Genomic DNA, 115,343 nt, shown 5'->3' with positions numbered 1-115,343 from the left:
TAAAGGTGGACATGTCCGTGCGAACTGGAAAGACGTGGCGCAACTTATTTCAGCTCAATTGATTTATACAATCAAAAAAGATGGGCCTGACAGAATCGCAGGATTTACGCCAATTCCAGCGATGTCTATGATTAGTTACGCGGCAGGTGCACGTTTTATTTCGTTATTAGGTGGAGAAATGTTAAGTTTCTATGACTGGTATGCGGATTTACCTCCAGCATCACCGCAAATTTGGGGTGAACAGACAGATGTACCAGAGTCGAGCGACTGGTACAACGCGAGCTATATTATGATGTGGGGTTCAAACGTGCCACTCACTCGGACACCAGATGCACACTTTATGACTGAAGTTCGATATAAAGGGGCTAAAGTAGTTTCTGTTGCGCCTGACTATGCTGAAAATGTAAAGTTTGCTGATAACTGGCTGGCTCCTAATCCGGGGACAGATGCAGCGCTAGCACAAGCAATGACGCATGTTATTTTACAAACTTACTATGAAGATGAACCTTCAGAAATGTTTATCAACTACGCCAAACAATATACAGATATGCCGTTTATGATTCGATTAGATCAAGATGATAAAGGTTACAAAGCGGGACGTTTCCTCCGTTCAAGTGACTTTGGCAGTCAGTCTGAGAATAGTGAATGGAAACCGGTTGTTTTAGATTGTTTGACAGACACGATTCAAGTTCCAAATGGGACTATGGGCCAACGTTGGGAAGATGGCAAACAATGGAACTTAAAATTAGAAAATGAAGCGGGCGCTAAAATTGATCCTGCAATGACAGTTGCAACGGGTGATTTTGAGCATGTCACAATTCAATTCCCATATTTTGATAACGCAGGCAATGGCGTATTTGAGCGTGTGATTCCAGTGCGCAAAGTGACGTTAGCGAACGGTGAAGAAACATACATTGCAACAGTTTATGATTTAATGGCAAGTCAATACGGTGTGAAACGTTTTAATCATGAACTAGAATCAAAAGGTTTTGATGATGCGGCTTCTTTCTATACACCTGCTTGGCAAGAGAAGATTACAGGTGTCAAAGCGAATGTTGTGACACAAGTGGCAAAGGAATTTGCACAAAATGCCATCGATACTGGTGGACGTTCTATGATTATTATGGGCGCAGGGATTAACCATTGGTTTAATTCAGACACCATTTATCGTTCTGTGTTAAACTTAGTCGTTTTATGTGGCTGTCAAGGTGTGAATGGCGGCGGATGGGCCCATTATGTTGGACAAGAAAAGTGTCGTCCGATTGAAGGTTGGAATACGATTGCTTTCGCTAAAGACTGGCAAGGGCCACCACGTTTACAAAATGGAACAAGTTGGTTTTACTTTGCGACAGACCAATGGAAATATGAAGAGTCAGGTGTTGATCGCTTAGCTTCACCACTTGCAGAGAATATCAAATTACAACATCCTGCTGATTATAATGTTTTAGCTGCACGTAATGGCTGGTTGCCTTCTTATCCACAATTTGACCGCAATAGTCTTTTATGGGGAGAAGAAGCACGCGATGCTGGTGAATTTAATAATGAAGCGATTTTAAAACGTGCCATTGAAGATGTGAAATCACGTAAAACAAAATTTGCAGTTGAAAATCCAGATTTACGTAAAAATCATCCGAAGACTTTATTTGTTTGGCGCTCGAATTTGATTTCAAGTTCTGCTAAAGGTCAAGAATACTTTATGAAACATTTACTAGGTGCAAAATCAGCACTAATGGCTGAGCCAAATGAAACGGATCGACCTGAAGAGATTGAGTGGGGAGAAGATACAGTAGGTAAACTTGATCTCCTTGTTTCTTTAGACTTCCGTATGACAGCAACACCTTTATATTCTGACATCGTTTTACCAGCGGCCACTTGGTATGAAAAACATGATATCTCTTCAACAGATATGCATCCTTTCATTCACCCATTCAATCCGGCAATCGATCCATTATGGGAATCACGTTCAGACTGGGATATTTTCAAAACGATTAGCCGAACATTTTCTGAAATGGCTCGCGTTCACCTCACTGGTACTTATAAAGATGTTGTAACATCACCGCTTGCACACGATTCTAAGCAAGAAATCTCACTGGCATACGGTAAAGTGCACGACTGGACAAAAGGTGAAATCGAACCAGTTCCGGGTCAAACGATGCCTGGCTTTGCAGTGGTTGATCGTACTTATACTGACGTTTATGACAAATTTATTTCTGTGGGACCTTTACTAGAAAACGGTAAAGTTGGTGCCCATGGTGTGAGCTTTTCGGTCAAAGAACAATACGATGAACTTCGAAGCATGGTAGGGACATGGGAAGATGATTCGATTAAAAATAATAAACCGCGGATTGATACAGCGCGTAAAGTAGCTGATGTGATTTTAAATGTTTCATCTGCTTCAAATGGCCAAGTTTCACAGAAATCATACGAAGACTTAGAACGACAAACGGGTATGCCATTAAAAGATATCTCAGCAGAACGCGCATCTGAGAAAATTTCATTCTTAAATATTACATCACAACCACGTGAAGTGATTCCAACAGCGGTCTTTCCGGGTTCGAACAAACAAGGTAGACGTTATTCTCCATTTACAACAAATATTGAGCGACTAGTGCCATTTAGAACGTTAACAGGACGCCAAAGCTTTTATATTGATCATGAAGTTTTCCAACAATTTGGAGAAGCGTTACCTGTTTATAAACCAACATTACCACCAATGGTATTTGGAACGAAAGATAAGCCTGTCAAAGGTGGCGTCGATACACTCGTACTTCGATATTTAACACCACATGGTAAATGGAATATCCATTCAACATACCAAGATAACCAACATATGTTGACGTTGTTCCGTGGGGGGCCAACGGTATGGATTTCAAATGAAGACGCAGCACAACATGACATTAATGATAATGATTGGTTAGAAGTGTATAACCGTAATGGTGTAGTCACAGCGCGTGCAGTCGTGTCACATCGGATGCCTCGAGGCACAATGTATATGTATCATGCACAGGATAAACATATTGAAACACCGGGGTCTGAAATTTCGGGAACACGTGGTGGATCGCATAATGCACCAACGCGTATTCACTTAAAACCGACACAATTAATGGGGGGCTATGCCCAAATCAGTTATTCATTCAATTATTATGGTCCAATTGGGAACCAACGGGATGTATACGTGGCAGTGAGAAAGATGAAAGAGGTGGATTGGCTTGAAGATTAAGGCGCAAGTAGCAATGGTTCTGAACTTAGACAAATGTATCGGATGTCATACATGTAGTGTGACATGTAAAAGTACTTGGACAAATCGACCTGGTGCAGAATATATGTGGTTTAACAATGTAGAAACAAAACCGGGTATCGGCTATCCAAAACGATGGGAAGATCAAGAGCATTACAAAGGGGGATGGACATTAAACAAAAAAGGTAAGCTGGAGTTAAAATCAGGAACACGCTTGAACAAAATAGCACTTGGTAAAATTTTCTATAACCCAGATATGCCAGTGATTAAAGATTACTATGAACCTTGGACATATAACTATGAGCACTTAACAACAGCTAAACCTGCCCAACATTCTCCTGTCGCAAAAGCCCATTCATTAATGACAGGACAGCGTATGGACTTAGACTGGGGTCCTAACTGGGAAGACGACTTAGCAGGCGGACATATTACGGGCCCTCAAGATCCTAACATTCAAAAGATTGAAGAAGAAATTAAATTTAACTTTGATCAAACGTTTATGATGTATTTGCCTCGACTTTGTGAACATTGCTTAAACCCAAGCTGTGTCGCATCTTGTCCATCAGGGGCGATGTATAAACGTGATGAAGATGGTATCGTGTTAGTCGATCAAGAAGCGTGTCGTGGATGGCGTTACTGTATGACAGGTTGTCCTTATAAAAAAGTATACTTCAACTGGAAAACAAACAAAGCAGAAAAATGTACATTTTGTTTCCCTCGTGTAGAAGCAGGGATTCCGACAGTTTGTTCTGAAACATGTACAGGCCGTATGCGTTATTTAGGCGTACTATTATATGATGCGGATCGCGTTCAAGAAGCGGCGTCTGCTGAAAACGAGCAAGACTTATATGAAAAACAGTTGGACTTATTTTTGAATCCTTATGACGAGGCAGTTATTGAACAAGCAGAGAAAGATGGTATTTCTCAAGAATGGATTGAAGCAGCTCAAAATTCACCGATTTATAAATTGGCAATTGAATACAAGTTAGCGTTTCCACTTCATCCAGAATATCGTACAATGCCGATGGTTTGGTACTGTCCACCTTTAAGTCCAATAATGAATTATTTTGAAGGACAAAATGCCGGAAACAATCCTGATGCTATCTTTCCAGCAATTGAAGAAATGCGTTTACCTGTACAATATTTGGCAGAGCTTTTCACAGCTGGGGATACAAAAGCTGTGAAAGGGTCACTTCAACGAATGGCTATGATGAGAAGTTATATGCGTGCACAAAATACAGGCCGTGAGTTTGACATGTCACGCTTAGATCGTGTGGGTCTCACAGAAAGACAAGCAAAAGACATGTACCGTTTGTTGGCGATTGCGAAACATGAAGATCGTTTTGTGATTCCAACGTCACATAAAGAGCAATACATGGACACTTATGCAGCGCAAGGAAGTCAAGGCTATGGTGGTGAACATTTCGGCGCGAACTGTGATGGTTGTGGTGTGCCTGTAGGTGCAGGTGGTAAAACAGGCCGTGAAATTTATAACGACAATTTCTATGGAGGGATTTTCCGTGATTAATCTTGATCGGTTGAACAGCTATAAAGAGACGCTCGGTTACATGAGCCAACAGTTAATTTTTCCAGAGAAGTTAACCTTCCACCCTAAAGTCTTTGAAGAAATTTTTCATGAAGCGCACCCCGCATATCCATATGTCAAACAATATCGTAAAGAAATGTATGAAAAGAGTTTATCTGAAATTCAAATGCTTTACACTGATACGTTTGATTTTAATAAAAAAGCGACACTCTACATGACATTTAATCAGTTTGATACCCAAAAAGAACGCGGGCAAATGTTAGCAAAATTAAAAGTGCTTTATGAAATGTTTGGCCTAGAGATGCCTTCATCTGAGCTTTCAGATTATTTACCATTGATGTTGGAGTTCTTATACGCTGCTCAATTTGACGGGGATGAAAGGGCACAAGAAAACACGCAATTATTAGTGATGATCATTGAAGATGGAACGTATCCGATGATGAAATATCTTGAAGAAAAAGGCAATCCTTATCGTCACTTAATTAAAGGTCTTAGAGAAACGTTAAAGCAATGCATTGTACAAGTCGAAGAGGTGAGACATCATGTTTAATCAATTTTTATGGGTGATTTTCCCGTACCTCTGTCTTGCAATCTTTGTGATTGGTCATATCGTTCGCTACCAATATGACCAGTTTTCATGGACTGCAAAATCGAGTGAATTTATTGAAAAGAAGCAACTTAAGTGGGGGAGTCTCATGTTTCATTTAGGGATTATTCCCGTGTTTTTCGGTCATGTCGTTGGATTATTGATTCCGGCACATTGGTTAACGGCAATCGGTGTGAACGATCATATCTACCATATCGGAGCGGTGTATATCGGAAGTATTTTTGGTATAATAACGTTAATCGGTATGTTGTTGTTAACTGCTAGACGCGTGACTAAACAAAATGTGCGCCGTTTAAGCTCTGCATCAGATATTTTTGTCAATTTCTTATTGTTATTAATTGTTTTTATTGGATGTTATGCTACATTAGTGACAAATGCAACGACGCCTGACTTTGATTATCGACAAACGATTTCAATATGGTTTAGAGGTTTATTTACGTTGCGCCCTGATGCAAGTCTCATGGTGAGTGTTCCATTAACATTTAAATTGCATATTTTACTGGGTTTTACGATTATGGCATGTTGGCCTTTCACACGTCTTGTGCATGTGTGGAGTGTCCCTTTATCTTACGCGAGTCGCAGTTATATTATTTATCGTAAACACAAAATTTAAATTGGAGTGATGACCGTGAACCAGATTGATTTTTCTCAACATGATTATCAAGATGAAATAGATAGAATACGTCATGAATATGAGTTTGACTTTGCCGGTATCGCATTACCCTCAGAAGATCATGTTGGTACAAAGATCAAATGGCGTTACGTGTCAGGCAACTTAAATGAGCGTTATCAACGTATCGTCTTACGTCATGGTCATGGTGTGGCGGGTAATGTGATGAAGACAGGGAAGCCTATGGTGATTCCGGATACGACACATCATGAAATTCAAAGTTCACTTTTTAACTTTCCAATCTTAATGAGTGAACAGATTACCGCATTAATCGCTATACCTCTATGGCATAATCATCGTGTGAAAGGTGTGCTCTTATTAGGCCAACGTAATCAAAAACCGTTACCTCAGATTGCGAGTGATTTGTCGTTAATTAAAGGTATTAGTGGCTTAACGAGTGAAGATAAGGTGATGTTATGATGACAGAAAAGACACATGATTTATTGTCGTTTTTATTGTCGTATTACCATAAGACGTCAGAAATGATTATCTTTATTGACCGCAATGGTAAAGTGATTTATATGAATGAGGCAGCGAAACGTATCATCTCGCCAGATAATGATATGAGTGGTATTTCTAATACAATTTGTGGACGTTGTGAAGGATATACCAATGAACATGATTTGCGTACATGTCAAAACTGTTTTTTACATTCAGAAACGTTAGGTAATACGACTTTTCAAGTTTTTATGAAGACGACTGACAATAAAATTGAGCCTTTTACAGCCACATACCAAACGATTGATGAAGCCCAACAGATTAAGGCGTTTACTTTACAAAATGTCACAGCACAACTACAAAGACAAGAAGAACTTTATCAACGTAATATGATTCAAAAGACGATTGCAGCACAAGAAAATGAGCGGAAACGTATCTCTAGAGAACTACATGATGGTGTAGTTCAAGAGTTGATTAATGTGAATGTTGAAATGCGCTTGCTCAAATATCAGCAAGATATGGATTCTTTATTAGCAAACTCTAGAAATATTGAGGGCTTGATGACAAAATTAATTGATGACATTCGAAATTTATCATCAGAGTTGCGTCCTTCCTCCTTAGATGATTTAGGGTTAGATGCCGCTTTTAAGTCTTATTTTAAGCAACTTGAAAATAATTATGGATTAGTTGTGAATTATCACTTTGATATTGAACCAGAACGTTTTGATACTGAAATCGAAACCGTTGTCTATCGCATCGTTCAAGAAGCAGTTTTCAATGCGATGAAATATGCAGATGTTGATGATGTCGATGTCATCTTACGAAAAGACCAAAATTATCTCTATGCTGAGGTTTCAGATCAAGGTTTAGGTTTTGAACCGAGCGATTCGCCTAAAGGGTCTGGATTAGGCTTATATGGGATGTATGAACGTGCTGAGTTGGTCAACGGGCATTTGAATATTGAAACGCAGAAAGGTAAAGGCACCATCGTATCGCTCGAAGTACCAATTAGTCAAAAGTGAGGGGAATAAAGCATGAGAATCGTAATTGCTGATGACCACGCCGTCGTACGTACAGGCTTTTCTATGATACTTAACTTTCAAGAGGATATGGAAGTCGTAGGGACGGCTGCCGATGGCGTTGAGGCGTATCAAAAAGTGATGAAATATGAGCCGGACGTACTCATTATGGATCTCAGTATGCCACCGGGTGAATCAGGATTAATTGCGACGAGTAAAATCTTAGACAGTTTTCCGAATACTAAAATTCTGATATTAACGATGTACGATGATGAAGAATATTTATTCCACGTCTTGCGAAGCGGGGCAAGTGGCTATATTTTAAAGAATGCGCCAGATGAACAATTATTGTTAGCGATTCGCACAGTCTATCAAGGGCAAACTTATATTGATCCTAAAATGACTACGTCTTTAGTTAAAGAATTTGTTCAATCTTCACAGGATGAATCGTACTCAAATGACCCATTCAAGATTTTATCGAAACGTGAACTTGAAATTTTACCGTTAATTGCCAAAGGATATGGGAATAAAGATATTGCTGAAAAACTATTTGTCTCTGTTAAAACAGTAGAAGCACATAAAACACGTATTATGGATAAACTTAACTTAAAATCAAAACCAGAGCTCGTGGAGTATGCATTAAAGAAAAAGCTATTAGATTTCTAGTCGACGAAAATGAAGTGTTTTTTGAAGCACAAACAATTCCAATATACGGAGCGGTTTTGAATAATCAAAAGGTGTGTGTAAAAAAGTTCGGCACATCAATTACAAAATAAATAGCGCTAAGATGATTTTTAATAGAAAATTGTCTTAGCGCTTTTTATATGATGAAACTTCGTATTATATGACTTCGCTTTCCGAGGGGACAGCCTCAGCCTGTAGTCTTCGGCTCGTCGTAAATACTTCGTTTCTGCAAGTTACCATTCACTATTATAATTTTAAAAAATAAGTCACTTTCGTATCATTTAATTAATAAGAACAAAAAATCCACGATATTTATCCATATCATAAACGTTTAGAATTTAAAAGATATACATATCAAAATAAACGATATTTAATTGATAATACATTTACTTTGATACATCCCTCTAATTTTTACAGTTTTGACTTTCTAAAAAACTTTCATTGTCTCCTAAATTTGTCCTCTATACCTTCATGATTAAGTAATGATTGCCACAATGAACGAGACGCTTGAGGGAAGAGCTAAAGTCGAAAATCCAATTTGGCTTCATCAATTTTCAGCTTCAATTAAGCCAAATTTAGTTGAGACTTCAGCCCCTAAGCAAGCGAGTTCATGTAGGCAAGGTTATCAAAAATTTGAAATGTCAGCTCTTTTGTTATTTAAATGTGTCAGGTTTAAAGCCAAATTTTATTCGGTTGAAAGGCCAAACTCTTACGGTTACTTTACCTACAATCTGTTGTTCTGAAATCAGACCCACTTCAGGACGTCGACTATCAATACTATTTTGGCGATTATCCCCTAATACTAAGTAGCGATGTGCAGGGATTTTAGCCTCACCTTGCGCATTTTTTAAATCCTCCACATTAAAATCTTCGGTCAAAAAGTCCCCAATTTTGTACTTTTTATTAGAATCCAAATAGGGTTCTTTTATTTTTTTACCGTTAACGTAAAGTTGATCGTCTTTATATACCACAGTGTCTCCTGGACGACCAATCAATCGCTTAATAAAGTCTTTATGTTGATTCTCATGAAAGACAATGACATCACCTCGATTGAGATGGTTCAATGACTTTGAAATCTTGCTGACAATGACACGATCTTTATCGTGAAAAGTGGGAAACATAGATTGCCCTTTAACGGTATAGGGTGTTCCAATAAAAGTTCTAATCAATAACACAATCGCAATGGCACTGACAATTGCAATGAGCCACTCAACTGTTTTTTTCAATCAATGCACCTTCTTTTTAAAATATAATTGCATGTTGATTATTGAAGTCATTCTCTATTACAAATGAGTATAACATACTCCTACACACGTCCCTATTTGATATCCTTTATTTTATAAATTTTTTGTCTTTGCGAATTGATTTAGCTAGGTAAAAAAGCTATTTATGAGATGCCTGATTGTTAAACGTAAAGTGATGTCAATCTCGTCTTAATCCTGATTTTGTCTAATTTTCAACAATGCTTATACATCAATTTCAGGTTAGGGGATACCCCACACTGCGTATAGGGGAAGTCCTTATGTTATAAATTTCACAATAAAGTTAAACTATATTTGAGTTGGAAATGTTTAAATTATCATTTTATCAACGCGTAGAGAAAATTTAGTGAATTTGATTCGAAATGGAGTCAAACGAGAAAGGTGAATGATCAATGAATAAGTCAAAAGCGGGTTTACAATTAGGGCTTCAAACATTGAGTTTAGTGGCAGGGTTTATGGCATGGAGTATTATCGCACCATTGATTCCTTTTATTTCGCAGGATGTTCAAATCTCGAGTGGTCAACTTTCAATTATTTTAGCCATTCCAGTTATATTAGGCTCCGTCTTGCGTGTACCGTTTGGTTATTTAACGAATATCGTCGGTGCCAAATGGGTATTCTTTACAAGCTTTTTAGTATTACTCGTGCCTATATTCTTATTAAGCCAAGCGACATCTCCAGGGGCACTCATGTTTGCAGGCTTTTTCCTTGGTGTTGGTGGGGCAATCTTCTCAGTAGGGGTAACCTCATTACCTAAATATTTTTCCAAAGATAAAGTGGGGCTTGCGAATGGCATATATGGTATGGGTAACCTCGGTACTGCAGTATCTTCATTTTTAGCACCTCCTATTGCAGGTTTGATTGGTTGGCAAAATACAGTGCGTAGCTATTTAATTATTATGGCTGTATTTGCAGTCATCATGTTTTTCTTAGGTGATGGCAATGAACCAAAAGTCAAAGTGCCTTTAGTCGAACAATCAAGAAAGTTAATGCGTAATTACAAACTTTATTATTTAAGTTTTTGGTATTTTATTACATTTGGTGCATTCGTGGCTTTCGGTCTTTTCTTACCGAACTTCCTTGTTCAAAACTTTGGTATTGATAAAGTAGATGCAGGGATTCGTACCGGAGTTTTCATTGCATTAGCAACATGTTTACGACCACTTGGTGGTATTTTAGGTGATAAGTTTAACGCTGTCTCTATGCTGAAAGTATTCTTTTCAATTATGATTGTAGGTGCACTCATTTTAGGTATTTCCAGTCAAATTTTATTATTTACAATTGGATGCTTAACAGTGAGTATCTGTGTCGGTATCGGTAATGGTTTAGTGTTTAAGCTCGTTCCACTATATTTCACAACAGAAGCTGGCGTTGCGAATGGTATTGTCTCAATGATGGGCGGTCTTGGAGGCTTCTTCCCACCATTAGTGATTACAGCGGTAACGTCGCTCACAGGTTCAAGTCATCTCGCCTTTATATTCTTAAGTATTTTTGGGGTTGTGGCATTATTAACAATGTTTAATTTATCTAAACGCGAACAAGCAGTGTCAACAGTTGAATAATCTAACTTTTTAAATGATAATCGAATGATTTAAAACGTCTTTGAAATGGGTGACAGCTCGTCTTTAAAGACGTTTTTATATGTGAAGCATAGTGAAGCTTAAGTTTTATTTTATGATGGCTCATGGTGAAATCCCAATTTGGATGCCGATTGTATTATGACTTTTATGTGACGACAAATACTGAAAGTAATGTAAGAAAAAGATTTGTGATAAGATGTATAATAAGATTGTAATAAGGTGGAGGCACATGAAATGGCAAAGAAAATTTTAAAACTCGTTTTGGCTTTAGTGTTGTTATTTGTAATTGTCGCAGCTGGCTTTTTTGCATATAAGGGTTATCAAAAAAGTCAAAACTTAAAGCTAATCGATCAGTATTTAACTGAACATCATTTGAGCGATAAAGTTATTAAAGAGAAGTCTGAGTATGATCCAAGAAAAGGTGTGTTTTATAAAGAATTAACCTTAAAAGGTGACGAAAAAAATACATATATTGCGCAGCCTATTCATCTCAAGCGTGGCTTTTTCTTACAAGGCTTCGATTCAAAAACGAAAAAGCATGATAAAAAAGCGAAATACAATTATTTCAATGAAAATTATAAAATGAAATAATGGCAATTCAAGGTCGTTGATCAAGCAAAGCACTGAAATCAGTTCTGGATTTCAGTGCTTTTTAATGAAGACGTGAGTTAGAGCGGATATTTTAAATCTACTTTGCATGTAATTTGTACTTTAAGTGACAAAATGGTGCAGTTGAATCAATATTTTTAAAAAGAAAAGGCAGTTGATGACGTTATGCACGTAACCTTTAACAAAAGTTTAGCATCGTGTGTCATCTCTGCCTAAATAAATGAATTTCAAAGGTCAATCAGTGCTGTCTGAAAAGATTGCGAGACTTAATCTGTGACAGACGCAATTGTTGATTGAATATATTGAACAGCATGATCAAGTGCTTGTTTTTCTTCAACGTCTAGTGCGATTGGGAAGACGGTTTGATGACCCTCTTTATTAACAAGTGTCGGAAGGCTAAATGCGACATTTTGGTAATCATAAACGTGCTGATGCACTGTCGAAATAGGTAAAATACGATTTTCATCATAAAGAATGGCTTCTACAAGATCGATTGTTGCGCGAGATATGGCAGAATTCGTCCAACCTTTATTGCGCATCACGTCAAATGACACTTTGTCAATTTCATCGCGAATCTTTTGTTTCGAGATGGCTTGCGCATGGCTCAGTTGTTCATATTCATCAAGGGGCATCCCTGCAATACGGACACGGCTCCATACCGGCACGGTTGTTTTACCGTGTTCTCCAATAACGAAAGCTTCTACACTTTTCGGATCAACGTCGTAGTGGTCTGCAATCAATGTACGGAAACGAGACGATTCTAATAATGTGCCTGTTCCCATAATTTTTTCATGTGGATAATCATGTTGTATTTCTGCTAAATAAGTCATCGTATCTACAGGATTTGAAATCATAATAATATGTGGTGAGGTTGTTACCGCAGTAATGTCTGACATAATCTCTTGAATGATTGCTGCATTGCCGGATGTTAACTTTGTGCGATCCGCCATATCTGCTGTAGAAGGGACGCTCGCAGAGATGATGATCATATCAACATCATCTAAATCTGTGTAATTCCCTGCTTTTATTTTCGTATGATGTGTCCCACTGTAAGATTGGAAATGGCGATGATCCATTGCCTCTCCTTCCGCACGATTCAGATTGGTATCAATTAAGATGATTTCTTGAAATAGGCCTGTATATTGAATGTCCGTTAATACTTGGCTCCCTACACGACCAAGTCCAATTAAAGCGACTTTATGTGTCATGATTTGACCTCCTTATCGATGTATCATATTGATGATGCGCATGACGCATATGAAAGCGAAGATGTCATGAATAAGCAAAATTTTTAGTGTGTACCGTTTAAAATTTGACATCGTGTATATGCGATTGCACGCATGCTAAAAGCTAGTTAGACATGCCACTTATTGTTGAAAAAACGTTGGATTTCCATTGATGATTCTTTAATTGAAAATAATGATGATATCAACTGAATCCGATTCGCAAAAGGCATGTCAACAATTTGTCTTTTATTTCAGAAATTTCTAGATACCTCTAGTATATACTTTCAAAATTCTTCTATGCAATGAAAAACAAAAGTTGCGCAATGCTTAAATCATACTTTTGTCAGAAAAGTTTGTTAAAATTAAATAGAATTTAATCTGAAAGGGGTTTAATATAGATGAAAAATACAAAAGACTTATTAAAAAAATTAACAGATCTTAATGGAATCGCTGGACATGAACATCAGGTTAAAAAAGCGATGATTGAATTATTAGAACCCAATAGTGATGAAATGATCTATGATAATCTCGGTGGTGTCTTTGGTAAGAAAAAGAGCCAGTCTGGTCAACGTACAATTATGATAGCAGGACATCTTGATGAAATTGGTTTTATGGTGACTAAAATTGAAGCGCAGGGCTTTATTCGATTTACACCAATAGGAGGATGGTGGAACCAAGTGATGTTATCCCAAAAAGTGACAATCACAACGGATGAAGGACGCGAAATACGCGGCATCATAGGTTCTAAACCGCCACACGTTTTAGGTGCAGAAGAACGTAATAAACCTGTCGACATGAAGCATATGTTCATCGATGTCGGCGCAAAAGATAAAGCAGAAGTTGAAGCAGCAGGTATTGAGGTGGGTAACATGATTACACCTTATTCAGAATTTGAAACGCTCTTAAATGAAGATTATGTAACTGCAAAAGCATTTGATAATCGCTTTGGATGTGCTCTGGCAGTCGATATATTAGACGAATTGAAAAATGAAGCACTCGATATTAACTTAGTTGCTGGTGCTAATGTCCAAGAAGAAGTGGGACTGCGCGGTGCTAAAGTAGCCGCGCATAAAGTGAAACCTGATTTAGCCATTGCGGTTGATGTCGGTGTCGCATATGATACGCCAGGGCTTGAAAGTGATGGCGATGTGAAAATAGGTCAAGGTCCAATTGTCTTAACATTAGATGCGACAAATATTGGTCATGTGGGGCTTATTCGCCATGTTAAAAAGGTCGCAAAAGCACACAGTATTGAATTACAATGGGATTCAATGCCGGGTGGCGGAACAGATGCTGGGAATATGCATACCGCATTAGACGGTATTCCTTCTATTGCACTATCAATTCCGTTACGTTATATGCACTCAAATGTATCTGTAATTGACCAAAAAGATTATCAAAAAGCGGTTCAATTAGTGACAGAAATCATTCGTGCACTCAATGATGATGTTGTTGATGAACTCATTTGGTAATTAAATATAGATATTAAAGTAAAAAGCAATGAAGGAAATGGCTGAGAACATTTTCTTCATTGCTTATTATTGATGCGAAAAATATTAAATTAATGGTGATGCATATCCATGTTATGCATATCATGAATTTTCATCATTAAGCCATGTGGAACATCATCATGTGATACGATTTGTTTTTTAACGAAATGATCAGGATCATCTTTTTTAGCTATTAATTTAACAAAGTCACCTTTTTTAGGTTGGAAATTATTATCCGTAGGGATTTTAACATTTTCTTTAACCGTCTTGTCAGATTCACTGATTACTTTTTCAGCTGTTGTGCTGTCTTTCATATAACCGTAATATATTTCTTTTTGACCGGAAAGCATCATCGCAACAACGACACCTAACGTCACAATTAGCATCGCAATAATGATGATAATACCAAGAGATTGTTTTTGCTTCATTATTTCTCGCTCCTTTATATAAAATGTATAGTCTAAATGTTGTATGAGGTGACTCGAAATTATCATTGTCAAATCTTTGTCACACTCTTATATTCCATTGTAGCGAATTCGTTTTAAGACAGAAAGTAAAAGTTAGAGTGAAATATGTCATTTTTGTGTCTTGCATTTATTTTGAAAAATTATATAATTAGGCTGTAAAAGATATATATTTGATTATACGTTCTAAAAGCGTACTATTCATTTTAACCTCAAAAAAGTAGAGGTGTTGTTATGAGTTTTTATGATTTTATGTTAGATTTTTTAGGCGATGATACACCTCTTGGGACGTTGGCTGCACATCTTGAAGAAGATCCCTCTTACCCTAGAGAGCTAATTCAGCCAGAAGATATTTTAGTTTACTTTAATCAACTTCATACTGTAGATAATGAATTGATTGAAACAGTGAAACGTGCAATTCAATTATATGGGGCAAAATAACTTTATATATGATTTAATAATGAAAGCATGTCAAAGCTGTGTCTACAGTCGAATATGACACGGAAAAGCCTGTTTAGGTTTTATCCGTGTTTTGTTTTACAATTAAAAGGCAGTCTTAATTTGAAGATGACATTGCATTTCATGTAAGGAGGAATAATATGTCAGAAAAACTACTGAATCATAAAATTCAAAATCAATGGCTACGTGTTATCGGCATCGTGTTGATTGCCTCAACGCTACGTGCGCCGCTCACGTCTGTTGGACCCGTCATTGACCTAATAAAGCAAGATTTACATATTAATAACGGTATAGCAGGACTGATAACGACCATCCCGCTTATCATCTTCGGTATTGTGTCACCATTTGTGGCACGTATTCTTTCCCGTATTTCAATGTCAAGGCTCCTATTACTGACACTAATTTTGACAGTCATCTCATTAGTTGTGAGAGTTTCTGGTGGCGTGAACGCTTTTTTCATTGGGACGCTCTTTTTAGGAATTGCTATTGCTTTAGCGAATGTGACTTTACCCGCATACGCAAAAGCATCTTTTCCATTACAAATCGGCCTCATTACGGGAATTTATAGTGCAACAATGAATTTTACCGCTGGATTGGGAGGCGGGCTGAGTTTTCCACTTGCTTCTCTTTCGCCCTTGTCTTATCGCCTCTCACTCTCTTTTTGGATTATTTTTGCAATACTGGCAGTCATCGTTTGGCTTCCGCAACTCAAACGAAATCCGCATGTCTCTACGCAAACAAGTCATGGATTAAAAAAGCCAATTTATCGATCCAAAATGGCTTGGGCAGTCGCTTTGACGATGGCGTTTCAATCGATGATGTTTTACAGTATTGTCGCATGGTATCCTTCTATTTTAGTGAGTAAAGGGATTGCACCGGAGACGGCAGGCTACTTTCTGATGTTGAATCAATTTGCACAACTACCGATGACCTTTGTGTTTCCAATTATCGCTGCTAAAATGTCGACACAGAGAAGTCTCGTTATCATTATTACATGCCTGATGGGATTAGGATTTAGTTTATTATTGAGTCAGCAAGTGGTGGTATTGCTCATTGCGATGATATTGACAGGGATGGGCATTGGCGCATGTTTTAGTTTATGTATGACACTCTTTTCAATTCGTTCGCGCACAATAGCTGGAAGTACGATGTTGTCAGGATTTGGGCAATCTATAGGCTATTGGGTCGCAGCTTTAGGCCCTTTTATTTTAGGCGTAGCGCATGATCACTTTCACGGTTGGACCATCGCGATTATATTATTTTTTGTGATGGTCGTCGGTGTCTTCGCTGCCGGGATGTATGCCACACAAAATGCATATATTGAAGATCTATGAAGAAAAAAGGAACGCCACTAAGAAATCTATCCATTGAAAGAAGATTTTATGTGCACGTTCCTTTTTATATACGATGAGAATTTCACAACATATCTGACTGGCGTGTTGCTTTATTTTTAATAATTTTAATGAGTTTCATGACCCCATGTGGTAATGTCGTTTGGTATGACGTATGTTCAAAGTGATGTAATTGAATATGAAATAAAAGATGATTCGTCATATGAATAGAAGAGACAAAATGTCTTGGGACGTAATAATCTTGCGTTTGCACATGCATGATGTGGTCTAAGTTGCTATAAGTGGGGTGGTAAGTATATTCAACCACAAAATGACGATGCAATTGGTTTGTACCATATAAAACAAAAGAAACATTTTTGAGCGCTTGATCTGCATGAAATAACAAAATTTCATATGCATACGCTGTTTCATGGACGAGATAGGTAGATGTTCGAACACTAAACGTATGGCTAAAAGGTTGCAATAAATTAAAAACATGTTGAATGGCATTACGATGACCGAAACGATTATAAAAGCCATTATTTAGGCTGTCATTGGAAATCAGTGGTAAGCATAACGCATCTACATTCAGCCAAAGTTTAAGAAGTTGCTCTTCACGTGGCATCGCATGTTGTTTCGCTGTGAAGAGTTGTGGAACTGATTTGATGATCATTGGTGTCTGCGCAAGTTGATATTCTTGTCGCAATGTTTGTATCACTTGTGCAAATTTTGACTCGAATTGCGTATGTAAATCAAGGTGATACATATAAGTTTGGTTGAGTTGTATAGCATCCAACATATAATAATCAAAAACGATACGTTGTTGAAGTAATAACTTTAATTGCGCTTTCTTACTTGGTGTTAAAGATAGCGCAATATCAAGTGTGAACTGACTATCAGGATGTAAAGCTTTCACTTTTTCAATGATAGTTTGAATTTCATGAACAGATAGAGATTCATGGTCCAATATGATATTGAGCTTGAATTTGTACTGATTAAAATCATTAGGTTGCTGTTCTATGATACGTGTTAACGGATAATAGAATTGATTTTTAAATATTTCATAGGCTTGTAGCGAATGGATTCGATATGCTATTTTATAACCGTATTCACATAGCAATTGGCTGAGTAATTCAATATGATGTGTATGTTCAAAATGAAATGTTTCAAGATCTGATGGATTAAAGGACAGTTGAATGGCATGTGCATGATGATGAGCCTCTAATTGATTTTGACTACCAAATATTTGACTGATGTCGTCTAAGTTGACGATTTCAAGTAATACTTCTTTCTTTTCAATCCATTGAGGTGGTGTGAGTTGATCTAAAAATATGTCCACCTTGTGTGGTGAGGGAATCGTGCTGGATTTTCTCAAATGTGTATCAAAATATTGTATATCGAAAGGGACAACCGTAACTTGATAACTTCTTTTTTGACTTTGTTTTCGAAATTCTATCGGACTGATACCTACAAAACGCTTAAACTGTTTAGAATAATGGTTGTAGTTTGTAAAACTGTATTGTGTTGCAATTTGATTAATCGAATCATGCGATGTGGCTAAGTTGTACATAGACAGTGCGATTTTCATTGAAGCATAGTATTTTTTAAAATTATAATCTAAGTATTTGCAAAAAAGTATAGACACATAGGATTGAGAAACAAAGAAATGTTCACTTAACTCTTGTAACGATAGACGATATTTGGCGTGTTGATGAACATAATCAATCATATTATTAAATAAAATACTATTCACGTGTATATGCGGGATATAAATTCGACCCAATTCAATGAATGTTTCATTGTAGAGTAACTTAATTAAAGTATGAATATTTTCATAGTACATATCACTGTTTTCTTCAACGATGAGATGCTTTATGATTTCTTTAATTTTATTATGAGAAGAGAGTTTATTAAGATTAAAATAACCTAGGAAATAATCAGCATTAAATTCAGAAAAATATTGTAGAGGCACTGTCAATTTGACGATGAAAGTGAGTCACTTTACCGTTGAGCTCGAGTGTCAGAACGCCTTCAAACGAAACAAATAATTCTACATGATTAAAAACACGATAAGCAGAAGACGTATATTGTTTCATTAGTTCAATATTAATGCCTTGCATAGTTGACCTCTTTCAAGTTTCTCAAGTTCTGAGAAACTAGTTGATAAATATACATCATTATAAAAATATCGATTCCTTTTCTACAATAATATTGTGCACATTGTATAAGGAATGACGCATATTAGAAAATAACGGCATAATCAATGTGTCATAAGTGTTAAAGAAATGGAATAAAGTTAAATTAAATGCTTAAGTAAGTTAAAAATTTTGCATATATTTGCAGAAAGTCATGTAAGTAGTGGTATATGAATCTTAAACAAGGTGTGGTAAAAAAGTCTTACTTTGTTTATATGGGGCTAAAAAATTAGTTGAAGTATGATGGTGCAGAGAAAAATGAGTTAAAGAATAAAGTGATAATCAAAGATGGGCTTGAGAAGATGTAGCAAAAGCATTTTCTCAAGCCCATCTTTGATACAGAGGATAGGTAAGTCCTATAAGGATAAATGGTTATGGACTTATGTCAGAGCTTGTCGTTGCGCCATAAAAATGTAAACATGACTACGACGAGAATAATTGAAATCACAATAATAATAATCCATGAAAGTGCACTTTCGGTATTAATAGGTAAAGGTACATTCATACCGAAAAAACTAAATACTAGCGTAGGTAAAGTGAGCAAAACGGTAAAAATAGTCAATGTTTTCATAGTAGTATTTAGTTGGTTTGACAACAAGGACGCATATGAATTAGACATACTTTCAACAATACGTAAATATAATTCAGTCGTTTCAACCGCTTGTTGGTGCTCATTTTGTAAGTCTTCTAACAATTCTTCATCATCGTCAAAGCGTTTAATGGCAGGTAAACGAAATAGAGTTCGAATCGTAGAAGAATTGGTTTTAAGTGATCCTAAAAAGTAAACTAAACTTTTTTCAATGTCACTTAATAAATAAAGACGCTGATTTGTTACCCGTTGTTGCAAGTTATATTCAACTTGGCGGAGCTCTTTATTTAATAAGCGCAAGCCTCTATTGTATTGCGCAGTCATATCGTACATTAATTTTAAAGCAAATTGGCTTTTGTATTTTAAGTTAATAGGTTTTTTGACGATGTGGTCAAAATAATGAAAAGGTTTCGCACAAACCGTAACAATAATGTTTTTACCGATGATAATCCCTAACGGTAATGTCATGAAACTTTTTAATTTATGCTTTCCAGTTTCAGTAATAGGTAAGTCGCTGATTATTAAAGAGTAGCCACTATCATCATCATATTCAATACGTGAACTTTCTTCACTATCTAATGCATCTTCCAAAAAATCTTGTGGAAAACCATATGTTTTAATGAGTTGTTGTAATTCATCTTGTGTCGGTTTGACAACATTTAGCCATTGCGCTTGTTGCCATTCTTCTGTTTCTAGGACATGCAAATTTGCATCATTGTAGTACGCTTTAATCATAGCGAATCACCTTCTTCGTTCTCTTATTTCAAATGCTGTATATCTTTGTAGCCTTGTCTATAAGACGCAAAACCTTCCATAATCGCATACCAATCATCACCTTGCTCGGCTTTGATTCGATTAAATAGGTCATTTTGTGCTTGGTTGAGTTCTTCTATGAGCGCTTTCCCTTCTTCAGTTGGAAACAAACATTTTAAACGGCGATCAGTCAAATCAGGGCGCTCAAAGATGAGACCCTTTTCTTTCAATAATTTTAAAGTGGCATGTGAGCCTTGTTTAGAAATTTCAAGATTTTCTAATAATTTTTTCGTTGTAATACCTGGAAGTTTATTAATAAAAAATAGAAATCGATGATGCTGTCGGCTCATACCATATTCAGCAATGATATCATCAGCCGTTTTTGTAAATGTTTGATAAGCATAATAAAACAGAAGTAAAGCGTAATCATTATTTTGTGTCATTTTCGGACTTCCTTTTCTAAAAACTCTTCTATATTATAGTAAAGATTTCGCCATCTGTCATGGTCATAGCGAATGAGTTAGGAGATAATTTTTAAATAATAAAATGATTGGCTTAACTATAAATTTTGAAGGGAAATGAATGAGATGAAAAAACTGTAATAGTCGTATTCATGTTCGGATTGAAATTTCATAAAGGATATAGTAAGATTTGAGGACTGTTGTTTGCGTGCGGAGGTGGAAAGCAACGATAGAGAGACAACTAAAATAGTAAAGAATATGTAGTCAATGTTAAGAAGATAATGTAACATAAATAAAGAAAAAAGTGGGTTATGTCTTGAAAAAAGGCGCAGAAATAGAAATGTTAAGGCAGAATTAATAAAATCTTAACATTAAATTTACAATTATAAGAGATAATCAAGATGAATCATACGACAATGATGTGTATATGAACAGAAATTTAATACTGAGGTGAAAGAATGGAAATGTCGGTAACTGAAGTCATCTTTTCTTTTTTAGGTGGCCTAGGTATTTTCCTTTATGGTTTAAAAGTAATGGGGGACGGTTTACAAGCAGCAGCAGGAGATCGATTGCGAAATATATTAAATAAATTTACCGCCAATCCAGTACTGGGTGTATTAGCCGGTATGATTGTTACGATCTTAATACAAAGTAGTTCTGGGACAACTGTCATAACAATAGGGCTTGTGACTGCGGGGTTCATGACTTTAAAACAAGCGATTGGTGTCATTATGGGCGCCAATATTGGAACCACTGTGACTGCTTTTATTATTGGGATTGATTTAGGAGAATATGCAATGCCAATCTTGGCGTTGGGGGCATTTCTTATTTTCTTCTTTAAGCGTTCCAATATTAATAATGTTGGACGAATATTATTTGGATTTGGCTCACTCTTTTTTGGCTTAGAGTTCATGGGAGATGCGGTTAAGCCACTTGCCCAATTAGAAGGGTTTAGACAAATCATTTTAGATATGTCATCGCATCCGGTGTACGGTATTTTAGCCGGCGTAGGTTTAACTGCGTTAGTCCAAAGTTCGAGTGCAACAATTGGGATACTGCAAGAATTTTACAGTCAAGGTTTAGTTGACTTGAAAGGTGCAATTCCAGTTTTACTAGGAGACAATATTGGAACAACGATTACTGCAGTGTTAGCAAGTTTAGCGGGTTCATTAGCAGCTAAGCGGGCGGCATTTGTGCATGTTATTTTTAATGTCATTGGTGTGATTATCTTCGCGCTATTTTTACCGGTTGTAACGCATTTGATAGGGATGTTACAAGAAGCATGGCACCTTAAACCAGCAATGGCCATTGCGTTTGCACACGGTGCATTTAATGTAACGAATACACTTATTCAACTTCCATTTGTGGGTGCGCTCGCTTGGCTTGTGACTAAGATTGTACCAGGTAAAGACATTACAGAAGATTATAAACCTCAACATCTTAATAAAGATTTAGTTTACCATGCGCCTGGTGTCGCGTTACAAGAGACTCAAAAAGAACTACAAAACATTGGGCATATTGTTCAATCTATGTTAGACGATGTTCGTCATCCTGCGACGATGGATAAGAAAATGATTAAAACAGTACAACAGAAACATCAAGCAGTGATTACCATTAGCGACAGTATTCGAAATTACTTGGTGCGCATTTCTACAAAAAATATTAATAAAAGTGATGTTGAACGTCTTGCAGTGATGTTTGATGTCAATCGCTCGATTGTGAAAGTTTCTGAACTGACAGAATCATACATTGCGCAAATCGAAAGACAAAAAAGTAAAAATATTATTTTAACTGAAGATGCTGAACGAGGGATTGAAAAATTATTTAATTTTGTTGATGAGTCCTTCCACAAAGCAATTGATACTTTAAACGTCTATGATACGACTAAAAAAGATGAAGTGGTCGAGCGTAGTAGAGAAGCGTTTAACATTGAACATAAATTAAGAAAAGGTCATATTAAAAGATTGAACAGAGGTGAATGTTCAACTGATGGTGGCTTGCTATATGTTGATATTATTGCGATTCTTGAACGAATTGGCTATAACTCTAGAAATATCACTGAAGCGATGGTGGGCTTGAACAATGATGTACCGACCGAAGAAGAAATCGCGACAGTTTAAGTCAATCATCTCACACTGAATAGATTGATTATAAAAGTCGGAAAGGAACGATGTTATCTCGTTGCTTTTCGGCTTTTTACATTTCTAGTGGATTGATTAAATATAAATTGCATTAAAACGATTATCAAATACAGATGACGTCATTATTTTGACAAATCAGTGACAAAAATACGGTTCAAGTCTAAATACATTGTATTCATATATAAGTTTGATAAAATCTTATAGGATGAGCTATGGAGGCAAGAAAGTATTGGGTATTGGCTAAAAGTTGTCGTCATCCAAGCGATACAACTTGTTAATGCACTTCACAAATGAGGGAAGTGATGTGAAACCATGTCTTAAATTCTACATTTTATAATCACTTGAGGGGGTGTTAAATTGCGTACGTTTAATAAATTATGGGCAGCCACACTCATTGCTTTTATCATGATGATTTGTGTGAGTATACCATTCAATCAAGTCTCTGCACATGCGACTTTAGAAAAACAACAACCCGTAGAGAATGAAGTCGTACAATCGAAACCAGAAGCGATTCAACTTGAGTTCAACGAGCCTGTTCATACGCAATATACTAAAGTCAAAATTTATAATGACAAGGGCAAAGAAGTAGGTGTATTGAAACCTAAAGAGCAAGAGGATTCAAAAAAAGTGACTTTTGATACGTCAAAAGTTGAACATGGCACATATGCCGTTCACTGGGAGACAGTCTCATTAGATGGTCATGAGATAAGAGGACAGTATAATTTTTCTGTCGGGAAAAAAACAGCTAATACTATAGAAACAGCGAAACCTTTTTACACGGATGCTTTTTTCTGGTTAGGCTTAGTGCGATTTGTTTTACAAGCTGTGTTACTTATTTTTACGGGCTTATATATGATTAATGTTCTCATGAAACGTCAAGATGTACCTACGTATGATATTATTCCACGTCATCGCAGTGCGATTTTATTATTGATTATGGTTGCTTTTACAACGGGTATCGTTTATTTAATGACTTTACCGAAAGATGCCATTCATTCTATATTGACGCTTGATTTCCGCGTTTGGATGCAATTTCCATTTGTTTTATCAATGGTCAGTTTAATTATCGTGTTAATCCTATTTTCATTACGGCGAATGGAGTCTATATGGTATAAAGTTATGCCGCTCTTTTTGATGTTAAGTCTTGCAATTTCAGGTCATGCATGGGCGCAAGCGGTGCCATTTTATTCTATCATTTTACGGACGTTACACTTAATGGGAATTGCCATCTGGCTAGGCAGTTTTGCATATTTAATCGCCTACACGTCGGCTAAACACAAGCATTCTTACATTTTAATAATAAAAGATGTGTTGTTAAAAGCAAATGTGACTGCAGTGATTATCGTTATACTGACAGGCATTTTAATGTCTATTGATGCCACATCATTAAAAGCGATTGTAACCCAACCTACGTTATATAGTAGTTTATGGTTTATGAAAGTGGTATTCACCATCATTATGATGATTTTAGGTGGTTTACAAACATATAAAGCGATGCAAAAGCGACGTCGTGTGAATCGATCACTGTTATATCTTGAATTCGCCTTAGGTATTTGTTTGATTTTAGCGGGCGTCATCATGAGTCAAATCGAAATTCCATTATAATTGAAAGGATCAATATATATGAAAATTACAAAGTTTTTATTGAGTGCTGTATCATTTCTTGTGTTATTAAGTATGACATCTGTAGCAGATGCTCACGTAACGCTTAATCCAAAAGTGAGTGAACCCGGTTCATACGAAGAATATCAAGTCAGAGTTCCAGTTGAACGTGATAAAAATACAGTAAAACTTGAAATAGAAGTTCCTGAAGGTGTAACTTTATCTACAGTAGAGCCTGTCCCTGGATTTAAACATGAATTTAAAGAAGACAAGTTTGGAAAAATTACTAAAATCACATGGAAAGCAACAGATAAAGGAATTGGCAAACACGAACATATGGACTTTCCAATTGTAGTCGCTAATCCAGAAAAAGAAGGTCAATTCAAATGGAAAGCCATTCAAACATATAAAGATGGTAAAACAGTGAAATGGACAAGTGATGATGAAAAAAGTGAAACGCCTGCACCTACAACAGAAGTGAAAAAAAGTGAACCTGTTAAAGCTGATCACCATGATGACACGAAATCATCACATACATCACCATTTGTATGGATTATTTCTATCTTAGCACTCATTATTTCAATTGTAGCGCTCTTTAAACGCAAAAACTTTACGAAATCTGACAACGAATAAGTATTGACATCGTCTTTCGAGGTTACGATAATCGAAAGTGTGAAGCTGAGTGAAGTGCGGTTGGTTATGGCCCTCATATGAAAATTTGAATAAGCTAGAAATGAAAAATTCAGCCGTGTTTAATGGCGTTACGGTGTGAAATAAGATGGAGTGTGAAAAGGATGAAACGTATATTATACGCATTTATGACCTATACAATGTTAGGATTGTTCAGTGGTTTTACATATAGAGAACTCACTGTGCATTATGAATTCACAGGTTCAACACAAATGAGTGTCATGCATACGCATTTGTTAACGTTAGGGATGTTTATGTTTTTAATGTTGATACCTATTGAAAAGCTTTTTAAACTTAGCAGCTATTATTTATTTAATTGGTATTTCATTATTTATAATATCGGCGTCATTGTGACAGTAACAATGCAATTTTTAAAAGGTTTTAAACAAATTGCACGCCAACCGATACCTGATTCGTTTGCTGGTTTTGCAGGTATTGGTCACGTGACGATTACAGTCGGCTTCATTTTGCTATTCTTTTTATTGAGACAGGCCATTATTACAGAGCCTAGAGAGGGAGAACCGTTAACCCGAAAACATCGAAAACGCGCAAATCAAGAGCAAAATGAGAAATAAGTCATCAAATGAGGATGAACGAGTGCGAGGTCATGAGTTAGCGCGAATTTTATAGCGCTACAATTTAATTCAAGTTTTCTTATATTCAAGTATCGTGATAGAGCGGTGGCGACATCTTTCATTAGATGTAGTGCCACCGCTTTTTTGATAGGGTGTCCTGTTTTATGATGTAATGGGAAAGTGTAAAAACATACCGCCAGAATGAGGTTCGGTTGATTTGAATCCAAACTGTTTGTAAAGTTCATCAGCCGGATAATCAGCGATAAGACTGACATAAGTCCCAGGTAAACGAACGGAATCAATATAATTCATAATATGTGTCATGACAGTTTTACCATATCCTTGTCCCTGATAGTCTGGATGGACAGCAATATCAATAATTTGGAAAGTTGTGCCACCATCACCGATAACACGACCTAAACCGATAAGTCGGTCAGCATCATAAAGCGTTACGGTAAAACAAGCCCCTTTTAAGCCACGTTGTGCGGCACTTCTAGACTTTTCACTTAAACCGCAAACTTTTCTCAAATTACAATAATTATCCACTTTAGGAATTGTAAATTGAACATCAATTGTCATAATGCCCCTCCTTTCGTGCACATTAAAATACATATATTTCTAATCATACAGCACATTCCCTTTTTGTAACAAAAGGGAGCAGGACAGAAATCTATTTGATTTCGTTGTCCTGCCCCGGCAAAGATGAGTAGGGCTATTCGAGCTAGAAAAGCGAAGAAGAGACCAGTCATCGAATGTTGTGATTTTTCTAATGAACAAATAGGGAATCTACACTGTCTCTTTATCCATTATTTTTTTACATCCGCAACAGTTGCGTTTGTACGTTGACGTAAATCTGCCTCTATTTGTTCTAAGCTACGTCCGCGTGTTTCTGGTAAAAATTTAACAACAAAGAAGAGTGCAACCACACCGATAACCGCAAAAATTAAAAATACTTCTTGAATTTCAAGTACTTCCGTTAGAAGTGGGAATAGCTGTGCTACGAGTAAGCTACCAATTGAAAGAACAAGCGCCGCAATACCTGTTGCTGCACCACGTGCACGCATTGGGAATAATTCCGGAAGCATAACCCATAAAATAGGTCCCCAAGAAATACCGAAGAAAATAATGAATGTAGTCAAACAAATCATCATAATCCATGCTGCACTGTTCACACCCATAATCCAAATAAGGATACTCATAATTAATAATGAAGCCACCATACCAATGTTACCGATAACGAGCAGTTTTTTACGATCGACTTTATCAATAATGAATATCGCAACAATCGTAACTAATACGTTGACAACACCAATACCAACTGTACTTAAAATTGCGGTAGAGTCTCCTAATCCTGCTTTCGCAAAAATTTTAGGTGCGTAGTAAATAATCGCATTAATACCAATCAATTGTTGTAACAATGCAAAGACACTACCAATAATAATAGTAGATAACAGCCATGGAGATTTTAAAACAGTCCATGTACTGTCTGAGATAGCATTGATTTTTTTCATGTTTTCAATTTCACCGTCAATTTCAGAAGCGGGATATGTTAATTTCATTACATCTCTTGCTGCTTTTTCGCCACGTTTTTCTAATAACCAACGCGGACTTTCTGGCATGAAGATGACACCAATCATTAATATTAATGAAGGAACGACAGCAAGACCAAGCATCCAACGCCAACCTTCAATAGGTGCAAAAGCATAATTGACAAGATAAGAAGATAAAATACCAATAGTAATCATAAGTTGGTTTAAAGAACTTAAAGAACCCCGAGCTTCTGTTGGCGCGAGTTCAGAAAGATAAACAGGCACAATCGCTGTAGAACCCCCAACGGCAAATCCAATTACTAAACGTCCAATTACGAGCACTTCCATCGATGGTGCTGAAGCTAGGATGAGTGCACCAATAATAAAGACGATAGAAATAATAAAAACTAGACGACGACGTCCAAGCTTTTCTGAGAGTGGGCCACTAAAACCCGAACCAAATATTGCGCCAACAAGCATAGATGAAACTACTAATCCTTCAGTGAAAGGATTTAAATGAATATCATTCTTTAAATAAAGGAGCGCTCCAGAAATAACACCCATATCATAACCATATAAGAGTCCACCGAGTGCGCCGATGAAGAAAATAAGCTTTTTATTAATTTTCATTTTGTAACCTCCCGTACTATTATGCAATACAAGTATACGCTTTCATAAGATATTAGTAAATTGTAAATATTGAATTTATGAGAATAAAATAATTTATATTAATTATCAACAATTGAAAATTTAGGAGAAGGCAACAAAAATTTTTATGGGTCATTTTAAGTAGGGAATGATGATAAAAAGGGAAGTTTTGAGTTCGTTGGTGTATGGATTAAAGCATTAATGGGTTGGAACAGAAATCAAATCGATTTCTTGGCTCCAACCCATTAATGTAGCATCAAGCAATTGCTGATGTAGTTTGCTTTTTATTTTCATTACAACATTTTAGTTGTTTGCATCAGGACGTAGATCTACAACAATGCGCCCGATAAAATCATGATTTTGTACACAATCTAAACCGTCTTGGAGTTGTTCAAAAGGAATCACATTTTTTACATCATGCAAATAACGTGGTTTTAAATCTTTTGATAGACGACGCCATAAGTGTTGTCTACGTTTCATAGGGAATGAAACAGAATCAACACCGATGAGACGGATACCACGTAAAATAAATGGAAATACAGTACTTGAGAAAGTATTACCGCTAACGTTTCCGCTTAAAGCAACAGCACCATGTGGATGGATACGTTTTAAAACTTCAGATACAGTTTCGCCACCTACAGGGTCAATCGCTGCTTGCCATTGCGTGTGTGTCAGTGCTTTTTCAGTCACGTCTTCCACTCTAGAAATAACTTCTCTCGCACCTAATTCTAAAAGTTTTTCGTGGTAATCTTTGTGGCCAGAACTTGCAACGACCTTGTAACCAATTTCGTTCAACATCATTACAGCCATTGAGCCTACACCACCAGTTGCACCACGAACAAGTACTGGACCGTTAGTTGAAGTGATTTTGTTATCTTCTAACAACTGTATTGACAGTGCAGCTGTAAAACCGGCAGTCCCGATAATCATCGCTTCTTCAAGCTTTAAATCATCAGGGAGATGAACAAGCCAATCGCCACTCACACGTGCAACTTCACTAAATCCACCGTAATGAGAAACACCTAAGTCATAGCCAGTTGCAATAACTTTATCTCCTTCTTTAAATGATGGGTGTTCAGATTCCATCACTACACCAGCTAAATCAATACCCGGTATCATTGGGTATTTTCGTATGATTTTGTTGTGAGCACGTGTGGCTAACATATCTTTAAAATTGATACTTGAATAATGCACACGAATTGTCACATCACCGTCAGGTAAATGGTCTAGTGTTATTTCTTTAAAATCTCCTACGAATTGATCCTCGTGTTGATCAACAAGAAATGCTCTGAAAGCTTGAGCCATGGTTCTAATCCTCCTCAGTTTTTATCCGTACACACTTTACCAAAAAGTCAATCAAATAACAATAAAGTTGCTCTTTTTAAAATAATGATAACTTTATTATGTTTTATTAAAAATACGAACAAAAAATAAAGGAATATTCAGTACTATAAAAATAGATATCAAGAAACAATTGTAGAAATAATTTAGAAAAAATTTAACAAAAAAAGTGTTTGTCGTTTAAAATAATAGTGTATAAAAAAGTGATAGACGATTTTATACTATAGAATAGAATTTGGAGGGAAACATCATGAAAAAGGTACTTGCTAGTTTGTTTGCATTATCAATTGTTTTAGCCGCATGTTCAAATGATGAGGATAAAGAACAGAAGAAAGATGACCATGCTAAGCAAGAGCAGTCTACTAAACAGGACAAAAATGATCACAAAGAACAAGCATCATCCAAATCAAAAGATGAATCCACTTCGTCTGATCAAGCTAAAACGTCAAAATCAGATGCCAATAATCAAAATAATGATCAGCAATCAGAAATGAACAACCAAAACACAGAAGGCAAGCAGCAACAAGGACAGCAAAATGATCAAAGCTCAGGTACACAAGCCAATGGACAAGCTTCAAATCAACAACAAGATAACAGCCAAAATGAACAAGCATCTCAAACAAAATCGCAATATGTAGCTCCTTACCAAGGTGAAAATGTTGTACCAGTCGCTCAAAATATTGCGAGAGAAAAAGTCAATCGTCAACAAGCACTTCAAAACTTACCGAACTTCCAAGTCGCATTAGATTCAGCACGTCAAGAAGTCAGTCAATTGAATGGTCAACAGAATCCATATAATGACTATGCATTACAAGGTGCTGCTGGCCAATACAGTTACTTATTTAGTTTTATTAACCAAACACAGCCTGGCACATATGTCATTGTAACAGTGGATCATACAGGTGCTGCAAAAATTATTGACCCAGCATACCGTCAATAATAGGGCTATTTTGCAAACAATGTGATACTATTATTTAAAAGTTTAATAGCAAATTTAATGAAATCCTTACATTTAGCGATTATACCTCTTGGTGCATCGCATAAAAATTAAATGTAAGGATTTTTTGTCGATTGGAAAATACAGTTCGAATTTATAAGTTAATCGTGCGATTTAAACTCGTTCACGATGTCAAATACACTTGGAGTGCAAAGCTGGTATCGAAAATATACCATTGCAATTGTATAACACAACTTATATAATCTTAAATAAATCGTCATTTATATTACAAATTTCATTTTAAATTTTTAGCATGCAGTTCAAAACATCTGTTTTTGATTTTTAAGAATTTTCATATACATATTGAATTGCGGCCTTTAGAATGTTATATTTTATGTGAAAACAATCACATGTTTTGGCATGACGATTGCATATAAAAATAAATATTGAAGGTAGATGAAAAGAGATGTTAGTAGAGAGTTATGATCCATTTCACAATCTTGCAATTTCTGCATTAATTGCAAGTATCCCGATCATTTTATTCCTGTTATGTTTAACAGTCTTTAAAATGAAAGGAATCTACGCAGCTGTGACAACACTTGTTGTGACACTTGTGATCGCATTATTCATATTCAAATTGCCAGTGGGTGTTGCTTCTGGTGGTATCGTAGAAGGTTTTTACCAAGGTATCTTACCGATTGGCTTCATTGTTATTATGGCAGTTTGGCTTTATAAAGTTATTGTTGAAAGTGGACAATTTTCAGTTGTTCAAGACAGTATTACTACGGTTTCTGAAGACCAACGTATCCAATTATTACTCATCGGTTTTGCATTTAACGCATTTTTAGAAGGTGTTGCAGGATTCGGTGTACCTATCGCTATCTGTGCGGTATTGTTAATTCAATTAGGATTTAAGCCATTACAAGCGGCGATGCTTTGTTTAGTTGCAAACGGTGCAGCTGGTGCTTATGGTGCCATCGGTTTACCGGTTTCTGTTATTGATACACTAGCATTACATGGTCACATTTCTGCTTTACAAGTATCACAAGCATTAAATCTAAGCTTACCTATTTTAAGTATCATTGTTCCTTTTATGTTGATCTTTATTTTAGATGGTATGAAAGGTATCAAAGAAACATCACCAGCGATTATTGTTACTGTTGTTCCGTTCGTTGTGTTACAAATCATATTTAACCAATTTTTTGGACCAGAGTTAGTGGATATTATTCCACCACTTGCATCAATGGCAGCTTTAGCTTTATTTTCTAAGAAATTCCAACCGAAAAATATTTTCCGTTTGAATAAAGATGAACAAAAATTAGAAGTGCCACATCACTCAGCAAAAGAAATCATTTTTGCTTGGAGTCCATTTATTATCTTAACAGCATTAGTACTTGTTTGGAGTTCTAAATCATTCAAAGGTTTATTTGCTGAAGGTGGCGCATTGTCATTCTTCAACTTACAATTTGGCATTCCAGGTACTAACAATGACGTTTCAGGTCATCCAATAATGTTGACTTTCAACATTATCAACCAAACTGGAACAGCATTATTGTTAGCGGGTATCATTACAATCTTGCTTTCGAAAAAAGTCAATTTCAAACGTGCAGGTGCATTACTTGGCGAAGCGTTTAAAGAATTATGGTTACCTATTTTAACGATTTGTTTCATTCTTGCCATTGCTAAAATTACAACATACGGTGGTTTAACAAATGCAATGGGTGAAGGTATTTCAAAAACAGGTAAAGTCTTCCCATTCTTGTCACCAATTTTAGGTTGGATTGGCGTATTTATGACAGGATCAGTAACAAACAACAACGCATTGTTTGCACCTATCCAAGCTTCTGTAGCACCACAAGTTGGCACAAGCGGGGCATTACTCGTTGGTGCGAATACGGCAGGGGGTGCGATTGGTAAATTGATTTCACCACAATCAATCGCCATTGCAACAGCAGCAGTTAAACAAGTAGGTAAAGAATCTGAACTATTAAAAATGACTTTAAAATATAGTGTAGGATTATTAATATTCTGGTGTATCTGGACATTTATCCTATCTCTTTTATTAAGTTAAGTTTTAATCAATTCAGCGCTGAGATGAAAATCTCAGCGTTTTTTTTATACTTAGAAAAGGGGAGAATGAAAAGTTAAAATGTAAATGAATAATGTGAGCCATGCCTACAAGTCGTTATTATTAGACCTAATATACAAATATTGATTACTTGGGTGGGTTTATTAAAAAATTTTTAAACAAATATTAATGGAGATAATAGGGCTTTTTATGCACATGCACATATCGGTGTGGCAATGGAAAACGTTAATTTACTATAACAAAATATTAATTTAACAATAGTATTTAGATATAGGTAAAAAATAGATAATTAAAATTAAAGAGTAAGCATCTCAGGAAGTGATGAAGATCACAAAATGGGGTGCTTTTAATTTCGATATCCAAAGGCTCAAAATAAAAGTATATAGCAGAAAACAAGAATACATTCTATTTGATTATACATTTAAAAAAAATTTAGAAATTTTGACGTGATTAATATAAATATTACATATGAATATTTAGAACATGTAAAAAGTTATTGTATGCCATTAGAGACTATAAAAGTATAAATTTTTATATATTTAAGTTGTCAATAAAAATGTATATGTAGTAGTATTATCATTCATTTTTTAATAGGTTGCTCAATTCATAATTACTATAGTAACTTTGTTGTAGAAATTACAGACTTTTTTAATTCTTTATTTTAAAAGGATTTCAGGTCTGTAAGTAAGAAAATATATCTTTTAGGAGGTTTTATCTAAATGAAAAAATCGAAAAGACTTGATTTTTTACCCAACAAGTTAAACAAGTATTCTATTAGAAAGTTTACTATAGGTACCGCGTCAATTTTAGTAGGCGCGACTTTATTGTTTGGATTATCTGATGACGTAAAAGCAGATGAAATTTCTGATAGTACATCTCAACAAGGAATTAATAAAAATGGAAATGAAAGCAGCGAAGAAAATAAGAGCAACTCAGAAATAACACCTAAAGAAAATAGTGAATTAAGTAATGCTGAGTCGCAATCGACACCAGTTAATGCAAATGAAGTAATTAAGAATTCAAATGGTGAAAATTTACAAGAAAAACCTAATGTAGAAGTAGAAAACAATTTACCATCAGCACGTAATAATGAAGATGAATTTACTTCTTCTAATAAATCTACTGATTCAACACCCCCAGATTCTGAGAATTCCCAAAAAGTAGAAGAAAATAATCAAAACACCACAACTGAGAAATCAAATAATTCAACTAACTTAAAAGATGTTAGTTCTGTAGAAAATACAAATCTAGTCTCTAATAACCAGAATGCAGTTACTACAGAAAGCCAGCAAAGTATTGAAAAATCAAAAGAGAAGGATAACGCTAATAATAGCAAAGAATCAGTTACTCGAAATAAAGAGAGCAACGAAGCAGATTCAAATGTTAATCAAAAAGAACCTAAAGTTAGTGCAGTCTCATTCAGAGCAGCAAATGAAAATGTAGACACAAATACGACTTCTGGGGAGTTAGTAAATAACAAAGTTAATATTGAAAGCTTTAGATTTAATAATCAAACCATTAATCCAAATAAAAGTGGATATACAGGGTTTGAAGCTTTATTTAAAATTGAAGGTAATATTAGAGAAGGCGACTACTTTAACTTTATCTTACCGCATAACTTAACTGCTGATGGTGATATTGATTATAGTAACTTAAACAATACTATGAGACTTCCAGATTTGAAAAACTACAATGGTCAAGTTGTAGCGACAGGAAGTTATAATACAGTCAATAAAGTCGGAACTTACACTTTCACAGATTTTGTGAATGATAAAACAAACATTTCAGGGCAGTTTAATTTACCAATCTTTACAGATAGAAAGAACACACCTAATAGTGGTAATTATCCGCTAACTTTTACTATTGCAGACAAAAAATATAATTCAAATATTAATATTGATTATGGTAGCCCAGTTCAAGGTCGACCAGAAAGATTCGGAGCAAACGTAACTTCTTTTATTACTGAGATAGATAAATATTCAGGCAAAAATGAATATAAGCAAACAATTTACGTAAATCCTAAAGGTAATCAAATTTATAATTCACTTGTGACATTACAGGGGTATCATACTGATCCTTCAAATAGTAGTACTATTTTAAATTCAAAAGATACTAATATAAGAGTTTATGAAGTAGTTGATAACAGAGATTTATCAGAAAGCTATTATGTTGATCCAAATGACAACAATTTAATAGACGTGACTAATGATGTAGCTCCTTACATCAAAGATAATGGCGATAATACAATCAGTATTAATTTTGGCAACATTAATAAAACATATGTTGTTTTAGTAGATGGTCACTATGATGAAAGTGGTAAAAATGTAAAAACTAGAGTTATAGAAGAAAATACAGATCAGTTCGGTGGAGTAAGAAGTTCATTTTACTGGGACAATGAAAATATTTTAAAGCAGGGCTCAGGATTAGCAGATGGTGAAGAAGGTGATGCGGATGCTGACGCTGATGCGGATGCTGATGCAGATGCGGACGCTGATGCCGATGCGGATGCTGATGCGGATGCTGATGCGGATGCTGATGCGGATGCGGATGCTGACGCCGATGCGGACGCTGATGCCGACGCTGATGCCGATGCAGACGCAGATGCCGATGCTGACGCTGACGCAGATGCCGACGCTGATGCCGATGCTGATTCTGATGCAGATGCCGACGCCGATGCGGACGCTGATTCTGATGCCGACGCGGATGCCGATGCCGACGCCGATGCGGACGCTGACGCCGATGCAGATGCCGACGCGGACTCAGACGCCGATGCCGACGCGGATGCCGATGCGGACGCAGACTCAGACGCGGATGCGGACGCCGATGCAGATGCCGACGCCGATGCTGATGCGGATGCCGACGCTGACGCCGATGCAGATGCAGACGCCGATGCCGACGCCGATGCTGATGCGGATGCAGATGCCGATGCTGATGCCGATGCCGATGCCGACGCCGATGCTGATGCGGATGCAGATGCCGATGCTGATGTGGATGCAGATGCCGACGCCGATGCAGATGCGGATGCAGATGCCGATGCTGATGCCGATGCCGATGCCGACGCCGATGCCGATGCGGACGCAGACTCAGACGCTGATGCCGATGCAGATGCCGACGCTGATGCGGATGCAGACGCCGATGCAGACGCCGATGCAGATGCAGACGCGGATGCAGATGCAGACGCCGATGCAGATGCGGACGCTGATGCGGACGCCGATGCAGATGCAGACGCCGATTCTGATAAAGAAAAATTACCAGATACTGGTGAAAATAATCAGAACACTACATTATATGGAACTTTACTTGCAGGATTAGGATCTTTAGCGCTATTGGGTCGTAAAAAACGCCGTAAAGATCAGCAATAGAATAATAAGACAATAGCAATCGAGGGGACTTTAAGTTCCCTCGATATATTTCTGAAATATTCTATTTTATGGAGGTATAAGTATTGAAAGAAGTAGTTGAAAGGTTAGTAAATAAAATAAATAGTGATTTTAATAACTTTGAAGAAGTGTTTATTAGTATTGGACACCCTAATATAAAGGCATATGTAAAATACATTAAAAATACAGAAGAAATAACTAAGCAGTTATTAAAGCAAATTAAGCAATATCAAAAAAAGACTTCTGCCATTCCTAAATGGATAAAAATTGATGTGGTTACTAACAAAAAAGTAATTACTTTCAATGATTTAGAGAAAAAGTTGATTGATACAAGAAGAAATTATGTAGATTTTGGTTTTTCTTTGGATGATCAATGGGAGTTATCGTTTTTACCAGATGAAATAAACGCAAATGCTTTTGTAAGACCATCTAAGCAAGATAAAAATATATTGGAAATTGCTGAAAATAATGTGACGCATTACTTGAAAAAATTCAAAAAGTTAAATAAGAAATTTAAAGTTGCTAACTATAAAAATAAAAATGTAATTGTTTTTCGAACTAAAGGCTATTTTATTGAAGAGGGACAGTTCATAGAATTGAATGAAAATAAAGAGATGCAAGGTATTAGAAAAGTCGATAACTTAAATATTGAAATAGATAAATTAATAAAGACAAGCTCTCAATATTTACAAAATGAAATATTACCTAATGGAAAGTATAGATATGGTCGTTTTCCACATTTTGATAGAGAGATAAACTATTATAATGTTTTAAGACATTCATCTTCTACCTACTCATTAATAGAAAGCCTAGTTTATTTAAATAAGGATATAGCTATTGCGACTAAACCTTTAAATTATATTATTGACCACTGTTATTATGAAAAAAATAATGAAGGTTATATTTTTGATGACACAAATTCCATTAACGAAATTAAATTAGGTCAAAATGCCGCTTTTGTTTTTGCTATATGTGAATATTTAAAAACAAATCCAAATGATGATAAATATTTAGAGTACGCACAAAAAGTAGCTCAAGGAATTTTAGCGATGATTAATAAAAATAATATGGAAACAATTCATGTACTGAATTATCCTGATTTATCTATAAAAGAGCATTATAGAGTGGTTTACTATGATGGAGAAGCTGCACTTGCTTTATTGAGGTTATATCAGATAGATAATAATCCGCAGTGGTTAGAAACAGTTGAAATCTTATTTGAAAAGTTTATTAATGAGAAGTATTGGAAATATCATGATCACTGGCTAGGTTACTGTACAAATGAACTTGTAAAGATTATTCCTAAAGAGAAATATTTCAAGTTTGGATTAGAGAATATAGCGCATTATTTAGATTATATTTATCACAGGGAAACTGCATTTCCTACTTTTTTAGAGTTGCTTATGGCGACTTATCATTTAGTTGAAAAAGCTAAGAAAAATGGCTGTGAGTCTTTAGTAAATGATATTTTAGACGAGGAAAAATTTATGAATACTATTCACAAGAGGGCTGATTATCAAAGGACTGGCTATTTTTACCCTGAAATTGCAATGTACTTCAAAAATCCAAAATCAGTGCTAGGCAGTTTCTTCATTAAACATCATGGCTATCGAGTTAGAATTGACGATATAGAACACTATCTATCTGGATATATACAGTATCAAAAAGTTTTTAAGTAGGGCACAAATAAGGTATTGCATATAGAATTATAGGAACAATCTTACCAAGCCAATAATCGCCATGAGTAAAACAACACCTAAATAGAAAGCCCTAGCCTTACTCGTCTTCGAAGTTTTCAAATTGTTATCATCAGTATTAGTTTGACTATATTCAAGTAATTCGGCTTCAATTTGCTTGTTAATTTCATCTAATTCTTTGTTATTCATAATTTCACTCCTTATTAAAATAAATTATAAACTATTATTTTATACAATACAAATATGTAATACAAAGAGGTAGGGCACTATGTATACCATAAAAGACATTAATAAAATTATAAATGGGAAAATTTTCGATTTAAAAGAAAATAAAAAAATAACTGATTTTGAATACCAAATGAACTATGTTAGACAATCAAACACTGCATTCTTTAGTATAAGTAAAGAAACATGGAAAAAATGGTTAGGGAAAGAACCTCAGATTTCATCAGGATATGAACAAATCAAACAAATTACACACTTTCCGGAAGTAATCATTACAGAAACTTATTATCATGATTTGAATCAAGTAATTCCGCAAATAGTTGTTCAAGATACAATTCAAGCAATGCAATTACTAGGTAAATACTTTAGGGAACATTTTAGTAACCCTATCATCGCAATAACCGGATCAATGGGGAAAAGTTCTACAAGGTTAATGATTGGAGAGGCATTAAACAACCATACTATATTACAAAATAGAGGTAATGCTAATACAAGAATACCTACATTACTTAATCTATGCAAATTAGCAAGTAATCCAGATTTTGCTGTTTTTGAAATGTCATTAAACGCACTAAACAATAAAGGGAATTTATCATTATTAGTAAAACCTGATATTTCAATTGTTACAGGAATTGGTGAGGCACATTTAGCTACAATTAAAAATACTGAAGAGATTGCACGCTTTAAGGCGAGAATATTTGCAGGACAAAATGAAGGAGGCAAGGCAATTATAAATGCGGATACGCAACATGCCAATTTATTGGAAAGGTTAGCCAGTTATCATGTTGGTCATGTTATAACATATAGTGTTAATAAAGAAGAGGATATAGTTATTGAAGAAAATAAGGGCTTTACAAATTTTAATTTTAAACATGGTCAAGAGGCAATAAGTTTTAAAATTAATACGATAAGCCGAGGTATGATATCAAATGTTTTAGCGACTTTAAATTTGTTGAAGTTATTAGATGTTAATATAAAACAAAGTGTAAGTAGACTTTCTAGGTTTCAACCGTTTAAAAAGGTATTAGAAATCAAGGATATAAACACTCCACATCTTAATACAACATTGTTGGATGATACGCACAATGCATCCTTGCCAGCAATGATTAATGCAATAGAAGCATTTAATCATCAATGTCGCTTTTATACAGGAAATAAGATAATAGTGTTAGGAAAGATTAGTGATTTAGGAATAGAATCTGAGAACATCCATTTGCTGCTTGTAGATATTCTCCAGAATTCTCAAGCAGATTATATCTTATGTATCGATAATGAAATGAGAAAAGTAGTTAATCATGTAAAAGGTAAAAAAATTACATGGTATAATGATCCGGAGCAATTACTTTATGACTTACAATATATGATAAATGAAGATGGATTGACTCTTTTAAAGTCATCAGTTACAGGTACTGAATTACCGAGAATAGCAACACGATTATTTTATAAATTACAGAATAATCGACATGACCTAAGGGGGGGGCCAGTTTTATAATCATATTCCTTTTTCTAAATCTTTCTTTTATCTGAATGAAAATAATAGAAATATAGTTGTTAATTCTACGTCAATTTCGATTGAAGGGCTTACTCCCTTAATCTATTATATCTATAGTCAAAAGAGGGAAATTAAAAAAGATAATGTAGTATTAAATAGGTGGCCAACAAATGATGCAACTTATTTTGAAGGAAAGAAAATATCGTATCCAGCTTTAATCGAATCAATGTTAAATAAACCACACCCAAGTTTAGTTTATCAATTGGCAAAGGAATTATTTAATAATGAAAAAGAACGTCGAGAATATATCATTGAATTTATTAAAAGTCATCGTTTGTCATATTCATCATCAGTCAATGTGACTGGTAGATATAGAGAGAAAGAAAGGCAATCATTTTCAATTCAAGATTTAGAAAAATTATACAAAGCATATGATAAGCTTCTATTTAAAAACACCAATCATGTAATTTTTGGTGATAAATATTTACATGGTATTATTAAAACAAAACAAGGTGTACTTCTATTTTCTATGTTTAGTTCATTAGAATCCTTAATATCTGAAATGTTATAAGCATAAAATCTTTTGTATAAAACAAAGCCATTCAAAGATTAAACAAATATCTTTGAATGGCTTTTATTATGAGTTTATATTGTGCGACTGAACGACGGTATCTATAGTATCTATAAATTGTTGATATATGGCTTCTGGTTGGTAGTTGTCTACAGTTTTATAACCATTTTGTATAATCGGTTTAAGGTATTTAGAGCTATCATATTCCATGATTTCTAATATTTGCATTGCCAATTGTGAAGGTTGGTGGTGTGGAACCAAAAACCCATTTTGACCGTGATTTATGATTGATTCGGGTCCGGTGTTGCCATCAAAACTAATCACGATACTCCCCTGATTCATCGCTTCCAAAATGGTCATGCCAAACCCTTCGTTGCGTGATGGTATGCAAGTGATCTTACTTTCAGCAATATAGGTACTTAAGTGTTGCGTTGTTGGACGTAAAAAGATTAAATCTTGTATACGTAAAAAATTGATTTGTTGTTGTAAGGCTTCTTTTTCACTACCATCACCAAAAATTGAAACAGTGTAACCAAAGTCTCTTAAGTCATCTTGAATTTCAAAAATGGCTTGTATTAATAGATCGAATCCTTTTTCATATTCAAATCGACCTGCGGCAATAATTTGTCGCTTTTTCATAATATGATGGCGCTTTTCATCAATCATATTAGTAACGACAAAAATTGGAATATCCAAGTATTCAGCATAGCGTTTTTTATCTTGAACCGTTAAAGTTGTCACTGCGCTGAGTTGTGGATAATAGGTCAGAATTTCATCTTTAAATTCAGGAGAATGGGCATCTAAGTTCATATGTTCCATTCCTATTGTTACTTGGTGAGGATTACCAAATCGAGCAATTAATATGTTATGGCTTGCACGCGTGCCGACAAAAATATCTGAATGATCATTTTGAATGGCATGGATGATTTTTTTCTCAATATAACTTGAATATTGACGATAACCGGGCTCGTATTTGGATAAATATTTTGGTTTTAATAACGGTGTAAATTTACGAATTCGGTTGGCAGCGAGTGGCATCAAGTGACGTATTCTGAGTTGATAATGGATGAGAGGCTTGACGATGACACGTGAGTCAAGATCGAAATAGGGTTTATCTTTAGATTTGAAAATAGAAATAATTGTCACTTGGTGTCCTTGACGAACGAGTTGATTCGCGAGGTTTGTAATTGTTTTTACTGTACCGCCAACTGCATAAATGTTATGCATTAAAAAAGTGATAGACTTCATGTCGCATCCCTCAATTGCTAGCTTTTTATATATTATATCATTCTTAAAATCATTAGTGTTAGAGAAGTGATAATTTTATTCGGAATATTTGAAAATTTATACATACATAAAAATGTTAATTTGTTTGAAACTAAAAATAGTAGTATTAAAAATTCACAATTTTAATCGCTAACGCTTTTTTCTTCTATGATTAAGGTATATAATTGAAGTAATAATCATCATGATGGGTGTACTTTTAGGCACATTTATCAAACAATTTTGAAAGATTGATGATGATTCATTTGAGTCAATGTGAGTTTGAGGATGACGCTGTCACCAAGTTACATCAATTTTTACATATTTCGCGGTGAGATGTCGCAATCCATTTGATTACGCACTCACGCTTAACAAAGGGCAAAGCTGGGAATATGAACAATCGCACACTTAAGTGTGGTCGTTAGTTGATACGTAGTCAGTGACGCACTTCAATTGCTGCTTAAACTAAAGCAGTTAGAAGTTGAGCGCACCTCACGGGATAGGATGTGGCAATGGAGCCTGGGTTAAAATTGTCTATCCCACATGCAAACAAATGATTTAAAACGAAAAGGGGGACTGGATTGTTATGAACAATTTACATAACAAGACAGATGTCGTACTTATCGGCGGCGGAATTATGAGTGCAACTTTAGGCACATTACTAAAAGAGTTAGAACCAGATTGGGATATTAATGTTTTTGAACGCTTAGATGAATGTGCGCAAGAAAGTTCAAATGTATGGAATAATGCGGGGACAGGTCATTCTGCATTATGCGAATTAAACTATACAAGCGAAAAAGAAGACGGCACGATGGATATTTCTAAAGCGATTAAAATTAACGAGCAATTTCAAGTGTCTAAACAGTTTTGGTCATATCTCGTAAAAAAAGGGCAATTACAAAATCCTGAAGCATTTATTCGTACAGTACCTCATATGAGTTTTGTAACTGGGGAAGAAAATGTAAGATTTTTAGAAGCGCGTGTAAAAGCGCTCCGTGAAAATGTACTGTTCCAAGGCATGTCTCTAGCAGACGATTTTGAAACGTTAAAAGAATGGGTGCCTTTAATGATGGAAGGCCGTGAAGATAAAACGATACCGATTGCGGCAACGCGAGATGAATCGGGTACAGATGTCAATTTTGGGGCATTAACACGTAAGTTATTGTCACAAATTAAAGCCAAAGGGGGCGCACTGTATTACGAACATGAGGTGTTAGACTTAAAGCAACATAAAGATGGGACTTGGACTGTGAAGATTAAAGATTTAAAAGAAAATCGTGTTTTTACAGTGTCATCTAAATTTGTTTTCATTGGTGCAGGGGGCGCAAGTTTACCGTTATTACAAAAAACTGGTATCCCTGAATCCAAACATATCGGGGGCTTCCCGGTAAGTGGGCTGTTTTTAGTATGCAAAAATCCAGAAGTTGTGCAAAAACATAAAGCCAAAGTTTACGGTAAGGCTGAAGTAGGTGCACCGCCTATGTCAGTTCCACACTTGGATACACGTTTTATTGATGGTGAACGCGCATTATTATTTGGTCCTTTTGCAGGTTTTTCACCTAAATTTTTGAAAACAGGCTCATATTTTGATCTCATTAAATCAGTGAAGCCTAATAATGTCACAACCATGTTAGCAGCGGGTGCGAAAGAAATGGGATTAACGAAGTATCTGATCCAACAGCTGTTACTTTCAAATGATCAAAGAATGGCGGATTTAAAAGCCTTTGTACCAACCGCACAAAATGAAGACTGGGAAGTAGTTGTAGCTGGTCAACGTGTTCAAGTGATTAAGGATACTAAAGAAAAAGGTAAAGGTACGCTTCAATTTGGTACGGAAGTGATCACTTCTAAAGATGGTACACTTGCTGCACTTTTAGGCGCATCACCTGGTGCTTCTACAGCAGTTGCTGTTATGCTCGACATTTTACAACGTGCATTTCCAAGTCAATTCAAAGAATGGGATCCACGTGTAAAAGAAATGGTACCTTCATTCGGTAAGCGTCTTACAGATGAAATCGAACTTTTCAAATCTTTGAATCATGAAATTTCAAAACAATTAAAATTAGATGAGTCTGGTACATTATTAAGTTGACAGTGACTTATCTTTAAATATAGAAGTTATAAAGGCGTAACCAAAGCCTAATAAATGGGACAAAACTTTTGATTTTCAAGTTTTGTCCCATTTTTTAAAGACATAATGAAGTTGAACCTCATTTGTAAAATAACAGGCTAGGGAAACACAGGGTAGCTGAGGTGATTACTTTCTTATAGAAATGAAAGTCTTTTCTAAATTCAGATTGTTACACCCTTTTTGCGTTCTGCAAAAGGCTTTAGAAACTTTTTAAGAATGGCGTGGCAATATGATTGTGAATGTCGTGCCGTTACCTAGTTGACTGTTAACGTTAATTTCTCCATGATGGCGTTCTATAATAGTTTTTGTAATTGCTAGGCCTAATCCATTGCTATCAGCATATGATGATTTTTTATAAAAACGCTCAAAGATGTGATTTTGGACTGTTTCAGACATACCAGAGCCATCGTCTGTGACCATAAAGTAAATATTATTATCATTTGCTGTGAGTTGGATTTCGATTGTTCCATAAGTATCTGTATATTTAATCGCATTACGTATGATATTTTCAAATGCCTGGGTCAGCAAACGTTGGTTCCCTTTAATTGTAACTTCCGTTAAATCATATATTAAGACTTGATTCTTTTGATCAATCGCATAGTTTTCGTTTTTTAAGATAGCCAATACACATTGATGTACGCTGATGTCATCATCAAATTGAAGATGTACATCATTGTCCAGTTCAGATAACAATAGAAGCTGACGGGTCAATTGACTTAAGCGATGGGTTTCATCATAAATTTTAGCGATATAGTCCGATTGTTTAGGCGTTGTTTTTTCTTGTTGTAATTGTGTTAATAAATGATGAATATGTGTTAAAGGCGTTTTAATCTCATGGGAAACGTTTTGTACGAAGTGTTGGCGCATATCATCGAGTTGTTTTAATTCAAGGCGCATCGTATCAAAATGTTGTTGTAATGTCCCTAATTCATCACGACGTGTAATCGCAATTGGTGTTGTAAAATCACCAGACATCATACGTTCTGTTGCGTTTCTAAGTTGCTTGACAGGCTTCACTAAAGCATAAGTGGACCAAATAACAAGTAAAATAGATATGACAACGAGTAATACGAGTAAAACGAGCAGAAAAATTCTAAATTCTGCAAAGGTATGACCGATATCAGGCCGGATAAATACGGCATAACGACCGTGATCAGTTTTAAATTGAGTGCCGACTGTATTACGTGTTTCATTATCAAAAAAACCTGTAATAAAGGGGTGAAAAGGTCTTTGTGCGATACCGTGATAGTCATGACCGGATAAGACACGTGAAATCGTTGCGCGATTCAAATTATCTTTCCTAAAGGGTTCTCCGAAAGATCGAACTTCACCCTGCGCATTGTATGCAACCACTTGATAATTAAGATCTCCTAATAATGTTAAATAGCGTTTTAAATCTTGTTCTTGCTGCGCTTCTTTATATGCGTCTGCACGTTTTAAAGTAGCCATTATTTTCGCATCGTTTTTGTCTTTTAGTTCAAAATGATAATAAATATTAGAAATTTCAAAACTTAAAAGGGCGCTAATAATCATAACAGTCAGGGTATAAATAGCAAAGCGAGAATAAAGTGATTTAAGCATTTTCCATCACCTTATAGCCGATACCACGAACGGTTTCGATATGGATATTTGCTCCGAGCTTGGCCAATCGCGTGCGCAAGCGTTTAATGTGGACATCCACAGTTCTTTCATCCCCTTCATAATCCAAGCCCCATATTTTTTCAATAAGTGATTCACGTTCAAAAACTTGTCTAGGGTAAGCGACTAATAAACTAAGTAAGGCAAACTCTTTATTAGGTAATATCATGCCTTTAGACCCCACTTTTACTTCTAATTGACTTTGATCTATCGTTAAATTTCCCAATGTCAGTTGTGTGGCTGTTTCGACTTGATATCGTCTTAATACAGCTTTAATTCTAAAAACAAGTTCAGCTACTTCGAACGGTTTTGTGACATAATCATCTGTCCCAGCTAAAAAGGCACGTTCCTTATCGTTTAGGGCATCTCGGGCTGTTAACATAATAACGGGATATTCATAGTCATATTTTAAAGTTTGGCATAGCTCAAAACCGTCCATACCGTCCATCATAATATCTACAATTGCAATATCAATTGTGTGCTTTTCAAGGTAACTCAGTGCTGCTTCTCCACTTTTTAATGAAACGGCATGATAGCCTTCATGTTGGAGGCGTGTTTCGACATAGTTTAGTATTTCAGGGTCATCGTCTATGATTAAACACGTGACTGGCATGCTTCCACAACCTTTCTTTTATAAATGAGAGCGACGTTTCATAATTTGTTATCTATTGTATCATGTCTATTTTGAAACTGGGTAACCAAAGGAGATTGTTGCACAACGCTCCCTAAGCGTCTTTCACGAAAATATTTAATAAAAATGATGAAACCGTCTATTGTTCATATTCAGTTCATATTTCCGAAGTAAACTGTGAGAGAAATAAGAAAGAAAGGGAGTCGTGTTCATGTCTATTGCATTAAATGAACTGAAGTTTCATAAATTTAAATATTTGTTAATTACGTTTATTGTGATCTTACTCGCAAGTATGGTGCTCTTTATTACAGGATTAGCACAGGGCTTAGCAAGAGAAAACATTTCGCTTATTGATTCCTTTAAATCAGAACAATTTGTGATTCAAAAAGGTGTGGATCAACAACTTGAAAAATCGAATTTGTCAGATTCAGAGCAGCAAGCCGTTGAAAAATTCGTTACGCAGTCTCCTTTAAAATTAACCATGGCAACTGGAAAATTTAAAGGGGATACGATGGATATGTTATTTGCAACAATGCCGAAACAAGAATTACCTTCATTAAAAGCAGGCCAACTCCCACAACATGATGGGGAAGTCACTGTAAATAGTAAACTCGAAGGAGAAGGTTTACACATCGGTGATGTCATTCATATTAAAGGGAATGATACAAAATTGAAAGTTGTCGGCTTCTTCGATGATGCGATGTATGCACATACGAACGTGGCATTAGTCAATGAAGGCGGTCTTAAGAAAGTTGCCGATCATCAAAGCGCTACTGCTTTATACTTTTTGAACCATGTGAGTAAAAAAGATATTGACCATCTTAAACAGATAAAAGGTGTAGAAATCGTAAATAAAGACGATTTAACGGGTGCAATTCCAAGTTATCAAGCAGAACAAGCACCACTGAATATGATGATTGTCAGCTTATTTGTGATTACTGCCATTGTATTGACTGCATTTTTCTATGTGATGACGATTCAAAAAACGGCAGAAATCGGCATTTTGAAGGCAATCGGAATGAAGACAAGTCACTTATTATGGTCATTACTATTCCAAATTCTGTTTATTACAATCATTGGTGTCTTGATTGCATTGGGTGTCATTGTAGGTCTTTCCGCAGCATTGCCTGTTACAATGCCATTTCATATTAGCATGATGAACATGGTGCTAGTTGTGATTGTCTTTATCGTGGTCGCTGTGATTGGGGCACTGTTATCGTTGATTCGTGTCTTTAAAATAGACCCTATTGAAGCAATCGGAGGTGGAAATCAATGAGTTTAATTGTCAAAGATTTAGTCAAAACGTTTGGTAAGGGAGAAGCAGAGACCAAGGTCTTGAACAATATTAATTTTGAAGTCAATCCCGGTGAATTTGTCATTTTAAATGGTGCATCTGGATCAGGTAAATCAACATTATTATCTATTATTGGCGGGCTGCTTTCTCCTACAGAAGGTCAAGTTTTATTAAATGGAGAAGCGTTCAATCATTTAAATCAAAGTGAATTAACTGAAAAAAGATTAAAAGATATTGGCTTTATTTTTCAAGCTGCACATCTTGTTCCTTATTTAAAAGTCAGTGCGCAATTAGAATTGGTAGGAAAAGAAGCAGGAATGAGTAAAAAGGCGGCTCGTGAACGTGCGGTTGCGCTATTAAAACGTATCGGCTTGGCACATCGACTTGATGCGTATCCACATATGCTTTCTGGTGGGGAAAAGCAACGTGTTGCGATTATGCGTGCTTGGATGAATCAACCACAATTGTTGTTAGCGGATGAGCCTACCGCAAGCTTAGATGCGAAGCGCGCAACGGAAGTGGTAGAAATGATTAAAAATCAAGTGAAAGAAGAAGGTGCAATCGGTATTATGGTGACACATGATGAGCGATTATTCGATTATGCTGATTGCATGATTTACCTAAAAGATGGTCAATTATCTGATAAAACTTACGCGACAAAATAGCAGTACAATCATGAACTTGACATTGTTTTCAATCATATAAAAAGAAAGACTCGATTTTTGAAAATGTGTAGAAGCACACGTAAAAGTCGAGTCTTTTTATTGTGATGAAGCTGGCAAACAAATGGAACATGCACGTTTACATTAATAGCCAATAGATACCGATAAGAACTTGTACGATACCAAAAATCCACCAAGTAAAAGGATATTTGAAAAGCAAACCACTATAATCGTGAAGTAAAGAAATGCCGAGGCGTGGTGTAGGTGCACCCAAACCAGTCGCTTGAATCCCTTCGCGTTGCGCAATACGAAGTGCACGCATAATATGAAAGTCGCTTGTGACGATGACTAATTTTTTGATGTTTGATGCATCTAAGTAGGCTTTAGAAAATAAAATATTCTCTTGTGTATTTGTCGAAGCGTCTTCTAAAACGATATGTTTTGGTGAAATACCATGTTGTATTAAATAGCGTTGCATAGCTAATGCTTCTGGTATCGGTTCATCGGGACCTTGTCCACCACTCACAATGAATTTGAATTGAGATGAACCGCGCGGTATCAAAGTCATGGCAGCATCTAAGCGTGATTTTAATAAAGGTGTCACACGCTCTGTAAAAATACCTGCACCTAAAATAAGAATCGTTGGGTTTTGATACACTGATTGTGTTTGCTTAAATTGATAAGTCATCAAAAGGTAACATTGCCATGATGTGACAAACACAATCGTCAAGTTAATCAGTAAATCAAAAGGTAGTGTTAAAATACTTGGAATTACGGCTTTCACGAAAAAGCAGCTCAAAATTAAACTGATCAACATGCAATGATATAATAAAACGTACTTTATTGTGTAGTTACGTTTAATCAAAAAACGAAAAGGCAATGTCCCAATTGCACATAAACCTAACCCTAAAAGTATGCACATCATAAGAAGCCGATTCTCGCCTAAAATAAAGGTATTGCTAACGATGAGCATATTGATTAGCATTAAAATATAAAACAATGAAATATTTAATATACGATGTGGCTTTATCTTTATAAATATTAAGATTATAATGTAGCTTGTTAATAAAAAATAAGTGAGTATATTCATTTAAATAAGTGTGTCCTTTAATTGTCATTTACAATCATCATACTAAATTCTCCAAGAAAATGATAAAAAAGACCGTTTCATTATAAAATAATTGTTGTTACGATAGTAAAGATCGTCGAATGTTGTGAAGGTGGTGATGAACGATGGCTGATTCTAAAACAATGAGTCAACATGTAACGTTTATGGGTGAGTTTATGACGAATATGAATGCGTTAACGACAGCGTTATTAAAAGATTTGCGTTCGAAATATGGGGTTTCTAACGAACAATCAAGTGTCCTTTTAATGCTATCAAGTCATAAATCATTAACTTTAACGGAAATTACTTTAAAGCAAGGTGTCAATAAAGCAGCTGTCAGCAGGCGGATAAAGAAACTCGTGGATCTGGGGCTGGTTCAGTGGATGACATTGAATCATGAATACGATAAACGATTAAAATATGTGGCACTTACAGAAGAAGGGGCAAATTATGTACGTGCATCGCGTGATTTGATAGCAAATCTTGCCAATAAAATGTTATCAGATATTCCGCTTAATCAAATTGAAGCTACGAGGGAAATGCTCGAAAAAATAGATGAACGTATCAAATCTCAGCTTAGTCGTTTATAATTGAGTCGAATAGATTGTTTTTATCCAATGATCCCAACTTAATGGGGCAGTCTAATAGTTTTGATAAAAGCATCGTTAAAATTTTAATTAGAAGAAATAGAGGTGAAAATATGAGCTGGTGTCCAGTTTGTGAAGAAGAAACGATAGATCAGAAAAATATATGTCGACATTGTGGCAGTCAAGTTTCTTATTCGAAAGAACCTACGCCATCATTGAGTCGACAAACTAAAGGAAACTCAACACCTCCTCATAAAAATCGTCTCCCATTAAAGACGGTCATACCTATTGCTATCGTTACGTTTATTCTAATTTTGTTAATGATTTTGTTTTTATTATTAAGAAATTTCAATTCTCCTGAAGCGCAAGCAAAAATATTAATTAATGCTGTGAATAACGATGACGTCGCAAAAGTATCGAATATTCTTAGTTCAAAGGACAACAAAGTAGGACGAAAAGAAGCGGCAACTTACATCAAATATATTAAAGATGAAATAGGAATGAAAAAATTTGAAAAAGATGTTTTTCACACAGTGGATAGTTTAAATCATGAGACAGCCGTCGCTTCTTATATTAAAACGAAAAAAGGCCAAGATGTTTTACGAATTAGTAAAAATGGGCGACGCTATCTCATTTTTGATAATATCGGATTTAAAGCACCTACGAAACAAGCCGTCATAAAATCAAATGAAAAAGCAACTTTTGAATTTGAATCAGACGGTTTGAAGAAGAAAATCATTACAGAAAAAGGCCAATCCGTCGCTTTAGGTAATTACATCCCTGGGCGGTACGCGGTTGATGCTGTTAAGACGACAGACCGAGGGACATATGAAGGACAACTGAAGTTTGATTTTGATCAAAGTAACAACGAGACGATACCTGTAACAGAGGATTTTGAAGAAGCGAAAATAAAAGTGAAACTTAAAAATACAGAAGGCTTGAATAAAAAAGACTTAATGATTGTCATTAATGGTGAAAAAATTAAGCCACGTTCAGATGAAACGTATAAATCCTTCCCACTTAACAAAGATATAGTGATCTACGCGGAAGGGCAGTCCTATGATCAGAAGTTTAAAACAAATGAAAAAGTAATCAAAAAGAGTGATATACAGTCTGAAAATGAAGTGGAATTGTCCTTTGATAAGGATGAAATTAAAAAGTTTAATGCATCCAAACAAAAGAATACTTTTGATAAAGTAAGTGAGTTTATTAAAAAATACACAGGTGCGCTTAATAAAGCCTATGAAAAATCAGATTTTGCTGAGATTTCAAGTTATCTATTAAAAGATACATCTAATTATGAAGTTATGAAAGAGAAAATTAATGGGCGTGCAAGATATCATTTTACAAATCCCAAAGTGACGAATGTGAGTAAAAATAATGATTTTTATTCAGTGTTAGTTGAAAAAGAAAATGAGCAAGGTCAAATCATTCAATCTCATTATTTAATTGATGGTGATTCCGATGGAGATCATCTAAAAATCGTCAATTATGAAGATTATTAAAAAATAAGCCATAAGTAAAGCGATAGATAGATTGCGTCTGATGAATCGTGTATTGTGCATTTGTATGATAATAGGTCACGCTGCTTTGCTCAAAAAGACAGGATCGTGAAACCAAAATTAATTTTTTGGATTCCTATCCTGTCTTTTTTGTTTTCAGTTATTCAGAAAAGGTGACAATTTGAAGCGAACTACATTCATATTAAACCATCTCATTAGCCCAGTATTTGTGCATTCAATCGTCACTTGAACGAATTCTTTTCTAATTAAATCTTTGTTCATCTCTTTTTATTTAATTAAATATGATACTTATATAAAAGATGTAGTAAAACAATATACATTTGATAATTATGTCGTTCCAAGAATTTTTGCATTGTAAATGAATTAAAAGTTAGTTTATAATAAACAAAATGTGTATAAAGAGACGCCATATTAAGGGGTAACACCTTTAAGCATGAAGAAAGGTGAAGGTGGGGATTATGAATGAAAAAGATATTCGTGTACAAAAGACAAATTTAAGATTATCTCAAATATTTTTAGAGTTATTAGAAGAGCAGTTACTCACTAAAATTGCAATTAATCATATTTGTCATAAAGCAAATGTGCATCGAACGACTTTTTATCAGCATTTTAAAGATAAATATGAGCTACTTTGGTATGTTTGTAGAGGTGTGATGAAACCTTACTTTAATTTACAATTTGAAGAGAGACTGTATTATCCTTTTAGCAGTCTGGAAAAAACGTTTGATCAACAAATTATAAAAATTTTACAAACTCAAAAAGAAGATCCTAAATTTTATCGATTAATTTTAAAACAATTTTCTAAGTACTTTGAAGGTGAGTTGAAATCACATGAGACGAAGCTGCCTTTTGAACCACATTTTCCAGTAGAAGTTTTCGGTTATGTGTATACGTCTACGATTCAATCTATGAATCAATGGCGTATTGATTGTAATATTGCATTCGATGCTTATTATATGGATAAACTCTATCAAAAATTAATTAGTTTTAAGCACGAATAACAAGTATGAAATAGACTAACAGAACGTCATTCACCCAGTTTACAGATTTGATGGTAAATAAAAATTGAAATCAAATTTTATCTCTGTTCTTGAAGTTTTCGATAATTTATGTGATGTTAAATAAAGAAACGATGAGAGGGGTATGCGGTTATGACATTTACAGATCGATTGTTTGAACGGGTAAAACCGATTTGGCAAAGTTATCTTGACCATCCATTTGTTAAGGGGATTGGTGACGGCTCACTTGATCAAGAAAAGTTTAAACATTGGTTAAAACAAGACTATATTTATTTAATCGATTATACGCGACTCTTTGCAATAGGTGTTACTAAAGCATCAGATTTAGAGATGATGACAACATTTGGTGAGTTAGTCGCAGGCACATTAAATACAGAAATGGCATTACATAGACAATATGCAGCACGATTTGGCATTACAGAACAAGAGTTAGAGGAAACAAAGCCAGCGAGTACGACTTTAGCGTATACGAGCTATATGTTAAATCTTGCGCAACGCGGAGATATTGAAAACGTGATTGCGGCTGTTTTAACGTGTACTTGGAGTTATCAATATATTGGAGAAGCACTGAGTCAAATTGAGGGTGCCATTGATCATCCATTCTATGGAGAATGGATTGAGATGTATAGTTCAGAAGCATTTACAACATTTAAAGACGATGTTGTACGGATAATGAACCAAGTCACGGACGGTATGTCTGAAGAGAAGCTACAAGCATTAGAAGATATTGTTGTTTATACGAGCTACTTTGAATATATGTTTTGGGATATGGCAGAAAACCTTGAAACATGGCCATTGCCTTATAAGTAAGCAGATATAAGATGTATCATTGAAACGAAATTGTCGTATAGTATATTAAAATCGAAGCCACCTTCAATCAAAAAGCAATGAATACAGAAGGTGGCTTCGATTTATTATTTGATTTTCGGACGGCGATTTCTAAAGAATAAGCTAATGAAATAGAGGAATGTCGCAATCCCCATAAAAATAATAGCATTATGTAACGCGTTGGCACCTGTTAATAAATTAGAAGCGTCGACTTGACCAACATAGGGCGCAAGTTGTTTCGCAAATTCATCAGCGACGTCATCAATGTAGTAAAGAAAACCAATTGGAATCAATGTAATGAAAACTGCAATGATGAAATTAAGTATTTTTAAAATCGTACGATTAAAAATGAGTGTTAATAAAGCTAAAACGATGTTAATGAGAGATAGAATAAAGAAAACATTCAATACTTTAATTAAAACGCTGAGCTTTTGTTCAACTGCAGAAATATCAACAAGTGTAATACTACTCAATTGCGTTGTGATGACTTTAAGCTTATCAAAAGTGACATTTTCATTAATGAAACCCATTTTAAACAGCGTATCTGAATACATGCTGTAGGCAGCTATCGTTACAAATACCGCTGCAATTAAAGTAAGAATAAAACTAACCCATGAGCGACGTTTTTTGCCATAACGTTTTCCACGATGAATTGTTTGATAGTCAAACTGTTGCTGGAAATGGGGCTGGGATTGAGATTTCTCTTTCATAAAGGACGCCTCCAAGAATAAGATTTGAGATTTTGAACGAATTATAATGACAATAATATAAGCATTATATTATACCTACACCTATATTAATAGTCGTAAGCAACAAATCTGAAAGGTTCTGCTCATTGTAATCCTTTTTTCTTGTCTTTAGGTGATGCTTTAAAAGAATTTTCTTGATAGATGCTACAATTAACGATATTTTCTCCGACCATGCAAGATAAATTTCCTATCAAGTGAAAGTTAAAAGCATCCATAGAAAAATGTTTGTATATCAATGTTATCATTTGTATGATAGCAAGGAGGTAGATGATGGAAAATTTAAAAAGTTTAGAGACCTACGAACAGTTTATACAGACGCATGAGATTGCAATTGTTCATATTTCGAGAGAAAATTGTTCAGTTTGTCATGCGATATTACCAAGAGTTGAATCACTTGTTGAACGATATGAAGGTGTTGCTTTAGGACATTTGAGTGCGGACGATGTGCCCGAAATTGCCGGGGCTTTATCCATTTTTACAGTTCCAGTTGATATTCTATTATACGAAGGTAAAGAAATGCATCGAGAAGGTCGTTTTATTGATTTGGATCGTTTAGAATCACAATTATTTAAAATTTATAAGAGCATCAATTGATAAAACGTATTATAATGAAAAAGAATGCGAATGTTCTAATATGGAAGTCTAAATCTAAAATAGAAATAAACAGAACAAGAGGACAATGTAGACAAAAGTGAGGGATTGAATTGAAACGTAATGTCATGAGTAATTTAATGGGGAGATATTTATCGCATCAACGTCATATTAAATTTAAAACACAAGATGAGGTCGATGCCTATTTAGAAAAACGCCGCCAACTCAATAAAGAAAAACATAAACAACCTGAGCAAATCAATGTCAAATCGAACTTAGTGAAGGATATGTTTGATGACATGCAAGTTTTTCGCTTTAACTTTGGTCATCATATTAAAAATAAGATTTTATATATTTATGGTGGCACTTTTGTGTTACAACCCTCTGTTTTTCATTGGCGATTTATGGATAAATTAGCTTATGAAACGTTACATGAAGTGGTTTTGCCTATTTACCCAAAGGCACCGGAATACACGTATCGTGAAACCCATCAAGCCATTGAACAAGCGTATCGTCGTTTACTGAAAGAAACAGATGCAGATAATATTGTGATTATGGGGGATGCCTCTGGTGGAAATATGGCATTAAGCTTTGTTCAAAAATTAATGGAGCAAGATGAGCTGCCATTGCCACGTCAGTTGTATTTAATTTCACCTTGGCTCGATCTCTCGCTCTCTAATCCAGATATTACAGAGCAAGTTCAAAAGAAAGACCCTATCCAAAATGTGTTTAGCTTACAATCTGTCGCTAAAGTTTGGGTCGACGATTTAGAGCGTAAAAATCCGCATGTGTCACCGATGTATGGTTCAGTGCGAGGCTTACCACCCGTTTATATGTTTGGAGGTACAAGTGAAATCTTTTATCCAGATATGCGTAAGCTCGCTGATTATTTTGAGGCAGAGCAACAGCCGATTCATTTTTATGAATATAAAGATATGGTCACGGCTTTTCCGTTATATCCTATCGTTGAATCTAGAAAAGTTTTAAAACAAATCCGTAAAACAATCCATCCATAAAAAAGATGAAGTAAGACATGCAATGGCGTGCAGCTTCTGCGATAAATAAGCAGAATGGTCTCTGATGAAAAGCATATGCAAATGTGCTTTTTACAAGCGACCATTCTGTTTTTCTATATCGATGTAGTTTATTTTCTAGGTATGAAAGAAAATGCAATAAGTCAAAACGTTTTGAAAAAATAATAGATATATCAAGATGAATGGTGAGTGTGTGTTCGTGTTATAAAGACAAAATTGAGGTGGATTATCGTATTCACACAATAATTTTGTTTTTATAAAGCTTTTTTTGGATTAAATATAGAATCAAATGAACGTCTGAGACAAACAAATTCTTAAATAAAGTAAAGCGCCGTGCAATTAAGTAAAATTTTTAGTAGAATTAACTATATGCAAAAATATCAATATTATAAAGTTATTCAGAAATTGATAAATATGTAAATTTAAGGGGCCTTTTCGAATAACAAGAGGGGGACATTATGGATTTATTAATCGGTACTGCTTTTTTAATTTTAGTACTTGTCATTTTCACGTTATTTACATATAAAGCGCCAAACGGCATGCGTGCCATGGGTGCACTAGCGAATGCAGCTATCGCGACGTTTTTGGTCGAAGCATTTAACAAATACGTTGGGGGACGTGTATTTCATAATGCTTTTCTTGAACAAGTCGGCGCTGCAGCTGGAAATTTAGGCGGTGTAGCAGCAGCAGGTTTAACAGCATTAGCGGTTGGTGTTTCACCCGTTTACGCTTTAGTCATTGCAGCTGCTTGTGGTGGCTTAGATTTATTACCTGGTTTCTTCGCAGGTTATTTAATTGGTTACTTAATGAAATATACCGAAAAATATGTGCCGGATGGTGTCGATTTGATTGTGGCCGTGTTAATTGTAGCGCCATTATCACGAGCTGTGGCATTATTGTTCACACCAGTCGTGAAAAATACATTAATTAAAATTGGCGATATCATCCAAAGCTCAACTGATACAAGTCCAATCATTATGGGAATTATCTTAGGTGGTATCATTACGGTAGTGGGTACGGCACCATTAAGCTCTATGGCACTGACGGCTTTGCTTGGTCTTACAGGTGTCCCAATGGCTATTGGTGCGATGGCAGCGTTCAGTTCAGCATTCATGAACGGAACTTTATTCCATCGTCTCAAATTAGGTGATCGCAAATCCACAATATCTGTAAGTATTGAACCATTATCACAAGCAGACATTGTCTCGGCAAATCCCATTCCTATTTATATTACGAACTTTTTCGGAGGCGCAACCGCGGGCTTAGTCATTGCCCTTTCTGGACTTGTGAATGATGCGACCGGAACTGCAACGCCAATTGCAGGTTTTATCGTAATGTTTGGTTTTAATCATTGGGGGACTGTCGTTATTTATGGTGTGATTATGGGAATTATTGGCTTAATATGGGGCTATATCGGCTCAATCGTATTCAAAAAATATCCTATTGTCACTAAAGCAGATATGATTCGCCGTGGTGCGACTGACGCTTAAATAATTCGTTAAATAATCAGGAATTTCATATGTAAAGAAGACATGACATGTTAAAAGACTGCGGACGCTTAATTTAAGATTGAGGCGCGCAGTCTTTTTATGTTTCTATAGAAAGTGCAGTACAATTTAAGGCTTTTCGTTATTAGTTTTTCCTTTTTTTAGGTATTTGAATGCGGTGCCCCAATTGATTTGGCCAATCCGTTCTGTTTTGTGTATGGGCATAATGTTGGATTTGTGCAAATATATCTTCAGGATAAGGGGTTGCGCGGCGTGTCGACTTATCAATGCCCATCATCATCGTTTCTGCAGTTGCGACAACTTCATTCGTGTTGCGATTGATTAATTCTAGGAAGTAATGTGTTCGCTTTTCATCAAAATCGTAAATATTGACTTTAATGGCAATAGGCGTATGCAATGACAGTTCTTTGAGAAAACTGATGTGCGTTTCAAGGGTAAAAACAGTATAATTTCTTGCATTTCTTTCAGGATTGGACAAACCGATTTGATCGTGAAAGTGATCAATCGCTAAACTAAAGACACGTGCATATTCTGAGTCGTTCATATGTTGATTGCGATCAATCCAATCTTCTTGGACACTATTTTTATCATAAAATGGAAAGTTAATCATATTCATACCTCGTTTTGCATTTTGTCATATTATAACGTAGATTTTAAAGTTTTGTGATGTTAAATGATGGTAAAGATAACAGTAGAAATTTGTATTTAAAGGTTGAAAGGTGTTCATCATGCGATAGGTTATGATATAGTCAAAACAAGAAAAGATGATAAGGGGACGCTACTCAATGACTGAAAAAAGAGAACAACGAAAAAATGAACATGTTCTATTAGCGCTTGCACAAAGTGAAGCACAGCAATCTGATTTTGATCGATTCCAATTTGTCCATCATGCGATACCTACAATTGATGTCGCAGATGTTTCGTTAAAATCAAGATGCCAAGCATTAGAAATGGCACACGTACTTTATGTGAATGCGATGACAGGAGGCTCTGAATGGACAGCTGATATGAATACCAAGCTGGCCCAAGTTGCGGCAGCCACACATTTGCCGATTGCAGTTGGAAGTATGCATGCGGCTTTTAAAAATCCAGATGTGCGTCATTCATATGAAGTTGTACGTCAAAACCATCCAGAAGGACAGATTTGGGCAAATATTAGTGCAGAGGCTTCGGTTGCTCAAGCAAAAGAGGCTATCTCAATTGTAGATGCGAATGCGCTACAAATCCATGTAAATGCACCACAAGAGCTCGTCATGCCAGAGGGACAACGTGAATTTAAACATTGGATGACACAGATTAAAAAAATTGTAGAGGCCATTCAAATACCGGTTATTGTTAAAGAAGTCGGTTTTGGAATGAGTTATGATACGATACAAGATTTGATTGACCATGGTGTTAAATATGTCGATGTCAGTGGACGTGGCGGTACAAACTTTATCTCTATTGAAAATGAGCGTCGTGTCCTTAAAGATATGGAATATTTAAGTGATTGGGGACAATCTACAGTCGTTTCATTATTAGAGGCGCGTAATTTAAGTAACCGTGTGCATCTTTTAGCGAGTGGAGGGATCCGTCATCCACTCGATGCAGTGAAGGCCTTGCGTTTAGGCGCTGAAGCGGTGGGAATGTCTCGTCCTATTCTAAAACGCGTCCATGAAGCAGGTGTCGAAGAGACAGTTCAATATATAGAGAATTTTAAAACACAAATGGCGCATATTATGACCTTGCTTAATGCGCGAACGATTCAAGAGTTGAGACAGTCAGCGATTGTATTTGATCCTTATTTGAAAAGCTGGATACAACAACGACAACTTTAAATAAAGGTTGCCTCATGAAATGAAGAGATAGGTTTTCAGCATAGAGATCAATGTAACGAAAAATAGGATACTCACCCTCTAAAGTGAACATTTAAAAAATGGAAACTTGGAGGGTGTGCTTTTAATTTAGAGGACTTTTAAAACGTTGGATTGATGAATCTTAAACGGGTAAAAGAATTTATCATTGCGTTATTGTAAGGATATGTTATATACTGTAAAACGTAATTGTTACGATTTGTAGTAGAATAGAGGAGGGTTTATAATGGGTAAAATACCTGTTACCGTTTTAAGTGGCTATTTAGGCTCAGGAAAAACAACGTTACTCAACCATATTCTTTATAACAGAGAGGGTAAAAGAATAGCTGTTATTGTTAATGATATGAGTGAAGTCAATATAGATAAAGATCTTGTTGCCGATGGGGGCGGATTGTCTCGTACTGATGAAAAATTAGTAGAGTTATCAAACGGGTGTATCTGTTGTACGTTAAGAGAAGATTTATTGAAAGAAGTCGAACGTATTGTTCAACGTGGTGGTATTGATCAAATCGTGATCGAGTCAACAGGCATTTCTGAACCTGTACCTGTTGCACAAACATTCTCATATGTTGATGAAGAACTTGGTATCGACTTAACAGAAATTTGTAATCTTGATACGATGGTTACAGTTGTGGACGCTAACCGCTTTATTAAAGATTACCAATCAGGCGATATGTTATTAGATCGTGATCAAGCAGTTGGTGAAGAAGATGAACGAACTATCGCAGATTTGTTGATTGATCAAATCGAATTTTGTGATGTACTCGTATTAAACAAAGTCGACTTAGTTAGCGAAGAAGAAGCAAATCGATTAGAAGCGATGTTACGTAAGTTACAACCATCCGCAAAAATTATCCGTACAGTAAATTCAGTAGTTGATTTAGACGACGTATTAGAAACTGGACGTTTTGATTTTGATACTGCGAGTCAATCAGCAGGCTGGTTACAAGAACTTGAAGCAGGTGGTCATGCAACACATACGCCGGAAACAGAAGAATACGGTATTTCATCATTTGTTTACAAACGTCGTTTACCATTCCATGCAGCACGTTTTAATACGTGGTTGGAAAATATGTCAGAGTCAATTGTACGTGCAAAAGGGATTGCATGGTTAGCACAATACAACCAAGTTGCATGTCTTGTTTCTCAAGCTGGTACGGCTGTAGATATTCATCCTGTCACATTTTGGGTCGCAACAATGCCAAAAGCTGAAAAAGCTGCTATATTACAAGAAAGAGAAGATGTGCGCGCAGATTGGGATCCGGAATATGGAGACCGTCATACGCAACTCGTTATTATTGGTGTAGATTTAGATGAAGAAAAAATTACAGCAGAATTAGACGCTTGTCTATTAAATAGTGATGAAATCGATGCAGATTGGTCACAATTAGAAAATCCATATTACTGGGAAATTCGACGACAAGAAGCATAAAAAATGAACTGGGACATCAAAATCCCAAAATAAAAAGCGCTAAGATGATTTTTAACAAAATCGTCCTAGCGCTTCTCTTTTATAATTAAAATTTTATTTTAAAAATAAAACACGCTCGTATCCTTGAATTAATAAGGGTAAAAACTCAATTAACGAGGGAACTTATATAAAGATTAAAGGTTCACTACATCGTAATGAACCTTTTTTAGCATCCGTTTTAAAATGTTAGCATAAGAAGTAAAAATAGCTCATTTTTTACTTCAATATCATAAATCCAATCCCTTACATAATATCCATTAAGGTTTAAAAATATTAATAAATGTTGTAATAATTGGTACACCGAGTAAATCTACGAGGAATGCGCCTACGATAGGTACAACGAGATAGGCACGTGGAGAATTCCCAAATTTTTTCGTAATCGCATCTAAATTGGCCATCGCATTAGGTGTTGCACCTAAGCCGTGTCCGATAAAACCACCAATCATGACGGCAGCATCATAGTCTTTGCCGAGACAACGGAAGACAACAAAGATGGAAAAGAGCGCTACGAAAATAACCTGACAAATGACAATAACGATAAGCGGTAGTGCAAGATGATAAACATCCGTGAGCTTAATGCTCATTAACGCGATGGATAAAAACACACTCAATGAAATATCGCCGATTTGATTTGTCAGTTTTAAATCAATTAAGTTTAAGTTCGTATACTCTGAAATGTTACGAATGATGACAGCAATAAACATAGACGCAACATATAATGGAATATTCAAGCCTGACCATTCACTAAATGCTTTGCCTAAAAATGTTCCTAATCCCATACAAAATAGGATGACTGTCATTTGAATGAAAAAGACTTCGTTAATAGAAAAGTTTTTATGTAAGCGACGATTAATGTCGATTTCTGAATAATCTTTTTGTGTTTCTTCTCTATGCGCAGGTGCTAAATTGTGTTTTTTAATAAGGTAACGCACAACGGGGCCACCCATTAAGCCCCCAGCAACAAGACCCAGTGTTGCTGCCGCCAATGCTGCCGTTACAGCTGAGTCAATACCATAACTTTGAATTGTTTGACCATATGCAGTGGCATTCCCATGTCCACCTTCCATTGACATGGCACCGGCAGTTAAACCGAGTAAAGGATCAATATGTAAAACTTTTGCCATTGAAACCCCAATGATATTTTGGAATGTGGCAAGCACACCACATAAAATCCAATAGACGATTAATACTTTTCCACCCAGTTTTAATAACTTGAATGAAGCGCCTAAACCAATTGTTGTAAAAAAGGCAAGCATAAAAAAGTCTCTGAAAAAGTCACCATCTAATTTAATATGAAGTACACCTGTTGAAGAAAGAATCGCAGATATAATCGCAAAAATCAGTCCACCAATCACGGGTGAAGGGATACTTAATCGATTAAAAAGTTCAACTTTATTGACGATTGCTTGACCAATAATAAGCAATAGACACGCAACAAACAACGTTGTAATACTGTTCAGCTCTATCACTGTTACGTTCCCCCTTTAAGTTAATGAAATAGAAAGGGCTTTCAACCCCATACTAAATAATTATACTTTTTTTAAGGACAAAAATCTATATAATTATAAAATTAGATGTAATCTCTCACCATATACTACTATTAAATATTTCAAATTAATCAGAAGGTTGTTGTGATTTTCTATATGCTGTTGCGCTCATGCCAAACTGCTTTTTGAAAGTTTTAGAAAAAAGGAGAGGGTCTTTATATCCAACACGATATGCAATTTCTTGGATTTGCAGGTTGGTTTCTTTAAAAAGTTTTGAAGCTTGATACATCCGAACATGGATTAAGTAATTTTGTGGGGATTGATCGATATGTTTTTTGAACATTTTATACAAGTAACTTCGGCTCACATTGACATGCTTTGCGACATCGATAATCGTGATGGCCTTCATATAGTTGTCGTTGATATAGCGTATCGCTTCACGCACATTTGAATAAATCTCAGTCTGAACAATAGCAAACGGTTTTGGGAAATGCAAATGTAACTGATAGAGCAATTCATACAAGTCACGCATATGCTGGATATCGTCTGATGCTTCAGTCGAATAGTGAACAGAGCGATGACACATGCGATAAATGATATGTTCAATAGCACCCGTGTTTTCATTTTGAATTACGAGACGATCTTTCAAAGTGGTTCGATTCAAATAGTCTAATGCAATTTTGCCACTAAAACCGACCCAATAATAAGTCCACGGTTCATTTAGTTCTGATTCATAATGAACTTCCATCCCTTGTTGAAGCAGAAATAAATCACCCGGTTTTAAAATATAAGTTTGATTTTGATAAATGAGTCTGCCAGTCCCTGCCATGACGATATGTAATACAGCCGGTTTTGACACGGTATATTGGTAACCGCCTTGAGGCGTCCCAACTTCGATGCCACACTCATCAACGTGTGCCTCGAATTGGTCTTTTTTAAACATTTTCCATAATATTTGCATGCCAACACCTTCTGCTTAAAGATATGGAAACATTTTACCATAATTTGTGATGATTGGTATATATTCTCATATCTTTTATAGTGTTAAATTAATTGTATAATAAGAAATAATATTCTATTTAGAGGTGTATGGAAAATGGAAAAATTAAGGAATATACCAATGCGACAGGTGAAGCCTCAGCCCCTTGCACATAGAATACGTTATATACCTTATATTAATCGACATGTTTTTAATTCGTATTCTATGGATTATATAAATCATACAATAACCGTTTTAGCTGGTGAATGGGGGTCAACAGTGAAACGTTTCGAGACTAACGATGAAGTTTCTGACGTATGGGAGAAGTCGGAACAGCATGATTCAGGCGCTGTCGAATTAAATTTAGAACAACCTGGGCGCATGAATCAATTAAGTTACCAACAATATTTTGATATCAAAGACTTCGATGACAGTAAAGATTATCATCTAAACATAGAAGGCATCAATCAACCTTTTCTCATTAAAGTGAATGACATGAGTTTGGAGATTGTCGATACAACGCAAACTATAATCGAATTTGATGTGACACCTATGATTAATGGACGAAATAATAAGATAGAGATAATAACTGATTTTCAGTCAATGGAGGTTGCAAACGATTCAGCTGAGATAGATTTGCAAATGGACTTATGCCAAAGTCTTTATATTTTAGAACGGGCTAATGATCGTATTCAGAATTTTGAAATAGACATCAAAGGGATCAATCAGCATGGTTTGACGCTACAATTACAGATTTTAGATATTGATGGTGCTCCGATTCCTTCTTTTATGCTTGTTGATGCCGAAGCGCGTATCATATTGGAAGGTGATATTGATATAGACAGGGTGACATCAATTCATATTCCGTTTAGTCAAGAAGGACCTCCTCCTTTTATTTTATATATAGAAACTGAACACGAAACCATTGCACATCGTATTGAGGTCAATGGAAAACATGAACCAGTTATCCTAACGCATTAAAAATGAATATAAGCATCAAAACATAAAATACAGCCGTTCACAATTGAAGGGGTGTGTTTTATTTTTTAATCAGTACCTTGTAATGTTTAATAGCTTATGGTAAGTTTATTTTAGTATTATACATTAAACAGTACTGATTGATGTATAGTTGGAGGTTTTGCGATGAATATACAATTTAAAAAAGGTGCATTAGAAATGATTGTACTTTTGATTATTAAAGGAGAGGCGCAATATGGATACTCCCTTGTACAAAACATTTCTAAGCGGATGATGATTGCGGAAGGTACCGTTTATCCCTTATTAAGACGTTTAGTAAAAGAAGGTTACCTTTCGACATATTATCAACCTTCAACAGAAGGACCAGCAAGAAAATATTATGAATTAACAGAGTTAGGTTTGGTGCGCTTGAATCAATTAAAATCGGAATGGCGTGCGTTTGTAGATATCGTACAACTATTTATAGAAGAGAGTGAGCAAGCATGACAAAGAATGAATATTTAGCCATACTTTATGAGCATTTAAAAAATATGTCTGAAACCGAGAAACAAGATATTGTCTCTGAATACGAAAATCATTTTATTGAAGGTTTAAATGATGGCAAAACTGAACAACAAATCGTCAAGATGCTAGGTCATCCTAAAGATATGGCGAAATCAATTAATGCTGAAAGTGCAGTAGGTGAAGCAGAAAAGCATAAGGGCTTATCAAATACGGGACAAGCAATTATAACTGTTTTAGGGCTGAGCATTATTAATTTTATTTTGATTACAGGTCCGTTATTGATATACATTGGTTTGCTTATCAGTCTCGCATTCGTAGGACTCATTGGCTTGGCAGCACCTTTTTTAGTGTTCTATCAACAAAAGTTTACAACAGACCCTGTTTTAATATCAGATTGGTTTGCAGCGATAGGATGGCTTGGCTTAGGTATCATGCTCGCCGTTTTAACCATTGTTATTGTGAAATGGAGTTATTTGATGATCATTAAATATTTAAAATGGAACATTCAACTGATCAAGAGAGGTAAACAATCATGAAAAAGACACTAAAGATTTTATTTTTAATTGGCTTGCTCCTCTTTATCGTTGGTATTGTAGGTACTATCTATTACTCCTTTTTTAATCAACAGTCTAAAGTGCACTATGATGAAATAGAGAAGAAGTTTGATACATCTCAAATAAAGTCACTACATATCGAAGCTAAAGGTAAAGATGTGGAACTTACAACTGGGGATCAACTCAAAATTGAAGGTGTATTTACTGACAAGAAAAATGCGATTCAAACTAAGCAACATCAACAGCAATTAAATATTAACGTTAAAGGAAATGATGTAGTACAACCTCGTATTAATGTCAATCCTTTTAAAAATGTAAAACGACATAAAGTGCTAATCACGATTCCAAAATCGAAATTAGATGCGCTTTCATTAAAGTTAGGAAAAAGTGTCATGAATATTGAACAATTAAATATCAATAAGTTGAGTGTTGATACAGATTCTGGCTCTATCATAATCAATCATAGTCAAATCGGAACGTTGAATGCACAAATAGGTTCTGGTTATATAGAAAGCGAAACAACAGATTATAAAGAAATATTGATTCATAACCGTTTAGGTCATACAGATTTAAATGATGTACCGATAGATATTCCGATAACGATTGAAAATGAAAAAGGCGGCGTCGAAGTCACTTATAAAACAAAGCCTCATAATACAAGATTTGATATACAAAATCGCTATGGTAATGTCGATTTAGAAGATATTGAAGACTTAAAACATAAACAAGTTGGTGAAGGACAGCATCAGGTCGTTATTAAAAATAAGACGGGTTTCGTTACTTTTTCAACTGATGATTGAGAAAACGACTACGAAAATCATCATTTGCCGTGAATGTACATAGTGAGCAAATGATCTTAAAACGAATATGCAGAAGCAATGAAGCAAGTGACTTGTCAAAGTCAAATAATGGTGTATAATCCTTATCGTGAAACTAAGGTATAAGGAGAAAGAGATGTCACAAGAATTAAGAAGTCAAAAACAGTATGGTGCACTCGCATTATTACCCCTTATCATTTTTCTCGTCTTATATATTGGGGTAGGTTTATATTTCACAGCGATAGGCGCTAAAGACCCATTCAGTCGATTGCCACGGCATGTTGCGATATTTATAGCCATAGTCATTGCTTGGGTTTGTTATGATCGAAAAACATCAGTTGCAAAAAAGATTAAGATCTTTACTGAAAACGCGGGTTCTTCAGGTATTGCTGAACTTGGATTAATTTTATTATTAGCAGGAGGATTCGCGAGCGCTGCTTCTGCGATGGGTGGACAAGAAGCAATGGTAAATATGGGGCTTTCAGTCATACCACCAAGTTTACTCATACCTGGTATCTTTGTGATGAGTGCTTTTGTAGCCACATCATTAGGGACATCAACAGGAACACAAGCGGCATTTATTCCAATTGGTGTTGCTGTAGCACAGTCTGCTGACTTAAATGTTGCAGCCGCTGCAGCTGCTGTCATTGCAGGAGCTTATTTCGGGGATAACTTGTCTATTATTTCAGATACAACAATTGCTGCAACAACAGGTGTCGGTGCTAAAATGAAAGACAAGTTTAGAGCGAATTTTTTAATCGCACTTCCAGCTGCGGTCATTACATTTATTATTTATGCCATTGTTGGTGGTACAGGACACATTGATAAAGATTTGAGTTATAACTTTATTGATTTACTCCCTTATTTATTTGTGTTGGCTGCTGCTATTTTAGGAATGAATGTCATGCTCGTCCTTATTTCGGGTATTTTACTCACAGGCGTTATTGGTGTAGCAAGAGGAAATATTGGCATTTTTGAATGGACTACTAAAATAGGGGAAGGTATGGAAGGGACGTTTATGATTTTCCTTATTGCTTTTTTAATTTCAGGACTTGTTGCGTTGATTCGATATTACGGGGGCATCGATTGGATTATTGAAACGATGAAAAAACGTGCAAAGGGACCGAAAAGTGCTGAATATGCGATGAGCTTTCTATCAGGTTTTTTATCCGCTGCATTAGTGCATAATGTGGTCGCAATTATTATATCAGCACCGATTGCTAAAGAAATTGGACAAATGTATAAAATTGCGCCAAAACGAATGGCAAGCTTATTAGATATCTTTGCAGCTAGTGCATTGATGGTGTTACCGCACGATAGTGGTATGTTAATGGCCGAACAATTTGGTCATGTCACATATTTGGAAGTATTGAAATATTCATTCTATCCAATTATTTTAGTTATTTGTACCATTATTTCGATTCATGTCGGCATGTTTCGTAAAAAAGAAACAATATAAAGAAAAAGCAATGTATTTCGAACAGTCTTTTATGTTCGAGATACATTGCTTTTTATTACGAAGATTTCCACGTTTCATGTGCGGGTAACCGATCTTTCGCGCGCATATGGGACACATAAGGGTTTCCTTTAACCGTAAAACGTAACGGTTCATCCGTCCACTGACCTTTATTCGGGATGCCAATTCGAGGGCCTGCTACAATCGCTCTTGGATATTTACGATGTTTTGTATCAATTTTTAATCGGCCTGTATTTAATTTGGAGCCATCTATTGCACGAGGAATTTGTAATGCTTGTGTTAATTTTCCCGGACCGTTCGTTAATTCAAAGCCTTTTTTGCCGCGATTGTATTCCATAATATCGATGCCTTGCTCTGGTTGAATGGCACGGATAAGGACGCCTTCAGGAACACCAGCTGTTTGGGTTACAAAATTAATTAATAATTGTCGGTGCATCGTATGAGCATAAATCGTGCCACCTTCTTGATAGAGAGATTCGACTTTCGGTGTGCGCTTCCCTTGAAAACCATGTGCAGCTTGATCTTGATGGCCGAGATAAGCTTCAGTTTCAACAATATATCCTGTAAGCGTATGGTGTTCAGATTCATAAATCAATTGAACGCCTAATAAGTCTTGAGCAGTTTGAATCGTTGGACGATGAATAAAATCCATAATACGTGCCTCCATATATGATGATGATTCATATTGTAGCGAACTTGCGTGTCAAAACCAACTCATAGCCACATCGAAGGGAAGTTCATATTAAAGAGATGCATGGTGAAAAAGGGATCTGTTACATTCATTAAAGAGTATGGTACACTGAAGAAAAGAGAAAATACAAGGAGGATCAATCATGTACGTAACGCCGAAAGTTGGCTTTGTAGAGGCCTACAAATATTTTTGGTTAAATTACTTTAACTTCAAAGGGCGAAGTCGTCGAAGTGAATACTGGTGGGTAGCACTTTGGAATTTTTTGATTTATGTTGTCACATTTTTCCTTGCATTCTTATGTTTCTTTATCCCTGGAGTAGGCCCTATTTTGGGTGTGATTCTAATCATTGTTATACTCCTCTATGCGTTAGCAACCATTATTCCTAATTTAGCGTTGCAGGTCAGAAGATTTCATGATGTGGGCTTTTCAATGTGGATTCCAATGATTAGTTTTATCGTTAGTATCATTTATAATGTTATCAGTGGCCTAAGCCCTGATGAAGATATTTCTGAAGGAAACATCAATGGGGTAGATACAAAAGTGACTGGAAACTTAAATTTTGATTTTATTCCAGATTGGTTAGGTTATACTGTACTTAGCCTCACAATCATTTTAAATATTGTGTGTTTAATTATTGCTTTGCTTGATAGTAAGGAACAAGTCAATAAATATGGACCTTCGCCTAAATATATTGAGGCCGGTCATGATAAGGGCTTCCCTAACGATGATCTAAAAGATGATGCTTCAAACGAGGAATCATTCACATCATACGAAACATCACAACAAAAACAAATAGAACAAGATCCATATAAATATTAAATCAAGTGTGCTCAAAGATGAGATGAAGTAAGTAAGCATTTCATTTTTGAGCATTTTTGTTTAATTCAGAGCGCATGATTAGAGCAACTGGATTAAGTGTATATAAATAAAAATCAGTTTATTTCGAAAATTTAAATAAAAGGGATGTTTTAATCATGAAAAACAAGCTGAAAAAACGTAAGATGCCACATACCTATGCTTTATTGATGATGGTGATTGTGGTGGCTGCACTATTGACTTATCTGATACCGGCGGGAACATTTGAACGAAAAAAGGTCAATGGCCAGACGGTTGTTGTGCCTGATTCTTATCATATTTTACCTTCACAGCCTGCAAGTTTATTGGATATCTTTCGTGCTATACCAGAAGGATTAATAAGTGGTGGAGAAATTGTTTTTTATATTTTTTAGTAGGTGGCGCTTTTGGGATTGTACATAAGAGCGGTGCAATAGAAGCAGGGATTCGGCGATTGATGACGCAATTAGGGCAGTTTAAAGTGTTAATGATTCCGCTCACTATGTTAATGTTTTCAATTTTAGGTTTTTCAATTGGACTCGCGGAAGAAACGATTATTTTTGTGCCTATCGGGATTATAATTGCACGAACTTTAGGTTACGATGCATTGACGGGGGCGGCAATCGTTATTTTAGGTGCAGCGAGTGGCTTTATTGGAGGGATGCTCAATCCATTTACAGTCGGCGTTGCACAAAGCGTCGCCGAACTCCCCCTATTCTCAGGATGGGGATTGCGTTCTATCATTTATATTTTTATTTTGCTGGCCGCAATGGTGGCGGTCATGCGCTATGCAAGACGTGTGAAACGTTCGCCTGAACAGAGTATCGTATACAAATTAGAACAGGAAGAAGTGGATCGTCATCGACAAGAAGTGATACCGTCATTTTCGCGTAGACAATTCGTCAGCTTATTATTCATTGTTGGGGCTATTGGACTGAATGTTTTTGGGATTTTTAAATTCGGTTGGACATTTAATGAAATGAGTGCAAACTTTTTGTTAGCAGGACTGCTTGCTGGCTTTGTAGCTGGCCTAGGTTTCAATGGTACATTCGACGCTTTATTAGAAGGTATGAAAAATGTCTTGTTTGGTGCAATGATTGTTGGTTTTGCGAAAGGGATTATCGTTATTTTAGAAAACGGAAAGATTATCGATACAATTGTCTATTTCATGTCATCAATGTTAGAAGGATTACCGCCAGTTGTGACGATTATAGGGATGTTCATTTTTCAATTTTTCCTCAACTTTTTCATTCCTTCTGGATCAGGTCAAGCTTTAACTACAATGCCGTTGTTAGTGCCAATTTCAGATTTACTCGAGGTGAATCGACAAATTACTGTTTTAGCTTTTCAATATGGTGATGCAATCAGTAATAGTCTCTTTCCAACATCTGCTGTTCTAATGGGTGCTTTAGCAGTCGCAAATATAAGCTATACACAGTGGATTAAATTTGTATGGAAACTGATACTTGCATGGGTAGTGATATGTGCAGTGGCGATGTCTATTGCATATTTAGTAGGCTATTAAATAAATAATGAATAGACGTTTGTGTAGTTGAGATGAAAGCACTTTGCTGACACCTTCTAAGGAAGTGTTTCATCTTGGCTACACTTTTTTCTACAAATTGACATTAAGTAAGGTTAACTGTTTCAATTTGCGTTATGCTTTAAGTGTACTACAATGCAGTTAATGAAATATAAATAAGTCATTTTGATAAATATACTTGTCATTTTTATTGGATTCTTGTATATTCAAAGTAATCGTATAGCGAAAGGAGCTACATCAATGACGTTAAAAGTAGAACAGGTCACGAAAAAGTTCAAACAATTTGTGGCAGTAGATGACATTTCGTTTGAACTTCAAAAAGGTAAGATGTTGGGCTTTTTAGGACGAAATGGTGCGGGTAAGACGACGACATTTCGTATGATTTTAGGATTATCTGAACCGACTGAAGGCAAAATTACATACGAAGGCAAAAAGATAGATAAAACGATGTATGACATCATTGGCTATTTACCAGAAGAAAGAGGATTGCATCCTAAATTGACTGTAACAGAAGAACTCAAATATTTAGCAACTTTAAAAGGAATGAAAAATGCGGATATCAAAAAAGCATTAGATTATTGGTTAGCGCGTTTTCAAATCACAGAAAACCGTCATAAAAAAATAGAAGCGCTATCTAAAGGGAACCAACAAAAAGTACAATTGCTCGCAAGTATGATTCATGAACCGTCACTATTGATTTTGGATGAGCCATTTAGTGGATTAGACCCAGTTAATGTAGAGTTGTTAAAAGATGCTGTCAAAGATCTTAATGCCAAAGGGACGACGATTATCTTTAGCTCACACCGTATGGAACATGTCGAAGAGCTCTGCGATAATATTTGTATATTAAATCGTGGACAGATGGTTGTACAAGGGGATATTCAACAAGTGAAACAACAAGCAGGCTATCAACGTCTTGTCGTCGATGCACCTTATGACTTATCAGAAGCGGCGCAACTTACAGGTGTATTACATTATGAAACTCATCGCTCAGAAAATTATTTTACAATTGAAAATGAAACTGTGGCAGAAGCGATATTTCAAATCGTTCAACAAAAAGGTTATGCGAAACGTTTTCAACTAATGGAACCAACGATTAATGAAATCTTTATAGAGAAGGTAGGTGACAAAAATGCATAAATTTTTTGCGACTTTCCAAATCACATACCAAAAGAAGTTGAGATCTAGATCTTTTATCACTACGACGGTCATCATGATTTTGCTCATCATCGGTTTAGCGAATGTGGATAAAATCATTAAACTGTTTGACGGTGGAGAAGACCGTATTGCAATTGTAACGCAGGATAAAAATTTGTATCAACAAGTCAAAAAGCAATATTCGATTGTCAATGAAGACACGAAGTTTGAACATGTATCAGAAAAACAAGCAAAGCAAAAATTAAAAAAGGAAGATATTGATCAAGCTTTTATTATTGATGAGACGAAGACGCATGAACTCAATGGAACTATTTTAAGTCACGATATACCATCAGATAAAGATAAATCGACATTACAATCTGTTTTAACTCAACTACAAGTGCAAAAGGTGGCACAGGATCTAGGACTTCAAGGACAAGATTTACAAAAGTTACAAGCACAAAGTAACGTTAAAAGCCAAATTGTTCAAAAAGAAGGTCAAGCAGATCAAAATTTAAGTTCTGAAGAAGAAAGTTTTAGCAAAGTAATTGTAATGGCAGGAACATTTCTAATATTTTTTATTACATTTAACTATGCACAACAAATAGCGATGGAAGTCGCGACTGAAAAAACATCGCGCGTTTCCGAAATGATTATTACGAGTGTAAATCCTGTGCATCATATCTTAGCCAAGATTTTAGCCGTATTGGCAGTAGCGTTCACTCAAATCTTAGCGCTCTTTATCACTGTCGTCGCTTGTTATTTTATATTTGATTTAAAACATACTTTCGACTCGATATCTGTAGAATTTACACCTCATATCGTTCGCTTGATCATTTTCGGATTGCTATTCTTGATACTTGGCATCTTTAGTTATGTTATCTTAGCCGCTATTTTAGGTAACTTAACGTCTAGAATAGAAGATATGGCACAATCATTAATGCCAATGAATTTATTAATAATGGGTGCATTTTACTCAGGTTATTTTGGTGCGCTTAATCCAGACAATTTATTTATCAAAATTACAAGTTATGTACCGTTTTTCTCACCGTTTGTGACATTCTCTCGCTTATCCTTGTCCAATGTCTCAACGATAGAAGGTATTATTGCAGTAATTATTCATATTGTGCTCATTATTGTGTTGTTTATTGTTGCTGCAAAAACATATAAAAATTCGGTTCTTTCGTTTGAAAAAGGATGGGTCAATGTTTTAAAACGTGCTTTTCAACGCCAAAACCAATCTTAAAAAAGATATCAAAATGATGAATAAATATTAGGGTAACGGGTTTCGTAAACAGACACTACTGTTTTAGGAATTCAGTTACCTTTTTATCGGTGATGGCCACAAGTCATATTCACTTTGTGCAAGTGTGATTGCCTTATCATTTGTTTTTTGTAGTATACTGTTAGAATAGAGTAAAATATATGAGGTGAAGATGTGAGTTTTGTGTATTCCACAGTGATTTTTATCATAGCAGGATTATGTGAAATCGGTGGCGGTTATCTCATATGGCTATGGTTACGCGCAGAACGACCATTCATGTTTGGATTCATCGGTGGTGTCGTACTCATTTTATATGGCGTGATTGCGACATTTCAGACCTTTCCAACTTTTGGGCGTGTGTATGCAGCGTATGGGGGTGTCTTTATCGTTATGAGCCTTTTATGGTCATATTGGATTGATAAAGAAACGCCGGACAAGTTTGATTTGATTGGTGGTGCCATCTGTATCATAGGGGTGCTCATAATGGTATTGCCAACTAGGGGATAAACTTTGGGAGCAGTGTAAAGGAGTACAGTGTAAAAATGTTTATTAATATTGAACAACAATCTAATGGTATTGAACTCATCAAAATAGAAAATAACAAAAGTAAAATTGTATTCATGAATTACGGTGCACGTATTGTTAGTTGGAGAATTGGCGACAATAATATTGTTTTAGGGAACGAAGTTGAAGCTGATGAATTTTATCCTCATCATCCTTTTTATTTTGGTGCAACAGTTGGAAGAGTTGGCGGTCGCATAGCAAACGGTCAATTTGAATTAAAAGGCAAAACCTATACACTTGAACAAAATGATCCACCACATCATTTACATGGTGGACATCATGGTTTGTCAGATCGGCTGTTTGATTATCAAATCATTAAAGAGGATCTTTCAGAAAAGGTGCAAGTTGTTTTTACTACACAATTACGACAAGAAGAAGATCATTACCCGGGAAATATAGATGTAAAAGTAACTTTTACGTATGATACATCGGAAACATGGACGATTGAGTATGAAGCACAATCAGATGCAGATACATTATTTAATCCAATGAATCACGTGTATTTTAATTTAAATCGAGATAGCAATGTGGTGGATAATCATGTGATCGCAAGTGATCGATTAGCAATGTATCCTTTAGATGAAACAGGCATGCCTATGCTAACTCCGATTGATCTCGTTGAAGAAATGGGTTCGAATCAGATTCAGTTAGCACAACTTTTTAATACTACGCAGGATAGCATCCAGCAACAAGTGAATGCGAAGAGAGGTTTAGATCATCCTTTTGAAGTGGCGGAGGGTCAACTATCAATTTCAAATGATGATCTTGCTTTGCATGTTTCAACAGATGCGCCTCAAGTTGTACTTTATACGTTAAATGACTCTGAAAATTGGAAAAGTCATATGAATATTTTTAAGCCTCATTCAGGTATTACAGTCGAAACTCAAAGCTTGCCTAATGATATACAATTACTAGGTCCCAAGGCCTATTCGATTTTGAAAGCTAATACACCTTTTTATTCTAAAACAGCATTTCAAATCGAAAGAATATCCAATTGTTGAATACAATGTGAACTCAGGCAAGTGCGGGATAAGTTTAAGGAGGTTGGAAGAGAGGATATGACGTTTTCCGCCTCCTATTTCTGTTTAAGAATCGTACAAAAGACAATTTATGTGTAAAAAAATACACTTATAGAAGTTTGCTTTTGTCTTTATTTCTGCCTTGTTAAAGGTGTAAAATGCATCTTATATCAAATTTATAGTTTCATCCCAATTTTACTTTTATTTGAGGAGATGATGCGATGCGCAATCGTTTGAAAGAATTACGTGCAAGAGACGGCTATAATCAAACACAATTAGCAGAAAAGGCGGGTATCTCTCGTCAAACCGTGTCGTTAATAGAGCGCAATGATTTTATGCCCTCTATTTTGACAGCGGTAAAGATTGCGCGTATTTTCAATGAGCCTGTTGAACAGGTCTTTATCTTTGAAGCCAAAGACTTCAATACTTAGATTCCTGTTTCAATGCTAATTAAAGTCGATATTATAGTAGGGTGACAATAGTCAGCCTGCTTTTTTTGCGTCCATAAAGCTAGAGGCGTGCAAGCATTTTTTCAAGTTTTTGTCTGCGCTTTTGTGTAAGGAATGGGTTTTGAATCGCGTATGCGAGGCGGTCTTTATTTTTTCTATCGTTATAATATATATCATTGAGTTCTTGAACAGAAAGTCTTGTTACTTTAGGCGCACTTTTTATAAGTTGCAAGTCATCATTCGGAGAAACATAGCCTTCTTGTAAGACACGGAAGTAACAGCCTGTTTTTCCAGAAGACGTCATATCTTTAACAAGATGAGGATAACCATATTTACTTTGGATTTTCCAACAAGGTTCACGTATTTCAGAGACTTCGATACGCGCTTCTCCAAGTTGGTATTGATCACCAAAAAATAATGACGTCTCATCAACATGATATACAGTAAGGTTTTCGCCAAATAAAGCATAGTCAGGTAAGGGGTGGATAACTTCTTTCCACATATCATAATGGGAATAACTGTATAAACAAAGTGCTTTATCAGGTCCGCCGTGGTCTTTATATTCTTGTTCGTCTGTGATTAAACCTGTTTGAGATAGCCATACTTTATCTTGAATGGGCTTTTTGTTAAGCGCACTTTTCATAGGCCGATCGTTTCGATATTGTAAAGATTCTATTTTTCCCGTTGAGATGGCATGGATTTGATATTTCATTTTGCTTCCTCCTCATATTTAAAGTTTATTTTAACGTAATTCGGTTGATTCGTCATGGCTTTTTCAGATGAATATTGTACAATAAAGACAGATACATAAGTCATAAAAAAGGAGTGCGACAATGGGCATTAAGCAACTAAAACAAATGACACTAGATGAAGCGATAAGTCGTATTGAAGATGGCATGACGGTGGGCATTGGAACAGGAAGTACAATTGAATTGCTCGTTCCGAAAATTGCGCAACTCATCCATGAAAAGGGATACCAAATTAAAGGCGTATGTACTTCAGAGCGTACAGCACTACAAGCGAAGTCGTTAGATATTCCAATTGTTGATGTTAATGATGTGACACATATCGATATCGCCATTGATGGCGCAGATGAAATTGATCCTAACTTAAACTTAATTAAAGGTGGCGGTGGGGCACTGTTTCGAGAAAAGGTCATCGATACTTTTGCGGAACGATTTATCGTTATTGCGGATCAAACAAAGTTAGTTGATTATTTAGGACAAACGTTCAAGCTCCCTGTTGAAGTGGATGCTTTTAACTGGCGTCAGTTGATTCGTACCATTGAACAAGCATTTGACGTTAAAGTGACACGACGTATGATCGGTGATATCCCCTTTATTACAGATAATGGAAACTATATTTTAGATTGTACGTTAAATCAAAGTATTGATCCGTATGCATTTCATGAATATTTAATTCACCTTGTTGGCATATTAGAAACAGGCTATTTCTTAGACACAGTTGAAGAAGCCATCGTTGGAACGGATGAAGGCTTAAAAGTGATTCATCACTCCGAACAAATAAAAAAGTAGCACGGTCATTGACCGGCTACTTTTTATTTATAATATCAATCTGCTTTGTCCTCATGTTTTGACATTTTTGCCACGTCGTTTTCATCTGTCAGTGTTTGTGCAGATGATTGAACCTCATTATCCGTATTTTCAATATTTATTTTTTCTTCATCGGCTGTATGCGATGATGTCGCCTCACGCTCTTGAATAGATTGATTTGTTTCGTCCGTTTGTTTTTCTGCATCTTTGATTTGTTCTTTAGACGTTACTTCTTCGGCAACATTTGCGTCATTTTGTTGTTCTGGTTGCACGTTTGCATCTGGTGCATCAGAACTTTTTGTTGTCGGTTTTGGTTCCACTGCTGTTTCTGTTTCATAATGTTCTTCAAGTGGATTATCTTCTTCCTCTTGAGACGTATCGAACATCAATGGTGTATCGTCATCTTCATCTTTATGACGTGGTGTAAAGAGACGCATGATGAGACCTAATACAACGACTACGGCTGCAACACTTGCTGTAGAATAAGCAAGGACTTTCATAGAGAAGATATCTCCAATTTCCTCACTAAAGAAAAAGACTCTAGCAAAGGACATGGCAGCATGGAAAAGCGTAGCGATATAAATTGAACGCCCGCCTGTGCCTCTAACAAGTTCGCCTGCTATCATTGAAAATGAAAAGACATAGAGTGCACTGAATAAAGTATAAGTTGATCCAAATGCAGTGTTAACATCCCATACTAAATAAAGGACACTGACAACGATGTTCGCAAAGAAGTGTGGTAACTTTGCTTCGACAATATTTAATAGGTAAGAACGAAAACCAAACTCGATAAAGAATGCCATAAGAAGATGGCCAATTAAAATAGTCCAAATCGTCTCAGACAAGTCTTTAGACTGTAATAAGATAAAACTATCCGCATATGTATTAAAACTATACATACCGATGATAAAAATAATTAAAGGTAAAGTCAGTGCTAATAAAATTCTTTCAATAACTTTTAAATTAATCCCTAACTTTAATCCGCCAAGTTGTTCTTTTTTATTTTTAAATACAATGATACATAATACTGCGGCAATAAATGGACCTAAGCTATTTAATGCAAATACAAACGGTTTAAAACCAGATGCTTTCTGGAAATCTTGTAAAATCAAGGGGCTTGCATATGCAAAAATAAAAAACACAAAGATGGTCATTGCCCATTGGAAGCCTGAAATACGCGTTCGATTCATAAAAAATCCTCCATATTAAACGTAGCTAATGAGGTTCGTATGCATGAGGGTGTCCTATAAACACGTGTTGCAATTGAAATGCAACGCAAGAAAGGACGACGATCAAGTCATAGAATCTAACGTTCATTATAAACATATATTGTAAAGAAATAAATTATTAACAGTCAAATATCATTGAATTGTAATATAAGTTAAGAAAATTGTTACAGATTTTATCGTGTCACATAAACCCCAAATGATACGTTCAATCGTGTCTCTACCGACTTAAACATCAATAAGCTTGATTCAAGTTTATCAAAAAGCAATATCTTCATTAATTTCTGACTCTCCCCACTTGGTAACGTTTTCTTTGTATTTTCAAGGGTAAAAATAGTAGCATAGAATTGTAGAAAGTTAAGACGTAGGGGTGCCTCATCTATCACAGCATGTCAAACGATTCAAGAATAGTCGCTACTTAATATGAAGTTGTATTTGTCGATAAGTATACTATTTCAATTTTTGCTAAGATGGGACAACCCAATTAAAGTCTCGTACGAAAGAGGGGGTTCTTATGTATCAAAAGCCAAATCATGAATTATGGACAGGTCGTTTAGATAGTGAAACGGATCAGCGCGCATTTCGTCAATTTCAAACAATCCAGTTAGCTCATATTGATGAGGTTGCACAACAACAAGCAGAAGTTGCTTTATTCGGTTATGCCATCGATGAAGGTGTCAGACTGAATCAAGGTCGTGTCGGTGCTAAAGACGGACCTGATGCGATTAAACGTGCATTTGCAGGATTGCCTGCATCGACGTCATTAAACATCGTAGATTATGGTAATTGGACCCATTCCGCTGATACATTATTCGCTTCACAACAAAAGTTTGGTCATTATGTACACCAATTACTGCAACAGCACCAAAGAACATTTTTATTAGGAGGCGGCCATGACATCGCATATGCTCAATATTTAGGTGTCCGTGCAGCTTATCCTGATCAATCCATAGGCGTCATTAACATTGATGCACATTTTGATAATCGCTATGAGGAACACTCAACCTCTGGTACAAGCTTTAGACAAATGTTGACTGAAGATGAAAACTTAGATTATTTTGTTTTAGGTATCCAACGCCCTGCAAATACACTATCGTTATTTGATTACGCGGAAGAGACGGATACAGCGTACGTTTTAGCTGAAGAGCTTGTCGATCAAATCGGGCCGCCCGTGAAAGATAAAATTGATCACTTTATTAACGCACATGATGTGATTTTATTTACGATTTGCATGGATGTCGTTGATAGTGCCTTTGCGCCCGGTGTCAGTGCTGCTGCAGTACTCGGATTGACACCTTATACGGTATTGGACTTAGCGAGACGTATTTTAGAATCACCTAAAGTGACCTCAGTGAGTATCGCAGAAACCAATCCAAAGTATGATGTCGATCAACGCACAGCTAAACTCGTTGCACATTTATTATCACATTTTATTCATTGTTCCGCTTCATAAAGGGATAGTGTAGGTTGAATGATGAGAAAACGATGTTAGCTAAACGATGTATGCGTGACTGATGTCCTTCGTGTTATCCCATATCCCAGTATTGACGACAAGACTGCACAAGATTTAATATATGTGGACTGTATTGACGTTTTTTTAAGTAATTTAAATATATCGTGCGTTCAATACTTGGGCGAATTCGAATTGCGCGTAAATCATTTGTAGAGTAGGACTGGTAGTACATGCGAGGTATCACTGCATATCCCATGTCTTGATGTACAAAATTGGTCGCTGCTTCAAAGCGGTCGACTTCCATAATAATATTAGGTCGTTCTTCAAGGCGCGTAAAATAATCATCAATATGTTTGCGAACTTGATATTTCTTATTAGGCACTATCAATGGTAATTTTTTAATTGAAATGGATTTTTGATGTGTAAATGCGTCTTTAGGCGCGAGCACGACGTAGTCTTCCTTGTAAAGTGGCAAAGAAATAATGTCATCATGTCGTATCTCATCGTTAGATAATCCGATATGGATATCAAAGTTAATTAACTTTTGTGTCAGTACGTGTGGATCTAATATTTCTGTGATTTGGTAATGTTGCTCGGGATGTATCGTTTGATGCTGCCGAATCACATTGGCGACCCAATGCGCAGCCGATTCAATAATGGCCATTTTAATTTTAGGAGTTTGGCTCATTTTTAAATCATACATTTTTTCTATCGTTTGATGATAGTGTTTGACGAGTTCAATGGCCTCATTATAAAACTGAATCCCTTTTTCGGTAATGGAGATTGATTTCGTTGTCCTTTTTAACAAGGGATAACCTAAGTCGTTCTCCATTTTTTTAATCGTCGCAGTTAGTGATGGCTGACTAATGTGTAAAATATGTGCGGCTTTAGTAAAACTATTTTGGTTTACAACTTCAATAAAATATTCCAATTGTACAATCTTCATATCGTTCCCTCTTATTTATAGTTTATGTTTATAGATAATTAGTTTATTTATATTAGTTATTGATAGCTTACCATATTACAATGAGAATAGTAAGAATTGAAAAAACATTGGCACACGCATATCACAATTGGAGATGATTTGAATGAAACAAAGAGAATAACATCACGATTTTAAAGGGGGAACTGTGATGGGAGAACAAAAACAAGTGCTAAAAGGCAAACAGCTGTGGCGCTTTTGGGTCTATAGCTTGATTGGTGTCGTTTGCTTTTTTGTCCCAATTCGATGGCATGGTGAGAAAACGATTATTGTCGACCATGTTCACCTTGTGATTCGATCGGGACTGCATCAATGGATGCCTTACATCGCATTGTTAATGATTATAATTGGGGCATTGTTACCTATTATAAGGAAAGAATACAAAAAATCAGTAACTGACTTTGTTATTGTATTGTTTAAAGTTTTAGGTGCAATCATCGGTGTGATGTATGTCTTTAAAATAGGCCCAGCCTTATTGTTTCAAAAAGATTATGGACCATTTTTATTTGAAAAACTCATGTTGCCGCTCAGCGTCTTAATACCTGTCGGTGCAATTGCATTATCGCTATTAGTTGGCTACGGCTTGTTAGAGTTTATTGGCATTTTAATGCAACCAATTATGAGGCCGCTATTTAAAACGCCCGGTCAATCAGCAATTGATGCAGTGGCGTCCTTTGTAGGCAGCTATTCACTTGGACTATTAATTACAAATCGTGTGTATAAAAAAGGGGTATACAATTATCAAGAGGCTTTAATTATAGCGACAGGATTCTCTACTGTTTCAGCCACCTTTATGATAATTGTGGCGCGTACGCTCGATTTGATTCCGCATTGGAACCTTTATTTTTGGAGTTGCTTAGTGATTACATTTGTCGTAACAGCAATTTCAGCACATTTACCACCGATTTCAAATGCTTCTACAGCGTATTACAACAATCAAGAAGGCTATCAAGAAGTCGTTGTTGAAGGAAGTCGTTGGAAAAGTGCATGGATGGAAGTTAAAAAACAATCACACGAGGCGCTTCCTCTTGTAAAAAATGTATGGCTAAATTTTAAAGATGGATTAGAAATGACGGTAGCGATTTTGCCTTCGATTTTATCGATTGGTTTTGTTGGTTTATTGCTCGCTAATTTCACACCCGTGATTGATATTTTAAGTTACATTTTTTATCCATTTATATATCTATTTCCTATTGCGGATCAAGCGTTACTAGCAAAAGCATCTGCAATCTCAATTATCGAAATGTTTTTACCTTCATTACTTGTCGTTAATGCCACTTTACAAGTGAAGTTTGTTGTAGGGATTACGAGTGTATCCGCTATCATTTTCTTTTCAGCGCTAGTGCCGTGTATTTTAGCGACAGAAATCAAAGTGCCAATTTGGCAACTTGTGTGTATATGGTTTATCCGTGTCACGCTCACATTGTTAATCACGATTCCATTAAGTTTAGTTCTATTTTAATCAAAGGAGAGATGCATTATGGCTAGAGAAGTTAAAGCGAAAAAAGGATTGGAAATCGAATGTAAAGGTTGGGAACAAGAGGCTGTCTTACGCATGCTCTATAATAATTTAGATCCGGAAGTTGCAGAACACCCCGACAAACTCGTCGTATATGGGGGCATCGGAAAAGCAGCAAGAAACTGGGAAAGTTTTGATGCGATTGTTAAAACGTTAAGACGATTAGAAAAAGATGAGACGATGCTCGTTCAATCAGGTAAACCAGTCGCAGTTTTTAAAACACATGAAGAAGCACCGCGCGTTTTAATTTCAAATTCTGTACTCGTACCGAAATGGGCCAATTGGGAACACTTCCATGAATTGGATCGTAAAGGCTTAATGATGTATGGCCAAATGACTGCGGGAAGTTGGATATATATCGGCTCACAAGGGATTGTTCAAGGGACATATGAAACGTTTGCAGAATTAGCAAAGCAGCATTTTAATGGCTCATTAAAAGGAACGATTACATTAACAGCTGGATTAGGGGGCATGGGTGGTGCACAACCACTCGCCGTGACGATGAATGAAGGGGTTGTGATTGGCGTAGACGTTGACCCCTCACGTATTCACAAACGGATTGATACAAAATACTGTGATATCATTACCGATTCTTTAGATGAAGCGCTAGAAAAAGCTGAAAAAGCCAAACAAAATGGTGAAGCATTAGCCATAGGACTCGTTGGAAATGCAGCTGAAGTTCATCATGAAATATTAAAACGAAACTTTAAAATTGATATTATTACGGACCAAACGTCAGCCCATGACCCGTTGAATGGTTATATTCCAGAAGGCTATTCTTTAGAAGAAGCGGAACAGTTGAGAGAAAGCGATCCTGAAGCCTATGTACAAAAATCACAACAGTCAATGAAAAAACACGTGGAAGCCATGTTGGCATTTCAAGAAAAAGGTGCCGTCGCTTTTGATTATGGCAATAACATCCGTCAAGTTGCTTATGACCAAGGGCTTGAAAATGCCTTCGATTTTCCTGGATTTGTACCAGCTTATATTCGACCTCTATTCTGTGAAGGAAAAGGGCCTTTCCGTTTTGCAGCATTGTCTGGTGATCCTAAAGATATTGAACGTGCAGACCAATTGATGCGCGAGCTTTTCCCTGAAGATGAAAAACTCATGCGCTGGTTAGATATGGCAACAGAGAAGATTGCCTTTCAAGGTTTACCGTCAAGAATTGCATGGTTAGGTTACGGTGAACGTGCGAAAATGGGGCTGGCATTAAATGAACTTGTGCGTAAAGGTGAAATTTCAGCACCAATTGTTATTGGACGTGACCATTTAGATTCTGGTTCAGTTGCCTCGCCAAATAGAGAAACAGAATCAATGAAAGACGGCTCGGATGCTGTCGGTGACTGGGCGATTTTAAATGCACTTATCAATACTGCAGCAGGTGGTTCATGGATTTCTGTGCATCATGGTGGCGGCGTAGGTATGGGTTATTCCTTACATGCAGGTATGGTCGTCGTCGCAGATGGAAGTGAACGTGCAGAAAGAAGATTAAAACGTGTATTGACTACGGATCCGGGTATGGGTGTAGTAAGACATGTAGATGCAGGCTATGACATTGCGATTGAAACAGCGCAAAGAAAAGGAATCGATATTCCAATGATGAAGAAGGAGGATGAAGCTTAATGGCATATGATTTAATCATTCAAAATATTAAAGAATTGATTTTGCCTAAATCTGTCGATCGACCTTTAAAAGGGAAAGAATTGGATGAATTAACAGTCATTCAAAATGGGACTGTTGTTGTTGATGACGGTAAAATTGTTTATTCAGGTCCATACACAGAAGACTATGAAGCTAAAGAAGTGATCGATGCCTCAAATCGTGTCGTTTCACCTGCCTTAGTGGATGCCCATACCCATCTTATTCATGGAGGCTCACGTGAACATGAAATGGCACTAAAAAGACAAGGTAAGTCATATTTAGAAATTTTAGAATCGGGTGGCGGTATTTTATCTACCGTTGAAGCGACACGTCAAGCAACGGAAGATGAGCTATTTGCCAAAGCAGAACACGCATTGTTAACGATGGTGCATCATGGCGTGTTAGCGGTAGAAAGTAAAAGTGGTTACGGCCTTGATAAAGAAAATGAATTAAAGCAGTTAAGAATATCTAATCGATTGGCAGAGAAATATGGTTTAACGATGCGACATACTTTTTTAGGGCCTCATGCTGTCCCTAAAGAAGCGACGTCTAATGCAGCCTTTTTACAAGAAATGATTGATTTACTACCCGAAGTGAAAGGATTAGCGGATTTTGCAGATATTTTCTGTGAGACAGGCGTTTTCACTATTGAAGAATCTCAACGATATATGGAAGCAGCTAAGGCACAAGGATTTAAAGTCAAAATTCATGCAGATGAAATTGATCCATTAGGGGGGTTAGGCCTTGCCATTGATGAAGAAGCGATTTCTGCAGATCATCTTGTTGCTTCAAGTGAAGAAGACAAAGCGAAGTTAAATCATTCGAACACAGTAGCGGTGCTCTTACCAGGGACAACATTTTATTTAGGGAAAGAAAGCTACGCCGATGCAAGAGGTATGTTAGATCATAATGGAGCGATTGCGATTGCTACGGATTACAACCCAGGAAGTTGTGTAACAAATAACTTACAAATGGTCATGGCGATTGCAGCTTTAAAATTAAAATTATCACCAAATGAAATATGGAATGCAGTTACAGTGAATGCAGCTAAGGCAATCGATGTGGATGCAGGTACAATTAATCCTGGTGATCAAGCGAATATTGTGATTTGGCATGCACCCAATCATGAATACGTTCCTTATCACTATGGGGTAAACCATGTAGAAAAAGTTATTCAAAAAGGACGTGTCATTGTAGACCGTCACTTGGGATTATTATAAGTTTAAGTTTACCATTCATTATAAGCGTTCAGGGCATAAAATCTTTGATAGCCTACTTTCCTGAACGCGATTGCTTAAGGGCTGAAGTCTCAACTCATAAATATCATTAAGTTATTTTGGGTTGTTACTCATTAAATAAAACGTAATCGACTTATTTTTACTATCATAGTGAAAGATGACATACGGAAATGAAGTATTAATGACGAGACGCCTGAGGGAAGAGGATGAGCCGAAGACTACAGGCTGAGACTGTTCCCTCGGAAAACAAAGTCATATCATACGAAGTTTTATCATTTAAAAGGGGGGCGCTAAGATGATTTTAACAGACAATCATCTTAGCGCTATTTATTTTGTAATGTATGTCACAGCCTCTTAATGATTAACGCAAAAAGCATATATGCGTAAAATGTATCGATATGTCAACTTAACTTTTTAAATTTGATACAATATATACAACTGTATACGAGACATGGGGGAATAGATATGAGGGGAGATGTATTGGCCTATTTAAATAGTTGGCGAGGCAGCGTCGCCCAAAATATCAGTGCAGGTATGCTCGTTGCGCTTGCGATGATACCGGGTGCCATTGCTTTTTCTTTTATCGCCGGTGTCAGTCCAACAATCGGGTTGTTGAGTTCTGCGTTGATGATGATGCTAATTAGTTTTCTTGGCGCGCGCCGCTTGATGGTATCAGCCCCGAGTAGTGGTGTGTCAATTGTTGCTGTATTGATTAATGAGCGTTACGGTATAGCAATGCTTATTGCGACGATGATCGTCATGGGGCTCTTTCAAATACTGTTTGCATTTTGTAATGTAGAAAAAATGATTTATAAAATTCCAGCACCAGTGGTCATTGGCTTTATGAATGCACTTGGCTATCTTCTACTCACTTCTCAGCTTAAGTATGTTGTAGGTCAGTCGGCTTTGACAAATATCATCACTTTAGGAAGTTTGTGTATGTTATTTTGGCTACCACACATTACTGAACGTGTTCCTGCCGCTTTGGTTACAATTCTATTTTTCTCACTTATTGCGGAATATTTCAACTTAGATTTAAAGTATGTGAAAGATTTAGCCAAGCTCCATTTTGAAATGCCATCAATCGGGTTTCCAGATGTACCGTTACAGTGGATGACCTTATTTGAAGTTGGGTTATTTGGATTAATGCTTGCTGTAGTTGCGACGATTCAAACAAGTTTGACTGTACAAATGATGGATAACTTCACCGATAATCAAAGTAGTATCAATAAGGAATCCTTTGGCCAAGGGTTAACGAATGCGCTTGTCGGTTTACTTGGTGGTATCGGGGGCAGTGCGCTTGTCGGACAGTCCAAGTATAACTACCAACTTGGCGCAACTTCCCGTTTATCGACTTTTACGACAGGCGTGATGTTATTGCTATTTCTCATGTTTTTAGGACCGATTGTCGGCCGTATTCCACTTGTTGTTTTAGCAATCGTATTGATGCGTATTGCGATGGGGACGTTTGAAAAACAAACGTTGGATTATATAAGAGAAAAACGCTGGATCGAATTTGGTACCATTTGCATTACATTCTTATTGATTATAGGAACACATCAATTAGCATTAGGGGTATTGATAGGAACGCTTATATTTTACCTTGTAAAACGATTTAAAAATGATATGAAAGGACGTGGCAATGATGCCAGTTGAACTGAACCAACTCATTGAATGGCGAAGAGCCTTTCATCATAATCCAGAATTATCCAATCAAGAATACGAGACAACGCAGCGGATTCGTGAAATTTTAACACTTTATGATATACAAATATTAAATACGCCGATTTCAACAGGGTTAGTTGCTGAAATCGGTCAAGGGGAAGAATTTATCGTCATTCGTTCTGACATTGATGCTTTACCTATTGAAGAACAAACCGCATTAAAATTTCGTTCTGAAAACAAAGGTGTGATGCACGCTTGTGGCCACGATATTCATATGGCTGCCATATTAGCTACAGCCATTCAATTGAAAGAACAGGAAGCGCAGTTGAAAAGCCGTGTCCGTATAATTTTTCAAGCCGCAGAAGAAATTAGTAAAGGGGCTTTTGAAGTGGTCAAAACGGGCGTGCTAGATGGTGCGAAGGCAATTTTAGGGTTCCACAATGATCCAACATTAAAAGTGGGTGAATGGCGTGCTAAAACAGGATTTATGACTTCGAATGTGGATCGTTTCATTATTCGAATCCATGGCATAGGTGCACATGCCGCGATGCCACACAATGCGAAAGATCCACACGTGATATTGAGTCAGCTCATTTCGAGTTTGCAAACGATCGTCAGTCGAAACATTGCACCACATGATGAAGCGGTTGTAACTATCGGGCAAGTGCATAGCGGCCACACTTGGAATGTCATTCCACAAGACGCTATGATAGAGGGCACAATTCGAAGTTTTAAAAAGGATGTTAGAGACCAGGTTGAAGCTCGTATGACTCAAATTTGTGAAGGACTCGCGCTCCAATTTGATGCTCAAGTTGATTTAGATTACCAACGTTTAGCAGGTGCGGTATTTAATGATGATACTTTACAACAAATGGCATTAAAAAGTGCAGAACATGTAGGCTATCAAGCTAACGTTTTACCTCGTGCCTTAACGATTGGGGAAGATTTTTCAGGTTATCAAGATGTCGCGCCAGTTCACTTTGCGATGATAGGTTCTGAAAGTCCATATCCGCTTCACCATGCACAATACAATCCTAATGAAGCCATTTTAGAAAAAGTACCAGCTTATTTTGTGGCTTTAATTCAAGAGATTTGGGAGGCTTCAAGTTGACATTGACGTTAAATTAGATTTCATGTATTGTTTAACAGTAAAATTCAATTTTAAATCAATACGCATATAAAAAGTTGACTTTTAAGGTTATTTTTAAAGGGATGTTTAAAAGGACAGATAAACAATGAATGATTTTGATATAAGGAAAGTTTTATTCTGTTGATGAAATTGAAAAAAAGGGGACTATACTTTTTATAAATAAGGAGTTTCAAAATGTCTAAACAATATCGAGATCAAAATAATCCGTGGGCATTAACACCGCTCGTTGTATTTATAAGTATTTTTTTAGGTGCCGGTATCATTACGAAGGATTTTACCTTTATGCCGTTAAATGTTGCCGCAATTATTGGCGTCGTTGTTGCACTTATGATGAATCGTCAAGAGAAGTTCACCACTAAAGTTGAAGTGTTTGCTCAAAAAGCAGGTCATCCTAATATTATTTTAATGATGTTTATCTTTATACTTGCAGGTGCGTTTTCAAAGACAGCCCAAGCTATGGGTGGTGTGACCTCAATAGTGAATCTAGGTTTGTCATTAATTCCACAAAATTATTTGATAGTCGGTCTATTTATCATTTGTATGTTTATCTCTATTTCAATGGGGACATCTGTTGGGACAGTGGCTGCGATTGCGCCAGTCGGTTTTGGGATTAGCCAAGCTACCGAAATTCCAGCAGCGTTAGCAATGGCGACAGTTGTTGGCGGCGCGATGTTCGGAGATAACTTGTCTATGATTTCTGATACGACAATAGCTGCCGTTCGCACACAAAAAACGCAAATGAGTGATAAGTTTAAAGTGAACTTTAGAATTGTAGTGCCAGGTGCACTGATTACCATTGTATTACTCTGGTGGCTCACAATGGGCTACCAAATTGATCATACAAAAACATATGATTACGAATGGTTTAAAGTGATTCCTTATTTGCTTGTATTGATTCTTGCGATTATCGGTGTGAATGTCATATTAGTATTATTAGGTGGCGTTGCACTTGCAGGTGTCATAGGGCTTATTGATCATGCATTTAGTTTTTCAGGTTTATTAAAAGTGATATCGGAAGGAATTATAGGTATGCAAGATATTGCTATGATTGCCTTATTGATTGGTGGTATGATTGGCCTTGTTGAGCACCACGGAGGTATTACTTGGCTATTAAACTTTGTTAAAAGTCGTGTTAAGTCTAGACGTGGCGCCGAATTTGGTATTGCTGGATTAGTGAGTATTGCAGATATCTCAACTGCAAACAATACGATTTCCATTATTATGGCAGGTCCCCTAGCAAAAGATATAGCGGATGAGTATCAAATTGATGCACGTAAATCGGCAAGTATTTTGGATATTTTTGGCAGTGCGTTTCAAGGATTTGTACCGTACAGTCCACAGTTGATTGCGGCAGCGGGTGTCGCGAGTATATCGCCCGTCATGTTATTACCTTATTCTATTTATCCGATTATGCTTGCTTTATGTGGTGTGGTGGCTATCATTTTTAACCTTCCAAGACTAGAACGCAAAAAATAGTGACATCTCTCTTAATATAAATTTGAAAAAACGTTTAGGAATAGTCTAGCAAAATAGGTTGTGAGATGTTCAATTTATTCGGTATGTGTATGGATTTAAGTTACAATAAACATGATGGAGTTCATCGGGAAAAGTATGGAGAATGGAAGTGAAGCATATGCAAAATGAATGGGTTGAAATAAAACTTGTACGTCTCATGAAGACGACACCAACAAGCGCGTATCGTGCATGGTTGGAGCCAGAGCAATTGAAAGAATGGTTTATGACTTCACGTCGTACGAATCAAGAATTAGAAAATCATCCAATAGAGGGCGGCACTTATAGAATAGTTGATCAACGTCAAGGCAAACGCTTGGAGATTGAAGGCGTTTATCAAACATTAGTTGAAGATACCCATATCATTCAAACGATTCAAATGCCCGAGTTTAGCGATGAAGCGGATGAAATTGAAGTTTACTTTGAAGAAAGAAGTCCAGGTATTACGCAGATGACGTTTTATTATAAAGGCCTAGTACCTAAAGAAAGACGATTGACAAACTTAGAATACAAACAGAAGAAAAAAGCTTATCACGATCATACGGCACATGGTTTTGAATTAATGTTTGATACGTTACAACAAGAACTAGAAGCGCAGCAAGATGTAAATTAGAACGCGCCTATTTTATGGTTTGGGAGCTATGTTGCGTCATTAACAAAAGAAACTAAAATTAAGATAACTAAAAATGCTCGAAATATGCATCGGTCAACATTCCGGGGTGCACAATTCGAGCTAGTCTAAACGAGGCGGGGCGGAAATCAATTTTTGCCCCGCCTAAAATTATGAACAAATGTTTAATGTGCGTAGGTCTATATTGAGGACATAGAATTGTATCGCTCTATGAAATACGCGATTGACGATAACAACGAGCAGGCGCACTTGCTTGACAAATATCAATATGACGCGTTGCTAACGTAGCAATGAGTTGACATAGTATTTCTGGCGTTGTTGTGACTTTCAATTTGTCTTTTGCAAAACTATAGTGAATACGCTTGTTTTGAAAAACATTTAAAATATCTATGACTTTATCTTTAATAAAAGGATCATTCAATCCATCAATTTGTATTTCAAATCGATTTTCTTCACGAGGTCGGATTTGAAGTGGCTCCATTGATTCAAGTAATGACAAAGGTACGATTTGATAGATACGATAATGGTGAAAGCTGATAAAACTGATGACATAAGGAAGCGCACGCTTAGGAATTTGAATCTTAAGCATGTGCTTTTGTTGATGTTTAGTCCATTCAGCATGAATAACAACCTGGAGGTTAACTTGGCGTAATAATTTCAACAATTTATGTCGTGCCATACGATGGTTCATTTGATCTATATTTAAAATAAAAGTTTCTAGTTTATCAATTATCATTGCAATTCCTCATTTAAATTTTTCTTACATCTATTGTAGCATGATAAATTTTTGAAATCAGTAAGACTATAGATGTAAAAATAAAATGTGTGGGACGATATTGAATGGTTGTTTTAGTTGAATAAGTGTAAAAAAGAGGTTGTAGACCATCTATAATTATGCTAATATTCAGATTATTAAAACAATTAAGGAGTGAAGCCTATGTTACAACGTATTGGCCAATTTGCATCTCGAACTTTTTTATTTTGGATGTTACTGGCAAGTCTACTCGCATTTTTTGTTCCCAGTATTTTTATAGGTTTTGGAGGCATCATTCCTTATTTATTAGGTGTTGTTATGTTAGGGATGGGATTGACCGTTAGTCTGGATGACTTTAAGCTCATTTTAAAAGAGCCTAAGCCCGTGATTATCGGTGTTTTTTTACAATACACAATTATGCCATTTGCTGCATACGCCGTTGTAAAATTATTTCATCTACCCGCAGATATCGCCATCGGTGTGTTACTCGTCGGCTGTTGTCCGGGAGGAACATCGAGCAATGTTGTCAGTTATCTTGCTAAAGGCAATGTGTCGTTATCCGTTACGATTACTTCAATCTCAACAATTTTAGCGGCTATTTTAACCCCTGTTCTTATGTTTCTACTTGCTCGAGAATGGATGAATGTTTCATTACTTGCAATGTTTCTTTCAGTTGTAAAAGTTGTCTTATTCCCATTGCTTTTAGGTATTCTTATTCAAAAATATATGAAGCGTGTTGCACACGTAGGGACTGACATTTTACCTCTTATTTCTGTTGTTGCGATCTCTATTATTTTAGGTGCGGTTGTTGCTTCTAGTAAAGCTCTGATTGTGGAAACAGGGCTACTTATTTTTGTTGTCGTCATCTTACATAATGTGCTCGGTTATACAATTGGTTATGTTTTAGCACATCTTTTTAAACTTAATTATAAAGATAAAAAGACTGTAGCAATAGAAGTCGGGATGCAAAATTCTGGATTAGCTGCCTCACTTGCAACGGTTCATTTTAATCCATTAGCTGCAGTACCAGGAGCGGTATTTAGTTTTATTCATTTAGTCACGGGCCCATTACTTGCACGTTATTGGGCGGCAAGAACAAAGGAAGATTTGGAGTTATAAATCGGGTTAAAGCCTTGTATCAACTATAAAAAAGATATCCAACAATTCAACGGATCAGAGCAAAACTTTTTTAGCTTAGCAATAACTTTAGTAAAGTATATTTTACTTTTTTGTTAGGTTGTGCGAAAATATGATTTGAATATATCGAAAAGTAGTGCTAGGAAAGGTTGTGAAACGATGGCCAAAGTCCTTCAAAATTATTTTATAACGCTCACTGTATTATTAATGATGTTGTTATTATCTGTTGGGTTTATTGCTCAGTTTCAAAATGGCTTCGTGTTGGTCTTATCAATGACAGTGACATTAACAGTGATCAATTTTGCGATTGAGTCATGGTTGCTTAGAGCAGCTTTACCACCAGCAAAAGTACATTTGATTCAGTCTCTTGTGTTTCCTTTGTCCATCGTTATCATGGGAATCATTTCCTTTATCGTTTTACCTGTCGTCTCTTAAGAAAATAAGGGCGGCTCGTTTTTTAGTTAAACGATATAGGCTAAGAAACAATAGCATGGTAAGATAAGAACGCACATTGATATCGTGCTAAAACGATAGCGATACAGGAGTGTAAAGTATGAGTTTAGAGGGAATTTTGTTTTTTATAGTTGGACCACTCATTATTTTAGTAGGTAACTTGGTACTTGCACCACGTTTTCAAAAGCATATTCCGATGCGTATTCATGTGCTTTCAGGCATCGTCGGTCTTATTATTTATGCTGTATTTGCCGCTGTAATCTACTATTTCTTTTTACAAGGGAAAATTTAATAATGATTTTAAAACAATCTGAGTCAAATGGCTCAGTTATATGTGAACCCGAGCCTTTCATGATTTGATGAAAAGCTCGGGTTTAATAATATGCGATGATATTAAAATTATTGTTGTTGTCATTTTATTTTCTGTTTTGAAGCGTTTCAAACAGTGTCCAACTAAAGCGTTAAGTCAATAAAATGATAGCTGTAATAATTAATACTAATAGTATAGCGTCCACACCGACCATTAATTGGTAACGTGTATTTGGATTACCTTCTTTAGATGTTTTGTAAAGCATGTATACATTTGGTACAAAGCTCAATAGCAAAATGCCAATAATAATAAATCCAATCGTTTGTGTCGACATCTCAATCTCTCCTTTGCATACGATAACGAATCCATCCAACCGCAATACCCAACACAATACCTGTCAAACAGCCAATGAGCGGCTGATTAAAAAGAATGCCTGCTAAGAGTCCAATAATGAGCCCAATCAGTAAAGGAGGACCAAAAAGTTGTTTTCGTTCATCTGAACTTAAAATACTGAATGTCAAAATATATAAGACTGCGAATACGACAGCAACCATGATAGATTTAGTTGCTAATGCTATGGGCGAAACGCCATATTGATTTACATTGATGACAAAGAAAAAAACGCCTAAAAGTAAAGCGATAATCAGTCCCTTGATGATGCGTGCTTTATTCATAATCTAACTCCTTGTGCAATGAATTGATACCATTATAACACGAAAAGTTTTGAACGTCGGCTCGCTTGAAGGCCATTCAGTATTGTTCGAGTCAAGGGGGTGACTCACGTTTTAAGAGATAAAATCAATATCACTGATATGTTACACGACACGAATGGATTAAAGTATTGAAACCAGTTGTGAGACTAGGATTATAGCTTCCTTTATTTGATATTGTCATTCACTTGTTGATTTTTAATCACTTTAAATTGGCCATGATCATTTAAATAGGCATAGAATAGTCCAATAATCAAACCACCGCCGATATAATTACCGATAAAGGCAGCAACTAAGTTTTTTAATACATGAAAAATATGAAATGCCTCTGTTTGATAAATAAAGCTAGCAACGAAAAGACACGCATTGTAAACAACGTGTTCGTAACCCATAAAAGCGAAAATCGTTACACCAAACATCATGACAAACATTTTAGCCATAACATCTTCAATTTGCATTGCAATGACAAGTGATATATTAATAAAAAAGTTGGCGAAAATAGCACGAACCAAAATGTTTTGAAAACTGTATTGAATGGATTTAACTTGAACCGTATGATTGAGCATTTCAAGCATTTCAACTGTCATGACATCTGTCAGTGAAATTAAGCCAAATAACACAATCGCTCCTAAAATATTTCCTAGGAAACAAAGGAAAAAGATTTTTAACACACGCGAAGGTCGAATAAGACGGTAATACAGACCAACTGTAAAATACATAAAATTACTCGTTAATAACTCAGAATTTGTAAATAGAATTAAAACAAGGGCGAAACTAAAGGTAATGGCACCTGCCATATTGACTACACCAGGTGCGACATCGGGTGCAAAAGTTGTTTTTACCATTAAAACGAATACTGCAATAATACTAATAATAAATCCTGCCATCATAGCTCTTAATAAATAGCGCCTCAGATAAAAGCTTTGCAAAATATCTTTCTTTTGAATCGTGTCAATGATGTTTGACACCCACTTGCGACCGTAGAAGATTGTATCCCATTTTATGTTTGTTTCTTTCATGTGTTAGAAATTCCTTTCTTCAATTTTCTACCATAGTATAAACATTTCACAACAAAATGTGAATACATTCACAATTAGGGGTTGTGTCAATATTTCAACAACTTTTACAATTCAAAAATATGCGAACATATATGTTTGTAAATTGAGTTATATTTCAAACTTCAATTTGTTGAATTATTTTTTAAAGTAATATATTTCTTCAAAACAAAGATAAATGGGGTGATAATTTTTTCTCCACAGCAATCTCAAGTGTAGTATAATAGCGACATGCACGGTGCAACATCATTTTATGAGTAGGGGTTAAAAGGAGATGGAAGCAATGGAAGAAAACCAGTTACACAGAGGTCTGAGTTCACGACAGATTCAAATGATTGCGCTAGGTGGTACAATTGGCGTCGGATTATTTATGGGTGCTTCGAGCACAATTGCTTGGACGGGGCCATCTGTTATTTTTGCATATTTACTTGCGGGATTATTTTTATTTTTAATTATGCGTGCAATGGGTGAGATGGTCTATTTAGATCCATCTACCGGATCATTTGCCAATTATGCAACAGATTACATACATCCAGTTGCAGGTTACGTCACTGCATGGGCGAATATCTTTCAATGGATAGTAGTTGGTATGTCTGAAGTAATTGCGGTCGGTGAATATATGAAGTTTTGGTGGCCGGAATTACCATCATGGATTCCAGGTATCATTGTAATTGTTATTTTAACTTTAGCGAATGCTATATCTGTAAAAGCATTTGGCGAGTTTGAATTTTGGTTTGCTATGATTAAAATCGTCACAATTATATTAATGATTATTGCCGGATTTGGATTGATTTTCTTCGGATTAGGGAACGGAGGACATCCAATCGGTTTAAGTAATTTAACTGCACACGGTGGCTTTATGCCAAATGGTTGGTTAGGTTTCTTCTTTGCATTATCAATTGTTATCGGTTCTTATCAAGGGGTTGAATTAATCGGTATTACAGCGGGAGAAACGAAAGATCCACAAAAGAATATTAAAAAGGCTGTCAACGGCGTCATTTGGCGTATTTTAATTTTCTATATCGGTGCTATTTTTGTGATTGTCACTGTGTATCCTTGGAACGAGTTACATGATATTGGTAGTCCATTTGTCGCAACATTTGCAAAAGTAGGGATTACAATTGCAGCAGGGTTAATCAACTTTGTCGTTATTACGGCTGCGATGTCAGGATGTAATTCAGGTATTTTTAGCTCAAGTCGAATGATTTTTACACTTGCACAACATCGACAACTACCAGCGATTTTTACAAAAGTTATGAGAAATGGTGTGCCTTTCTACACGGTATTAGCCGTTTCTACGGGGATACTCATCGGTGTCATTTTAAATGTTGTATTGCCTATGATTATTGAAGGATCAGAAAGTATTTTTGTATATGTTTATAGTGCTTCAATCTTACCAGGTATGATTCCATGGTTTATGATTTTATTGAGCCATATACAATTTAGAAAGAAATATCCAGAAAAAATCGAAAATCATCCTTTTAAAATGCCGTTCGCACCTGTAAGTAACTATTTGACAATCGTATTCTTATTAATGGTATTAGTAGGTATGGTAATTAATGATGAAACACGTGTATCTGTGATTATCGGTTTCTTGTTCTTAGGATTTATGGCTGTATTTTTCTTTTTACGCGGTTATCATAAACGCGATAAAGAAGAATTAAAATTGTAAGAGTGAGATAGATATTATAATCAAATGTTCAACTCGGTATCCATACTGAGTTCTTGTATAGAAGTGAGTTCCTTTAAAAGGTCTCGCTTCTTTTTTTAATGGGGTTAGTAATCACAATGTGAGATATTAAAATGGGCTGCGGCTTGATTAATCACGTGGAGGTAACCGTTATTAACGCGTCTTTGACTGCCAAAATCGATAAGAACGAGTGGATTATGATAGAGATTGTGTAAACATGCATAATATATCTCATAACTATATGTTGTCGGTAAGATGATATCATCAGGATGAGGAAGGCTTTCAAATAAGCGTGTTACTTTATTTTGAAGAGTTGTTAATAAGACGTTAGCTTCGTCTAAATCTTTTTGATAGACAAGGTCAAAATTCAAAACTATTTTTTGCAATGCTACAAGATTTTTAAACGCTTGCATACTATTTGGTATATCCTTTTGAATCATAGTTGCCTTCCTTTCATTAAATATTATATAGTATAACATAACGCTAATGATTTTATTATGACTTTTATAAAAATGTAATTTTAAAAATACAATTGTCATATGAGTAAAGCAAAAATTAAAATGATTGCGGTAGAAAGGATTCAAAATGTCAAATTATAGTTGGAAAGCCATCGCATGGCGAGATTTATGGTTGATCCCTATTTTATTTGTGACAACACTCTTTTTTGGGTTCACAGTTTCATTGGCGGTGATATTGCTTTTTGGAATAAATAAAGAAGAATTTTTCAATGATATCTATGTAGATGTATCGGAAGTGATTTCTTCAATACTTGCATACCTTACAGTGATCATGAGTTTTTATTTATTACATCGAAAAGAGATGAAACAGCGATTCAGAAGAAGTATTCAAGGTGTCAAACAGTACGGATTATGGATAGTGGGCACATATATTGTGACTTTGGTATTATTATACGTCTACAGTTATGTATTTCGTTTTATACCCGAACGTTATCAATATGGTACGACACAAAATGAACTAGCATTAGATGCATTAATGGATATTCCAGCACTTTTGCCCTTTAACTTTTTGTTGATTGTAATAGTAGGGCCTATATTTGAAGAAATATTCTTTAGACATCTTTTAATTGGTGAGTTAGGTAAGAAGCTTAATTTTAATGTGATGGCGGTTGTTTCAGTGATTCTATTTGCAGCAAGTCACGTGACTGGTGCAGCTTCTCCTTTTGAAATTGTGGATTACCTTATTATTTCAATTCCGCTTGTCTTTTTATATATGAAGAGTGGTCGTAATTTGGGTGTCTCTATCGCATTTCATATGTTAAATAATTTGATTAGCTTTTTCTAGTAGAGGTAGCTTTACTGTGAATTGATATTCGTAAATAAAGGGGGACACATTGAGGCATCTCATGTCTCAATGAAAATCAGTTATCGCCGACATAAAAAGTGAACTACTCATAGGATGACGACATCTTGTAAATTTGTAAAAAACCAATGTTTCCAGTTTAGAAACATTGGTTTTTATTGTACGTTGTTTTTATTTAAATATTGATCATAATTTTTGAGTGTAATATCGTTTGTTTTAATTGATTTATGGAATGAATAAGAAATATCTTCAATCGTTGATAAATCAATATAACGTGTGTAGCCGCCACCAATATGATACACCACAGCTTGCCAGCGATGGCGTTGCGCGATTAAACCAATAAAGATGACATTCTCAAAATGATGTTGGCCATATGTGTCGACTTTATAATCAACCCCCATTACTTTACGTTCTTGACAATAAATTAGAATGTCATCAAAGTGGGGCGGATTTTTATCTATTGGAGGAGATTCATATAAAATATATTCATCAAGTTGGCGTAATGAACGTCGAATTGTTGTATTAGGTTGACGTAAAATCTTTTGGATGAGTGCTGATGTTTCTTTTGAATAAGGCAATATAGATTGAGACTGGCTTTCTCTTAAAATCATATAAAGCGCATGAAGTTCATGATCATTAATTTCTAAGTGATGTTGTTGTTGTTTAGATTGTAATTGGTAGCCGCCGTGTTTACCTGCACGTGCTAAAATTTGAACCCCATTTTTTTCGAGTTCATGCATATCACGTAGAATCGTACGTTTTGAAACATTTAGTGCTTTTGCGAGTTCTTGTGCAGTCATGTGTTGCTGTTGCTGTATTAATGCTATTAGTTTATTTTGTCGTGTTTCTTTATTCATAAAAAATCACTCCAATCAACCTACCATAGTTATTAATATTATATCATAATTATAAGCTAAATATAGCGCAACGCATATTTTGAGCAATACGACTACAAAAGTGATATTTGTAAATAAAAATAATAAAAAACTTGTAGAAAACGCTTACATTTTGTTTGTGGATATGTTATATTGTATTTAGCTACAGGGGGATGGTACACAGCATATTCAAAAAGGGGTAGCTATCGTGATTGATAGTAAAGTTTGAAAATGATAGGTTGTACTTATTCTAGTTTAACATCTTCAATATTTATTACTTACTTTCCTTTCTATGCCGGTTGGTTAAATCCAACCGGTTTTCTTTTCGTATTTAACTGTTTCATTAAAGCGACATTATGTATAATGAAGATGACTTTGAAAAGGAGTGATTCATCATGTCGACGATAAAGACATTGCGAGAAATAGATCAGCAAGTACAGATATGGATTTCTGAAATGCGGCGTGAACTTCCACAACTGATACAACATATGAAAACGAATACGAAATCCAACCGTTTTGATTTAGTTACGAATGTAGATTGCACAATCGAATCACGTTTCGAACAGTTTTTGAAATCTCAATTTCCGGACCATCAATTATATGGTGAAGAAGCCCACCATCAAACTGAACGATTAAAAGAAGGACATACGTGGTTGATTGACCCCATTGATGGAACGGCCAACTTAGTCAAGCAACAAGATGATTTTTGTATGATTATAGGTTATTTTGTCGATGGTATACCACAATTATCTTATATATATGATTACCCTAGAGAAAAGCTCTATCGTGCTATCAAAGGGGAGGGTGCCTATTTAAATGAAGAAAAAATTGAGCTACCTACGTCAATGGCTATCGAAGACACCATCCTTTCATTTAATAACAAGGTTTTAAATGAACCTACAATTCAGCAACTATTAAATGAATCATTTGGTTATCGTCTCATTGGTTCTTGTGGTTTAGATTCAGCCCGAGTCATTATGGGACAATTCGGCGCCCATATACATACAAATGCCAAACCATGGGATATTGGTGCACAGTTTTTGTTTGCTGAAGTGTTAGGACTGAAAATGACAGATTTTAATCGTCAGCCGATTGATTTTACAACAGGTGGTCCATATATTATTAGTAATCCTGGATGCTACGATGCGGTTTTAAATATTTTGAATAGTGACGGCGGTTACAAAAAATCATAGTTGCGTCTAAAGCCCGATTGATAGTCACTCGATTTGAGATACAATGCTATATGATATTACTAAATTTAAAGCAGAATTGACCATTATAAACGAGAAAGAAGTGATTATTTGGAATATAGACGAGCTAAAAAACGCATGAACCCAATTATGAAGGGGGTGCTTTGGTTTGTTGGAATTCTCTTCGTATTAGCCATCATAGCCATTGCCTATCTTGCGTTTAAAATATTTGCAGTAGGTGGCGCCATTCACAATCCATTAGATAGAAATCATTCAGAGTTACGTTCAGGTAAAGTAGATTTAAGTAAGGGAGAGCCTTTCTCTATCGCATTATTTGGTGTAGACTCAGATGCTAAACGTGAAACCGAGGGAATTGGTAAAAGAAGCGATACGATTATGTTACTTTCTGTAAATCCAAGTAAGAAAACAACGCAATTGATTAGTATTCCTCGTGATACGCAAGCTGAAATTGTAGGAAGAGGAACCACTGAAAAGATTAATCACGCATACGCTTATGGTGGTCCCAATATGGCGGTTAAGTCTTTAGAAAAACTTATGAATGTGCCGATTGACCATTATGCGACAGTAGACATGGACGGCTTGAAAGATATGATAGATACACTTGATGGCATTAATGTCGTAAGCAATGCCACTTTCACAGCAGAAGGCCATTCTTTTACAAAAGGTCAGAAAGTTCATTTAAATGGAGAAACTGCGATGGCTTTCATAAGAAGCCGTAAAGAAGAAGGTGCTGGTGGAGATTTCGGTCGACAAGAGCGCCAACAACTTGTTTTACAAGGTATTGCGGATAAACTGACAAGTGTTTCATCTATCACTAATTTTAATTCATTGATGGATCAAATAAGTAAAAATGTTAAAACAGATTTAACGATTGGAGAATTAAATCAAATTCGAAGTCAATATAGCGATGCCAATGACCATGTGAAACGTCATCAACTCGATGGTTCAGGTGGTATCCAAAGTGATGGACTTTATTACTTCGTGCCTGATGATGGTCAAAAACAATCATTAGCACAAATGTACAAAGAAAATCTAGGTTTATAGTTAAATATGGAAAGGTGGGAAAACGATTCAATGTCGTTCTCCCGCCTTTTTTATTGTGCATTTGTCTTAATGAACTATGAAAAAAGATAATGAGGAAAAATTGGACCGTGTATTGACCCTCATGAATCGAAATGAAGATTTGTTCACTGTTTACAAGGCGGGCATTTGATTTCGCTGAATATATGTCTATGTCGATTTTTTAGTTTGAACAATAATATCGACAATTTTAAGGAGAGTATCGTTTCTAACAGAACGTTCATTGAAATAAAAAGGGGGCACGGAGTAAAATAAAAGATATATGCAAGAAAAATTTGATTTGAAGCCATGCGATTCTTTCTTTATTGGGTTGACTGTTATTTAAAAATAAACAGTGAACGACCTGTGTTACTACAACGAAAGAAATGTGCATTATCGGCTTTATTGAAGGAGGTTTATTATGGAATGGCTTAAACTTATTGGTATTATCATTATCGTATTAGGATTTTATTTTAAGTGGGATACAATTGGAACAGTGTTAATTGCTGCTGTTGCAACAGGTCTCGTCTCGAATATGGGCTTGATTGAAATCCTGGATACATTAGGAAAAGCATTCGTAGATAATCGTATGGTGTCGCTATTTATTCTTACTTTACCGATGGTGGGGATGGTAGAACGATTTGGTTTAAAGACACAAGCGACGCGACTCATTAATAAAGTACAAGGGGTGACCTCTGGCAGAATTATGTCCATCTATTTATTGATTCGAGAAATAGCAGGTCTGGCATCTATTCGTATTGGGGGTCATCCTCAATTTGTACGGCCACTGATGAATCCAATGGTACAGGCTGCAGCAAAAGCGAAATATCAGCGAGATTTAGAACCAGAAGATGAGGAAAAATTGAAAGCCCATATTTCTGCAATGGAAAATTATGGTAACTTTTTCGGTCAAAACCTATTCGTTGGTGCATCGGGTGTGCTTTTAATTGTAGCGACGTTTAAGTCTCTTGATATGCACGTGACAGCAATTCAAATTGCTTTATATTCCGCGCCAATTGCGATAGCCACTTTAATTATAGGTGTCATTCAAAATAAGTTGTTTGATCGTAAATTGGAACGTAAATATGGTGTGAAAGGAGAGACACGTCATGAGTCAACACACGATTAATCAAATTTTAGAAATTTTTTATATTTTAATTGGACTACAGTTTATTTACACAGCGTGGCGTGTATACCGCAATCCACTCAATCAAAAACGTATGGGAACAGCTTTATTTTGGTGTCTATTAGGTGCATTATTTATGGTAGGGCCATACATACCCAACTGGCTAAATGGGAGTCTCGTTTTATTTATGGGATTGTTGACGATAACGAAAAATGTTCGTGTCGGTCAAGTTGTAGAAGTCGAACATCGAGAAGAATCTGAAGGTGCGACGCGCTTTGGTAATCGCTTATTTATCCCTGCACTTGTATTGGCGGTCGTTGCGATTGTAATATCTACTTGGACGCCGTTGGGTGGTGCCATTGGCATTGGGGCTTCCTCAGTGATTGCGATTATTGTTGCTTATCTGGTATTACGGCCAAAAGCAAAAATTGGTTTATATGACAGTGATCGACTCGTACAACAAATCGGAACCGTTGGGATTTTACCACAATTTCTTGCAGCGTTAGGCATACTATTTACTGTCAGTGGGGTGGGCACAACGATTTCTAAAGGAATTTCTAGCTTTTTACCTGAAGGGAATCCATTGATTGGTGTGACAGCTTATATATTCGGGATGGTCTTGTTTACCATGTTAATGGGGAATGCGTTTGCGGCATTCACGGTGATTACTGCAAGTATAGGTGTACCTTTCGTCATGGCAATTGGTGGAGATCCTGCAGTTGCGGGTGCGCTGGCAATGACAGGCGGCTTTTGTGGTACATTACTTACACCGATGGCGGCGAATTTCAATACGTTACCGGTCGCATTATTAGAAATGAAAGATGAGCTTGCAGTGATCAAAGCCCAAATACCGATGGCGCTCATCTTAATTTTAGTTCATATCATTTTTATGTATACATTCGCATTTTAAAATAGGAGGTTTTATCAATGAACGTTTTAGTTACTGCATTCGATCCATTTGGCGGCGAATCAATCAATCCGGCATTACAAGCGGTTCAAAAATTACCTGATACAATAGAAGGCCATCAAGTTGATAAGTTGGAAATTCCAACTGTTTTTCATAAAAGTATGGCTGTCGTTAAAGAAAAGTTAGAACAAACACATTATGATGTTGTTATTGCAGTCGGTCAAGCAGGAGGACGCTTTGAAATTACGCCTGAACGTGTTGCGATTAATGTGGATGATGCGCGAATAGCGGATAATGAAGGGCAACAACCGATTGATCAGCCTATTCAAGTAGACGGTGCACCTGCTTATTTTGCGACACTTCCTGTCAAACGAATAGTGGAAGCAATTCGCGCTGAAGGTATTCCGTCAAGCTTATCAAATAGTGCAGGTACATTTGTTTGTAACCACATTATGTATCAATTGGCTTATGCGGCAGAGCGTGATTATCCAGGCTTAAAGACAGGTTTCATTCATGTTCCTTTCACACCTAAGCAAGTCATTAATAAGCCAGGACAACCGTCTATGTCTGTTGACTTAATGGTTCAAGGATTAGAATCGGCAATTAAAGTGTGCCTTAAATATGATTCAGATATCCAAACTGTACACGGAGCAACACACTAAAATATAACATTAAAGATAGGTCATACGATGACAAGTAAGGATTATTTTAAAATTGTCAGTCGTTTTACCTATCTTTTTTATTTGTTGTAAAAATTGATGATAAAGATACATATTTAAACACATAAATTTTTTTTAGTGGCATTTTCATAAATAGTTAACATTTTCTTATGAAGGGTATAAAATAAAAGTAACTAAGTATGTGGGGGCATCTTAGGAAAGATAAAAATATAATGGAGGGGATATTATGCAAGAGCATCTGGTAGTCACTTTAGATGGTAAAGATTATCTTGTAGAACCGGGCAAAAACTTACTTGAGCTGATTAAAGAACAAGATACGTTTGTACCTTCGATTTGTTATAATCCATCGTTAGGCCCTATACAAACGTGCGACACATGTGCTGTTGAAATTGATGGTGAAATTGTACGTGCATGTGGGACAACGATTAATCGCTCAATGGTCGTTAATACAACGAATCAACGTGTTCAAGACAGCCAAAAAGAAGCATTAGATCGTATTTTAGAGAAACACCAATTATACTGTACGGTATGTGATTATAATAATGGAAATTGTGAAATTCACAATACAATGGACGAATGGGGATTGGAGCATCAATCTTACGAATATAAGCCGAAACCGTACGAGGTCGATTTCGGTCCTTTTTATAGATATGACCCAAACCAATGTATACTATGTGGTCGATGCGTAGAGGTCTGTCAAGACGTGCAAGTGAATGAAACCCTTTCCATCGATTGGGAACGTGAACAACCTCGTGTTATTTGGGATAATGATGTCTCTATTAATGATTCATCATGTGTAGGTTGTGGTCAATGTGCCACTGTTTGTCCTTGTAATGCGATGATGGAAAATAACATGGTGGGTAATGCCGGTTATATGACAGACATTGAACCAGGCACTTTGGCATCCATGATTGATTTAACTAAAAAAGCCGAGACTGGTTACGGTCCATTATTCGCTGTATCCGACTCGGAAGCGGCAATGCGTGAAGAACGGATTAAAAAGACAAAAACTGTTTGTACATATTGTGGTGTAGGATGTAGCTTTGAAGTGTGGACAAAAGATCGCGAAATCTTAAAAGTACAACCGTCTCACGATTCACCTGCGAATAAAATTTCATCATGTGTAAAAGGAAAGTTCGGTTGGGATTATGTGAATTCTGAAGAGCGATTAACAAAACCATTGATTCGTCGTAACGATCAATTTGAAGAAGTAGAGTGGGACGAAGCCATTGCATACGTTGCTAAACGCATGCAAGAAGTTAAAGACAACTATGGTCCAGATGCACTCACATTTATTTCTTCTTCAAAAGCCACTAATGAAGAATCTTATTTAATGCAAAAATTAGCGCGTCAAGTCATTGGCACGAATAATATAGATAATTGTTCAAGATACTGCCAAGCACCTGCAACGAAAGGGTTATTCCGTACAGTAGGGCACGGCGGTGACTCAGGTTCAATAGAAGATATTGGTAATGCAGAAATGGTAATTACTGTCGGTACAAATACAGCTGAAGCTCACCCTGTCATTGCGTCACGCATTAAGCGTTCGCATAAACTGTTTGGTCAAAAATTGCACGTTTTCGATATTCGTAAACATGAAATGGCCCAACGTGCGGATGAATTTTACCAACCTCATCCGGGTACAGATTTAGTTTGGCTTTCTGCGGTAACGAAATATATTATTGATCAAAATTGGCATGATAAAGCTTTCATCACACAATGGGTAGATCATTTTGATGATTATTATCAATCACTTGAGCATTATACAATGGAATTTGCTGAAGAGACGACTGGTATTGCGAAAGAACGCTTAATTCAGCTTGCGAAAGAGATTGTAAGTGTCAATACTGTAGCGATTTGTTGGGCTATGGGTGTAACGCAACAGGAAACAGGTTCTGATACGAGTACTGCCATTTCTAATTTGTTACTTGCAACAGGTAATTATATGAAGCCAGGCGCAGGTTCTTATCCTTTAAGAGGACACAATAACGTGCAAGGTTGTTCTGACTTTGGTAGTATGCCGGATAAACTGCCAGGTTATGAAGGTGTAAAAGACGATGCAGCGCGACGCCGTTATGAAGCGCGATGGGGTGTCACTTTGCCAAGTAAACCGGGTTATGACAACCACCAAATGATGGATCACATTCATGCAGGTGACGTGCATAGCATGTTTATTTTAGGAGAAGATACAGGGATTGTGGATTCCAATATCAACTATGTTCAAGCTGCATTAGAAAAAGTGGATTTCCTAGTTGTACAAGATGAGTTTTTAACATTTACAGCTGAATACGCAGATGTTGTTTTACCGGCGAGTCCATCTTTAGAAAAAGAAGGTACATTTACTAATACAGAGCGTCGTTTCCAGCGTTTATACCAAGTACTTGAACCATTAGGTGACTCGAAACCAGACTGGCAAATTACGCAACTGATTGCGAAAGAAATGGGATTTGATTGGGGTTACCAACACCCTTCAGAAATTATGGACGAGGCGTCTGATTTAGCACCTATGTTTGCAGGTGTGAAATACCATCGCTTAGAAGGCTATAACAGTTTACAATGGCCAGTTGAAGCAGATGGTAAAGATTCACCGTTATTATTTACGGAACGCTTTAATTTTGATAATGGTAAAGCTAAATTTTATCCACTTGATTTCAATAATTTCTATAAAACTAATGAACTTTATGATTTACATGTCAATAATGGTCGTTTGTTAGAACACTTCCATGAAGGGAATATGACTTATAAAGTTCCAGGCTTACAATACAAAATGCCTACAACATTTGTTGAAATTTCACCTCAGTTAGCAGAAGAAAGAGACATTCATGAAGGTGCTGCGGTTAAATTGATTTCTGAAACAGGTGAAGCAACAGTCCACGTCCATGTGACCAATCGCGTGAAAGGTAAGCAAATTTATCTACCATTAAACGATAATAGTCAAGGTGCGATTAATTACTTAACGAGTAGTGTGACGGATCCTGAAACACATACACCTGCATATAAATCAACATGTTGTCGTATGGAAGTATTAAGTCAGCGTGGTAAATCACTACTTAATCCAACGAACTTCCGAAACCAAACACGTCATCCACAATATAGTGTCCGTGTTGATAAAAAATGGGCAAGACCTGACTATGTCTTCCCAGGGGATCAGGTGATGAAGTAATGGCTGAAAGAATATCTAAAATTAAACGTATACAAAAAAGTGAAGCAGAAATCAAAGCAGAGCGTCTCACTGAAGTGACGGACGCCATTGCAGAAAATAAAGACAGTATTTTAAAAGCGATTGAGTTAGTCCGCGCATTAGATGATGCGAAGATTTTAGATGCGGCAAAAGGTGCTGTTAAACAACGTGGTGTCATTGCTGAGAAATTGACAAATGAGTTAAACAAAGATCAATACAGCGGTGTCATTCATAATATGGGGCAAATGGTGCTTATGTTGGGCGCGTTAGATCCTGAAGCATTGCGTGTCTTATTAAATAAAGTGAATAAAGGCTTACATGTTGCCAATCAAGCAAGTCCGAATGCTCGAACTTCTATTGCAGGATTTATGCGCGTGTTAAAAGATGACGAAATGAATCAAAGTTTAACATACTTTTTAAATATGCTAAAAGGGATGTCACGCTAAGTCGCGTATCTCGTATTGCGTGCCTTGAAAAGTCTCTATTCTATGTAGACTTAAGTCAATAGCATAACGTATTATGCATTAATGATGATATATTCGGGTTATATGGGTTGAGATGTAATGATGTCTCAACTCATTTTCTCTATTATCATCAATATTGCGTAATAAAATTTGAGCTTGTCTTAAAGTGATAAGTCGCGATGAAGGAGGTTTCATGATAAAATAAAGCGGTGCGAAGAGGTGAAGAGATGGATACAAGAAATATAAAAATACTAGGCATTATTTCAAACGTTTTACTCGTGCTTGGCGTTTTAATGTTGTTATTTGTAAGTGCTTGGCTGGCTTTAATTTGTTTTATCGTTTCTTTAGGGTTAAGCCTTGTATTATTTAATATGCTATTTCATGGAAATCGAACACTTAAAATTGTAGTCAATGCCTCCTATTTTATCGTGCTCGTTATCGTGATATGCGTTATTTTTGTGACGAGATAGTGTCAATACAAAAAGGAGTCTTTCAAAAATATGAAGCGGTTCATTAAAGAAAAACCATCACGTGCATTGCTGATTTTAATATTAACCATTTTTGCGATTTTACTACTGATTAATGAGACCTCACTATTTAAAAATGACAAAACACATACATTTTCAGAAGCCTATGACAAGCAAGTAAAAGGTGAGGCGTTACATACAAAATCAGAAAGCCATCAATTTGTTAAAGCGTCTCATCAAGACGTTAAAAACGCAATGGAAATTAAACGGAAAGACTCAGATTTGATGTATATGGATTTATCAGAAGCTGTTCAAATGTCTGAAAAAGAAGTCAATCAAATGCTAAAAGGAAAAGGCATTCTTGAAGGACAAGGAAAAGCGTTTCTAGATGCGCAAAATAAGTATGATGTGAATGTCATTTATTTGATTAGTCATGCTCAACTGGAGACTGGAGAAGGCAAATCTGAACTTGCACAAGGCGTTAAGTCAGGAAAGAAAAAATATTTTAATTTCTTTGGTATTGGCGCTTTTGATAGCGACGCAGTTAAAACAGGTTCGAGTTACGCGCAAAAAGCAAATTGGACATCACCCCGTCAGGCGATTATGGGTGGGGCTAAGTTTGTGAGGCAAAACTATTTTGAGAACGGCCAATTGAATTTGTATCAAATGCGTTGGAATCCCAAACAGCCTGCAACAAACCAATATGCGAGTGATATCGACTGGGCGCGGAAAATTGCAGAGCGCATGTCTATTTATTATGAGCATTATGGGATTAAAAAGGATGATATTCGAAAAGACTTTTACCAAAAAGGATAAAATAGAGTTGAACAAATACAAGTGTTTCTTTATCGATTAAGCGTGAGATGTGCGATTTGATAGAAAACGCCATGTATTTGTTCTTTTTTATTTCATCTATTCTATATATTGAGATACAGTACCGACACATAAGCTTTGGAGAAAAGTGAACAGAGATGCAAATATTAAAAATTAAACAAAGTGAGATAGGTGTCTGTGGCATTTTGTGATACACTGATATTTGACTGTAAAGAACGAGGTGAATCATTATGAAGATTGGGATTATAGGTGCAGGCATTGGAGGCTTAACGGCAGCAGTATTGTTAAAAGAGCAAGGCCATGACGTTCACCTATTTGAAAAAGAAGACGCATTAAGAGAAATAGGTGCAGGCATTGGTATCGGTGATAACGTCCTTGTCAAATTAGGCCATCATGATTTAGCGAAAGGTCTGAAAAATGCCGGACAAGTACTCCAACAAATGCGCGTTTTAGATACAAAAGGGACAGTTTTAAGTCAAGCGACTTTGTCTCAACAATCAACGAATATCACATTATTACGACAAGATTTAATGGATTTAATCGCATCCTATGTCGATAAAAAAATACTTCATCTTAATCATTATGTCACTACGGTTGAACGTGTAGCGGAAGGTGTGCGTATTCAATTCGAAAGCCATGAAGCAGTCACGGTCGATTTATGTATTGGGGCAGATGGCATACATTCAAAAGTGAGAGACGCAGTACAGCCTAATGTGAAAATCAATTATCAAGGTTATACGTGTTTCCGTGGCGTTGTAGAGGATATGTCTCAATTCGATCATATTGCGGAAGAATACTGGGATAAAAAAGGACGCTTCGGTATCGTACCATTATTAAACGGGCGTGCGTATTGGTTTGCGACTATTAACGCCAAAGAAAATGATGTAGCATACAAACATTTTAACAAGCCTTATTTACAAGCTTATTTTAATCACTTTCCAAACGCTGTTCGGCAAGTGCTCGATCATCAACCAGAGACGGAGATATTACACCACGATATTTATGATTTGAAACCACTCTCAACTTTCGTTTATCAAGAACGTGTAGTATTACTTGGAGATGCTGCACATGCGACGACACCGAATATGGGACAAGGTGCAGGTCAAGCGATGGAAGATGCGATTGTCTTGACTAATGTATTAAAACGTTTTTCAACATTAAGTGAGGCGCTTAAGCGTTATGATCGTTTGCGTGTCAAACATACTAAAAAGGTGATTAAGCAGTCACGTCGAATTGGGCGTATTGCACAATATCAAAATAGTGGGCTTATAGCATTGAGAAATCGTTGTATGAAAATGACTCCGGATCGATTTGTCACTGCACAAACACGGTTTTTATACAAAGCAAAAAGTGAATAACAAAATAAAAGAGCAACCGTAAGACACATTTTAAGTGATCCTTACGGTTGCTTTTATATAGAGCAGGAGAGAAAGCGTATTTATTTCTGTCCCGCTCAGTTATCTTCTACCATTGTATCGTTTGGCATCGTTTTAATCACATGTGTATTAATTTGTTTGAAACACGTCCCCTTTATCAACATGCCTAATATCATGTAAAAGGGTAAAACAATCATAGGATGTTATTTATTCGTTAACGATGTAATCAGGTTTTTCCCCTTTTGCTTTCTTTATCAAGTTATTCGCAACAATTTCAGCCATCATATCTCTTGCTTCGTATGTGGCGTTACCAATATGAGGCGTAATCACGACATTATCTAACGATTTGAGCCCCTCCGTAATTTCAGGTTCAAATTCATAAACGTCTAAAGCAGCCCCTTCGATAGTCTTATTCTGCAAAGCTTCAAGTAAAGCTTGTTCATGCACAATTGGGCCCCGTGACGCATTAATTAAATAACTTGTTGGCTTCATCAATTCTAGCTGTACTTTATCGATCATATGACGCATTGAAGGATTGTACGCCGCATTGATTGTGACAAAGTCAGCTGTTTTGAGTAAAGTTTCTAAGTCAACATATTGTGCGCCTAATTCTTTCTCTTTTTCAGGTTTTTGATGTGGCCCTGTATATAGAATTTCCATATCAAATCCTTTTGCACGCTGTGCTACGGCTGAACCAATTTCACCTAAGCCAATGATACCGATTTTTTTACCACTAACTTCGCGACCACGGAAAAAGAGGGGAGCCCAGCCGCCAAATCCTTCGTGGCGCATTAATTGATCGCCTTCTGGAATACGACGCGCTACAGCAAGTAAAATACCAAATGTTAATTCAGCAGTTGAGCGTGTAGAAGCTTTGGGTGTATTTGAAACCCCGATGTTTTTAGAACGTGCATAATCGACATCAACATTATTAAAACCTGCACCGTAGTTGGCAATAAATTCTAATTCTGCTCCACTATCGATGACCTCTTGATCCACTTCTGTTGAAAGCAGACTCACAAGACCAAAGGCGTCTTTAACGCCCGCTTTAAGTGTTTCTTTATCTATAATACCTTCACCTTCGTACATCTCTACGTCAAAATATGATTTGAGTAATTTTAGTCCTTCTTCTGGAATCGGACCTGCAATAAATACTTTTTTCATGAAATACTCCCACCTTTCACTTCTAGTATATGAAACCCCTTTCTATAATACAAGGATAGCCGTTTAGGTCAGCATACGTAAGCCAATTGCAGAAACAATAATCAAAGTAATAAAACATATTCTTAAAGCGTCTTTAGATTCATGATAAATCCACATGCCTAAAATTGTGCCACCTGCAGTGCCTATGCCAGTCCATATCGCATATGCAGTGCCCATCGGTATCGTTGTCATTGCTAAAGATAAACTAAATAAACTTAATGCAAATGTAACGGCAAGTAATAAGACATAGCGTTTTTGATGTGTTTGGGCGAATTGATTTAACCATAGCACACCTAAAACTTCAAGTAATCCTGCAAATATTAAAGCAATCCAACTCATGCTTGTTCGTTCTCCTTATCTGAGGTTAACTTTAGACCAATGACGCCAGTTAAAAGCAATGTTATCAATAAGATTTTAACAAAACTGATCGTCTCATCGAAAAAGAGCATCCCTACTGTGACCGTTCCCACTGTACCGAGTCCTACAAACACAGCATAAACGCTGCCCACTGGAAGGTGGTTTGAAGCAGAAACCATCATCCAAAAACTTAAGCCTATTAAAGCAATCGTCAAGACCCATTGATAAAAGTGGTGAGAATGATTTAATTCAATCACCCATACCACTTCCAACAGGCCGGCAATAACAACTTTTGCCCATTGCATCTCAAACAACCTCCCTTTTTGCATATAGCACTATGATATAAGAAGTGCAAACAAACGACAACCTCAAAAAATCAGTATGATGATTTTATTAGCGCTAGCAGATGTTCCTTCATTGTTTAAGGGGAAAGGGATAGGACTTAGAGAGGTTAATACATTTAAAGCATTGATATCACTTTAAATATTTTAGTCATTAACACGATGTATTCGTACTTTAATAGAATAACTTTATTTCTATAACGCAGCTCAGTTATGTTGTAGAAAGGTCTAGAAAACATAAAAACCATTGTGGACGCTTGAAGTCGACAATGGTTTTTATCAATTTTATTATTAGATGTGGATATAGTTGTAAGATGCTGCTTCTGAAGCTGAGATTGTACGTGAGTTGACACTGAATGGTCCACCATTATAGTTCATTTCAGAAACAGTTACTGAACCGTCGTTATTGACAGATTCAACGTAAGCAACATGGCCAAAAGGTCCATCATTGGATTGTAAAATAGCGCCTTTTTCTGGGTTATGATCTACTTTGAATCCTGCAGCTGATGCTGAGCTTGCCCAGTTATTAGCATTGCCCCATGTTGAACCAATTTTTCCACCAACTTTGTCATATACATACCAAGTACATTGACCTGCTGTATAAAGATTGCCTGCACTTGTCACACCAGTAGCATGTGTTGAAGTAGAAGTTGTAGTTGTGTTTTGACCGTATGATGAAGTTTGGTTACTACTTGATTGATAATCATAATTTGTACCATCTGTATTGTAATTATAATTGTAAGAAAAACTGTAATTGTTTTCTGCAGCATCTGCTTGATTGTGTTGAATTCCGACTAAAGCAGCACCCAAGCCTGCCGTTAATGTAGTTGTTGTAGCGATTTTTTTTAACATAATAAAAAGTCCTCCTCAATATTTCTCGTCTATTTGAATTGGTAAAGTTAATTAAGTTTTAAGTTGTTATAAAGAATTAATCGTTCATTCAACGACAATGAACACTTTATCAGAAAATATAGGGTCTGTGTGGAATGTTACAATTTTGTAATTGAATTAAAAAGGCTTTGGGAAAATATGTAATCTTGTCATTTTAAATGAAATATCTTATAAAAACTGTCACTGTCAGTGATACAGACCTCAAAGTATAAATATCAAGTGTAGGACTATTACAGAACTTGTAATATTAAAAATGATTTTGTGATGATCATCTATCATAATTCAACTAGAGAAGCAAATTGTTGGCAGGAGCTTCATTTGAATGCTTCAATTTGCATGGATGGGATGTAACTTAAATAAAGAAGCCTAATCAATTGTAAATCTAAACGTTCCATTAAAGGTAAGACGATTTCTATTGGGATAATATACGCTAAACCATTGATAATAAAGGAATTATAACCAATAAAGAGGAGAATCGATTTGAAATTTTAAACATAATAATGGGGAAGAGAGGGTATGAAGAATAAAGTAGGTAGAAAATAGTGAAATCATTGATAAAACTGTTTTCTTTTTATCGTGGTTCTGTTACGATGCTTGATGAGTCACAAATATGTTGCTCAGTGCTATGGAAGTAAAAAACAGTCGAGAAAGAAGGGTAAACATATGAAAATAGCGGTAGTAGGTTCAGGAAATGGTGCGGTTACAGCAGCTGTTGATATGGTCGATCAAGGACACGAAGTCAAACTTTATTGTCGTAACCAATCTATTAATAAATTTGATAAAGCGATAGAACAAGGCGGCTTTAATTTTTATAATGAAGGTAAAGAAAGTTTTGTAAACTTTACAAATATCAGTGATGACATGGCGTATGTTATAGAGGACGCTGAAATTGTAATGCTATGTATTCCGTCTTCATTTATTGAGTATTATGCTGAATTGATGGCACCGTATATTAAAGATGACCAAATTGTCTTCTTTAATATGGCGGCTGCAATGGGTTCAGCGCGCTTTATGAAAGTATTAGAAGAATATCATTTAGATGTATCGCCAGTATTTGCAGAAGCGAATACGTTAACGTATGGGACACGTGTTGACTTTTCAACAGCGAGTGTCGATTTATCTTTAAATGTACGTAAAGTTTATTTCTCTACTTTTGATAAAGATGATTTAGTTGAGACATTTAAAAAAGTGGAACAAATTTATCCATATATTGTTAAAGAAGAAAGTTTGTGGCGTACAAACTTAGAAAATGGGAATCCAGAAGTACATCCAGGCCCTACATTATTAAATGTTGGACGTATTGACTATAGTGGTGATTTCGCACTTTATAAAGAAGGTATCACAAATCACACTGTACGCTTGCTTCATGCAGTTGAAGTCGAAAGATTAACGCTTGGTCGTAAGCTGGGCTTTGAATTAGAAACAGCTAAAGAAGCACGTATAGAACGGGGTTACTTAGAGCGAGAAATGGAAGATGAGCCACTTAACAAGCTCTTTAACCACAGTCCTGTTTTTTCACGAATCCCAGGACCTAATAAAGTCAATAATCGTTATTTAACAGAAGATATCGCATATGGATTGGTGCTTTGGTCAAGTTTAGGCCGTGAAATCGGTGTCCCAACGCCGAACATAGACGCCATTATTGTGATTGCTTCTACCATTTTAGAACGTGATTTCTTTAATGAAGGGCTAACAATTGAATATTTAGGGAGAGAGAAAGTCGGTCTGATTTCTTACTAAGCGAACAAAGGGGAGCGTGTTGTGTATGAAAAGAAAACCAACTTTAATTGAGTCACTATCAACTATCGTCGTAATGATGATTGTCGTCTGTGTCGGTTTTATTGTGTTTAAAATACCTGTACAGCCTTTACTGATTATTTCAGCTGCGTATGCCTCTTGGATTGCATGGCGTGTTGGTTTACGTTGGAAAGATCTTGAAGAAGGCATTACAGATCGTTTATCTACAGCGATGCCCGCAATTTTTATTATTCTATCCGTAGGGATTATTGTAGGGACGTGGATGTATTCTGGAACGGTGCCTGCATTAATATACTATGGTTTGAAATTTTTAAGTCCGAGTTACTTTTTAGTCTCAGCATTTTTAATTTCAGCGATTTGTTCAGTTGCAACAGGGACAGCATGGGGTTCTGCATCTACAGCTGGTATTGCATTAATGGCAATTGCTTTAAACATGGATATTCCAGCTGGTATGGCAGCAGGTGCAATTATTTCAGGTGCTGTGTTCGGTGATAAAATGTCACCACTCTCAGATACAACAAATCTGGCTGCTTTAGTTACACGTGTTAACATATTCAGTCATATCAAGCATATGATATGGACCACGGTACCAGCTTCAATTATCGGCTTGATTGTCTGGCATATTGCGTCGAGTGGCTTTGCTGTTCAAGCTAAGGAAAGTCAAGTCAATGGTCTGCTTAAAGATATCGAAGCGATGTACCATATTAATTTCTTCATCTGGTTACCTTTAATCGCAATTATCATTTGTTTAGTGGCTAAAATTTCAACTGTACCATCGATGCTCATTTCAAGTGTTGTTGCGATATTGGTAGGTTGGCTTGATCACGGATTTAAATTGCAAAATGGTTTTATCGCAACTTTTAATGGTTTTAGTAAAGATATGTTAGTCACACAATCTGATTTATCTAAAAAGGCGATTAGCTTAATTGAACAAGGTGGCATGATGAGCATGACACAAATCATCGTCACGATATTTTGTGGTTATGCCTTTGCGGGTATTGTTGAAAAAGCAGGTTGTTTAGATGTCTTACTACATCGTATTTCAAAAAATGTCAATACAGTGGGTCAGTTGATTCTTGTCACGGTCATCGGTGGATTAATGATGGTATTAGCAGCCGGTGTTGCATCAGTTGTTATTATTATGGTTGGTGTACTGATGATGCAACTTTATGACAAGATGGGGCTAGATCGTGTTAACTTGTCTCGAACACTGGAAGATTCAGGTACGATGATTATTCCACTTATCCCTTGGGGCACATCAGGTATTTATTATACACAACAGTTAGGTGTTGGTGTCGGTGAGTTCTTTGTTTGGGCAGTCCCTTGTTATTTATGTGTCATGATTGCTGTATTTTATGGCTTTACAGGGATTGGCATTAAAAAGAAAGCGCAAGCTTAAAGGCTTTGATTTTAATGAAATCTTGCTATGATATAACATAAAAATAAAACATAACAGTTAGAATTTATTCGAGGAGTGAAACAATGAAATCATAACGATGACATTGTCGCTCCTTGTTTTTTGTAAAGGGGACATTGAAAAGAATGTGGTGCCTTTTTATAAAATATAGTGCATATGTTATAAAAATGAGCATGAAATATGTTTTAACTCTTGCAAAAAAGGAAATATATTAAATATAAATGAGGTGATTCCATGTTTTACTTAATAGTTCTTGTAGCGATGTCACTATTATGGTTTGGGATTCACCGATACATCAACCATGATGAACAACAATTAAAAAGTCCTTCAATATTATTTTGGGTTATCAGCCTTATATTGTATTTTGTAGCGATTGTACTTTATAAGGCAGGTACCCTTAATTTGTATGAACGTATCCATGAAGCCATATTAATCACGCTATTTGGCTTGATTGTGGCTTGGACGTATTCACATTTGTATCGGTCGATTGACACAATCGTATATACCATTATGATCGTCGTTTTGACGCTACTAATGGCATTTTCACGTATCCCAAGCCTTTTTGTCACTGGCTCCATATCAATAATGCTCATTGTTCGATTGTTATTAACAGCGGTGTTTGTAGGCATTGGTATTCATGTCGTTTACAAACAAATCAAAGCTAAAAACATGGAAAACTTTCCGCTGTTATATTTATTCGCATTTGGATATTGGATTACGATTGCATATTGGTTTTAAAAAAAGGTTTGGGCGATTGCACCCAAACCTTTTTTTAAATGATATTGTAATTAGTGAATGAAGTTATAACCAGCAGCTTGGCTTGCTGAAATTGTACGTGAAGTTACAACACCAGGTCCGTGACCGTAGTTCATTTCTGAAACTGTAACTGAACCATTGCTGTTTACTGATTCAACGTATGCAACGTGACCAAATGCACCTGAAGTTGATTGCATAATAGCACCAGCTGATGGACGATTATTTACAGTGTAACCAGCGGCAGCAGCAGCGCTTGCCCAGTTATTTGCGTTGCCCCATGTAGAACCGATTTTACCACCTACGCGATCAAATACGTAGTAAGTACATTGACCAGCAGTGTATAAGTTTGTACCAGCTGAACCGTTTGAGATTGAACGCGTTGATGTGCTTGTTGTTTGGTAAGAACGTGAAGCATTGTTTGATGTTTGGTAAGAACGTGTTGTTGATTCTGAGTAGTTATATGATGCTCTAGGTGCACTGTATGTTTGACGTGGCGCAGCATAAGTTGCACCAGTGTAGTGATGATTTGTATTATCTTCTGCTGTGTAGTAGTTTGCAGATGCGTTTCCACCGTTGAATTGAGCTGGTGACCAGTTACCTTCCCATTGGAAGTGGTAGTTACCTTGTTGGTCGATTGTGTAGCTGTAGCTATATGAAGTTGGGTCGTTCGGGTTGTATCCACCATTGTATTCTGCAGCGTCTGCATCTTGA

General features: G+C 36.1%; 106 protein-coding genes and 3 pseudogenes (1 of these 109 running past the window's edge). 74 read left to right on the top strand and 35 right to left on the bottom strand.

Annotation, left to right across the window (positions count from 1 at the left end; translation table 11 throughout):
• The 7 genes in view from C1H58_RS02555 to nreC are tightly spaced (at most 15 nt apart) and all read left to right on the top strand, a layout consistent with a single transcriptional unit that may run on beyond the window.
• Positions 1–3,220 carry the 3' portion of a nitrate reductase subunit alpha gene (locus C1H58_RS02555; protein WP_165545225.1) on the top strand. 452 nt of this gene lie to the left of the window's left edge, so 3,220 of the gene's 3,672 nt are visible here — the last part of the coding sequence; its start codon lies off the left edge, out of view; the stop codon is at positions 3,218–3,220.
• On the top strand, positions 3,210–4,766 hold the full coding sequence (gene narH, locus C1H58_RS02550) for a nitrate reductase subunit beta (RefSeq protein ID WP_050330030.1): 1,557 nt from the start codon (positions 3,210–3,212) through the stop codon (positions 4,764–4,766). Before C1H58_RS02555 ends, narH begins: the two co-directional genes overlap by 11 nt.
• Complete coding sequence (locus C1H58_RS02545) at positions 4,759–5,334, top strand: nitrate reductase molybdenum cofactor assembly chaperone (RefSeq protein ID WP_165545224.1); 576 nt, start codon at positions 4,759–4,761, stop codon at positions 5,332–5,334. The genes narH and C1H58_RS02545 overlap by 8 nt, the downstream gene beginning before the upstream one ends.
• Positions 5,327–6,004 (top strand): respiratory nitrate reductase subunit gamma, encoded by a 678-nt coding sequence (gene narI / locus C1H58_RS02540; RefSeq protein WP_050330033.1) that lies wholly within the window; start codon positions 5,327–5,329, stop codon positions 6,002–6,004. Before C1H58_RS02545 ends, narI begins: the two co-directional genes overlap by 8 nt.
• 15 nt (positions 6,005–6,019) lie before the next feature.
• On the top strand, positions 6,020–6,481 hold the full coding sequence (gene nreA / locus C1H58_RS02535) for a nitrate respiration regulation accessory nitrate sensor NreA (RefSeq protein ID WP_050330034.1): 462 nt from the start codon (positions 6,020–6,022) through the stop codon (positions 6,479–6,481).
• Entirely contained in the window at positions 6,478–7,521 is a 1,044-nt protein-coding gene (locus C1H58_RS02530; protein WP_016426197.1) for a sensor histidine kinase, read from the top strand. The genes nreA and C1H58_RS02530 overlap by 4 nt, the downstream gene beginning before the upstream one ends.
• Positions 7,522–7,533: 12 nt before the next feature.
• Positions 7,534–8,184 (top strand): nitrate respiration regulation response regulator NreC, encoded by a 651-nt coding sequence (gene nreC, locus C1H58_RS02525; RefSeq protein ID WP_016426198.1) that lies wholly within the window; start codon positions 7,534–7,536, stop codon positions 8,182–8,184.
• Positions 8,185–8,855: 671 nt separating this feature from the next.
• Here the strand turns inward: nreC and lepB are convergent.
• Positions 8,856–9,428 carry a signal peptidase I gene (lepB, locus tag C1H58_RS02520; protein ID WP_165545223.1) on the bottom strand — a complete coding sequence of 191 codons (573 nt, stop codon included), beginning with the start codon at positions 9,426–9,428 and terminating at the stop codon, positions 8,856–8,858.
• Between the two features lie 428 nt (positions 9,429–9,856).
• On the opposite strand from lepB, the gene C1H58_RS02515 reads away from it, so the two are divergent.
• Both C1H58_RS02515 and C1H58_RS02510 read left to right on the top strand, forming a co-directional pair.
• Positions 9,857–11,026 (top strand): nitrate/nitrite transporter, encoded by a 1,170-nt coding sequence (locus C1H58_RS02515; RefSeq protein ID WP_050330038.1) that lies wholly within the window; start codon positions 9,857–9,859, stop codon positions 11,024–11,026.
• 252 nt (positions 11,027–11,278) lie between these two features.
• Positions 11,279–11,635: a DUF3139 domain-containing protein gene (locus C1H58_RS02510; protein ID WP_016426202.1), complete on the top strand. Its 357-nt coding sequence runs from the start codon at positions 11,279–11,281 to the stop codon at positions 11,633–11,635.
• Positions 11,636–11,919: 284 nt separating this feature from the next.
• Here C1H58_RS02510 and C1H58_RS02505 read toward each other — a convergent pair whose 3' ends face one another.
• The gene (locus tag C1H58_RS02505) at positions 11,920–12,861 is read right to left on the bottom strand and encodes a lactate/malate family dehydrogenase (RefSeq protein WP_165545222.1); all 942 of its coding nucleotides are present in this window, start codon (positions 12,859–12,861) and stop codon (positions 11,920–11,922) included.
• A gap of 416 nt (positions 12,862–13,277) precedes the next feature.
• Here C1H58_RS02505 and C1H58_RS02500 point away from each other — a divergent pair, with 416 nt between their 5' ends.
• Complete coding sequence (locus tag C1H58_RS02500) at positions 13,278–14,351, top strand: M42 family metallopeptidase (RefSeq protein WP_165545221.1); 1,074 nt, start codon at positions 13,278–13,280, stop codon at positions 14,349–14,351.
• 89 nt (positions 14,352–14,440) lie between these two features.
• Here the strand turns inward: C1H58_RS02500 and C1H58_RS02495 are convergent, their stop codons facing one another.
• A complete protein-coding gene (locus tag C1H58_RS02495) occupies positions 14,441–14,797 on the bottom strand; it encodes a DUF4889 domain-containing protein (protein WP_050330041.1) in 357 nt (118 codons plus the stop codon).
• 270 nt (positions 14,798–15,067) lie between these two features.
• Here C1H58_RS02495 and C1H58_RS02490 point away from each other — a divergent pair, with 270 nt between their 5' ends.
• Positions 15,068–15,274 carry a YozE family protein gene (locus C1H58_RS02490; protein ID WP_165545220.1) on the top strand — a complete coding sequence of 69 codons (207 nt, stop codon included), beginning with the start codon at positions 15,068–15,070 and terminating at the stop codon, positions 15,272–15,274.
• A gap of 158 nt (positions 15,275–15,432) precedes the next feature.
• Entirely contained in the window at positions 15,433–16,626 is a 1,194-nt protein-coding gene (locus C1H58_RS02485; RefSeq protein WP_165545219.1) for a CynX/NimT family MFS transporter, read from the top strand.
• An 82-nt stretch (positions 16,627–16,708) separates the two neighbouring features.
• On the opposite strand, the gene C1H58_RS02480 is transcribed toward C1H58_RS02485, so the two are convergent.
• The 4 genes from C1H58_RS02480 to C1H58_RS02465 all read right to left on the bottom strand — a co-directional run bounded on the left by C1H58_RS02480 (position 16,709) and on the right by C1H58_RS02465 (position 20,603).
• Entirely contained in the window at positions 16,709–18,595 is a 1,887-nt protein-coding gene (locus tag C1H58_RS02480) for a helix-turn-helix domain-containing protein (protein ID WP_207623133.1), read from the bottom strand.
• Complete coding sequence (locus C1H58_RS02475) at positions 18,573–18,743, bottom strand: hypothetical protein (protein WP_165545217.1); 171 nt, start codon at positions 18,741–18,743, stop codon at positions 18,573–18,575. The genes C1H58_RS02480 and C1H58_RS02475 overlap by 23 nt, the downstream gene beginning before the upstream one ends.
• 460 nt (positions 18,744–19,203) lie before the next feature.
• Complete coding sequence (locus C1H58_RS02470; protein ID WP_050330046.1) at positions 19,204–20,142, bottom strand: magnesium transporter CorA family protein; 939 nt, start codon at positions 20,140–20,142, stop codon at positions 19,204–19,206.
• A 23-nt stretch (positions 20,143–20,165) separates the two neighbouring features.
• Positions 20,166–20,603, bottom strand: coding sequence for a MarR family winged helix-turn-helix transcriptional regulator (locus C1H58_RS02465; protein ID WP_050330048.1), 438 nt, complete (start codon positions 20,601–20,603; stop codon positions 20,166–20,168).
• Positions 20,604–21,085: 482 nt separating this feature from the next.
• Between C1H58_RS02465 and C1H58_RS02460 the strand changes: the two genes are divergently transcribed.
• The 4 genes from C1H58_RS02460 to C1H58_RS02445 all read left to right on the top strand — a co-directional run bounded on the left by C1H58_RS02460 (position 21,086) and on the right by C1H58_RS02445 (position 25,629).
• Positions 21,086–22,741, top strand: coding sequence for a Na/Pi cotransporter family protein (locus C1H58_RS02460; protein ID WP_103356354.1), 1,656 nt, complete (start codon positions 21,086–21,088; stop codon positions 22,739–22,741).
• Between the two features lie 378 nt (positions 22,742–23,119).
• Complete coding sequence (locus tag C1H58_RS02455; RefSeq protein ID WP_165545216.1) at positions 23,120–24,367, top strand: copper resistance CopC/CopD family protein; 1,248 nt, start codon at positions 23,120–23,122, stop codon at positions 24,365–24,367.
• Positions 24,368–24,385: 18 nt separating this feature from the next.
• Complete coding sequence (locus C1H58_RS02450) at positions 24,386–24,997, top strand: YcnI family protein (protein WP_165545215.1); 612 nt, start codon at positions 24,386–24,388, stop codon at positions 24,995–24,997.
• A gap of 161 nt (positions 24,998–25,158) precedes the next feature.
• A complete protein-coding gene (locus tag C1H58_RS02445; RefSeq protein ID WP_050345237.1) occupies positions 25,159–25,629 on the top strand; it encodes a DUF2871 domain-containing protein in 471 nt (156 codons plus the stop codon).
• 162 nt (positions 25,630–25,791) lie between these two features.
• Here C1H58_RS02445 and C1H58_RS02440 read toward each other — a convergent pair whose 3' ends face one another.
• From C1H58_RS02440 to C1H58_RS02430, 3 genes are all read right to left on the bottom strand, one after another.
• Entirely contained in the window at positions 25,792–26,208 is a 417-nt protein-coding gene (locus tag C1H58_RS02440) for a GNAT family N-acetyltransferase (RefSeq protein WP_165545214.1), read from the bottom strand.
• A 227-nt stretch (positions 26,209–26,435) separates the two neighbouring features.
• Entirely contained in the window at positions 26,436–27,788 is a 1,353-nt protein-coding gene (gene glcP / locus C1H58_RS02435) for a glucose transporter GlcP (protein WP_165545213.1), read from the bottom strand.
• A gap of 321 nt (positions 27,789–28,109) precedes the next feature.
• Positions 28,110–29,111 carry an acrylyl-CoA reductase family protein gene (locus C1H58_RS02430; RefSeq protein WP_165545212.1) on the bottom strand — a complete coding sequence of 334 codons (1,002 nt, stop codon included), beginning with the start codon at positions 29,109–29,111 and terminating at the stop codon, positions 28,110–28,112.
• A gap of 286 nt (positions 29,112–29,397) precedes the next feature.
• Here C1H58_RS02430 and C1H58_RS02425 point away from each other — a divergent pair, with 286 nt between their 5' ends.
• The 5 genes and pseudogenes from C1H58_RS02425 to C1H58_RS02410 all read left to right on the top strand — a co-directional run bounded on the left by C1H58_RS02425 (position 29,398) and on the right by C1H58_RS02410 (position 37,232).
• On the top strand, positions 29,398–30,087 hold the full coding sequence (locus C1H58_RS02425) for a hypothetical protein (RefSeq protein WP_165545211.1): 690 nt from the start codon (positions 29,398–29,400) through the stop codon (positions 30,085–30,087).
• A 463-nt stretch (positions 30,088–30,550) separates the two neighbouring features.
• Complete coding sequence (locus tag C1H58_RS02420; protein ID WP_165545210.1) at positions 30,551–32,155, top strand: L-lactate permease; 1,605 nt, start codon at positions 30,551–30,553, stop codon at positions 32,153–32,155.
• A gap of 737 nt (positions 32,156–32,892) precedes the next feature.
• Positions 32,893–32,989: pseudogene (locus C1H58_RS12535) on the top strand (YSIRK-type signal peptide-containing protein); the annotation flags it as partial.
• 8 nt (positions 32,990–32,997) lie between these two features.
• The gene (locus tag C1H58_RS02415) at positions 32,998–35,535 is read left to right on the top strand and encodes a fibrinogen-binding adhesin SdrG C-terminal domain-containing protein (RefSeq protein WP_481864906.1); all 2,538 of its coding nucleotides are present in this window, start codon (positions 32,998–33,000) and stop codon (positions 35,533–35,535) included.
• Positions 35,536–35,618: 83 nt separating this feature from the next.
• Positions 35,619–37,232: a poly(glycerol-phosphate) alpha-glucosyltransferase gene (locus tag C1H58_RS02410; RefSeq protein WP_165545208.1), complete on the top strand. Its 1,614-nt coding sequence runs from the start codon at positions 35,619–35,621 to the stop codon at positions 37,230–37,232.
• A 27-nt stretch (positions 37,233–37,259) separates the two neighbouring features.
• On the opposite strand, the gene C1H58_RS02405 is transcribed toward C1H58_RS02410, so the two are convergent.
• Positions 37,260–37,439, bottom strand: coding sequence for a hypothetical protein (locus C1H58_RS02405; RefSeq protein ID WP_060829464.1), 180 nt, complete (start codon positions 37,437–37,439; stop codon positions 37,260–37,262).
• Between the two features lie 79 nt (positions 37,440–37,518).
• On the opposite strand from C1H58_RS02405, the gene C1H58_RS02400 reads away from it, so the two are divergent.
• Both C1H58_RS02400 and C1H58_RS02395 read left to right on the top strand, forming a co-directional pair.
• A complete protein-coding gene (locus tag C1H58_RS02400) occupies positions 37,519–38,967 on the top strand; it encodes a Mur ligase family protein (RefSeq protein WP_165545207.1) in 1,449 nt (482 codons plus the stop codon).
• A 226-nt stretch (positions 38,968–39,193) separates the two neighbouring features.
• A complete protein-coding gene (locus C1H58_RS02395; RefSeq protein ID WP_165545206.1) occupies positions 39,194–39,538 on the top strand; it encodes a hypothetical protein in 345 nt (114 codons plus the stop codon).
• Between the two features lie 66 nt (positions 39,539–39,604).
• On the opposite strand, the gene C1H58_RS02390 is transcribed toward C1H58_RS02395, so the two are convergent.
• Entirely contained in the window at positions 39,605–40,786 is a 1,182-nt protein-coding gene (locus tag C1H58_RS02390; protein ID WP_165545205.1) for a glycosyltransferase family 4 protein, read from the bottom strand.
• 601 nt (positions 40,787–41,387) lie between these two features.
• Here C1H58_RS02390 and mqo point away from each other — a divergent pair.
• Entirely contained in the window at positions 41,388–42,893 is a 1,506-nt protein-coding gene (gene mqo, locus C1H58_RS02385; RefSeq protein WP_165545204.1) for a malate dehydrogenase (quinone), read from the top strand.
• A gap of 249 nt (positions 42,894–43,142) precedes the next feature.
• Here the strand turns inward: mqo and C1H58_RS02380 are convergent, their stop codons facing one another.
• Positions 43,143–44,513: a HAMP domain-containing sensor histidine kinase gene (locus C1H58_RS02380; RefSeq protein WP_165545203.1), complete on the bottom strand. Its 1,371-nt coding sequence runs from the start codon at positions 44,511–44,513 to the stop codon at positions 43,143–43,145.
• Complete coding sequence (locus C1H58_RS02375) at positions 44,506–45,183, bottom strand: response regulator transcription factor (RefSeq protein WP_050330072.1); 678 nt, start codon at positions 45,181–45,183, stop codon at positions 44,506–44,508. Before C1H58_RS02375 ends, C1H58_RS02380 begins: the two co-directional genes overlap by 8 nt.
• Positions 45,184–45,412: 229 nt before the next feature.
• Here C1H58_RS02375 and C1H58_RS02370 point away from each other — a divergent pair, with 229 nt between their 5' ends.
• Entirely contained in the window at positions 45,413–46,477 is a 1,065-nt protein-coding gene (locus C1H58_RS02370) for an ABC transporter permease (protein ID WP_165545202.1), read from the top strand.
• On the top strand, positions 46,474–47,160 hold the full coding sequence (locus tag C1H58_RS02365; RefSeq protein ID WP_165545201.1) for an ABC transporter ATP-binding protein: 687 nt from the start codon (positions 46,474–46,476) through the stop codon (positions 47,158–47,160). The genes C1H58_RS02370 and C1H58_RS02365 overlap by 4 nt, the downstream gene beginning before the upstream one ends.
• A gap of 136 nt (positions 47,161–47,296) precedes the next feature.
• On the opposite strand, the gene C1H58_RS02360 is transcribed toward C1H58_RS02365, so the two are convergent.
• The gene (locus tag C1H58_RS02360; RefSeq protein ID WP_347563065.1) at positions 47,297–47,941 is read right to left on the bottom strand and encodes a YdcF family protein; all 645 of its coding nucleotides are present in this window, start codon (positions 47,939–47,941) and stop codon (positions 47,297–47,299) included.
• 449 nt (positions 47,942–48,390) lie between these two features.
• On the opposite strand from C1H58_RS02360, the gene C1H58_RS02355 reads away from it, so the two are divergent.
• From C1H58_RS02355 to tenA, 4 genes are all read left to right on the top strand, one after another.
• Positions 48,391–48,855 carry a MarR family transcriptional regulator TcaR gene (locus tag C1H58_RS02355; protein WP_060829471.1) on the top strand — a complete coding sequence of 155 codons (465 nt, stop codon included), beginning with the start codon at positions 48,391–48,393 and terminating at the stop codon, positions 48,853–48,855.
• A 41-nt stretch (positions 48,856–48,896) separates the two neighbouring features.
• On the top strand, positions 48,897–50,357 hold the full coding sequence (locus tag C1H58_RS02350) for a membrane-associated protein TcaA (RefSeq protein ID WP_242680996.1): 1,461 nt from the start codon (positions 48,897–48,899) through the stop codon (positions 50,355–50,357).
• A gap of 476 nt (positions 50,358–50,833) precedes the next feature.
• Positions 50,834–51,376, top strand: a complete 543-nt coding sequence (locus tag C1H58_RS02345) for a TetR/AcrR family transcriptional regulator (protein WP_165545198.1) — start codon at positions 50,834–50,836, stop codon at positions 51,374–51,376.
• Between the two features lie 150 nt (positions 51,377–51,526).
• Entirely contained in the window at positions 51,527–52,204 is a 678-nt protein-coding gene (gene tenA, locus C1H58_RS02340) for a thiaminase II (RefSeq protein ID WP_165545197.1), read from the top strand.
• 104 nt (positions 52,205–52,308) lie between these two features.
• On the opposite strand, the gene C1H58_RS02335 is transcribed toward tenA, so the two are convergent.
• On the bottom strand, positions 52,309–52,932 hold the full coding sequence (locus C1H58_RS02335) for a hypothetical protein (RefSeq protein WP_165545196.1): 624 nt from the start codon (positions 52,930–52,932) through the stop codon (positions 52,309–52,311).
• A 309-nt stretch (positions 52,933–53,241) separates the two neighbouring features.
• Between C1H58_RS02335 and C1H58_RS02330 the strand changes: the two genes are divergently transcribed.
• Together C1H58_RS02330 and C1H58_RS02325 are read left to right on the top strand one after the other, a co-directional pair.
• A complete protein-coding gene (locus C1H58_RS02330; protein WP_165545195.1) occupies positions 53,242–53,565 on the top strand; it encodes a thioredoxin family protein in 324 nt (107 codons plus the stop codon).
• A 110-nt stretch (positions 53,566–53,675) separates the two neighbouring features.
• A complete protein-coding gene (locus C1H58_RS02325; protein WP_165545194.1) occupies positions 53,676–54,578 on the top strand; it encodes an alpha/beta hydrolase fold domain-containing protein in 903 nt (300 codons plus the stop codon).
• A gap of 475 nt (positions 54,579–55,053) precedes the next feature.
• Here C1H58_RS02325 and C1H58_RS12295 read toward each other — a convergent pair.
• Positions 55,054–55,137 (bottom strand): annotated as a pseudogene (locus tag C1H58_RS12295) (hypothetical protein); the annotation flags it as partial.
• Here C1H58_RS12295 and C1H58_RS02315 point away from each other — a divergent pair.
• Positions 55,100–56,086 carry a PTS sugar transporter subunit IIC gene (locus C1H58_RS02315; RefSeq protein WP_347563066.1) on the top strand — a complete coding sequence of 329 codons (987 nt, stop codon included), beginning with the start codon at positions 55,100–55,102 and terminating at the stop codon, positions 56,084–56,086. The pseudogene C1H58_RS12295 and the gene C1H58_RS02315 overlap by 38 nt on opposite strands.
• Positions 56,087–56,228: 142 nt before the next feature.
• Here C1H58_RS02315 and C1H58_RS02310 read toward each other — a convergent pair whose 3' ends face one another.
• On the bottom strand, positions 56,229–56,714 hold the full coding sequence (locus tag C1H58_RS02310) for a thioesterase family protein (protein WP_165545192.1): 486 nt from the start codon (positions 56,712–56,714) through the stop codon (positions 56,229–56,231).
• Between the two features lie 175 nt (positions 56,715–56,889).
• Here C1H58_RS02310 and fni point away from each other — a divergent pair, with 175 nt between their 5' ends.
• Complete coding sequence (gene fni / locus C1H58_RS02305; protein WP_050330096.1) at positions 56,890–57,921, top strand: type 2 isopentenyl-diphosphate Delta-isomerase; 1,032 nt, start codon at positions 56,890–56,892, stop codon at positions 57,919–57,921.
• A 262-nt stretch (positions 57,922–58,183) separates the two neighbouring features.
• Positions 58,184–59,389: a GTP-binding protein gene (locus tag C1H58_RS02300; RefSeq protein ID WP_165545191.1), complete on the top strand. Its 1,206-nt coding sequence runs from the start codon at positions 58,184–58,186 to the stop codon at positions 59,387–59,389.
• 296 nt (positions 59,390–59,685) lie between these two features.
• Here C1H58_RS02300 and gltS read toward each other — a convergent pair whose 3' ends face one another.
• Together gltS and C1H58_RS02290 are read right to left on the bottom strand one after the other, a co-directional pair.
• Positions 59,686–60,897 carry a sodium/glutamate symporter gene (gltS, locus tag C1H58_RS02295; RefSeq protein ID WP_060829477.1) on the bottom strand — a complete coding sequence of 404 codons (1,212 nt, stop codon included), beginning with the start codon at positions 60,895–60,897 and terminating at the stop codon, positions 59,686–59,688.
• Positions 60,898–61,042: 145 nt separating this feature from the next.
• Complete coding sequence (locus tag C1H58_RS02290) at positions 61,043–61,876, bottom strand: helix-turn-helix transcriptional regulator (protein WP_050330102.1); 834 nt, start codon at positions 61,874–61,876, stop codon at positions 61,043–61,045.
• 135 nt (positions 61,877–62,011) lie between these two features.
• On the opposite strand from C1H58_RS02290, the gene C1H58_RS02285 reads away from it, so the two are divergent.
• The 5 genes from C1H58_RS02285 to C1H58_RS02265 all read left to right on the top strand — a co-directional run bounded on the left by C1H58_RS02285 (position 62,012) and on the right by C1H58_RS02265 (position 66,207).
• Entirely contained in the window at positions 62,012–62,875 is an 864-nt protein-coding gene (locus C1H58_RS02285; RefSeq protein ID WP_165545190.1) for a hypothetical protein, read from the top strand.
• 162 nt (positions 62,876–63,037) lie between these two features.
• Positions 63,038–63,358 (top strand): PadR family transcriptional regulator, encoded by a 321-nt coding sequence (locus C1H58_RS02280; protein ID WP_016426248.1) that lies wholly within the window; start codon positions 63,038–63,040, stop codon positions 63,356–63,358.
• Complete coding sequence (locus tag C1H58_RS02275; RefSeq protein ID WP_165545189.1) at positions 63,355–63,912, top strand: HAAS signaling domain-containing protein; 558 nt, start codon at positions 63,355–63,357, stop codon at positions 63,910–63,912. Before C1H58_RS02280 ends, C1H58_RS02275 begins: the two co-directional genes overlap by 4 nt.
• Entirely contained in the window at positions 63,909–64,730 is an 822-nt protein-coding gene (locus C1H58_RS02270; protein WP_165545188.1) for a DUF4097 family beta strand repeat-containing protein, read from the top strand. Before C1H58_RS02275 ends, C1H58_RS02270 begins: the two co-directional genes overlap by 4 nt.
• Before the next feature lie 154 nt (positions 64,731–64,884).
• The gene (locus C1H58_RS02265; RefSeq protein WP_060829481.1) at positions 64,885–66,207 is read left to right on the top strand and encodes a Na+/H+ antiporter NhaC family protein; all 1,323 of its coding nucleotides are present in this window, start codon (positions 64,885–64,887) and stop codon (positions 66,205–66,207) included.
• 55 nt (positions 66,208–66,262) lie between these two features.
• Here C1H58_RS02265 and C1H58_RS02260 read toward each other — a convergent pair whose 3' ends face one another.
• On the bottom strand, positions 66,263–66,877 hold the full coding sequence (locus tag C1H58_RS02260; protein WP_050330112.1) for a DNA-3-methyladenine glycosylase: 615 nt from the start codon (positions 66,875–66,877) through the stop codon (positions 66,263–66,265).
• A gap of 181 nt (positions 66,878–67,058) precedes the next feature.
• Here C1H58_RS02260 and C1H58_RS02255 point away from each other — a divergent pair, with 181 nt between their 5' ends.
• The 7 genes and pseudogenes from C1H58_RS02255 (at position 67,059) to C1H58_RS02225 (ending at position 73,709) form a co-directional block, all read left to right on the top strand.
• Positions 67,059–67,736: a DUF805 domain-containing protein gene (locus C1H58_RS02255; protein ID WP_165545187.1), complete on the top strand. Its 678-nt coding sequence runs from the start codon at positions 67,059–67,061 to the stop codon at positions 67,734–67,736.
• Between the two features lie 155 nt (positions 67,737–67,891).
• Positions 67,892–69,276 (top strand): annotated as a pseudogene (locus C1H58_RS02250) (YfcC family protein).
• A gap of 258 nt (positions 69,277–69,534) precedes the next feature.
• A complete protein-coding gene (locus tag C1H58_RS02245) occupies positions 69,535–70,434 on the top strand; it encodes an ABC transporter ATP-binding protein (RefSeq protein ID WP_165545186.1) in 900 nt (299 codons plus the stop codon).
• Positions 70,427–71,677 carry an ABC transporter permease gene (locus tag C1H58_RS02240; RefSeq protein WP_165545185.1) on the top strand — a complete coding sequence of 417 codons (1,251 nt, stop codon included), beginning with the start codon at positions 70,427–70,429 and terminating at the stop codon, positions 71,675–71,677. Before C1H58_RS02245 ends, C1H58_RS02240 begins: the two co-directional genes overlap by 8 nt.
• A 192-nt stretch (positions 71,678–71,869) precedes the next feature.
• The gene (locus C1H58_RS02235; protein WP_165545184.1) at positions 71,870–72,202 is read left to right on the top strand and encodes a YnfA family protein; all 333 of its coding nucleotides are present in this window, start codon (positions 71,870–71,872) and stop codon (positions 72,200–72,202) included.
• Between the two features lie 35 nt (positions 72,203–72,237).
• Positions 72,238–73,260, top strand: a complete 1,023-nt coding sequence (locus C1H58_RS02230) for an aldose epimerase family protein (RefSeq protein WP_165545183.1) — start codon at positions 72,238–72,240, stop codon at positions 73,258–73,260.
• A gap of 239 nt (positions 73,261–73,499) precedes the next feature.
• Positions 73,500–73,709 (top strand): helix-turn-helix transcriptional regulator, encoded by a 210-nt coding sequence (locus tag C1H58_RS02225; protein WP_016426259.1) that lies wholly within the window; start codon positions 73,500–73,502, stop codon positions 73,707–73,709.
• Positions 73,710–73,788: 79 nt separating this feature from the next.
• Here the strand turns inward: C1H58_RS02225 and C1H58_RS02220 are convergent, their stop codons facing one another.
• Positions 73,789–74,439 carry an MOSC domain-containing protein gene (locus C1H58_RS02220; protein WP_165545182.1) on the bottom strand — a complete coding sequence of 217 codons (651 nt, stop codon included), beginning with the start codon at positions 74,437–74,439 and terminating at the stop codon, positions 73,789–73,791.
• 121 nt (positions 74,440–74,560) lie between these two features.
• Here C1H58_RS02220 and C1H58_RS02215 point away from each other — a divergent pair, with 121 nt between their 5' ends.
• On the top strand, positions 74,561–75,262 hold the full coding sequence (locus tag C1H58_RS02215) for a ribose 5-phosphate isomerase A (RefSeq protein ID WP_060829488.1): 702 nt from the start codon (positions 74,561–74,563) through the stop codon (positions 75,260–75,262).
• Between the two features lie 35 nt (positions 75,263–75,297).
• Here C1H58_RS02215 and sdpC read toward each other — a convergent pair whose 3' ends face one another.
• A complete protein-coding gene (gene sdpC / locus C1H58_RS02210) occupies positions 75,298–76,470 on the bottom strand; it encodes a peptidoglycan release complex CPBP-like subunit SdpC (protein WP_165545181.1) in 1,173 nt (390 codons plus the stop codon).
• Positions 76,471–77,020: 550 nt separating this feature from the next.
• Here sdpC and hutG point away from each other — a divergent pair.
• Complete coding sequence (gene hutG, locus C1H58_RS02205; protein WP_165545180.1) at positions 77,021–77,959, top strand: formimidoylglutamase; 939 nt, start codon at positions 77,021–77,023, stop codon at positions 77,957–77,959.
• A gap of 73 nt (positions 77,960–78,032) precedes the next feature.
• Here hutG and C1H58_RS02200 read toward each other — a convergent pair whose 3' ends face one another.
• Positions 78,033–78,905, bottom strand: coding sequence for a LysR family transcriptional regulator (locus C1H58_RS02200; protein ID WP_165545179.1), 873 nt, complete (start codon positions 78,903–78,905; stop codon positions 78,033–78,035).
• A 187-nt stretch (positions 78,906–79,092) separates the two neighbouring features.
• Here C1H58_RS02200 and C1H58_RS02195 point away from each other — a divergent pair, with 187 nt between their 5' ends.
• The 7 genes from C1H58_RS02195 (at position 79,093) to C1H58_RS02165 (ending at position 88,282) form a co-directional block, all read left to right on the top strand.
• Complete coding sequence (locus C1H58_RS02195; RefSeq protein ID WP_165545178.1) at positions 79,093–80,403, top strand: YjiH family protein; 1,311 nt, start codon at positions 79,093–79,095, stop codon at positions 80,401–80,403.
• An 18-nt stretch (positions 80,404–80,421) separates the two neighbouring features.
• Positions 80,422–82,086 (top strand): urocanate hydratase, encoded by a 1,665-nt coding sequence (gene hutU / locus C1H58_RS02190; RefSeq protein WP_165545177.1) that lies wholly within the window; start codon positions 80,422–80,424, stop codon positions 82,084–82,086.
• The gene (hutI, locus tag C1H58_RS02185) at positions 82,086–83,324 is read left to right on the top strand and encodes an imidazolonepropionase (protein ID WP_060829494.1); all 1,239 of its coding nucleotides are present in this window, start codon (positions 82,086–82,088) and stop codon (positions 83,322–83,324) included. Before hutU ends, hutI begins: the two co-directional genes overlap by 1 nt.
• A 483-nt stretch (positions 83,325–83,807) precedes the next feature.
• Positions 83,808–84,998, top strand: a complete 1,191-nt coding sequence (locus C1H58_RS02180; RefSeq protein WP_060829495.1) for a SulP family inorganic anion transporter — start codon at positions 83,808–83,810, stop codon at positions 84,996–84,998.
• Positions 84,988–86,118 carry an amidohydrolase gene (locus tag C1H58_RS02175; protein WP_165545176.1) on the top strand — a complete coding sequence of 377 codons (1,131 nt, stop codon included), beginning with the start codon at positions 84,988–84,990 and terminating at the stop codon, positions 86,116–86,118. Before C1H58_RS02180 ends, C1H58_RS02175 begins: the two co-directional genes overlap by 11 nt.
• A gap of 213 nt (positions 86,119–86,331) precedes the next feature.
• A complete protein-coding gene (locus C1H58_RS02170) occupies positions 86,332–87,633 on the top strand; it encodes a Na+/H+ antiporter NhaC family protein (protein ID WP_165545175.1) in 1,302 nt (433 codons plus the stop codon).
• 142 nt (positions 87,634–87,775) lie between these two features.
• Positions 87,776–88,282, top strand: coding sequence for an SRPBCC family protein (locus C1H58_RS02165; protein ID WP_082165711.1), 507 nt, complete (start codon positions 87,776–87,778; stop codon positions 88,280–88,282).
• 226 nt (positions 88,283–88,508) lie between these two features.
• Here C1H58_RS02165 and C1H58_RS02160 read toward each other — a convergent pair whose 3' ends face one another.
• Complete coding sequence (locus tag C1H58_RS02160) at positions 88,509–89,036, bottom strand: hypothetical protein (protein ID WP_165545174.1); 528 nt, start codon at positions 89,034–89,036, stop codon at positions 88,509–88,511.
• Positions 89,037–89,237: 201 nt separating this feature from the next.
• Between C1H58_RS02160 and C1H58_RS02155 the strand changes: the two genes are divergently transcribed.
• From C1H58_RS02155 to C1H58_RS02145, 3 genes are all read left to right on the top strand, one after another.
• Positions 89,238–90,173 carry a bile acid:sodium symporter family protein gene (locus C1H58_RS02155; RefSeq protein ID WP_050345270.1) on the top strand — a complete coding sequence of 312 codons (936 nt, stop codon included), beginning with the start codon at positions 89,238–89,240 and terminating at the stop codon, positions 90,171–90,173.
• Positions 90,174–90,350: 177 nt separating this feature from the next.
• Positions 90,351–90,626, top strand: coding sequence for a hypothetical protein (locus tag C1H58_RS02150; protein ID WP_165545173.1), 276 nt, complete (start codon positions 90,351–90,353; stop codon positions 90,624–90,626).
• Between the two features lie 118 nt (positions 90,627–90,744).
• The gene (locus C1H58_RS02145) at positions 90,745–90,936 is read left to right on the top strand and encodes a hypothetical protein (RefSeq protein WP_165545172.1); all 192 of its coding nucleotides are present in this window, start codon (positions 90,745–90,747) and stop codon (positions 90,934–90,936) included.
• A gap of 169 nt (positions 90,937–91,105) precedes the next feature.
• On the opposite strand, the gene C1H58_RS02140 is transcribed toward C1H58_RS02145, so the two are convergent.
• The 3 genes from C1H58_RS02140 to C1H58_RS02130 all read right to left on the bottom strand — a co-directional run bounded on the left by C1H58_RS02140 (position 91,106) and on the right by C1H58_RS02130 (position 92,683).
• The gene (locus tag C1H58_RS02140) at positions 91,106–91,288 is read right to left on the bottom strand and encodes a hypothetical protein (RefSeq protein WP_050330143.1); all 183 of its coding nucleotides are present in this window, start codon (positions 91,286–91,288) and stop codon (positions 91,106–91,108) included.
• A gap of 1 nt (position 91,289) precedes the next feature.
• Positions 91,290–91,628, bottom strand: a complete 339-nt coding sequence (locus tag C1H58_RS02135; RefSeq protein WP_165545171.1) for a hypothetical protein — start codon at positions 91,626–91,628, stop codon at positions 91,290–91,292.
• A 203-nt stretch (positions 91,629–91,831) separates the two neighbouring features.
• Positions 91,832–92,683, bottom strand: a complete 852-nt coding sequence (locus C1H58_RS02130; RefSeq protein ID WP_165545170.1) for a formate/nitrite transporter family protein — start codon at positions 92,681–92,683, stop codon at positions 91,832–91,834.
• 319 nt (positions 92,684–93,002) lie between these two features.
• On the opposite strand from C1H58_RS02130, the gene C1H58_RS02125 reads away from it, so the two are divergent.
• Positions 93,003–94,391, top strand: a complete 1,389-nt coding sequence (locus C1H58_RS02125; protein WP_165545297.1) for an amino acid permease — start codon at positions 93,003–93,005, stop codon at positions 94,389–94,391.
• Between the two features lie 104 nt (positions 94,392–94,495).
• Here the strand turns inward: C1H58_RS02125 and C1H58_RS02120 are convergent, their stop codons facing one another.
• A complete protein-coding gene (locus C1H58_RS02120) occupies positions 94,496–94,849 on the bottom strand; it encodes a hypothetical protein (RefSeq protein WP_165545169.1) in 354 nt (117 codons plus the stop codon).
• A gap of 145 nt (positions 94,850–94,994) precedes the next feature.
• Here C1H58_RS02120 and C1H58_RS02115 point away from each other — a divergent pair, with 145 nt between their 5' ends.
• Positions 94,995–95,711: a CPBP family intramembrane glutamic endopeptidase gene (locus C1H58_RS02115; RefSeq protein WP_165545168.1), complete on the top strand. Its 717-nt coding sequence runs from the start codon at positions 94,995–94,997 to the stop codon at positions 95,709–95,711.
• 173 nt (positions 95,712–95,884) lie between these two features.
• On the opposite strand, the gene C1H58_RS02110 is transcribed toward C1H58_RS02115, so the two are convergent.
• Positions 95,885–96,586: a helix-turn-helix transcriptional regulator gene (locus C1H58_RS02110; protein WP_165545167.1), complete on the bottom strand. Its 702-nt coding sequence runs from the start codon at positions 96,584–96,586 to the stop codon at positions 95,885–95,887.
• 413 nt (positions 96,587–96,999) lie between these two features.
• Here C1H58_RS02110 and C1H58_RS02105 point away from each other — a divergent pair, with 413 nt between their 5' ends.
• From C1H58_RS02105 to C1H58_RS02060, 10 genes are all read left to right on the top strand, one after another.
• Complete coding sequence (locus C1H58_RS02105) at positions 97,000–97,797, top strand: inositol monophosphatase family protein (RefSeq protein WP_165545166.1); 798 nt, start codon at positions 97,000–97,002, stop codon at positions 97,795–97,797.
• Positions 97,798–97,932: 135 nt separating this feature from the next.
• Positions 97,933–98,859, top strand: a complete 927-nt coding sequence (locus C1H58_RS02100) for an LCP family glycopolymer transferase (RefSeq protein ID WP_165545296.1) — start codon at positions 97,933–97,935, stop codon at positions 98,857–98,859.
• A 436-nt stretch (positions 98,860–99,295) separates the two neighbouring features.
• Positions 99,296–100,003, top strand: a complete 708-nt coding sequence (locus tag C1H58_RS02095; protein WP_165545165.1) for a DUF969 domain-containing protein — start codon at positions 99,296–99,298, stop codon at positions 100,001–100,003.
• Positions 99,984–100,910, top strand: a complete 927-nt coding sequence (locus C1H58_RS02090) for a DUF979 domain-containing protein (RefSeq protein ID WP_103356133.1) — start codon at positions 99,984–99,986, stop codon at positions 100,908–100,910. Before C1H58_RS02095 ends, C1H58_RS02090 begins: the two co-directional genes overlap by 20 nt.
• A 17-nt stretch (positions 100,911–100,927) precedes the next feature.
• A complete protein-coding gene (gene pcp / locus C1H58_RS02085; protein WP_165545164.1) occupies positions 100,928–101,569 on the top strand; it encodes a pyroglutamyl-peptidase I in 642 nt (213 codons plus the stop codon).
• A 244-nt stretch (positions 101,570–101,813) separates the two neighbouring features.
• Positions 101,814–104,750 carry a formate dehydrogenase subunit alpha gene (fdhF, locus tag C1H58_RS02080; protein WP_165545163.1) on the top strand — a complete coding sequence of 979 codons (2,937 nt, stop codon included), beginning with the start codon at positions 101,814–101,816 and terminating at the stop codon, positions 104,748–104,750.
• On the top strand, positions 104,750–105,214 hold the full coding sequence (locus C1H58_RS02075; RefSeq protein WP_050330161.1) for a helical membrane plugin domain-containing protein: 465 nt from the start codon (positions 104,750–104,752) through the stop codon (positions 105,212–105,214). Before fdhF ends, C1H58_RS02075 begins: the two co-directional genes overlap by 1 nt.
• A gap of 245 nt (positions 105,215–105,459) precedes the next feature.
• Positions 105,460–105,702, top strand: a complete 243-nt coding sequence (locus C1H58_RS02070) for a hypothetical protein (protein WP_016426292.1) — start codon at positions 105,460–105,462, stop codon at positions 105,700–105,702.
• Between the two features lie 30 nt (positions 105,703–105,732).
• Entirely contained in the window at positions 105,733–106,515 is a 783-nt protein-coding gene (locus C1H58_RS02065) for an N-acetylglucosaminidase (protein WP_050345280.1), read from the top strand.
• A 248-nt stretch (positions 106,516–106,763) separates the two neighbouring features.
• A complete protein-coding gene (locus C1H58_RS02060; RefSeq protein ID WP_165545162.1) occupies positions 106,764–107,891 on the top strand; it encodes an FAD-dependent monooxygenase in 1,128 nt (375 codons plus the stop codon).
• Between the two features lie 225 nt (positions 107,892–108,116).
• Here C1H58_RS02060 and C1H58_RS02055 read toward each other — a convergent pair whose 3' ends face one another.
• The 4 genes from C1H58_RS02055 to C1H58_RS02040 all read right to left on the bottom strand — a co-directional run bounded on the left by C1H58_RS02055 (position 108,117) and on the right by C1H58_RS02040 (position 110,662).
• On the bottom strand, positions 108,117–109,073 hold the full coding sequence (locus C1H58_RS02055) for an NAD(P)-dependent oxidoreductase (protein ID WP_165545161.1): 957 nt from the start codon (positions 109,071–109,073) through the stop codon (positions 108,117–108,119).
• A 63-nt stretch (positions 109,074–109,136) separates the two neighbouring features.
• Complete coding sequence (locus C1H58_RS02050; RefSeq protein WP_050345283.1) at positions 109,137–109,451, bottom strand: DMT family transporter; 315 nt, start codon at positions 109,449–109,451, stop codon at positions 109,137–109,139.
• Entirely contained in the window at positions 109,448–109,774 is a 327-nt protein-coding gene (locus C1H58_RS02045) for a DMT family transporter (RefSeq protein ID WP_165545160.1), read from the bottom strand. Before C1H58_RS02045 ends, C1H58_RS02050 begins: the two co-directional genes overlap by 4 nt.
• A gap of 327 nt (positions 109,775–110,101) precedes the next feature.
• A complete protein-coding gene (locus C1H58_RS02040; protein ID WP_165545159.1) occupies positions 110,102–110,662 on the bottom strand; it encodes a CHAP domain-containing protein in 561 nt (186 codons plus the stop codon).
• Positions 110,663–111,364: 702 nt separating this feature from the next.
• Here C1H58_RS02040 and C1H58_RS02035 point away from each other — a divergent pair.
• The 3 genes from C1H58_RS02035 to C1H58_RS02025 all read left to right on the top strand — a co-directional run bounded on the left by C1H58_RS02035 (position 111,365) and on the right by C1H58_RS02025 (position 114,614).
• Positions 111,365–112,441 (top strand): NAD/NADP-dependent octopine/nopaline dehydrogenase family protein, encoded by a 1,077-nt coding sequence (locus tag C1H58_RS02035; protein ID WP_060829513.1) that lies wholly within the window; start codon positions 111,365–111,367, stop codon positions 112,439–112,441.
• 25 nt (positions 112,442–112,466) lie between these two features.
• Complete coding sequence (gene nhaC / locus C1H58_RS02030; RefSeq protein ID WP_165545158.1) at positions 112,467–113,858, top strand: Na+/H+ antiporter NhaC; 1,392 nt, start codon at positions 112,467–112,469, stop codon at positions 113,856–113,858.
• A 252-nt stretch (positions 113,859–114,110) separates the two neighbouring features.
• Positions 114,111–114,614, top strand: coding sequence for a hypothetical protein (locus C1H58_RS02025; RefSeq protein WP_231909494.1), 504 nt, complete (start codon positions 114,111–114,113; stop codon positions 114,612–114,614).
• A gap of 50 nt (positions 114,615–114,664) precedes the next feature.
• On the opposite strand, the gene C1H58_RS02020 is transcribed toward C1H58_RS02025, so the two are convergent.
• On the bottom strand, positions 114,665–115,343 hold a 679-nt coding region (locus C1H58_RS02020), incomplete at its 5' end, for a CHAP domain-containing protein (RefSeq protein WP_165545157.1).

The organism is Staphylococcus sp. 191, assembly GCF_011174885.1.
Classification (GTDB): Bacteria; Bacillota; Bacilli; order Staphylococcales; family Staphylococcaceae; genus Staphylococcus; species Staphylococcus coagulans.
Note: the sequence above shows the minus strand (reverse complement) of the source record. Positions and strands in the feature narration are given on the sequence as shown.

Bases quoted from the DNA above. Each gene is read 5' to 3' on its own strand.
- C1H58_RS02355 (WP_060829471.1), top strand. From the start codon at position 48,391: ATGGCTGATTCTAAAACAATGAGTCAACATGTAACGTTTATGGGTGAG.
- C1H58_RS02275 (WP_165545189.1), top strand. From the start codon at position 63,355: ATGACAAAGAATGAATATTTAGCCATACTTTATGAGCATTTAAAAAAT.
- C1H58_RS02120 (WP_165545169.1), bottom strand. From the start codon at position 94,849: ATGATTCAAAAGGATATACCAAATAGTATGCAAGCGTTTAAAAATCTT.
- fdhF (WP_165545163.1), top strand. From the start codon at position 101,814: ATGCAAGAGCATCTGGTAGTCACTTTAGATGGTAAAGATTATCTTGTA.
- C1H58_RS02310 (WP_165545192.1), bottom strand. From the start codon at position 56,714: ATGATTAACTTTCCATTTTATGATAAAAATAGTGTCCAAGAAGATTGG.
- C1H58_RS02195 (WP_165545178.1), top strand. From the start codon at position 79,093: ATGGGAGAACAAAAACAAGTGCTAAAAGGCAAACAGCTGTGGCGCTTT.
- C1H58_RS02065 (WP_050345280.1), top strand. From the start codon at position 105,733: ATGAAGCGGTTCATTAAAGAAAAACCATCACGTGCATTGCTGATTTTA.
- nreC (WP_016426198.1), top strand. From the start codon at position 7,534: ATGAGAATCGTAATTGCTGATGACCACGCCGTCGTACGTACAGGCTTT.
- C1H58_RS02165 (WP_082165711.1), top strand. From the start codon at position 87,776: ATGGAAGTGAAGCATATGCAAAATGAATGGGTTGAAATAAAACTTGTA.
- C1H58_RS02430 (WP_165545212.1), bottom strand. From the start codon at position 29,111: ATGGCTCAAGCTTTCAGAGCATTTCTTGTTGATCAACACGAGGATCAA.
- hutU (WP_165545177.1), top strand. From the start codon at position 80,422: ATGGCTAGAGAAGTTAAAGCGAAAAAAGGATTGGAAATCGAATGTAAA.
- C1H58_RS02460 (WP_103356354.1), top strand. From the start codon at position 21,086: ATGTCGGTAACTGAAGTCATCTTTTCTTTTTTAGGTGGCCTAGGTATT.
- C1H58_RS02035 (WP_060829513.1), top strand. From the start codon at position 111,365: ATGAAAATAGCGGTAGTAGGTTCAGGAAATGGTGCGGTTACAGCAGCT.
- tenA (WP_165545197.1), top strand. From the start codon at position 51,527: ATGACATTTACAGATCGATTGTTTGAACGGGTAAAACCGATTTGGCAA.
- C1H58_RS02280 (WP_016426248.1), top strand. From the start codon at position 63,038: ATGAATATACAATTTAAAAAAGGTGCATTAGAAATGATTGTACTTTTG.
- C1H58_RS02495 (WP_050330041.1), bottom strand. From the start codon at position 14,797: ATGAAGCAAAAACAATCTCTTGGTATTATCATCATTATTGCGATGCTA.
- hutI (WP_060829494.1), top strand. From the start codon at position 82,086: ATGGCATATGATTTAATCATTCAAAATATTAAAGAATTGATTTTGCCT.
- C1H58_RS02095 (WP_165545165.1), top strand. From the start codon at position 99,296: ATGGAATGGCTTAAACTTATTGGTATTATCATTATCGTATTAGGATTT.
- C1H58_RS02510 (WP_016426202.1), top strand. From the start codon at position 11,279: ATGGCAAAGAAAATTTTAAAACTCGTTTTGGCTTTAGTGTTGTTATTT.
- C1H58_RS02465 (WP_050330048.1), bottom strand. From the start codon at position 20,603: ATGACACAAAATAATGATTACGCTTTACTTCTGTTTTATTATGCTTAT.
- C1H58_RS02125 (WP_165545297.1), top strand. From the start codon at position 93,003: ATGGAAGAAAACCAGTTACACAGAGGTCTGAGTTCACGACAGATTCAA.
- C1H58_RS02045 (WP_165545160.1), bottom strand. From the start codon at position 109,774: ATGCAATGGGCAAAAGTTGTTATTGCCGGCCTGTTGGAAGTGGTATGG.
- glcP (WP_165545213.1), bottom strand. From the start codon at position 27,788: ATGAAAATTAATAAAAAGCTTATTTTCTTCATCGGCGCACTCGGTGGA.
- C1H58_RS02395 (WP_165545206.1), top strand. From the start codon at position 39,194: ATGTTAAATAAACCACACCCAAGTTTAGTTTATCAATTGGCAAAGGAA.
- C1H58_RS02285 (WP_165545190.1), top strand. From the start codon at position 62,012: ATGGAAAAATTAAGGAATATACCAATGCGACAGGTGAAGCCTCAGCCC.
- C1H58_RS02230 (WP_165545183.1), top strand. From the start codon at position 72,238: ATGTTTATTAATATTGAACAACAATCTAATGGTATTGAACTCATCAAA.
- C1H58_RS02075 (WP_050330161.1), top strand. From the start codon at position 104,750: ATGGCTGAAAGAATATCTAAAATTAAACGTATACAAAAAAGTGAAGCA.
- C1H58_RS02255 (WP_165545187.1), top strand. From the start codon at position 67,059: ATGTACGTAACGCCGAAAGTTGGCTTTGTAGAGGCCTACAAATATTTT.
- C1H58_RS02370 (WP_165545202.1), top strand. From the start codon at position 45,413: ATGTCTATTGCATTAAATGAACTGAAGTTTCATAAATTTAAATATTTG.
- C1H58_RS02170 (WP_165545175.1), top strand. From the start codon at position 86,332: ATGTCTAAACAATATCGAGATCAAAATAATCCGTGGGCATTAACACCG.
- C1H58_RS02090 (WP_103356133.1), top strand. From the start codon at position 99,984: ATGAGTCAACACACGATTAATCAAATTTTAGAAATTTTTTATATTTTA.
- C1H58_RS02440 (WP_165545214.1), bottom strand. From the start codon at position 26,208: ATGACAATTGATGTTCAATTTACAATTCCTAAAGTGGATAATTATTGT.
- C1H58_RS02350 (WP_242680996.1), top strand. From the start codon at position 48,897: ATGGGGCAGTCTAATAGTTTTGATAAAAGCATCGTTAAAATTTTAATT.
- C1H58_RS02405 (WP_060829464.1), bottom strand. From the start codon at position 37,439: ATGAATAACAAAGAATTAGATGAAATTAACAAGCAAATTGAAGCCGAA.
- C1H58_RS02100 (WP_165545296.1), top strand. From the start codon at position 97,933: ATGAACCCAATTATGAAGGGGGTGCTTTGGTTTGTTGGAATTCTCTTC.
- C1H58_RS02300 (WP_165545191.1), top strand. From the start codon at position 58,184: ATGGGTAAAATACCTGTTACCGTTTTAAGTGGCTATTTAGGCTCAGGA.
- C1H58_RS02220 (WP_165545182.1), bottom strand. From the start codon at position 74,439: ATGAAATATCAAATCCATGCCATCTCAACGGGAAAAATAGAATCTTTA.
- mqo (WP_165545204.1), top strand. From the start codon at position 41,388: ATGAACAATTTACATAACAAGACAGATGTCGTACTTATCGGCGGCGGA.
- C1H58_RS02335 (WP_165545196.1), bottom strand. From the start codon at position 52,932: ATGAAAGAGAAATCTCAATCCCAGCCCCATTTCCAGCAACAGTTTGAC.
- C1H58_RS02245 (WP_165545186.1), top strand. From the start codon at position 69,535: ATGACGTTAAAAGTAGAACAGGTCACGAAAAAGTTCAAACAATTTGTG.
- C1H58_RS02265 (WP_060829481.1), top strand. From the start codon at position 64,885: ATGTCACAAGAATTAAGAAGTCAAAAACAGTATGGTGCACTCGCATTA.
- C1H58_RS02240 (WP_165545185.1), top strand. From the start codon at position 70,427: ATGCATAAATTTTTTGCGACTTTCCAAATCACATACCAAAAGAAGTTG.
- C1H58_RS02025 (WP_231909494.1), top strand. From the start codon at position 114,111: ATGTTTTACTTAATAGTTCTTGTAGCGATGTCACTATTATGGTTTGGG.
- C1H58_RS02375 (WP_050330072.1), bottom strand. From the start codon at position 45,183: ATGCCAGTCACGTGTTTAATCATAGACGATGACCCTGAAATACTAAAC.
- C1H58_RS02225 (WP_016426259.1), top strand. From the start codon at position 73,500: ATGCGCAATCGTTTGAAAGAATTACGTGCAAGAGACGGCTATAATCAA.
- C1H58_RS02505 (WP_165545222.1), bottom strand. From the start codon at position 12,861: ATGACACATAAAGTCGCTTTAATTGGACTTGGTCGTGTAGGGAGCCAA.
- C1H58_RS02470 (WP_050330046.1), bottom strand. From the start codon at position 20,142: ATGATTAAAGCGTACTACAATGATGCAAATTTGCATGTCCTAGAAACA.
- C1H58_RS02055 (WP_165545161.1), bottom strand. From the start codon at position 109,073: ATGAAAAAAGTATTTATTGCAGGTCCGATTCCAGAAGAAGGACTAAAA.
- C1H58_RS02110 (WP_165545167.1), bottom strand. From the start codon at position 96,586: ATGAATAAAGAAACACGACAAAATAAACTAATAGCATTAATACAGCAA.
- C1H58_RS02160 (WP_165545174.1), bottom strand. From the start codon at position 89,036: ATGATAATTGATAAACTAGAAACTTTTATTTTAAATATAGATCAAATG.
- C1H58_RS02180 (WP_060829495.1), top strand. From the start codon at position 83,808: ATGAGGGGAGATGTATTGGCCTATTTAAATAGTTGGCGAGGCAGCGTC.
- C1H58_RS02445 (WP_050345237.1), top strand. From the start codon at position 25,159: ATGAAACGTATATTATACGCATTTATGACCTATACAATGTTAGGATTG.
- C1H58_RS02500 (WP_165545221.1), top strand. From the start codon at position 13,278: ATGAAAAATACAAAAGACTTATTAAAAAAATTAACAGATCTTAATGGA.
- C1H58_RS02070 (WP_016426292.1), top strand. From the start codon at position 105,460: ATGGATACAAGAAATATAAAAATACTAGGCATTATTTCAAACGTTTTA.
- C1H58_RS02485 (WP_165545219.1), top strand. From the start codon at position 15,433: ATGTCAGAAAAACTACTGAATCATAAAATTCAAAATCAATGGCTACGT.
- C1H58_RS02200 (WP_165545179.1), bottom strand. From the start codon at position 78,905: ATGAAGATTGTACAATTGGAATATTTTATTGAAGTTGTAAACCAAAAT.
- C1H58_RS02150 (WP_165545173.1), top strand. From the start codon at position 90,351: ATGGCCAAAGTCCTTCAAAATTATTTTATAACGCTCACTGTATTATTA.
- sdpC (WP_165545181.1), bottom strand. From the start codon at position 76,470: ATGAATCGAACGCGTATTTCAGGCTTCCAATGGGCAATGACCATCTTT.
- C1H58_RS02260 (WP_050330112.1), bottom strand. From the start codon at position 66,877: ATGGATTTTATTCATCGTCCAACGATTCAAACTGCTCAAGACTTATTA.
- C1H58_RS02105 (WP_165545166.1), top strand. From the start codon at position 97,000: ATGTCGACGATAAAGACATTGCGAGAAATAGATCAGCAAGTACAGATA.
- C1H58_RS02365 (WP_165545201.1), top strand. From the start codon at position 46,474: ATGAGTTTAATTGTCAAAGATTTAGTCAAAACGTTTGGTAAGGGAGAA.
- C1H58_RS02155 (WP_050345270.1), top strand. From the start codon at position 89,238: ATGTTACAACGTATTGGCCAATTTGCATCTCGAACTTTTTTATTTTGG.
- C1H58_RS02115 (WP_165545168.1), top strand. From the start codon at position 94,995: ATGTCAAATTATAGTTGGAAAGCCATCGCATGGCGAGATTTATGGTTG.
- C1H58_RS02130 (WP_165545170.1), bottom strand. From the start codon at position 92,683: ATGAAAGAAACAAACATAAAATGGGATACAATCTTCTACGGTCGCAAG.
- C1H58_RS02175 (WP_165545176.1), top strand. From the start codon at position 84,988: ATGCCAGTTGAACTGAACCAACTCATTGAATGGCGAAGAGCCTTTCAT.
- C1H58_RS02140 (WP_050330143.1), bottom strand. From the start codon at position 91,288: ATGTCGACACAAACGATTGGATTTATTATTATTGGCATTTTGCTATTG.
- C1H58_RS02145 (WP_165545172.1), top strand. From the start codon at position 90,745: ATGAGTTTAGAGGGAATTTTGTTTTTTATAGTTGGACCACTCATTATT.
- hutG (WP_165545180.1), top strand. From the start codon at position 77,021: ATGTATCAAAAGCCAAATCATGAATTATGGACAGGTCGTTTAGATAGT.
- C1H58_RS02390 (WP_165545205.1), bottom strand. From the start codon at position 40,786: ATGAAGTCTATCACTTTTTTAATGCATAACATTTATGCAGTTGGCGGT.
- C1H58_RS02490 (WP_165545220.1), top strand. From the start codon at position 15,068: ATGAGTTTTTATGATTTTATGTTAGATTTTTTAGGCGATGATACACCT.
- C1H58_RS02215 (WP_060829488.1), top strand. From the start codon at position 74,561: ATGGGCATTAAGCAACTAAAACAAATGACACTAGATGAAGCGATAAGT.
- C1H58_RS02515 (WP_050330038.1), top strand. From the start codon at position 9,857: ATGAATAAGTCAAAAGCGGGTTTACAATTAGGGCTTCAAACATTGAGT.
- pcp (WP_165545164.1), top strand. From the start codon at position 100,928: ATGAACGTTTTAGTTACTGCATTCGATCCATTTGGCGGCGAATCAATC.
- C1H58_RS02450 (WP_165545215.1), top strand. From the start codon at position 24,386: ATGAAAATTACAAAGTTTTTATTGAGTGCTGTATCATTTCTTGTGTTA.
- C1H58_RS02330 (WP_165545195.1), top strand. From the start codon at position 53,242: ATGGAAAATTTAAAAAGTTTAGAGACCTACGAACAGTTTATACAGACG.
- nhaC (WP_165545158.1), top strand. From the start codon at position 112,467: ATGAAAAGAAAACCAACTTTAATTGAGTCACTATCAACTATCGTCGTA.
- C1H58_RS02380 (WP_165545203.1), bottom strand. From the start codon at position 44,513: ATGCTTAAATCACTTTATTCTCGCTTTGCTATTTATACCCTGACTGTT.
- fni (WP_050330096.1), top strand. From the start codon at position 56,890: ATGACTGAAAAAAGAGAACAACGAAAAAATGAACATGTTCTATTAGCG.
- C1H58_RS02345 (WP_165545198.1), top strand. From the start codon at position 50,834: ATGAATGAAAAAGATATTCGTGTACAAAAGACAAATTTAAGATTATCT.
- C1H58_RS02400 (WP_165545207.1), top strand. From the start codon at position 37,519: ATGTATACCATAAAAGACATTAATAAAATTATAAATGGGAAAATTTTC.
- C1H58_RS02475 (WP_165545217.1), bottom strand. From the start codon at position 18,743: ATGCAAGGCATTAATATTGAACTAATGAAACAATATACGTCTTCTGCT.
- C1H58_RS02060 (WP_165545162.1), top strand. From the start codon at position 106,764: ATGAAGATTGGGATTATAGGTGCAGGCATTGGAGGCTTAACGGCAGCA.
- narI (WP_050330033.1), top strand. From the start codon at position 5,327: ATGTTTAATCAATTTTTATGGGTGATTTTCCCGTACCTCTGTCTTGCA.
- C1H58_RS02290 (WP_050330102.1), bottom strand. From the start codon at position 61,876: ATGCAAATATTATGGAAAATGTTTAAAAAAGACCAATTCGAGGCACAC.
- C1H58_RS02270 (WP_165545188.1), top strand. From the start codon at position 63,909: ATGAAAAAGACACTAAAGATTTTATTTTTAATTGGCTTGCTCCTCTTT.
- C1H58_RS02420 (WP_165545210.1), top strand. From the start codon at position 30,551: ATGTTAGTAGAGAGTTATGATCCATTTCACAATCTTGCAATTTCTGCA.
- C1H58_RS02135 (WP_165545171.1), bottom strand. From the start codon at position 91,628: ATGAATAAAGCACGCATCATCAAGGGACTGATTATCGCTTTACTTTTA.
- C1H58_RS02425 (WP_165545211.1), top strand. From the start codon at position 29,398: ATGAAAAAGGTACTTGCTAGTTTGTTTGCATTATCAATTGTTTTAGCC.
- C1H58_RS02040 (WP_165545159.1), bottom strand. From the start codon at position 110,662: ATGTTAAAAAAAATCGCTACAACAACTACATTAACGGCAGGCTTGGGT.
- C1H58_RS02050 (WP_050345283.1), bottom strand. From the start codon at position 109,451: ATGAGTTGGATTGCTTTAATATTTGCAGGATTACTTGAAGTTTTAGGT.
- C1H58_RS02530 (WP_016426197.1), top strand. From the start codon at position 6,478: ATGATGACAGAAAAGACACATGATTTATTGTCGTTTTTATTGTCGTAT.